Source organism: Chondromyces apiculatus DSM 436 (assembly GCF_000601485.1).
In the GTDB taxonomy this organism is placed as follows: domain Bacteria; phylum Myxococcota_A; class Polyangia; order Polyangiales; family Polyangiaceae; genus Chondromyces; species Chondromyces apiculatus.
The window spans coordinates 1-115,343 of sequence record NZ_ASRX01000037.1 but is presented as its reverse complement, the minus strand read 5'-3'; the positions used below and the strand labels follow the sequence as shown (position 1 = coordinate 115,343).

Annotated in this window: 97 protein-coding genes, 1 tRNA gene and 1 pseudogene (1 of these 99 running past the window's edge); 44 read left to right on the top strand and 55 right to left on the bottom strand. The window is 69.8% G+C overall.

What is annotated here, in order from left to right; genetic code table 11:
• The 7 genes from CAP_RS22965 to CAP_RS22935 form a co-directional block, all read left to right on the top strand.
• On the top strand, positions 1-372 hold the end of the coding sequence (locus CAP_RS22965) for an ABC transporter ATP-binding protein (RefSeq protein WP_044244631.1). Its footprint begins 1,401 nt before the window's first position; only the last 372 of its 1,773 coding nucleotides appear in the window; the start codon falls outside the window, past its left edge; it ends in the stop codon at positions 370-372.
• Between the two features lie 143 nt (positions 373-515).
• On the top strand, positions 516-3,641 hold the full coding sequence (locus CAP_RS45310; RefSeq protein ID WP_052375684.1) for a hybrid sensor histidine kinase/response regulator: 3,126 nt from the start codon (positions 516-518) through the stop codon (positions 3,639-3,641).
• Positions 3,638-6,253 (top strand): PAS domain-containing hybrid sensor histidine kinase/response regulator, encoded by a 2,616-nt coding sequence (locus CAP_RS22955; protein ID WP_052375683.1) that lies wholly within the window; start codon positions 3,638-3,640, stop codon positions 6,251-6,253. Before CAP_RS45310 ends, CAP_RS22955 begins: the two co-directional genes overlap by 4 nt.
• A gap of 9 nt (positions 6,254-6,262) precedes the next feature.
• On the top strand, positions 6,263-7,003 hold the full coding sequence (locus CAP_RS22950) for a DUF8692 domain-containing protein (RefSeq protein ID WP_044244628.1): 741 nt from the start codon (positions 6,263-6,265) through the stop codon (positions 7,001-7,003).
• Positions 7,000-8,094 (top strand): hypothetical protein, encoded by a 1,095-nt coding sequence (locus CAP_RS22945; RefSeq protein ID WP_044244625.1) that lies wholly within the window; start codon positions 7,000-7,002, stop codon positions 8,092-8,094. Before CAP_RS22950 ends, CAP_RS22945 begins: the two co-directional genes overlap by 4 nt.
• A gap of 254 nt (positions 8,095-8,348) precedes the next feature.
• A complete protein-coding gene (locus CAP_RS22940) occupies positions 8,349-9,320 on the top strand; it encodes a hypothetical protein (protein ID WP_044244623.1) in 972 nt (323 codons plus the stop codon).
• A gap of 826 nt (positions 9,321-10,146) precedes the next feature.
• Positions 10,147-11,169, top strand: a complete 1,023-nt coding sequence (locus CAP_RS22935; protein WP_044244620.1) for a hypothetical protein — start codon at positions 10,147-10,149, stop codon at positions 11,167-11,169.
• Positions 11,170-11,181: 12 nt separating this feature from the next.
• Here CAP_RS22935 and CAP_RS22930 read toward each other — a convergent pair.
• The 5 genes and pseudogenes from CAP_RS22930 to CAP_RS22915 form a co-directional block, all read right to left on the bottom strand.
• Positions 11,182-12,956: pseudogene (locus CAP_RS22930) on the bottom strand (ABC-three component system protein).
• The gene (locus CAP_RS22925) at positions 12,953-13,195 is read right to left on the bottom strand and encodes an ABC-three component system middle component 6 (protein WP_044244617.1); all 243 of its coding nucleotides are present in this window, start codon (positions 13,193-13,195) and stop codon (positions 12,953-12,955) included. Before CAP_RS22925 ends, CAP_RS22930 begins: the two are co-directional and overlap by 4 nt.
• Positions 13,192-13,350, bottom strand: coding sequence for an ABC-three component system protein (locus tag CAP_RS55600; protein WP_306413893.1), 159 nt, complete (start codon positions 13,348-13,350; stop codon positions 13,192-13,194). The genes CAP_RS22925 and CAP_RS55600 overlap by 4 nt, the downstream gene beginning before the upstream one ends.
• An 18-nt stretch (positions 13,351-13,368) precedes the next feature.
• Complete coding sequence (locus tag CAP_RS45305) at positions 13,369-13,581, bottom strand: hypothetical protein (RefSeq protein ID WP_052375682.1); 213 nt, start codon at positions 13,579-13,581, stop codon at positions 13,369-13,371.
• Positions 13,582-14,177: 596 nt separating this feature from the next.
• Positions 14,178-14,876, bottom strand: a complete 699-nt coding sequence (locus CAP_RS22915; RefSeq protein WP_044244615.1) for a hypothetical protein — start codon at positions 14,874-14,876, stop codon at positions 14,178-14,180.
• 181 nt (positions 14,877-15,057) lie between these two features.
• Between CAP_RS22915 and CAP_RS22910 the strand changes: the two genes are divergently transcribed.
• The 3 genes from CAP_RS22910 to CAP_RS45300 all read left to right on the top strand — a co-directional run bounded on the left by CAP_RS22910 (position 15,058) and on the right by CAP_RS45300 (position 18,616).
• Positions 15,058-16,191: a PEGA domain-containing protein gene (locus tag CAP_RS22910; RefSeq protein WP_052375681.1), complete on the top strand. Its 1,134-nt coding sequence runs from the start codon at positions 15,058-15,060 to the stop codon at positions 16,189-16,191.
• A 156-nt stretch (positions 16,192-16,347) separates the two neighbouring features.
• Positions 16,348-17,967: an NFACT RNA binding domain-containing protein gene (locus CAP_RS22905; protein ID WP_081865162.1), complete on the top strand. Its 1,620-nt coding sequence runs from the start codon at positions 16,348-16,350 to the stop codon at positions 17,965-17,967.
• Between the two features lie 103 nt (positions 17,968-18,070).
• Entirely contained in the window at positions 18,071-18,616 is a 546-nt protein-coding gene (locus tag CAP_RS45300) for an EF-hand domain-containing protein (protein ID WP_052375680.1), read from the top strand.
• 100 nt (positions 18,617-18,716) lie between these two features.
• Here CAP_RS45300 and CAP_RS22895 read toward each other — a convergent pair whose 3' ends face one another.
• Positions 18,717-19,958, bottom strand: a complete 1,242-nt coding sequence (locus CAP_RS22895; RefSeq protein ID WP_231511630.1) for a lanthionine synthetase C family protein — start codon at positions 19,956-19,958, stop codon at positions 18,717-18,719.
• Positions 19,959-20,060: 102 nt separating this feature from the next.
• Positions 20,061-20,819, bottom strand: a complete 759-nt coding sequence (locus CAP_RS22890) for a Uma2 family endonuclease (RefSeq protein ID WP_044244611.1) — start codon at positions 20,817-20,819, stop codon at positions 20,061-20,063.
• Between the two features lie 414 nt (positions 20,820-21,233).
• Here CAP_RS22890 and CAP_RS55065 point away from each other — a divergent pair, with 414 nt between their 5' ends.
• Together CAP_RS55065 and CAP_RS22885 are read left to right on the top strand one after the other, a co-directional pair.
• Complete coding sequence (locus tag CAP_RS55065; RefSeq protein WP_269324560.1) at positions 21,234-21,356, top strand: hypothetical protein; 123 nt, start codon at positions 21,234-21,236, stop codon at positions 21,354-21,356.
• A gap of 101 nt (positions 21,357-21,457) precedes the next feature.
• On the top strand, positions 21,458-21,769 hold the full coding sequence (locus CAP_RS22885) for a type II toxin-antitoxin system RelE/ParE family toxin (protein ID WP_044244610.1): 312 nt from the start codon (positions 21,458-21,460) through the stop codon (positions 21,767-21,769).
• A 13-nt stretch (positions 21,770-21,782) separates the two neighbouring features.
• On the opposite strand, the gene CAP_RS22880 is transcribed toward CAP_RS22885, so the two are convergent.
• From CAP_RS22880 to CAP_RS22870, 3 genes are all read right to left on the bottom strand, one after another.
• Positions 21,783-23,405, bottom strand: a complete 1,623-nt coding sequence (locus CAP_RS22880) for an amino acid permease (RefSeq protein ID WP_044244608.1) — start codon at positions 23,403-23,405, stop codon at positions 21,783-21,785.
• A gap of 96 nt (positions 23,406-23,501) precedes the next feature.
• Entirely contained in the window at positions 23,502-24,707 is a 1,206-nt protein-coding gene (locus CAP_RS22875) for a formylglycine-generating enzyme family protein (RefSeq protein WP_197041311.1), read from the bottom strand.
• 206 nt (positions 24,708-24,913) lie between these two features.
• Positions 24,914-25,738, bottom strand: coding sequence for a hypothetical protein (locus tag CAP_RS22870; protein WP_044244605.1), 825 nt, complete (start codon positions 25,736-25,738; stop codon positions 24,914-24,916).
• Positions 25,739-25,766: 28 nt separating this feature from the next.
• On the opposite strand from CAP_RS22870, the gene CAP_RS22865 reads away from it, so the two are divergent.
• Positions 25,767-26,684 carry an alpha/beta hydrolase gene (locus CAP_RS22865; protein ID WP_044244682.1) on the top strand — a complete coding sequence of 306 codons (918 nt, stop codon included), beginning with the start codon at positions 25,767-25,769 and terminating at the stop codon, positions 26,682-26,684.
• A gap of 68 nt (positions 26,685-26,752) precedes the next feature.
• Here CAP_RS22865 and CAP_RS22860 read toward each other — a convergent pair whose 3' ends face one another.
• Positions 26,753-27,370 carry a YqgE/AlgH family protein gene (locus tag CAP_RS22860; RefSeq protein ID WP_044244604.1) on the bottom strand — a complete coding sequence of 206 codons (618 nt, stop codon included), beginning with the start codon at positions 27,368-27,370 and terminating at the stop codon, positions 26,753-26,755.
• A 198-nt stretch (positions 27,371-27,568) separates the two neighbouring features.
• Here CAP_RS22860 and CAP_RS22855 point away from each other — a divergent pair, with 198 nt between their 5' ends.
• A complete protein-coding gene (locus CAP_RS22855; protein WP_044244601.1) occupies positions 27,569-29,092 on the top strand; it encodes a DEAD/DEAH box helicase in 1,524 nt (507 codons plus the stop codon).
• Positions 29,079-30,293, top strand: coding sequence for a DUF790 family protein (locus tag CAP_RS22850; RefSeq protein WP_044244599.1), 1,215 nt, complete (start codon positions 29,079-29,081; stop codon positions 30,291-30,293). The genes CAP_RS22855 and CAP_RS22850 overlap by 14 nt, the downstream gene beginning before the upstream one ends.
• Positions 30,294-30,318: 25 nt before the next feature.
• Here CAP_RS22850 and CAP_RS45295 read toward each other — a convergent pair whose 3' ends face one another.
• From CAP_RS45295 to CAP_RS22820, 6 genes are all read right to left on the bottom strand, one after another.
• Positions 30,319-31,437, bottom strand: coding sequence for a tetratricopeptide repeat protein (locus CAP_RS45295; RefSeq protein WP_052375679.1), 1,119 nt, complete (start codon positions 31,435-31,437; stop codon positions 30,319-30,321).
• A gap of 3 nt (positions 31,438-31,440) precedes the next feature.
• Positions 31,441-32,598 carry a magnesium/cobalt transporter CorA gene (gene corA / locus CAP_RS22840; RefSeq protein ID WP_044244596.1) on the bottom strand — a complete coding sequence of 386 codons (1,158 nt, stop codon included), beginning with the start codon at positions 32,596-32,598 and terminating at the stop codon, positions 31,441-31,443.
• 50 nt (positions 32,599-32,648) lie between these two features.
• The gene (msrB, locus tag CAP_RS22835) at positions 32,649-33,056 is read right to left on the bottom strand and encodes a peptide-methionine (R)-S-oxide reductase MsrB (protein WP_044244594.1); all 408 of its coding nucleotides are present in this window, start codon (positions 33,054-33,056) and stop codon (positions 32,649-32,651) included.
• 75 nt (positions 33,057-33,131) lie between these two features.
• Positions 33,132-33,917 (bottom strand): ABC transporter permease, encoded by a 786-nt coding sequence (locus CAP_RS22830; RefSeq protein WP_231511629.1) that lies wholly within the window; start codon positions 33,915-33,917, stop codon positions 33,132-33,134.
• Positions 33,918-33,921: 4 nt separating this feature from the next.
• On the bottom strand, positions 33,922-34,740 hold the full coding sequence (locus CAP_RS22825) for an ABC transporter permease (RefSeq protein ID WP_231511628.1): 819 nt from the start codon (positions 34,738-34,740) through the stop codon (positions 33,922-33,924).
• On the bottom strand, positions 34,737-35,744 hold the full coding sequence (locus CAP_RS22820; RefSeq protein ID WP_044244593.1) for an ABC transporter ATP-binding protein: 1,008 nt from the start codon (positions 35,742-35,744) through the stop codon (positions 34,737-34,739). Before CAP_RS22820 ends, CAP_RS22825 begins: the two co-directional genes overlap by 4 nt.
• 110 nt (positions 35,745-35,854) lie before the next feature.
• On the opposite strand from CAP_RS22820, the gene CAP_RS22815 reads away from it, so the two are divergent.
• Positions 35,855-38,395 (top strand): protein kinase domain-containing protein, encoded by a 2,541-nt coding sequence (locus CAP_RS22815; protein ID WP_156041056.1) that lies wholly within the window; start codon positions 35,855-35,857, stop codon positions 38,393-38,395.
• Between the two features lie 51 nt (positions 38,396-38,446).
• Here the strand turns inward: CAP_RS22815 and CAP_RS22810 are convergent, their stop codons facing one another.
• Positions 38,447-39,637, bottom strand: a complete 1,191-nt coding sequence (locus CAP_RS22810) for an FIST C-terminal domain-containing protein (protein ID WP_044244672.1) — start codon at positions 39,635-39,637, stop codon at positions 38,447-38,449.
• A 153-nt stretch (positions 39,638-39,790) separates the two neighbouring features.
• Here CAP_RS22810 and CAP_RS22805 point away from each other — a divergent pair, with 153 nt between their 5' ends.
• Entirely contained in the window at positions 39,791-40,546 is a 756-nt protein-coding gene (locus CAP_RS22805; RefSeq protein WP_044244670.1) for a PP2C family protein-serine/threonine phosphatase, read from the top strand.
• 41 nt (positions 40,547-40,587) lie between these two features.
• Here CAP_RS22805 and CAP_RS22800 read toward each other — a convergent pair whose 3' ends face one another.
• Positions 40,588-40,962, bottom strand: a complete 375-nt coding sequence (locus CAP_RS22800) for a hypothetical protein (protein ID WP_156041055.1) — start codon at positions 40,960-40,962, stop codon at positions 40,588-40,590.
• 172 nt (positions 40,963-41,134) lie between these two features.
• Here CAP_RS22800 and CAP_RS22795 point away from each other — a divergent pair, with 172 nt between their 5' ends.
• The gene (locus CAP_RS22795; RefSeq protein ID WP_044244589.1) at positions 41,135-41,407 is read left to right on the top strand and encodes a hypothetical protein; all 273 of its coding nucleotides are present in this window, start codon (positions 41,135-41,137) and stop codon (positions 41,405-41,407) included.
• Positions 41,408-41,411: 4 nt separating this feature from the next.
• Here CAP_RS22795 and CAP_RS22790 read toward each other — a convergent pair whose 3' ends face one another.
• The 11 genes from CAP_RS22790 to CAP_RS22740 form a co-directional block, all read right to left on the bottom strand.
• Positions 41,412-43,469, bottom strand: a complete 2,058-nt coding sequence (locus CAP_RS22790; protein ID WP_044244588.1) for a PrkA family serine protein kinase — start codon at positions 43,467-43,469, stop codon at positions 41,412-41,414.
• 159 nt (positions 43,470-43,628) lie between these two features.
• On the bottom strand, positions 43,629-44,795 hold the full coding sequence (locus CAP_RS22785; RefSeq protein ID WP_044244586.1) for a hypothetical protein: 1,167 nt from the start codon (positions 44,793-44,795) through the stop codon (positions 43,629-43,631).
• Between the two features lie 228 nt (positions 44,796-45,023).
• Positions 45,024-46,169, bottom strand: coding sequence for a YcbK family protein (locus CAP_RS22780; protein ID WP_231511627.1), 1,146 nt, complete (start codon positions 46,167-46,169; stop codon positions 45,024-45,026).
• 114 nt (positions 46,170-46,283) lie between these two features.
• A complete protein-coding gene (locus CAP_RS22775) occupies positions 46,284-47,285 on the bottom strand; it encodes an L-threonylcarbamoyladenylate synthase (RefSeq protein WP_044244583.1) in 1,002 nt (333 codons plus the stop codon).
• Positions 47,286-47,289: 4 nt separating this feature from the next.
• The gene (dnaB, locus tag CAP_RS22770) at positions 47,290-48,795 is read right to left on the bottom strand and encodes a replicative DNA helicase (protein WP_231511626.1); all 1,506 of its coding nucleotides are present in this window, start codon (positions 48,793-48,795) and stop codon (positions 47,290-47,292) included.
• 151 nt (positions 48,796-48,946) lie between these two features.
• The gene (gene rplI / locus CAP_RS22765) at positions 48,947-49,399 is read right to left on the bottom strand and encodes a 50S ribosomal protein L9 (RefSeq protein WP_044244581.1); all 453 of its coding nucleotides are present in this window, start codon (positions 49,397-49,399) and stop codon (positions 48,947-48,949) included.
• 9 nt (positions 49,400-49,408) lie between these two features.
• Positions 49,409-49,729: a 30S ribosomal protein S18 gene (rpsR, locus tag CAP_RS22760; RefSeq protein ID WP_044244579.1), complete on the bottom strand. Its 321-nt coding sequence runs from the start codon at positions 49,727-49,729 to the stop codon at positions 49,409-49,411.
• A 3-nt stretch (positions 49,730-49,732) separates the two neighbouring features.
• A complete protein-coding gene (rpsF, locus tag CAP_RS22755; RefSeq protein ID WP_231511634.1) occupies positions 49,733-50,260 on the bottom strand; it encodes a 30S ribosomal protein S6 in 528 nt (175 codons plus the stop codon).
• A gap of 113 nt (positions 50,261-50,373) precedes the next feature.
• Positions 50,374-50,973 (bottom strand): aminoacyl-tRNA hydrolase, encoded by a 600-nt coding sequence (gene pth / locus CAP_RS22750; protein ID WP_044244574.1) that lies wholly within the window; start codon positions 50,971-50,973, stop codon positions 50,374-50,376.
• A gap of 27 nt (positions 50,974-51,000) precedes the next feature.
• Positions 51,001-51,681 (bottom strand): 50S ribosomal protein L25/general stress protein Ctc, encoded by a 681-nt coding sequence (locus CAP_RS22745; RefSeq protein ID WP_044244572.1) that lies wholly within the window; start codon positions 51,679-51,681, stop codon positions 51,001-51,003.
• A 147-nt stretch (positions 51,682-51,828) separates the two neighbouring features.
• Positions 51,829-52,773 carry a ribose-phosphate pyrophosphokinase gene (locus tag CAP_RS22740; protein WP_044244571.1) on the bottom strand — a complete coding sequence of 315 codons (945 nt, stop codon included), beginning with the start codon at positions 52,771-52,773 and terminating at the stop codon, positions 51,829-51,831.
• A 175-nt stretch (positions 52,774-52,948) separates the two neighbouring features.
• Here CAP_RS22740 and CAP_RS22735 point away from each other — a divergent pair, with 175 nt between their 5' ends.
• From CAP_RS22735 to CAP_RS22725, 3 genes are all read left to right on the top strand, one after another.
• A complete protein-coding gene (locus CAP_RS22735) occupies positions 52,949-53,938 on the top strand; it encodes a bifunctional riboflavin kinase/FAD synthetase (RefSeq protein WP_052375678.1) in 990 nt (329 codons plus the stop codon).
• Positions 53,939-54,056: 118 nt separating this feature from the next.
• The gene (locus tag CAP_RS22730) at positions 54,057-55,838 is read left to right on the top strand and encodes a DUF4912 domain-containing protein (protein ID WP_156041053.1); all 1,782 of its coding nucleotides are present in this window, start codon (positions 54,057-54,059) and stop codon (positions 55,836-55,838) included.
• A gap of 55 nt (positions 55,839-55,893) precedes the next feature.
• The gene (locus CAP_RS22725; RefSeq protein ID WP_044244564.1) at positions 55,894-56,976 is read left to right on the top strand and encodes a hypothetical protein; all 1,083 of its coding nucleotides are present in this window, start codon (positions 55,894-55,896) and stop codon (positions 56,974-56,976) included.
• 330 nt (positions 56,977-57,306) lie between these two features.
• Here CAP_RS22725 and CAP_RS22720 read toward each other — a convergent pair whose 3' ends face one another.
• Together CAP_RS22720 and CAP_RS22715 are read right to left on the bottom strand one after the other, a co-directional pair.
• The gene (locus CAP_RS22720; RefSeq protein WP_052375677.1) at positions 57,307-58,302 is read right to left on the bottom strand and encodes a hypothetical protein; all 996 of its coding nucleotides are present in this window, start codon (positions 58,300-58,302) and stop codon (positions 57,307-57,309) included.
• Complete coding sequence (locus CAP_RS22715; RefSeq protein WP_231511625.1) at positions 58,299-59,207, bottom strand: tetratricopeptide repeat protein; 909 nt, start codon at positions 59,205-59,207, stop codon at positions 58,299-58,301. The genes CAP_RS22720 and CAP_RS22715 overlap by 4 nt, the downstream gene beginning before the upstream one ends.
• 254 nt (positions 59,208-59,461) lie before the next feature.
• Between CAP_RS22715 and CAP_RS22710 the strand changes: the two genes are divergently transcribed.
• From CAP_RS22710 to CAP_RS22690, 5 genes are all read left to right on the top strand, one after another.
• Positions 59,462-59,815 (top strand): hypothetical protein, encoded by a 354-nt coding sequence (locus CAP_RS22710; RefSeq protein ID WP_044244563.1) that lies wholly within the window; start codon positions 59,462-59,464, stop codon positions 59,813-59,815.
• Entirely contained in the window at positions 59,803-60,150 is a 348-nt protein-coding gene (locus tag CAP_RS22705) for a hypothetical protein (RefSeq protein ID WP_044244560.1), read from the top strand. Before CAP_RS22710 ends, CAP_RS22705 begins: the two co-directional genes overlap by 13 nt.
• A 239-nt stretch (positions 60,151-60,389) precedes the next feature.
• Positions 60,390-61,595: a RomY N-terminal domain-containing regulatory protein gene (locus CAP_RS22700; protein ID WP_052375676.1), complete on the top strand. Its 1,206-nt coding sequence runs from the start codon at positions 60,390-60,392 to the stop codon at positions 61,593-61,595.
• Positions 61,596-61,633: 38 nt separating this feature from the next.
• Entirely contained in the window at positions 61,634-63,328 is a 1,695-nt protein-coding gene (locus CAP_RS22695) for a DUF2254 family protein (RefSeq protein ID WP_231511624.1), read from the top strand.
• 28 nt (positions 63,329-63,356) lie between these two features.
• Entirely contained in the window at positions 63,357-64,232 is an 876-nt protein-coding gene (locus CAP_RS22690) for a sulfurtransferase (protein WP_044244557.1), read from the top strand.
• A gap of 33 nt (positions 64,233-64,265) precedes the next feature.
• On the opposite strand, the gene CAP_RS22685 is transcribed toward CAP_RS22690, so the two are convergent.
• The 5 genes from CAP_RS22685 to CAP_RS22665 all read right to left on the bottom strand — a co-directional run bounded on the left by CAP_RS22685 (position 64,266) and on the right by CAP_RS22665 (position 67,726).
• Entirely contained in the window at positions 64,266-65,384 is a 1,119-nt protein-coding gene (locus CAP_RS22685) for an arginase family protein (RefSeq protein ID WP_044244554.1), read from the bottom strand.
• Positions 65,385-65,584: 200 nt separating this feature from the next.
• Positions 65,585-65,845, bottom strand: coding sequence for a DUF4266 domain-containing protein (locus CAP_RS22680; protein ID WP_197041310.1), 261 nt, complete (start codon positions 65,843-65,845; stop codon positions 65,585-65,587).
• A gap of 172 nt (positions 65,846-66,017) precedes the next feature.
• Positions 66,018-66,090: transfer RNA gene (locus CAP_RS22675), tRNA-Ala, on the bottom strand.
• 78 nt (positions 66,091-66,168) lie between these two features.
• Positions 66,169-66,507: a hypothetical protein gene (locus tag CAP_RS22670; RefSeq protein WP_044244550.1), complete on the bottom strand. Its 339-nt coding sequence runs from the start codon at positions 66,505-66,507 to the stop codon at positions 66,169-66,171.
• Between the two features lie 49 nt (positions 66,508-66,556).
• Positions 66,557-67,726 (bottom strand): acyl-CoA dehydrogenase family protein, encoded by a 1,170-nt coding sequence (locus CAP_RS22665; protein WP_044244548.1) that lies wholly within the window; start codon positions 67,724-67,726, stop codon positions 66,557-66,559.
• 253 nt (positions 67,727-67,979) lie between these two features.
• On the opposite strand from CAP_RS22665, the gene rimK reads away from it, so the two are divergent.
• The 4 genes from rimK to CAP_RS22645 all read left to right on the top strand — a co-directional run bounded on the left by rimK (position 67,980) and on the right by CAP_RS22645 (position 72,438).
• Positions 67,980-69,026, top strand: a complete 1,047-nt coding sequence (rimK, locus tag CAP_RS22660; protein ID WP_044244547.1) for a 30S ribosomal protein S6--L-glutamate ligase — start codon at positions 67,980-67,982, stop codon at positions 69,024-69,026.
• Positions 69,023-69,778 (top strand): enoyl-CoA hydratase/isomerase family protein, encoded by a 756-nt coding sequence (locus CAP_RS22655; RefSeq protein ID WP_044244546.1) that lies wholly within the window; start codon positions 69,023-69,025, stop codon positions 69,776-69,778. The genes rimK and CAP_RS22655 overlap by 4 nt, the downstream gene beginning before the upstream one ends.
• Positions 69,775-71,958 carry a DUF362 domain-containing protein gene (locus CAP_RS22650; protein WP_081865158.1) on the top strand — a complete coding sequence of 728 codons (2,184 nt, stop codon included), beginning with the start codon at positions 69,775-69,777 and terminating at the stop codon, positions 71,956-71,958. The genes CAP_RS22655 and CAP_RS22650 overlap by 4 nt, the downstream gene beginning before the upstream one ends.
• Before the next feature lie 159 nt (positions 71,959-72,117).
• A complete protein-coding gene (locus tag CAP_RS22645) occupies positions 72,118-72,438 on the top strand; it encodes a chitin binding peritrophin-A domain-containing protein (protein ID WP_044244544.1) in 321 nt (106 codons plus the stop codon).
• Between the two features lie 21 nt (positions 72,439-72,459).
• On the opposite strand, the gene CAP_RS22640 is transcribed toward CAP_RS22645, so the two are convergent.
• On the bottom strand, positions 72,460-73,272 hold the full coding sequence (locus tag CAP_RS22640; RefSeq protein WP_044244542.1) for a DUF481 domain-containing protein: 813 nt from the start codon (positions 73,270-73,272) through the stop codon (positions 72,460-72,462).
• A 106-nt stretch (positions 73,273-73,378) separates the two neighbouring features.
• Between CAP_RS22640 and CAP_RS22635 the strand changes: the two genes are divergently transcribed.
• Entirely contained in the window at positions 73,379-73,738 is a 360-nt protein-coding gene (locus CAP_RS22635; protein ID WP_044244540.1) for a GFA family protein, read from the top strand.
• A gap of 39 nt (positions 73,739-73,777) precedes the next feature.
• On the opposite strand, the gene CAP_RS22630 is transcribed toward CAP_RS22635, so the two are convergent.
• Positions 73,778-74,584 (bottom strand): class I SAM-dependent methyltransferase, encoded by an 807-nt coding sequence (locus tag CAP_RS22630; protein ID WP_044244536.1) that lies wholly within the window; start codon positions 74,582-74,584, stop codon positions 73,778-73,780.
• A 55-nt stretch (positions 74,585-74,639) separates the two neighbouring features.
• Positions 74,640-75,713: a YcjF family protein gene (locus CAP_RS22625; RefSeq protein ID WP_044244534.1), complete on the bottom strand. Its 1,074-nt coding sequence runs from the start codon at positions 75,711-75,713 to the stop codon at positions 74,640-74,642.
• Between the two features lie 260 nt (positions 75,714-75,973).
• On the opposite strand from CAP_RS22625, the gene CAP_RS22620 reads away from it, so the two are divergent.
• From CAP_RS22620 to CAP_RS22610, 3 genes are all read left to right on the top strand, one after another.
• A complete protein-coding gene (locus tag CAP_RS22620) occupies positions 75,974-77,356 on the top strand; it encodes a PAS domain S-box protein (RefSeq protein WP_044244532.1) in 1,383 nt (460 codons plus the stop codon).
• 355 nt (positions 77,357-77,711) lie between these two features.
• The gene (locus CAP_RS22615; RefSeq protein ID WP_044244531.1) at positions 77,712-79,343 is read left to right on the top strand and encodes a golvesin C-terminal-like domain-containing protein; all 1,632 of its coding nucleotides are present in this window, start codon (positions 77,712-77,714) and stop codon (positions 79,341-79,343) included.
• 191 nt (positions 79,344-79,534) lie between these two features.
• Positions 79,535-80,773, top strand: coding sequence for a beta-propeller domain-containing protein (locus CAP_RS22610; protein WP_044244655.1), 1,239 nt, complete (start codon positions 79,535-79,537; stop codon positions 80,771-80,773).
• A gap of 84 nt (positions 80,774-80,857) precedes the next feature.
• Here CAP_RS22610 and CAP_RS22605 read toward each other — a convergent pair whose 3' ends face one another.
• From CAP_RS22605 to CAP_RS22595, 3 genes are all read right to left on the bottom strand, one after another.
• Positions 80,858-81,121: a hypothetical protein gene (locus CAP_RS22605; RefSeq protein ID WP_044244529.1), complete on the bottom strand. Its 264-nt coding sequence runs from the start codon at positions 81,119-81,121 to the stop codon at positions 80,858-80,860.
• A complete protein-coding gene (locus CAP_RS22600; RefSeq protein ID WP_044244528.1) occupies positions 81,115-81,363 on the bottom strand; it encodes a hypothetical protein in 249 nt (82 codons plus the stop codon). The genes CAP_RS22605 and CAP_RS22600 overlap by 7 nt, the downstream gene beginning before the upstream one ends.
• A 79-nt stretch (positions 81,364-81,442) precedes the next feature.
• Positions 81,443-81,889: a hypothetical protein gene (locus CAP_RS22595; protein ID WP_044244526.1), complete on the bottom strand. Its 447-nt coding sequence runs from the start codon at positions 81,887-81,889 to the stop codon at positions 81,443-81,445.
• Between the two features lie 207 nt (positions 81,890-82,096).
• On the opposite strand from CAP_RS22595, the gene CAP_RS45285 reads away from it, so the two are divergent.
• Positions 82,097-82,939, top strand: coding sequence for an alpha/beta hydrolase (locus CAP_RS45285; protein ID WP_052375672.1), 843 nt, complete (start codon positions 82,097-82,099; stop codon positions 82,937-82,939).
• Positions 82,940-83,523: 584 nt separating this feature from the next.
• Here the strand turns inward: CAP_RS45285 and CAP_RS22585 are convergent.
• The 11 genes from CAP_RS22585 to CAP_RS22535 form a co-directional block, all read right to left on the bottom strand.
• On the bottom strand, positions 83,524-85,161 hold the full coding sequence (locus CAP_RS22585) for a DUF4139 domain-containing protein (protein ID WP_044244525.1): 1,638 nt from the start codon (positions 85,159-85,161) through the stop codon (positions 83,524-83,526).
• A gap of 6 nt (positions 85,162-85,167) precedes the next feature.
• The gene (locus CAP_RS22580; protein WP_081865165.1) at positions 85,168-87,381 is read right to left on the bottom strand and encodes a DUF4139 domain-containing protein; all 2,214 of its coding nucleotides are present in this window, start codon (positions 87,379-87,381) and stop codon (positions 85,168-85,170) included.
• Positions 87,382-87,684: 303 nt separating this feature from the next.
• Positions 87,685-88,263 (bottom strand): OmpA family protein, encoded by a 579-nt coding sequence (locus CAP_RS22575; RefSeq protein WP_044244649.1) that lies wholly within the window; start codon positions 88,261-88,263, stop codon positions 87,685-87,687.
• Between the two features lie 406 nt (positions 88,264-88,669).
• The gene (gene csm5 / locus CAP_RS55060) at positions 88,670-90,811 is read right to left on the bottom strand and encodes a type III-A CRISPR-associated RAMP protein Csm5 (protein WP_197041309.1); all 2,142 of its coding nucleotides are present in this window, start codon (positions 90,809-90,811) and stop codon (positions 88,670-88,672) included.
• Positions 90,787-91,809 carry a type III-A CRISPR-associated RAMP protein Csm4 gene (gene csm4, locus CAP_RS55055; RefSeq protein WP_044244520.1) on the bottom strand — a complete coding sequence of 341 codons (1,023 nt, stop codon included), beginning with the start codon at positions 91,807-91,809 and terminating at the stop codon, positions 90,787-90,789. Before csm4 ends, csm5 begins: the two co-directional genes overlap by 25 nt.
• Positions 91,806-92,759 (bottom strand): type III-A CRISPR-associated RAMP protein Csm3, encoded by a 954-nt coding sequence (gene csm3, locus CAP_RS45280; RefSeq protein ID WP_052375670.1) that lies wholly within the window; start codon positions 92,757-92,759, stop codon positions 91,806-91,808. The genes csm4 and csm3 overlap by 4 nt, the downstream gene beginning before the upstream one ends.
• A complete protein-coding gene (gene csm2, locus CAP_RS52495; RefSeq protein ID WP_044244518.1) occupies positions 92,756-93,625 on the bottom strand; it encodes a type III-A CRISPR-associated protein Csm2 in 870 nt (289 codons plus the stop codon). Before csm2 ends, csm3 begins: the two co-directional genes overlap by 4 nt.
• Positions 93,613-93,960 carry a hypothetical protein gene (locus CAP_RS52490; protein WP_197041308.1) on the bottom strand — a complete coding sequence of 116 codons (348 nt, stop codon included), beginning with the start codon at positions 93,958-93,960 and terminating at the stop codon, positions 93,613-93,615. The genes csm2 and CAP_RS52490 overlap by 13 nt, the downstream gene beginning before the upstream one ends.
• 162 nt (positions 93,961-94,122) lie before the next feature.
• Positions 94,123-95,913 carry an HD domain-containing protein gene (locus CAP_RS50800; RefSeq protein WP_044244513.1) on the bottom strand — a complete coding sequence of 597 codons (1,791 nt, stop codon included), beginning with the start codon at positions 95,911-95,913 and terminating at the stop codon, positions 94,123-94,125.
• Entirely contained in the window at positions 95,910-96,929 is a 1,020-nt protein-coding gene (gene cas6, locus CAP_RS22540) for a CRISPR system precrRNA processing endoribonuclease RAMP protein Cas6 (protein ID WP_156041051.1), read from the bottom strand. The genes CAP_RS50800 and cas6 overlap by 4 nt, the downstream gene beginning before the upstream one ends.
• A gap of 638 nt (positions 96,930-97,567) precedes the next feature.
• Positions 97,568-98,239, bottom strand: a complete 672-nt coding sequence (locus CAP_RS22535) for a hypothetical protein (RefSeq protein WP_044244510.1) — start codon at positions 98,237-98,239, stop codon at positions 97,568-97,570.
• Positions 98,240-99,186: 947 nt separating this feature from the next.
• On the opposite strand from CAP_RS22535, the gene CAP_RS22530 reads away from it, so the two are divergent.
• From CAP_RS22530 to CAP_RS22510, 4 genes are all read left to right on the top strand, one after another.
• Positions 99,187-100,845, top strand: a complete 1,659-nt coding sequence (locus CAP_RS22530; protein ID WP_156041050.1) for a hypothetical protein — start codon at positions 99,187-99,189, stop codon at positions 100,843-100,845.
• Positions 100,758-103,673, top strand: a complete 2,916-nt coding sequence (locus CAP_RS50795; protein WP_156041049.1) for an AAA family ATPase — start codon at positions 100,758-100,760, stop codon at positions 103,671-103,673. The genes CAP_RS22530 and CAP_RS50795 overlap by 88 nt, the downstream gene beginning before the upstream one ends.
• A 99-nt stretch (positions 103,674-103,772) precedes the next feature.
• Entirely contained in the window at positions 103,773-105,119 is a 1,347-nt protein-coding gene (locus tag CAP_RS22515) for an AAA family ATPase (RefSeq protein ID WP_044244503.1), read from the top strand.
• Complete coding sequence (locus tag CAP_RS22510; protein ID WP_044244501.1) at positions 105,116-106,237, top strand: HNH endonuclease; 1,122 nt, start codon at positions 105,116-105,118, stop codon at positions 106,235-106,237. Before CAP_RS22515 ends, CAP_RS22510 begins: the two co-directional genes overlap by 4 nt.
• A gap of 43 nt (positions 106,238-106,280) precedes the next feature.
• On the opposite strand, the gene CAP_RS22505 is transcribed toward CAP_RS22510, so the two are convergent.
• Entirely contained in the window at positions 106,281-107,162 is an 882-nt protein-coding gene (locus CAP_RS22505; protein WP_044244499.1) for a hypothetical protein, read from the bottom strand.
• A 369-nt stretch (positions 107,163-107,531) separates the two neighbouring features.
• Between CAP_RS22505 and CAP_RS45275 the strand changes: the two genes are divergently transcribed.
• The 5 genes from CAP_RS45275 to CAP_RS22480 all read left to right on the top strand — a co-directional run.
• Complete coding sequence (locus CAP_RS45275; protein ID WP_052375669.1) at positions 107,532-108,005, top strand: DUF6892 domain-containing protein; 474 nt, start codon at positions 107,532-107,534, stop codon at positions 108,003-108,005.
• Between the two features lie 58 nt (positions 108,006-108,063).
• Positions 108,064-108,555 carry a SpoIIAA family protein gene (locus tag CAP_RS45270; RefSeq protein ID WP_052375668.1) on the top strand — a complete coding sequence of 164 codons (492 nt, stop codon included), beginning with the start codon at positions 108,064-108,066 and terminating at the stop codon, positions 108,553-108,555.
• A gap of 90 nt (positions 108,556-108,645) precedes the next feature.
• Positions 108,646-110,877, top strand: coding sequence for a type VI secretion system Vgr family protein (locus CAP_RS22490; protein ID WP_044244496.1), 2,232 nt, complete (start codon positions 108,646-108,648; stop codon positions 110,875-110,877).
• Positions 110,878-110,894: 17 nt separating this feature from the next.
• On the top strand, positions 110,895-113,153 hold the full coding sequence (locus tag CAP_RS22485; RefSeq protein ID WP_044244493.1) for a type VI secretion system Vgr family protein: 2,259 nt from the start codon (positions 110,895-110,897) through the stop codon (positions 113,151-113,153).
• Between the two features lie 10 nt (positions 113,154-113,163).
• A partial coding sequence (locus CAP_RS22480) for a type VI secretion system Vgr family protein (protein ID WP_052375667.1) occupies positions 113,164-115,343 on the top strand: 2,180 nt, incomplete at its 3' end.

The following is a 115,343-nucleotide window of genomic DNA, read 5'->3' as shown; positions in this document are numbered from 1 at the left end:
CGCCTCCCCCTCGCCTACGCGAGCCCCGTCGGCGAGCGCGGCCAGAAGCTCTCCGGCGGCCAGCGGCAGCGCATCGCCATCGCCCGCGCCATCCTCAAGAGCCCTCCCATCCTCGTCCTCGACGAGGCCACCAGCGCCGTCGACAACGAGACCGAGGCCGCCATCCAGCGCTCCCTCACCCGCGTCTCCCGCGGCCGCACCACCCTGGTCATCGCCCACCGCCTCTCCACCATCCGCAAGGCCGACGTCATCCACGTCCTCGACCACGGCCGCATCGTCGAGAGCGGCAAGCACGAGGAACTCCTCGCCCGGGGTGGCATCTACGCCGGCCTCTGGCGCCTCCAGACCGGAGAACTCGACACGGCGGCCTGAGCGCCCCGCCTGCACGCTGCTCCCTCACTGCACAGCCGTAGCGCGCAAAAGCTGCGCCTATCGCCGACATCGCTCCCTTGCAGCGCATCTCCCCGGCCGGTGAAGCCCGGTGAGCATGGCTCGGAATGTGCCAAACTCCGAGCGTGAACATCCGAGAGCGCACCTGGACGGCCAGGATCATCGCGCGTGAGCGCGACCGCATCATGGACATCTGGCAGGGCACCGTACGCGAACGCGTCCCTGGCCTCCGTGCCCTCTCCAAGCCCCTCCTCCACGACCACCTCCCCCAGAGCCTCATCGCCCTCGCCGAGTGGATGGACACCGACGAGGCGAACCCCCGCTTCGCCCTCCTCAGCGAGGAGCACGGCATCCAGCGCCTCAGCCACGGCATCCTCCTCCGCGAGATCGCCAGCGAGTACCGCGTCCTCCGCGAGATCATCCTCGGCGTCGTCGCCGAGCACGACGAAGAGGCCCCGGCGAGCAGCCGCGCCGCCCGCGCGAAGGAGCTGGCGCGCCTCAACTCCGGCCTCGACTACGCCGTCACCCGCGCCATCGAGACCTACGCCGACATCCGCGAGGACGCCGTGAAGATGCTCCAGGAGCGCCTCCAGCTCGCCATCGACGCCGCCGGCGTGGGCACCTGGGACTTCGACCCCATCACCCGCGTCTTCGCGTGGGACAACCGCTGCCGCGCCCTCTTCGGCCTCCCCTCGGGGGGCGAGACCGTCACCTACGCCGAGTTCCTCGACGCCATCCACCCCGACGACCGCGCCCACGTCGACGCCGAGGTCTCGCAGGTCCTCCTCCCCGGTGGACCCAGGAGCTACCGCGGCGAGTACCGCGTCCTCTCCCGACCCGCTGCCCCCGGCGCCGATGGCCGCAGAGCCGATGGCGAACGCATCTCCAGCAGTAGCATCGAGGAGCACTGGGTCCTCTCCGAGGGCCGCATCCTCTTCGACCACCAGGGCCACGCCATCCGGTTCATCGGCACCGCCGTCGACGTCAGCGCCGCCCACCGCGTCCTCGCCGTGGAGCAGGGCGCCCGCGAGCAGGCCGATGCGGCGCACGCCACCCTGCATGCCCTCTTCATGGGCGCCCCCGTCGCCATCGCCGTCACGCGCGGCCCGAAGCACCGCTTCGAGCTGGCGAACGCCTACTACATGCGCATGGTCGGCAAGCGCTCCGTCGTCGGCCAAGACGTCGCCGACGCGCTCCCCGAGGTGGTCGCGCAGGGCTTCCCCCGCCTCCTCGATCAGGTCTACGAGACCGGCGTCCCCTATTATGGCATCGAGACCCCGGTGGAGCTCCGGCACGAGGTGGACGGCGGCCGCCTCCACACCGCCCTCCTGAACTTCGCCTACGAGCCCATCCGCGATCCCGACGGGCGCGTCACCGGCGTCTTCACCCTCGCCTTCGACGTCTCCGAGAACGTCCGCGCCCGCAAGATCATCGAGGACGCGAAGCAGCTCGCAGAGGAGAACGCCGCGCGGGAGAGCGCCGCCCGGCAGGAGGCCGAGGACGCCGCCCGCCGCAGCGCCTTCCTGGTCAGCGCCGTCGAGCACATCTCCCACCGCCTCCACGTCGAGACCATCCTCCAGGAGGTCACCAGCCTCATCGTCCCCGAGATCGCCGACATGGCCACCGCCCGCATCGTCGGCCCCAAGGGCGAGCTGCGCCTCGTCAGCGCAGCCGTCCCCCCCACCGTCGAGAGCGAGATGCGCGACCAGTTCGCCGTCTTCGAGGCCCCCTCGGGGTCGAGCAACCCCTTCCACGAGGCCCTCACCACCGACGTGCGGATCATCGACGACTTCCCCGACTGGATCACGAAGCAGGTGGCCTCGCCCGAGTACGTCGCCTTCATGCGCGGCCTCGGCGTCACCCAGATCATCCTGGTCCCCATGAAGACCCACGACACCACCGTGGGCCTCTTGACCGTGGGGCTCGTCGGCAAGGAGCGCACCTTCGACCCCGCGCACACCCAGATCCTCAGGACCCTCGGCAAGCACGCCGCGCTCGCCATCGAGAACGCCCGCCTCTACGAGGAGGCGCAGGAACTCCGGCGCCGGGCCGAGGAGGCGAGCGTCGCCAAGGACCAGTTCATCGCCACCGTCTCCCACGAGCTGCGCACCCCCCTCAACGCCATCCTCGGCTGGGCGCAGATCATCAAGGCGAACCCCGGCGCCGCCCCCATGCTCCAGAAGGGCATGGACACCATCGAGCGCAACGCCCGCGCCCAGTCCCAGCTCATCGAGGACCTCCTCGACATCTCCCGCATCGTCGTCGGCAAGCTCCGGATCGAGCCCTCTTCCGTCTTCATCCCCAGGGTCATCGAGTCCGCCCTCGACTCGGCCCGCCCCGCCGCCGAGGCCAAGAAGATCGAGCTGGTCACCGACGTCGACCCCGACGTCGGCCACATCATCGCCGACCCGGATCGCCTCCAGCAGGTGGTCTGGAACCTCATCTCGAACTCCGTGAAGTTCACCCCCCCGGGCGGCAAGGTCAGCGTCTCCGCCCACCGCAAGGCCTCGCAGTTCGAGTTCAGCGTCTGCGACAACGGCAAGGGCATCGCGCCCGACTTCCTCCCCTACGTCTTCGAGAAGTTCCACCAGGTCGAGCAGGGCACCCGCAAGACCGGTGGCCTCGGCCTCGGCCTCGCCATCGTGCGCAACATCGTCGAGCTGCACGGCGGCACCGTCTCCGCCGAGAGCGAGGGCCTCGGCAAGGGCGCCTGCTTCACGGTGCGCATCCCCATCCGCGCAGCCCTCCGCCCGCACACCCGCACGCCGCACCCGCCGAACGCGCCGGAAGACGCTGCCGGCGAGGGCGGTGGTGACGCCGATCTCCAGCTCCCCGCCCGGATCCTCGACGGCGTCCGCCTGCTCATCGTCGACGACGAGCCCGACGCCCGCGAGCTGCTCACCGCCATCCTCGGCGACGCCGGCGCCATCGTGCGCATCGCTGCCTCCGTCGACGAGGCCGTGACCCTCCTCGACGCCGAGGTCCCCGACGCCCTCGTCAGCGACATCGGCATGCCCGGCAAGGACGGCCACAGCCTCGCCCGCCACCTCCGCGCCCTCCCCCGCGAGCAGGGCGGCCGCATCCCCGCCGTCGCCCTCACCGCCCACGCCCGCAGCGAGGACCGCACCCGCGCCCTCACCGCAGGCTTCACCACCCACATCCCCAAGCCCGTCGACCCCACGGAGCTGATCGTCGTCCTCGCCAACGCCCTCGGTCGCGACGTACAAGATCTACCGGGGAGCAACGCATGACCGCCGCTGCCCCCCCCACCACGCCGAGGCGCCCCACCGTGGACTTCAAGGCCCTCTTCGACGCCTCGCCCAACCCCTACATGCTCCTCGACCGGGAGCTGCGCTACGTCGACGCCAACCAGGCCTACCTGCGCACCACCGCGAGCCGCCTCGAAGACATTCGCGGCCGCCACGTCCTCGACGCCTTCCCCCACGACCCCGAGGACCCCCAGAACGAGAACGCACGCCAGCTCCGCGCCTCCTTCGAGCGCGTCCTCGCCCGCCGCGCCCCCGACGTCCTCGCCCTCATCGTTTACCGCGTCCCCGCGCACGTCGACGGCAACGTGATCATCCAGGAGCGCTACTGGAGCGCCACGCACACCCCGCTCTTCGACGAACAGGGCGAGGTCGCCTTCATCCTCCAGCACACCGTCGACATCACCGAGCTGCAGGCCCTGAAGCGCAGCGCCGCCCGCCTCCCCCACGAGGCCTCTTCCCCGGAGCCGGTCCAGGCCGACCTCCTCGGGCGCGCCCAGCGCGTCCAGCAGGAGAACGTCACCCTCAACGCCGAGATCGATCACGTCCGGCGCATGTTCGACCAGGCCCCCGGCTTCCTCTGCTTCCTCCGCGGGCGGGAGCACGTCTTCGAACTCGCCAACCGCGCCTACTACGACCTCGTCGGCCACCGCCCGCTGCTCGGCAAGCCGATCCGCGAGGCCCTCCCCGAGATCGAAGGCCAGGGCTTCCTCGAGCTGCTCGACCGGGTCTTCATCACCAGCACCCCCTTCGTCGGCAGGGCCATGCCGATGCGCGCCCAGAGGACCCCCGGCGCCCCGCCCGAGCTGGTCTACCTCGACTTCATCTACCAGCCCATCGTCGACCCCTCCGGCAAGGTCGCCGGCATCTTCGTGCAGGGCAACGACATCACCGAGCAGAAGCGCCTCGAAGCGGAGCGCGAGCGCCTCGTCACCCTGGTCGAACAATCCAGCGATTTCATCGGCGTCGGCGACGCCGAGGGCAACGCCGTCTACGTCAACGAGGCCGGCCAGCGCATGCTCGGCCTCCCGCAGGAGCGCGTCTCCCAGGCCAACCTCCTCGACTTTTTCTTCGAGGAAGACCGCCCCTTCGTGCAGAACACCATCGTCCCCGCCGTGATGAAAAAGGGGAGCTGGACCGGCGAGTTCCGCTTCAAGAACTTCACCACCGGCGAGCCCATCCCCGCCTACTACAACGTCTTCTCCCTGCGCGATCCGGTCACGCACGCCCACACCGGCATCGCCACCGTCAGCCGCGACATCAGCGACCTCCACCGCCAGCAGCGCGAGCGCGAGGCCTTGCTCCTGCGCGCGGAAGAAGCCCGCGCCGAGGCCGAGCAGGCCAACCGCCTCAAAGACGACTTCCTCGCCATGGTCAGCCACGAGCTGCGCACCCCCCTGAACGCCATGCTCGGCTGGGTGCGCCTCCTCCGCGCCGGCCAGATCCCGGCCGACCAGAAGGCACGGGCCATGGAGATCATCGAGCGCAACGGCCGCCTCCAGTCCCACGTCATCGACGACCTGCTCGACGTCAACCGCATCTCCACCGGCAAGCTCACCCTCCAGCTAGGCCCGGTCACCCTCGCCGCCGTGGTCGACACCGCCCTCGACACCATCCGCCCCGCCGCCGAGGCCAAGCAGCTCACCCTCCACGTCGCCGTCGACCCCGAGGCCCGCCTCACCGGCGACGAGAGCCGCCTCCACCAGGTGGTGTGGAACCTCCTCTCGAACGCCATCAAGTTCACCCCCGCCCACGGCGAGGTTCGCCTCACCATCGAGCGCCAGCCGGACACCATCGAGATCACCGTCGTCGACACCGGCAAGGGCATCACCGAGGACTTCCTCCCCCACGTCTTCGAGCGCTTCCGCCAGGCCGAGGGCGGCACCACCCGCGCCCACGGTGGCCTCGGCCTCGGCCTCGCCATCGTCAAGCAGATCGTCGAGCTCCATGGCGGTGCCATCGTCGTCACCAGCCCCGGCAGCACCCGCGGCGCCCGCTTCACCGTCACCCTCCCCGTCTCGCCCCCCACGCGCGCGCCCTCCAGCACCGCGACGCCTTCCGTCGCCATGCCTTCCGTCGCCACGCCGGCCGTCGCCACGCCGGCCGCCGTCGCGCCGGCCGCAGCCCCGCAGTCCACCGCCACGCCGCTCCCGATCCCCGCCCCGCCGCCCACGCCTTCCCCCACCTCGTGGACCAGCCCTCCGGAGCTGAGCGGCCTGCGCATCCTCGTGGTCGACGACGAGGCCGACGCCCGCGACATCATGCGCGATCTCCTCGAACGCTGCGGCTCCGAGGTCTCCACCGCGGCCTCCGCCGCCGAGGCCTTCACGCTCCTGCACGAGCGCCGCCCCGACCTCATCCTCTCCGACATCGGCATGGCCGGCGAGGACGGCTACGCCTTCATGCGCCGCCTCCGCGCCCTTCCCCCCGAGGAAGGCGGCCGCACCCCCTCCATCGCCATCACCGCCTACGCCCGCGCCGCCGAGCGCACCCGCGCCCTCGTCGCCGGCTACAAGGCCCACGTCCCCAAGCCCGTCGACCCCGCCGAGCTGATGGCCGTCATCGTCTCCGTCCTCCAGGTCCACGGCACCCGCTGACCTGCCGCGATGCAGATCACCCTCTCCGCACGCAAGCTCCGCCCCCTCCTCTTCGCGCTCTTCGCGCTCGTCGTCAGTGCCGGCCTCACCGTGGAGGTGCTCCGCCCCCTCCTCAAGCTGAAGCGCCGCACCGGCATCGTCCCCTTGCTGTCCCTCAGCTACGAGGCCAACCTCCCCACCTGGTACGCCTCGGCGCTCCTCTTCACCTGCGCCCTCACGCTCGCCCTCCTCGCCGCGAGCACCCGCGCCGCCGCCCGCGCTCGCAGCGGCGCTCGCGGCGAGGAGGAACGCCCCCAGCGCCCGCGCCACGAGGGCCTCTGGTGGCTGCTCGCCGCCGGCTTCACCTACATCTCCCTCGACGAGCTGGTCTCCCTCCACGAAGCCGCCGGCACCTGGATGCAGCTCAGCGGCGTCCTCTACTTTAGCTGGGTGGTCCCCGCGACCGCGCTCCTCGCCGTCCTCGGTCTCGTCTTCTGGCGCTTCCTCGCCGACCTCCCGCCCCCGCTGCGCCGCCGCTTCATCGCCTGCGGCGCGCTCTACGTCACCGGCGCCGTGCTCCTGGAACTCCCCCTCGGCTACTGGGCCGAGCGCGAGGGCACCGACAACCTGGGCTACGCTCTCATCGACTTCGTGGAAGAGTCCCTGGAGCTGCTCGCCGTGAACCTCTTCCTGCTCACGCTCCTCGACCACCTCGGCACCCAGCGCATCACCCTCGGCTTCGCCCCGCCCCCCGACGAGCCCGCGCCATGACCGCCGCCGCGACCGCCGAGACCGCCGCCGAGACTGCCGCTGCGCGCCCGAGCGCCCCTCCGGCCGCTGCTCCCCGCTCGCCGTACCTCGTCAGCCCCGCCTACGACTGGGCGTTCTTCCTGCTGCCCCCGCTCCTCGCGTTCCTCGTGGGCGCGGTCATCGCCGGCACCCCCTTCAGCGAGAAGCGCTTCTGGCACGACGGCCGCAAGATCACCAGCGCCGCCCTGCTCTCCAGCGTGCTCACCCACGCCCACCTCGTCGCGGTGTTCTGGCGCAGCCACGGCAACGCCGACCTCCGCCGCCGCTACCCGCTCCGCTTCTTCGTCGCCCCGCCGCTCCTCTTCGCGGCCACCATGCTCTCCGACACCGTCGCGCTCTGCACCACCATCGTGGTGGTCTTCTGGGACGTCTACCACTCCGCACTCCAGACCTTCGGCCTCGCCCGCATCTACGACCGGAACCGCGGCAACCCCCCCGAGCAAGGCCGCAAGCTCGATCTCTGGCTCAACCACCTGCTCTACGCCGGCCCCATCCTCGGCGGCGCCACGATGCTCGATCACTTCCGCGCCCTGGAATCGTTCGAGGACGTGGGCGCGACGCTCTTCGCCACCATCCCCGCCCACATGGAGGCACGCCACCGGGTCATCACCGGCATCGTCCTCGCCGCCGGCACGCTCTTCCTCGCCGGCTACCTGCTCTCCTACGTGCGCCTCCACCAGCGCGGCTACCGGGTCTCTCCGCAGAAGGTCTTCCTGCTGGTGACGACCGGCCTCTGTTCTCTCTTCGCGTGGGGCTTCAACAGCTTCGGTCAGGCCTTCCTGATCATGAACCTGTTCCACGCGGTGCAGTACCTGGCCCTGGTGTGGTGGAGCGAGGGCACGCGCTTCCGCAAGCACCTGCGCCTCGATGGTCTGCGCATCGGCGCCCCCATCACCATCGCTCTCTTCCTCGGCTCCGCGCTCGCTTACGGTGTGCTCGCCGAGAAGGCCCAGGTCGAGCAGCGCGCGCTCTGGTGCATGGCGCAGACCGTCGCGATCATGCACTTCTGGTACGATGGCTTCATCTGGTCGGTGCGTCGCCGCGAGGTGTGAGCGGCAACGCTCGCTTCAGCCTCGACGTGATCCTGCAGCCTGTACGCCGGAAAAATCTCCGGGTGGGTCAATTCACCACGCTCCGGCATGACACCTGTCGAGAACGACTTGCAACAAGGCAACTGCGGCCACGCCACGCGTGCAACGGCGCGCTGCTGCGCAACGATCGGGTTACCATGCAGGACGGCTGGCACGCCTTCGAAGGCGGACGCGCGGCCCTTATTTGGCCTCAACTTCTGGGAGAGAACCGAACGATGATCAAGCTTGTCCGCTCCGCCCTCGTCGCCCTTGCCCTCCTCGGCGCCGCCGCTCCGGGGTGCAGCAAGGACCCCGAGGTGACGGCGGAGAACATCACCGACCAGGGTTCCATCACCGAGCAACACGACAGCGGCGCGATCGTGTGGACCGTGAAGCCCGACGGTCAGGTCATGGCGCTGCTCAAGGGCCCCGACGGCAAGCCCCTCGCGCAAGGCGTCACCGGGACGCTGACCGTGAAGCCCAAGGAGGGCGCCCCCGTCACCGCCGCGCTGGTGCCAGTGGAGAAGGCCGGCGGTGTGATCTCCGCGAAGCTCCCCCCGCTCGAAGGCGATCTCACCGAGATGAGCTACACGCTCGTCGACGGCGGCAAGCCCATCCAGGGCACGCTGTTCGTGCCGAAGGGCGGGACCCAGGAGCTCATCGACAGCGCCAAGGCCGCCGACGAAGCAAAGCTCGACGGGAAGAAGGGCCCCAACGGCGGCGTGCTCCAGGTCGTCGGCGAGGACACCCTGGAGCTGGTCGCCGACGAGAAGTCCGGCGCCGTGCGCGTCTACCTCCTCGACGACAACCTCGCCGTCGCGAAGCCCGGCGACCGCAAGCTCAAGATTAAGCTCGCCCTCAACGGCGACGGCGCCGAGGTGGTCGAGCTGGCCCCGAATCCCGAGGGCGTCTACTTCGAGGGCAAGCTCAACGCGAAGCTCAAGCCGAAGAAGATCACGGTGGTCGTCGTCGACGGCGACGTGGTGCACACCGCCATCTGCGGGCACCATCCCGGTCAGGTGATCGTGATCGGCGTGGGCGCTCCTGTGATCGCGATCTTCATCAACACCGTGAAGTGGCACGTCCATGGGGCGCCGGTGGTGGTCGTGAACCAGCCTGGGCCGGTGATCGTCATCAAGGGCAAAGGCAAGGGCAAGGGCAAGGGCAAGTGGTTCAAGAAGAAGGGCGGGATTCACGTGCACTTCTGAACGAGACGGGACGAGACGGGACGAGACGAGGCGGGACGAGGCGGGACGAGGCGGGACGAGGCGGGACGAGACGAGGGCGTGCTGGGTCGGCCGGCCCTCTGGGGGGTGTGGTGGTCACGGTGCCTCCCCTGCGGCAGGCCTGGGGCGGGGGGCGCGGCATCGCCTCCGGGGCCGGCGCTGCGGCGGGCCCGAGACATGGCCCGCCTGCGCTCTGGCCCCTCCGGCAATGCCGCGCCCCCCGCCCCAGGCCCGCCTCCGGTACGGCACCGTGACCACCACACCCCCCAGAGGGCCTACGGTGGCTCCAAGGGGCGAGAGCGGCCAAGGGAGATCGCGGGGGACGTGGGGCGTGGTTCCGAAGATGGATGACGCGCTCCAAGGAGGGGAGAGAGGCCACCGGAGATGGGGGAGTGGCCGCGGGGGATGGACGACCTGTTCCTCGGAGTCCGCGACGCTCTCCCTGAGGTCCGCAACGCGCTCCCTGGAGTCCGCAACGCGCTCCCTGGAGTCCGCAACGCGCTCCCTGGGCTCTGCAACGCGCTCCCTGGACTGAACGCTACCTTCCCTGGACTGAACGCTACCTTCCCTGGACTGAACGCTACCTTCCCTGGGCTGAACGCTGCCCTCCCTGGCATCGGCAGCGCGCTCCCTGACACACTCCGTCTCTTCCCTGCCACAGCCTCCTGCCCTCGCGGGTCGCCGTCACGCCCTCACGCGCCCCCTTCTCTCGCGTCTCAGGGCATCTGCGCGCCTCTCCGGGGTGCGGCATGTCGCTTGCTGCCCTCCCTTGCACCACGGCACTGCGCCTCGGCAAGGACGTGACTCCATGCCCCTCGATCTCGCTGCTCTCTCCACGTATGCGCGCGAGCGTTACCTCCGCATCGGCCACCACTTCGGCCCGACCGAGGTGCTCGTCCAGGCCAACAAGCATCTCCTCGCCCTGCAGACCCACGCCGCGGACCTGCACCACCACGGCTTCGGCACCGCCGACCGCGCGCAGCTCGAAGACGCCCGCGACGCGCTCCAGCAGGCCCTCATCGCCCGCACCCGCACCCGCGCCATGGATTACACGACCCTGCATCTCCACCGCGGTGCCATCCGCCAAGGCCGCCACCAGCGGCGCGGCGCACGCGCCCTGCTCGCGTCCGCCGCCAACCACCTCCACCAGACCGCCGGGGGAGATGCCACCGACACGGCTCTCCAGATCGAGGGCTGCCTCACCCACACCGCGCGCTGCCCGGAGCGCGACGGTGAGAGCCTCGCCCTCCAGCTCGACGTGCTCCGCAACATGCTCCTGCGGCCCGCCGTCGCCGCCGTCACCGTGGACCGCGGAGGCCCCGAGACCGTCACCGATCTCACCGCCACCATCACCACGCTGCGCACCTCAAACTTCCAGCACGTCGGCACCTCCGCGCAGTCCGACACCGAGCGCGTCAACGTGCTCGAAGGCATGATCGTCACCCTCGCCCGCAGCGCCCGCAAAGCCGCCGTCGCCGCCGGGCACCGCCTCGGCAGCGAAGCCCTCGCCGCGCTGTTCGAACTGTCCGCGCTCTATCCACCCCGCGCGACCGCGAAGCCCGAGGTGGCGGAGCCCGCAGCGGCGAAGCCCGAGGTGGCGGAGCCCGCAGCGGCGGAGCCCGCAGCGGCGGAGCCCGCAGCGGCGGAACCCGCGGTCGTGGCAGTTCCGGTGGCCCAACCATCGTCTGAACCGCCGACGATATCGCCTGCGGGCGCAGTACAGGCTCTCATGAGGTCCCTGACGGTGGTGCCAGCAGCCTCACGGCCTGGCCTCACCACCTCATTCACGGGCGCGGATACGGGCGCGGACGGTCGCTACCGAACCAACTGACTGCGGAGTGCGCTACTCGAAGCGGAAGCCGAACAAACCGCCGTCCTCTGAAGCGTCCGTCAGCGTCACGTCGAGCACGTGGCTGTCGAAATCGAAGTCGACGAGGCTGCTCAGCTCCGCGCGAGGCACCGCGTCCTCGTTCATCGTCACGATGTACTGAAAACCCGACTCGGCCGCACGTTTGGCGCCGATGTCAAGGGCGTGTGCCACCTGGCGCGCGTCGACTCCATCGAACAGGTGCGCGTCGTGGATGAGGAACCCCGGGCCTCGGCCACGCTTGGCCCACAGCTCCATGAGCATCATGTCGAAGCAGAAGATCTGCATGTTGTTGATGCCCTTGCTGCGCGACGCCTCGATCTTGATCTCGAACACGGGACCATTGTCCGTGACGCTGATGGTGAGGCTCCCGGCCTTCTCGTAAAGTGCCGTCGACAGATCCTCGAACGTCAGGATCGCTTCATTGAGGACATCGCGCTGCTCGTGATGATCTTCCTGGAGCCGCCTGTGCAGGCGCGCCCGCTCGACGTCGAGTTCCGCACTCTTACGCTCGAGCGCGTCGGCAGCATCGTAGCGTCGGCGCAAGCTCTCCGCCTGGCTCTCGATGCGCGCGAGTTCTGCTTGCAGTTGTGAGAAGTGCTCCAGCGCCCCCCCGACTTCAGGATCCCCATGATCTGCGCGAGCCTCTCGCCGAGGTGTTTCTGCTCGTGTTCCCGCGTCCGGAGGCGCCCTTCAGCCGCCTCGATTTCGGCACGCAGATGCGACTGGCGGTTCTCCACGACCGAGCGATGGAACCGCTCGACATCCTCGAAGCGCTTCACCACGAGGCCAGGGAGCGTGATCCCAGCTTCTTCGTACGCCTGCCGCACGTCAGCGAAGCGCGGCGGAGCTTCGGTGGTGACCGCCTCACGAAGCTGGAGGAGGAGTTGCTGGTCGGCCTGGTTCTCGTTTGCCAGCTCCGAGATCCTCACGGTGAGCCGCGAAGCCTCCAACTCGTGATCATGGTACTGCGGGACCACGTGGAACGCCGCGAGCTGCTCGCGGAGCCGTGCCGCGCGCGCCTCGCTCACGGTGACCCTGGTCCGCAGATCCGCGGCCTTCTCGATCAGCTCGCCGAACGCCCCTTCCCGGGCAGCATTGCGGAACTCGACCAGCGCCTTCTCGCGCAGGCGCACCTCCTGGAGTTCCTGCGGGACTGTCGGGTCGAGACCAAGGAGGAACGTGACGGCAGTCTGCTGGTCCCAGGCCTGCTGTTTCTCCGAGTGCTGCTCCGGGCGAACGAAGCCGCCCGAGGCCTGGCGGCGCGCAAAGTACGAGAAGAGGGAGCGGAACGTCGGCGCAAAGCGGCGCTCGTCGTGCTCCTCAGGTATCGACAGGCCGAACATCAGGCTCCCGAGGTTGATGTTCCAGTCGTTCTTCTTCAACACGAGGTGGCCAGTCTTCGCGTCCAGCTTCGGCTTGCACGGCCAGCGCGAAGTATCGCCTTGTGCGATGACGATCTCGCTGGGACGAGCGGGGCTACGCGCCACCTCGACCCGTGCCCCGGCGAGGTCGAAGGACATGCTGAACGTGGCCGTCGCGAGACGCTCCTCCGCCCGCAGGAAGTGCTTGGGGTCCACATTCCCTCCGAGGAAGAAATGGACGAGGTCCACGAAGCTCGTCTTGCCGGCGCCGTTGCGGGTGTGCCGGTCCGTGGCCCCCGCGCTCTTCCGCACGAGCAGCACCTTCAGCCCCGGCCTGAACCCGAGCCGCTTGAAGGTCGGGAGCGAGCTCTCGATGCGCTCGATCATGCAACACTCCGCGTCTTCTGCACTCTCCCGCGCTCGAAGGCGACGAGTCCCATGGCGAAGAGCAGATCGAGCCCGAGAATGAACCAGTCGTACGAGAGCGGCCCTGCAGCCTCGCGACGCCGCTTCATGTCGGACCAGAGTCGCGAGACGGTCTTGGGCTCACTCAGGAGCTGCAGATGCTCGGCGCCAATCGTGAGGAGAGCGCGGTCCTCGCGGAGGTGCTTGCTCGGCAAGATCATGGCGCGACCACCTCGGACGGCCTCTCGAAGATGTCGCAGCGATCGAAGAAGTAGGAGAGCACAGCGAAGATTGCTGCCTCATGCACCGTGCTCCCTCGGGTGTTCCCTCCAGCGAAGGTCTGCAAACTGGCAAAGATGTCGTCCGGCCGCTGCATCTCCAAGCGCAGCCGCTGCTACTCGGCGCGAAACGCGGCTGCAACCTCCTCGCCGAGAAGCGGGTTCGGGTGCTTCTCGAAGTACTGCTCGACGAGCCGATCGCGCTCGCGCCCCAGCCCGAGATACGTGGCCACGATGTTCGAGAGCGCGTTGGCTTCCAGCTTCGCGAGAGGGACTGGAAGAATGTCGTCGGCCGGTGTCGGGGATCCCGCACGGATCGTGGCCAGCACCTCCGCGAGCCTCTCGAAGCCGAGTCGGTGCTGATCTTCTTCTTTACCTCCGAGAGGTTCATTGCGCGCGGCGCATAGACTTGAAAGATGAGGCCCCGGGAGCGGAGGAGTCCGTCACACTTCAGGTCGCCGCGGCTGCCATAAGGGCGCACGCGCTCGAAGTCACCAGGGTGTACCGCCTCCATGACGTCCGCGAAGAAGTCCTGGAAGGCCGTCCCTTGCTTGCGCAGGAAGACACCGTTGAAGCACATCGTGAACCAGGCAAGTTCGACGTCCGGGAGTTGCGGCGTAGGCGGAGAGCCGGGGACAGACGCAGCAGCAGGCTCGACGTGATGCGCGCGGTCAGGTCGCGGCGCGGTCGTTTCACCCTCCGGCTTCGGCGGCGCGTCGAACGGCAAGAGAAGGGACGTGGGTCGACCGGGGGAACGCCCCTTGGTCCACGGTGCCATCGAAACCCCAGTCTATCGCGGTGCTGAGCGGGTCGATGTGATGGCTCGACGTCAGAAGCAGCATCGAACCTCGAAGGGACAACCCGAGCAGGCCACGGTCCGCGTCGCTGCAGCTCGACGGTTCGACGGGACGTCGCTCGCCGCCCTTCAAGGAAGGTAGAGAAACCATCCGACGTACGCGGACTCGATCGGCGTGCAGTCGGGGTAGTTCTCGTCATCGATGATGGTGTTCGCCTGGAAGCTTCCCTCGAAGCGCTCCACCACGCTCCCGTACTCGCTCACGGTGACCGTGAAATCGAGCGGGTCGCTCGCGGTGATGGGCGGCTCGAAAGCGCCATCGGGAGCGCCGGAGAACCCCGCGAGGAAGCACACGGAGTACTGGCCGTACTCTGGCTCCTCGTCGCCGTCCCAGACCACGTTCTCCGGTCCCTCGCCGAAGTCCCCGGGATGCTCCAGCCGCCCTCCGTCGGTGCCGAGGTCGGGGCCCATGTTCTCCCAGTAGATGGTGTCATCGCCGGGCGTGGTCACGAAGAGGTCGGCGTCACCAGGGCGGCTCCAGGTGACAGTGAACTGCAGCGCGCCGCGGGAGATGCAGTGCTCCTTCACGCAGTCCTGATCGGCGCCGCAGGAAGGGGAGCACACCGAGCCATCCGCGACGGTCGTGCTCCCTGCGCCCGAACCACCCGAGCCGCCCGAGCCACCAGCGCCGCCTTCACCAGGCTGCTGAACGCGAAAATCCGGGGCGCACCCGCATGCGAGCGCGAGCGCGAACGCGAGCCCCACTGCCACGCGCTGCTGCCGCCCAACGCCCTCGCAGCGCGCACGCGCGCCCCCTGCCGCCACCATCGGTGCCCATCCTACCCGTCCCTCGACGCGAGGGCGGCACAAAGAGCCCTGGTTTCCTCGCCCCGCGTGGTGCCCACGTCGAGGGAGATTTCTCCGCTTCCCGGAGGTGGCGGGCGCCAGGCCCGAAAGGGGTGCGCTATGGTGGCGAACGCAGCCACCGAGTGGGGAGGGCCTCGCGCGCGTGAGATCGAGATCCACAGAGAAAATCGGCGCCGCAGTCGCGCTCCTCGCGCTCACGCTCGGCGCTCCGGGGCGCGCAGCCGCGCAGGGCAAGGGCTCGGCGCAGGCGAGCCTCGCCGACCGCGAGACGGCGCGCGCCATGCTGATCGAGGGCCGCGCCCGGATGGCTGAGGGTGACCTCAAGGGCGCCCACAAATCGTTCCTCGCCGCCCACGCCCTCATGGGTGTGCCGACCACGGGTCTCGATCTCGCGAAGGCGCGCGCAGCCCTGGGGATGCTCCTCGAAGCCAAGGACACCGCCCTGGAGGTGGCGCGCATGCCCGCGCGACCCGGAGAGGCCGCGGCGTTCCGCAACGCCCGCATGGAGGCCGAGCAGCTCGCCGCGACGCTCGACGCGCGCATCCCCTCGCTGGTCATCGAGGTGCGTGGGCTTTCCACCGACGTTACCCCGACCGTCTCCGTCGACGGCACAGCCCTGCCGCACGAGACGCTCGGTCTGCCGCGCAAGGTGAACCCCGGCGAGCATGAGGTGAAGGCCCACGCCCCCGGCCACGGGACGGAGACGCGCACGGTCACCGTGAAGGAGCGCGAGAGGACGTCGGTGACCCTCACCCTGGCCCCCGGAGCGGGCGACGACGTCTCCGGCGGCGACGGCGCGATCCCGGACGCTGACGACGACGGCGCCTCGACGGGCCAGGGCGTCCCCGCGTGGGCCTGGGTCTCCGGCGGCGCGGGCCTGGTGGCCCTCGGCGTGGGCGCCGTCTTTGCCGTCGACTACGCGAGTGTCCGCGCCCGCGCCGACCGCGACTGCCCCGGCGCCCTGTGCAACAGCACCTACCAGCCCGCAGACGCCGAGGCCCTCGGCGCCCGCTGGAACCGCGACCTCGGGCTCGCCGTCGGCCTGGGCGCAGTGGGCCTCGCCGGGGTGGGCGTGGCGCTCTACGGCATCCTGTCCTCCGGCGACGCGAGCGGCGACGCGAGCGGCGACGCGAGCAGCGACGCGAGCAGCGACGCGAGCGGTGGCGAGCGCCGCGATGCGCGCCGAGGTGCTGCACGCGCCACACGCGCCGTGTGGGTCACTCCTTGGATCACAGGGAGCGGCATCTCCGGAGCCGCAGCGGGCATCACGTTCTGACGCACCCCGAGGCGCGCAGACCGACTCACGCGGACTGACCCACCCAGACGGTGCGGCGCAGACGCGGTGTCGCAGCCCGCTCCGGGCCGGCCGTAGCCAGGCGCGCGCAGATCGCTTGCAGAGCAACCGCCTGCGAGGACGTATCCTCCAACGACCATGGCCTCCGAGCCCTCGACCAGCACCCCCTCCGGCGCCGATCCGGCCGCTGCCCTCCGCGAAGCGCTCGCCTCCTGGATCGGGGCGCGCGTCGACGGGATCCACGTCAACCCGGAGACCGGCCTGATCGCCATCTCCTGCTACGCGGGCGAGAAGCGCCTCCTCGGCCTCGGCGTCGGCCCCCGGGTGGTGGGCGTGGGCATCCTCCCGCGCGCGCCACGGCTGCGCGCCACCGCGGCGCATCCGCTCGTCGCAGCCCTGCGGGCGCACCTCGTGGGGCACCGGCTGCGGGCGATCACGCTGGATCAAGATCAGCTCACGCTCGTGGCAGGCGGCGGTGAGGGCGAGGAGGCGCACGAGGCACGGTTCACGGTGACCCCAGGGCGCCGCGGAGAGGCCCGGCTCGACGTCGACGGGCGCCTGGTGCTGCGCTGGCCTCCGCAAACCGCGCAAACCGCGCAAACCGCGCAAACCGCGCAAGCCGCTGGAAACGCTGCATCGCCGCAGGCCGCAGGGAGCGCTACCGCCACGAGCGCGCCATCCACGCAGCCCGCCGCGAGTCCGCCATCCGCGCAGCCCGCCGGGACCGCCCCGCTCCTCCCTGGTGGCCTCCCGGGCGTGCGTTACCCGGCCGACCCGCATGCCGCCGGCGCGGCCCTCGTGGAGAACAGCGACGCCGCTGCCGCCGCGGCGGTGCGGGTCGCGCTCCTCAAGGCCGTACGTGCCCGCCACGCGGCGCTGAACCGCAGGCGGGACGCGGTGCGCGCGGATCTCGCCCGGCTCGATCGGGTGGCCGAGCTACAGAAGATCGGCAGCCTCCTGCTGGCGCAGGGCAACCGGCTCCCGCGGGGAGCGACGCGCGCCTCGCTGGACGACTGGGAGACCGGCGGCAAGCTCGACGTCACGCTCGACCCCTCCCGCCCCGCGCGCGCCCAGGCCGAGGACTACTTCGCGAAGGCGCGGCGCTACCAGCGCGGAGAGGCGGTGATGCGCACCCGGCTCGCCGAGACGGAGCGGGCGCTGGAGGCGATCGCCACGCTCGAAGCGGAGATCGAGGCCATCACCACCGACACCGAGGCGCTCTCGTCCCTGGGGCAGCGGGCGCGGGCGCTGGGGGTCACGGGCGTCGGCGCCGAGGCGGAGGGAGGGCGCGCAGGGGCTGGCGGTGGCGCTGGCGGTGGCGCTGGCGGTGCGGCGAAGGGCCGGCACGCGGAGGAGGCGCGGCGGCCGTACCACGCGTTCCGGGGGGCGAACGCTCGCGCCATCCTGGTGGGGCGCGGGGGGGAGGACAACGACGCGCTGACCACGCGGCACGCGCGGCCGCACGATCTGTGGCTGCACGCGCGTGGGACGCCAGGGGCTCACGTGGTGGTGCCGCTCGACAAGAACACGAGCTGCCCCGGCGAGCTGCTGGCCGATGCGGCGATGCTGGCGGTCCACTTCTCGGACGCGCGGGGCGAGGCGAGCTGGGAGGTGACGTACGTGCCCCGGCGCCACGTGCGCAAGCCGAAGGGGAGCGCGCCCGGAGCGGTGACGTTCACGCGGGAGAAGGTGATGGTGGTGCGGATGGACGCGGCACGCGTGATGCGGCTCCTCGCCACGAAAGAAGGGGCGGGCTGAGATCGGTCCGCTGAGTGGTGCCGGTTGACCGGAATGGTTCACTCCGCGAGTAGACTCTCCGCCTCTTGCAGGAAACATCAACCGCACAGGTGGAGAAACGAACGTGGCAATTTCGGACTTCGTGAAGCGCAAGCTGGCCATGGCCTTCTACCGTTTCGACCGCAACAAGGATGGCGTCGTCGACGAGGCCGACTTCACCACCCTCGGGGCAGCCGTGGCAGCGCTCCAGGGCGTGGAGGAGGGAACGGAGCAGCACCGGAAGATCGTCGCTGCCCACCAGACCTGGTGGGCGGCCTACTTCAAAGGGGGCGACGCTGACGGCGACGGCAAGGTCACCCTCGAGGAGTACTTCGCCCATGTGGGCGCCTGGGTGGGAGCCGACGCGGAAGCCATGGCCCACGCCATCGCCGGCAACGAGCTGGTCTTCGATGCCATCGACGTCAACGGCGACGGGGCACTCAGCCCGGGCGAGTTCTCGGCGTACCTGCAGGCCTACGGCCTGACCGACGCCGACGCTCGCGCCGCGTTCTCCCACCTCGATCTCGACGGGGAGGGCACCATGTCCCGCGCAGAGTTCGCCAAGAACATCTCCGCGTACTACATCTCCGAGGCGCGCGGCCCCAGCGAGTGGTTCTTCGGGGGTCACTGACCCGCTGCCGCATCCGCAGGTCGGCGCTCCGCAGAGGGCTTCGCTGGAGCCGTGGATCGCACCGAGCGTCACCGGGCTCCGGGCTCCGCGCGCCCGGGGCTCAGAGCACATCCATCGTCGGGAAGCGGGCGCGGGCGTGGAGGCACTCCCACAGGAAGCAGGCAACGCCCACGTCGCCAGTCCAGAGCGCGTAGCGGCGGCGGCCCAGGCGGGCAGCATCGGCCTCGCTCTGCGCGATGGCGTGCATGGCGAAGGCGCGGGCCCGGTCGAGCCAGAGCGCATCCGCCGTGCGGGCGAAGAGCTTGAGAAAGGCGAAGGCATTGCCCGCGGTGCCGTGACAGAGGTTCCCGCCCTTGGCGAGGGGACCGCTGACCCAGGTGAGTTCACCCGCGCCGAGGAGCAAGTCGTCGATCGGCGCGTCGAGGCCAGCCAGGGCGGTCACCATGCCAGGCGCGCCGTGGCAGTGCTGGACGAGCAGCGGCGCATCCGGGCGCTTGGGGTTGGTGACAGCCGGGAAGTTCATGCCCTCCGGCCCCCGGATCGCGAAGGCTTCCAGGGTCCGGGCAATGCGGGCGGAGAGGACGCGCCACTCGTCGGGGTCGAGGAGATCGCGGCCCTCGTTCAGCGCGAACGCGTTCCCCGCGAAGCCGTGCACCGCGCCGAGGTAGCGGACTTCCTGGCCGTAGAGGTTCTGGGTCCAGAGGTGGACGCCGAGGTCGTCGTCGGCCTCGAACGAGGCGGCCAGCGCGCGGGCGCCGGCCCGGTAGAGCGCGGCCCAGCGAGCCTCGCCGGTGGCCCGGTGGAGCGCCAGCGCGGCCAGCATGGTGCCCGGCGCACCCCACATCAGCTCGCGCGAGGGATCGTCGGTGTTGCCGGCGATGGTGGCGGCGAGGTCATCGAGGCGCGGCTCCACCCCGGTCTTCCACGACGTGAAGAGAATGCCGGCGTCGCCCAGCAGCCACGAGCGGGTCTGCCAGCCTTCGCCCATCAAGGTGCGCCAGGCCTCGGTCTCCAGCGTCTGGCGGTTGCGGGCCAGGATGTCGGGCAGGTGCTCGGCGAAGGTGGGACCAGGGTCCGCCGCGCCTTCCCGCACCAGGTGATCGAGGGCCCAGACCACGCCAGCCGCGCCGAAGTAGAGCTGGGCGTGGGGGCCTGGCTCGTCGTCCTCGGCGTCGTCGGGGTGGATGGGCCAGAGCCCGTCGGGGGTGAAGGCAAGGCGGGCATCGGCCACGATGCGGTCGATGGCGGCCCGGGCGGCGGCTGGATCCCAGGGACTGGCGGCCAGCGGCTGGTGGCGAGCGGGGTCGAAGAGGGCGGCGGCCATGCGCCCCTTCTGCGGCATCGGGTCGGCCGGGGCAACAGGGGCCTCGCGGACGCTCGGGGGGAGCGCCGGGTGGGTGCGGCGGGAGCAACCGCAGCTCGATGAGGCGGAAGCGCTTGAGGGTTACCTGCCCGACGGACCACGCGCGAGCTGGGCTTCCAGCTCGGCGATGCGCTGCAGCGCCGCCTCTTCCCGCTGCAGCGCCGCCTCTTCCCGCTGCACCGCCGCCTCTTCCCGCTGCACCGCCGTCTCTTCGCCGGTCAGCCAGCGCTGTTGCCCCGCCTCGTCCGAGCTGAGCGCGAAGGCCCACGGGTCCTCCGGCGGCAGGTGCAGCCATCCCTGCACGGCATCGGACCACGCTGGACCTTCACCCACGTGCACCTGGGTGAACAACGCTCCATCCACGAGCCGCCAGATCTGGATCCGGTGCGGCCCTCCCTCGGCGCGAGGACCGAACAGATCTGGATCCAGGACCCACAGCTCACCGACGCCGCACACGGCGTACTTCTCCGGCGCGACGCGGTAGTCCTTGTAGGGGTGCCCCTCGCTCACGATCTCCACGGCGAGGAAGGGAGCGACATGGCCTTCCTGCCAGAGTCTGAGGCTCTTCACCCGATCTCCCTCGGGTGGCGGCGGCTCCACCACGTAGACATCGGGGTCCACGCCGAGCCGCGGGTGGGCCTGATCCCAGCGGAGGGCGAGGTCGCGGCCGACCTTCACGGTGCGGCCAGCGTTCACGGCCCAGCGGAGGAGAAGGTGCTTGATGCGCTCGCTCAGGATCTCGTGAGGACTCGATTGAGGCACGGTTCCCTCCGTGAGCACCCAGCCCGCGAGGTCCGGGACGACCTCGTGGCAGCGGATGGCGCGGAGATGAGCCGGCATCACCGGCGAAGGTAGCACGCGCGCGGCGCTCGCAGCACGGCCCCTGCCCGTTGAACGAAAGGGTGCGTTCATGACGATGCTCCAGATCGGCAGGCCCCCGCAGCACCAGCGCCGAGGGCAAGAGCCCAGCGCGTTAGCAGCGCTCGCTTGGATCTGTGCGGGGAGGCGGCCCGAGTCGGCCATCTTGGCGACGAAGGGCCGTCCCTGCCGCGACCTTTACATCGTCGCTTCCCCTAATCATCGCTGGACGGCCGCTCGACGGCCGCGCCGTCGAGTTCGCGGCGCCCCTCTGAGCCTCGCCCTGGAACCGCGACCGAGATCGTCAGGTGCAGGGCCTCACCTGAACAGGAAGCGCCACCTGCGACGACGGTGCCGCTGGTGCACGGCGAAGAGGCAAGGTGCTAAGCTCCTCGCATGAGCACAGCGCGAAAACTGCTTCAGGAAGCGCTCGATCTGGACGAGCACGAGCGGGCAGTGCTGGCACTGGAGCTGATGGACTCTCTTTCGCCACCCGATCCTCGCAACGAGTCGACCTAGATTGAAGAGATCGAGCTGAGGGCACGCCGGGCGCTCTCGGGGGAGTCTGCCGGGATTGATGTCGACAAAGCCGTGGACCGCATCGAGCGTGATCTGGGTCTGTGAGGACAGCGCGGCTGTCTCCGGAGGCGGCTGCCGAGCTGCACGAGGCGGCTGCCTGGTACAAGGAACGCGCACCGGAGGTCGCGCGGCGCTTCCTCGCTGAGGTGCGCACACTTGCCCGCAAGGTGGCGCGAATGCCGTCGCGCTTCCCGATCCTGCGCAATCCAGAGATGGATCCACCTGTCCGACGGGCTCTCGTCGCTGGGTTTCCCGATGCACTGATCTTCGTGGACACCGGCGAGGTGATCCACGTGGTGGCCGTGGCGCATCAACACCGCGCCCCGGGATACTGGCTTCAGCGCGTACGCTGACCGGCCACCCTGCTCACGCGACCTTGTCGGCGGTGCTGCTCTCGGCGGGGCGCTGGCCGACGGCGGCCTCGGCGGCGTTGATCGCGGCGACGCGCTCCTGGCTGGTGAGGCCCTGGGGAGGGCCCTGGAAGCGGCGGCGCTCGAAGGCGAACCACACCACGGCGAGCACGGCGAGCACGGCGCCGGTGATCACGAGGGCCTTCTCGTTCGGGGGCTGGACGCTCACGAACATGAGGAGCAGGCACCCGAGCACGCTGACCACGGCGATGGGCTTGTAGAGGGCGCCGATGGTCCAGGGGCCCATCCGGGTCCAGGTCCGGCCGTGGGCGTGGATGCCGACCAGGGTGGGCATGACGTAGGAGATGTAGAGGAAGATCACGCAGACGGCCGTGATGGTCGAGTACACCGGCGTGTAGACGGTGAAGAGGATGGCCAGGATCGAGCACGCCCAGATGGCGGTCACCGGCGTCCGGAAGGTGGGGCTCACCTGCTTGAGGTGCCGCGAGAAGGGCAGGCCGCCGTCGCGCGCGAAGGCGAAGGTCATGCGGGAAGTGCTGGTCACCGTGGCGAGGCCGCAGAGGTACTGGGCGATGGCGATGCCCACGTAGAGCGCGATGGCGAGAGGCCTCGGGAGGACGTGCTCGACGATCCAGAAGAAGGCGTCGCCCCCCTTCGCGGCGGCGGCGTCCATGTCGGGGATGGCGAGGACGATGGAGGAGAGCATGATCCAGCCGAACACGCCGGAGACGAGGACCGCGCGGACGATGCCGCGGGGCACGTTCTCGGAGGCGTTGATGGTCTCCTCGGAGGTGTGGGCCGAGGCGTCGAAGCCGGTGATGGTGTACGCCGGGAGCAGCAGGCCGAGCAGAAAGGCGAGCCCCATGCTGCCGGTCGCGGGCCACACGCCGCCGCCAGGCGCGCCGCTGTAGTTGGTGAAGGAGAAGAGGCGGGACGGGTCGCGCTCGGGGGCGAAGACGAGCATGGAGACGGTGAGCGCGACGGAGACGACGAGGATCAGGTAGCCGCTGAAGTCGGTGAGGAGGGTGGTGACGCGGATGCCGAGGTGGTTGAAGACCGCGTGGGAGATGGTGATCAGCGAGACGCCCACGATCTGCACGAGCATGGCCTGCTCGGGCGGCATCTCGGCGATGCGCACGCCCACGAGAGGCCCGAGGGCGTTCATGGCGAAGAGGTAGACGCCGACGTTGATGGCCGCGAGGACCGTGACCAGGCCGAGGAGGTTGAACCACGCGGTGGCCCACCCCCACCCCTTGCCGCCGAGGATCGAACTCCAGTGATAGAGCCCGCCCGCGGTCGGGAACGCGGACGCGACCTGGCCCATGGTGAGCGCGACACACAGGGAGATGACGCAGCCGAGGGGCCAGCCGATGCCGATGGCAGCGCCCCCGACGCTGGAGAGCCCCATCTGGAACGAGGTGAGCCCACCGGCGATGATGCAGATGATCGAGAACGAGATCGCGAAGTTCGAGAAGCTCCCCATGCGGCGGAGCAGCTCCTGGGCGTAGCCGAGGGAGTGGAGCGTCTGGACGTCGGCATCGACGGCGGCCTTCTTCTCGGCCCCTGCGCTCTCCTGCGCGGCGTCGCCGCGCGCTCCTTCATCCGTGTGCTGACTCATCGGGCTCCCCCTCCGGGCTGTGGGCCGACGAGTCTAGTCCCGTGTCCCCCGGGTGCGTCCCTGGTTCTTGCCTCGACGCGCCGCGTGCCGCAGTTCCTACAGGGCGCGGGCGCAGCGGCCGCTGCGGAAGTAGTAGCGGGCGGTCTTGGGATAGCCGGCGCGGTGGTCGTTCTTCAGCTTGAAGAGCTTGGCGACGCCGCTGCCCGACCAGTTCATGGTCCCCTCCCCTTCGTCGTAACGCACGCAGTCGTTGCAGGGGACCTGGGGGAAGAAGTCGTCGAGGCTGTCGAGGGTGGTGTTGTAGGCGATGCCCGAGAGGTCGAGGTGGCCCCAGCGGCCGACACCGAGGGGAAAGAGGCCCACCTCGGTGATGTCCGAGGGCTGGCACTGCTGGGCGGGCGAGCCGTCCCCCATGCAGTCGTAGGCGGCCCGCAGGGGAACGCCGCTCTCGTCGGAGCCCCACGGGTAGGGGCGCTGCTCGTCGCCCCCCACGGCGGCATGGTTGAACTGCGCCTCGGTGGGGAGGAAGCCCCCGTCCCACGCGCAGAACGCGCGCAGCTCGTAGTAGGTGACGCAGACGATGGGCTTCCGCTCCGCGTCGCCGGGGTCCTGGGTCCAGGTGTTCCACTCCCACGCATCGCAGTGGAGGGCGCTGCGGAGGGCTGCCTCGTCGGCGGCGAGGTGAGCGTTCCAGGCGGGTTTCCAGCCGGTATCGCGACCACCGGTGTAGGGGTTCGCGCCCGAGCCGGGTGCCGGGGGCGCCTCCTGCGTGCCCTGGCCGGCGGCGATGAAGGCGCGGAAGCGACCCACGGTGATCGGGTACTTGTCGAGCCGGAAGGCGCTGACGGTCGCGGGGTACGCGGGGTCGTTCATGCGGTCGAAGGTGCCGCCAGGCACCGGGAGCACGGCGCAGCAGTCGTCGCTCCCGGCGAGGCCGCAGTCGTGTCCTGCGCCCGGCGTGTTCCCCTGGCAGCTCGGCGGTGTGGAGAGGCCCTGGGGTGCCCCTCCCGTACCGCCCGCGCCGCCCGCGCCGCCCGCGCTACCACTGCTGCCCGAGGGCAGTCCTCCCGCGGCGCCGCTGCCCCCTGCGCCGCTCTGCGCGCCGTCTATGCCCCCTGCACCGGCAGGACCCGCCATGTTCCCGCCACCGCCGTCGGGACCGCCGCCGCCGTCGGCCTTGCTCACGCCGTGCGCCGTGGGGGCGTGGGCGCCCGCCAGGTCATCGCCGACGGAGCAACCAAGCGAAGCGAGTGCCGCAAGGGGGAGAGCGAGCCACAGGGCCAGGCTCGTGATGAGGCGCATACGATCCACGTAATGCGCTTGCAGAGAACCGGAAGGGAGGCGCGGGTAGAAGTGCCCTGGGTGGTGATGGTGGAAGCGCCTGTAGTCGGGACCTGCCGGATCTCGCTTCAGGGACGGGTGGAGATCCATTCCCGGACATTTTCCCAGGAGTCGACTTGCGCCGTGCCACGTTCGACCCCCTGTAGACGTCGCTCGACCTCGGCTCGCTACGCCGCCGCGACGTCCTCGTCGCCGCCGTCGGCAGCGTCTTCCCAGAAGGTGGGGCTACCTGCGGGGCTGTCGCGCAGGGCGAGGAGGCCGCAGTACACGAGGACCGGGACGGTCTTCCGGGCCGCAGGAGCCTGGAGATCCAGGGCCAGCCAGGCCGCCGAGGCGCCCCACGCGACGGGGCCGATCCACTCGGCCCACGCGGGGAAGCGGGTCAGGAGCTGCGTGAAGAGGCGCCTCGCCGCGGCGCGGCCGAGGATGCGGGAGAGCGCGAGGACCACCAGATCCGGCAGGAGCTTCTCGACGACCTCGGCACCGAGGACGCTGAAGAGAAGGGGGAAGACCGAGATCTTCGTCCTGGCCTTGAGCTTTCGCAGCAGCTCGTCCTGCAGGGTGGGGCCGATCTCGTGCCTGCGGAAGATCTCGCGCTGCTGGTCCTCCGGGAGCGCGAGGATGTCCCGCTCGACCACGGCGCGGACGAGGAAGGTGAGGCGCGCTTCGAGGGTGCTGATCGGCTTCAGCGTCACCTTCAACGAGCGCGCCACGTCCTCGACGATGGCGTCGATCGGCGCCCCAGGGGACGCGCGCCGGGCGAGCCACCGGCCGAAATACGCGAGGTCGGAGCTGCCGAGGTAGGCGATCTCGCGCTCCATGAGGGCGATCAACGCGGCGCGGTTCGCGTCGCTCGGATCGGCGCAGAAGGCGTCGTGGAGCGCGCGGAGCCTGGCGTCGTCGGAGAAGTTGACGGGGCTCCCCATGGCCTCGATGAGGAAGGCATAGTCCGCGGCCTGCGCTTTCCCGAGGATGTCCTGAAGGCCTGACATGACCCGGACAGTGTACCATCTCCGCTCCATGCTCTCCCGCCGCGGCTTCCTCTCGACCCTCACCGCCGCCGCGCTCGCCCCGCGCCGCGTGGGCGCCGAGCCGCCCGAGCCGCTCTCGCCGCCCGCATGGATGCCGCAGGATCTCGACGTCCGGGAGATCGCGGTCCCCGGCGATCGCCTGCTCGGGGAGCGCTTCACGCTGTTCACGCCGAAGCACCTCGCGCCCCACGAGAAGGTGCCGCTCGTGGTGCTGCTGCACGGGCTCGGGGAGACCGGCGACTTGCGCATGGGGGCGTGGGCCTGGGTCGAACGGTACGGTCTCGGCAACGCCTACGACCGGCTACGTCGGCCCCCGCTCGCGCGCACCTCGAAGCGCGGTGAGTGGACCGACGCGCGCCTCGCCGAGGTCAACGCGGCGCTCGCAGCGCGGCCTTTCCGCGGCCTCGCCCTGGCGTGCCCCTACACGCCGAACATCCACAAGACTCCGCACCCTGCCGCCTCCCTCGACGGCTACGCCCGCTGGATCGCGGAGGTGGTGGTCCCCCGCGCCCGGGAGCTTGCGCCCGTCTTCAAGGAAGCGGCGCGCACCACGCTCGACGGCTGCTCGCTCGGGGGCTACGTGGGCCTGGAGGTGTTCCTGCGGCGCCCCGAGGTCTTCGGCGCCTGGGGCGGCGTGCAGTCGGCCTTCGGAGCCCACCGGGTGCCCGACTTCGCCGACCGGCTCGCCAGGGCCATCGCCAGGGTGGGCCCGCGCCATCTGCACCTGCTCACCAGCACGGGCGACGCCTTCCGGGCGGGGAACACCCAGCTCGCGGCGGCACTCGCGAAGAAGAACGTGCCGTGCACGCTGCGGGAGCTGCCAGGGCCGCACGATCAGCCCTGGCTGCGCGAGGCTGGGACGATCGAGATGCTGCTCTGGCACGAGCGGCGCCGCGGTCCTCCCTGAGGTGCGTGGCGCTGCGGTCCCGCTCGGAGCGTCAGATCTCGCCGACGCTCCCCATCGCCCTCACAGCATCAGGCCTCGCCGACGCTGCGCATCGACATCACCTCGACGGGGGACAGGCCGAGCACCTTGTAGGCCTCCTCCCAGCGCTGCTCGATGGGGACCTCGAAGAGGATGCGCTCGTCGAGCGGGACGGGGAGCCAGGAGCCGGTGGCGATCTCGCGTTCGAGCTGCCCGGGGCCCCAGCCGCTGTAGCCGAGGAGGACAGCGCGCTGCCTCGGATCGGGGGACAGGCCGCCCGCGTCCGCGTCGGCGGCGAGGATGTCGAAGGCGCTGCGTGACGAGGTGATCCGGATCCGGTCGCCGGCCGCAATGACGCCGTCGTCGGGTTCGAGGCCGGGGTCGACGCAGAGGATCCAGCCGGAACTCGGCTGGACGGGGCCGCCGAGGTACACGGGCGTCTCGCCGATCGCCCGCGTCGCGCGCGTCGCCTCGCCCGCGTAGCCCGCGAACGACAGGAGCTCCGCGAAGGTCACCGGGGCAGGACGGTTCACCACGAAGCCGAGGGCACCGCTGTCGCTGTGCGCGGCGAGGAGCACCACCGTCCGGTCGAAGTTCGGGTCGCCGAGGGGCGGCGAGGCGATGAGAAAGCCAGGGGCGAGCGCGCTGGTGCTGGTGTTCTTGCTCATCGTTCCGCCCTGTTCACGTCGTTTTCCACGTCAGAAGCTCGGGTGGGCATCCCGCCCGCGGGGTATCCTGCGGGCGTGGATGCGAGTGGTTCAACCTATCAGATCGGCCAGGCGTGCGCGCTCAAAGCAGGCCCGGCCCCCGCGGTGCGGCCGCACATGTCCGCTGCTGCCTGACAGGATTTCGGGCGTGACCTGACCATGAGGGATCCTGCTGTCGATGGCGCTCTGGCGCCGCCTTCGCTCACGGTGCGCTTCCACGGAGGCACCCTGCGCATCGAGGGGCCCGCAGCGCCGACGTTGCACACGCCGCGCGCGGAGCACACGGAGCACACGGAGCGCACGGAGCGCACGGAATGCGTGGAGGAGGAGCCGGCGGAGGCAACGCACCAGGCGACGGACGCGGCTCCCGCGGACGCGTCCGCAGAGCCACCGCCACTGCCCGCGTCGTGCCGCTGGGACGACCGGGAGCGCGTGTGGCGGCTTCCTGCCATCGACTACGCGGAGCTCGTCCTGCGCCTGCGCGCGGCCGGGGTGCCGTTCGTCGACGCGGCGCGGCGCTATGCAGTGCTCAACCTCACGCCGCGGGCGAGGCACGATCCCTTCCCCTACCAGCGAGGGGCGCTCACGGCCTGGGGCCGGAGCCGCTTCCGTGGGGTGGTGGTGCTGCCGACGGGCGCGGGCAAGACGTTCGTGGCCGCACTGGCGATCGCGGACCGGCAGCGAAGCGCGCTGGTGGTGGTGCCGACGCTCGACCTGCTCAACCAGTGGTACGACGCGCTCTCCACGGCCTTCGGGGTGCCCGTGGGGATCGTGGGCGGGGGCTACCACGAGGTGCAGGACCTGACGGTGACCACCTACGACTCGGCCCACCAGCACATGGACAGGCTCGGGGACAGGTTCGGCCTGGTGATCTTCGACGAGTGCCACCACCTGCCGAGCCCCTCGTACGCGCTCGCCGCGCGGATGTGCCTGGCGCCGTTCAGGCTGGGGCTCACGGCGACGCCGGAGCGCACCGACGGCAAGGGATACGACGACCTGGTGGGCCCGGTGGTGTTCCGGAAGGACATCACGGAGCTGAGCGGAGAGTACCTCGCGGCCTACGAGGTGATCCGCCTCGACGTGCCGCTCGGGGTGGAGGAGCGCGCGGCCTACGACGCGGCGCGGGCCACGTACATCGGCTTCCTGAGGGCGCACGCGATCCGGATGCCGGAGGGGTGGGGCCAGTTCCTGATGCTCAGCTCCCAGTCCGACGCGGGGCGGCGCGCGTTCGAGGCTTACCGGCGGCAGCGGATGCTCGCCCTCTGCGCGCCGGGGAAGCTCGAGGTGCTGGAGAAGCTCCTGCACGCGCACCGGAACGACCGGACCATCGTCTTCACCGAGGACAACGCGACGGTGTACGAGATCTCGCGGCGCTTCCTGCTCCCCGCCATCACCCACCAGACCAAGCTCAAGGAGCGGAGCGCGGTGCTCGCGGGCTTCAACGAGGGCGCGTTCACGGCCGTGGTGACCTCGAAGGTGCTGAACGAGGGGGTGAACGTCCCCGAGGCGAACGTGGCGATCGTGCTCTCGGGCAGCGGCTCGGTGCGCGAGCACGTGCAGCGGCTCGGGAGGATCTTGCGGCGCGGAGAGGACAAGACGGCGGTGCTCTACGAGCTGGTGGCCGCCGGGACGAGCGAGGAGCGGGTGAGCGACAAGCGGCGGGATCACGTTGCTTACCAGTGACCTGGTCCGGGCGCGGCGGAGCAAGGAGGGAGCGCTCTCGCCGCAGTACCTGAAGGGCCCCTCGGCGGAGCGGCTCCTGCCGGTGGCGGCGGCCTACGTGCGCATCCTGGAGCAGCACGTGGGGCGGAGCCGGGACGAGATCGAGGCGGCGCTCGATGCGGTGCCGGTGCCCGCGCGCGACCGGGTGGCGGCGATGGGGCTCCGGAAGGTGCTGGAGGACGGCTGCGATTTCGAGGTGCGCGAGGGCGTGGACGCCGAGGGGATCCGGCGGGAGCTGTTCGCGGCGGCGGCGGCGGCCCACAAGGGGCTCGGGGTGCGGGAGAGCTTCGACCGGACCGTGGTGCTGCGGGAGGTCGCGGAGCGGATGGGGACCACGCCCGAGGTCCTGGAGGCGGGGCTGTACGCAGACCTGAAGGGAGCCGAACTCTTGCAGCAGTTCACGGCGACGGCGCCGGAGGTGCTGCGGGACCGCTACAACCTGTCGCTGGCCCAGTCGATCTTGCTCAAGGCGACACGGGTGACGGTGAAGGTGGAGGGAGAATCCCCGGCGCGGACCCGGCGGATCTTCCGCGCCGCGCGGTTCCACGGGCTGCTCCACGTGGTGCAGGGCGACCAGGAGCGGGGCTACACGATGACGCTGGACGGGCCGTTCAGCCTCTTCGATCAGGTGCAGAAGTACGGGCTGCGGCTGGCGATGTTCCTGACCGCCGTGCTGCCCTGCGCGAAGTTTCGGGTGCACGCCGAGGTCCTCTGGGGGCGGGAGCGGGAGCCGGCGACGCTCGACATCGGCCCGGAGCACAAGCTGATGTTCCACGGGCGCGAGGCGCCGGACACGACGCCGGAGCTGTCGGCGTTCGTGGAGGGGTTCCGGCGGCTAGGGTCGGCGTGGTCGGTGGAGGCGAGTGAACGGATCTTCGCGCTGCCCGGAGAAGAGGTGGTGGTGCCGGACCTGCGCTTCGAGAACGGGACCACCGGGGAAGAGGTGTACCTGGAGGCGTTCGGGTTCTGGAGCCGGGCTGCGGTGTGGCGGCGCGTGGAGCAGATCCAGCGAGGGCTGCCGGTGCGGATGATCCTGGCGGTGGGCAAGCAGCTCCGGGTGAGCGAGGAGGTGCTGGGCGAGGAGGAGAGCGGAGAGATCTACGTCTACAAGCAGACGCTCTCGCCGCGGGCCGTGCTGGAGCGGCTCGAGCGGAAGGGATGAGGTGGGGCGCCGACGCGCCCGGCGCTCACAGCTCGGCTTCGGCGCTCTCGATGGCGGCGAGCGCGGTCTTCTGGCCGCTCAGGACTGCGGTGAGGCCCTCTTCGTAGGCCTCGGTCATGTCCATGGCGTTGAGGATGGCGTTGCGCACCAGCATGGGGTCGAGGGCGGTGCCGCTCCAGTCGATGGCGACCTTGTAGCGAACCTCGCCGGTGCGGTAGCTCATCTCGAAGTTGCCGTCACACAGGCCGTCGTTGGCGCGGGTGAGGAACTCGGCCACCTGGGCGCGGTGCTCCTCCGGAGCCGCGGGCTGGTAGACGATGTGCAGGAGGAAGCGGCGGATGGGCTCGGAGATGCGCACCATCGCCGAGGCGAGCCCGTCCTGATCGATGGGCGTGAGGTAGGTGACCCACTCGTCCTCGTCGGCCTCCTCCTCGACGCGCTGGTGTGACCACTTCGCGGCCTTGAGGACCTCCTCCACGATGGCGATGGCGCGGCCATTCGGCTCGTCCTCCTCGTCCTCACCGTGGTCGTGGTCGTGGTCGTGATCGTGGTCGTGGTCGTGGTCGTGGTCGTGGTCGTGGTCGTGGTCGTCCTCTCCGTCATCCTCCTCGGCGGTGGCGAGGTGCTGGAGCAGGTCGGTCATGTCCTCCCGCTGCTTCCAGTCGGCGGGGGCGAGGGCGAGGGCGCGCTCGCAGTCGGCGCGGGCGCCGGCGTAGTCGCCGAGGAGGGCGCGCAGGGAGCCGCGGGTACCGTAGGCGTCGGGGTTGTCGGGGGCGAGCTTCACGGCGCGCTCCAGGTCTTCCTGGGCGCCGTCGATGTCGCCGTGGCGCTGGCGGGCGAGTCCGCGCCGGATCAGGGCGGGGGCGAACTCCGGATCGATGCGGAGCGCCTCGGTGTAGTCGGCGATGGAGGCCTCGACGTCGCCCGCGAGCCCGTGGGCGTTGCCGCGGTTGTAATGCGGGGCGAGCTCTCCGGGGGCGAGGGCGATGGCGCGGTCGAAGGCCGTGATGGCGCCCGCGAGGTCGCCGCTCTCCTGCTTGAGGTTGCCCTGGTTGGTGAGGTCGGCCCAGGTCGCGCCGTCGCCCTGCCCGCCGTTTGCGCTGCCATCCGGCTTGTCGTTCGGGTGTCCGTCATCGTTCGACATCGTTCATTCCTCGTCGCGGGAGCGCTTCCCGAGCCATCCCATGCGCCAGTAGTAGATCAGCAGCCCGACCACGCTGCCCATCATGAGCGCCAGCGAGTAGGGGTAGCCGTAATACCAGTCGAGCTCCGGCATGTTGAACGGCGAACTCTCGTGGTGGAAGTTCATGCCGTAGATCCCGGCGATGGCGGTGATCGGCAGGAAGATGGTGGAGATGATGGTGAGGACCTTCATGATCTCGTTCATCCGGTTGGAGACGCCGGAGAGGTAGAGGTCCATGAGGCCCGAGGTGAGCTCGCGGAAGGTCTCGACCATGTCCATGACCTGGATGGCGTGGTCGTAGGTGTCGCGCAGGAAGATGCGCGTCTCCTTGGTGATGAGCGCGCTGTCGTCGCGGAGGAGGTTGTTCACGAGATCGCGCTGGGGCCAGATGGCGCGGCGCAAGGTGAGCAGCTCGCGCTTGAGGTCGTGGATCTTGGTCGACACGGCGCGCTTGGCCTTGGGGGCCTCCAGCTCGAGATCCTCGATGCGATCGCCGATGCGTTCGAGGAGGGGGAAGAAATTGTCGACCACGGAGTCGAGCAGGGCGTACGCGAGGTAGTCGGCGCCGCGGGTGCGGATGGTGCCGCGGCCATGGCGGATGCGCTCCCGCACGGTCTCCATGACGTCGCGGTCGGGCTCCTCCTGGACGGTGAGCACGAAGTCCTTGCCGAAGAGGATGGCGATCTGCTCGGTGCAGAGGGCGCCATCGCCGTTGGTCTGCGCCATGCGCCCGATGATCAGGTAGTGGTCGGCGTAGACGTCGGCCTTGGGGCGCTGGGGGACGTTGACGATGTCTTCGAGGGCGAGGGCGTGGATCTTGAAGATGCGCCCGATGCGCTCGAAGGTCTCGCGGTGGCCGATCCCGCGGATGTCCACCCAGGTGATCGAGGGGCGGTCGTCGGTGAGGTACTCGACGGCCTCGTCGAGGCTCTGGATCTCGCGCTCGACCACCACGTCCGGGGAGTAGTCGATGACGAACATCCGCGGCGGGGCGCTGCTGTCGAGGATGAGCGTCCCCGGCGGAGACGCGGGAGGCGGCTCGCGGGTGAGGCGTTTGTGCCAGGACCTCTTCCGTCGCTTCGGGAGCTTCGCTGTCTCGGTCTCGGTCTCTTCCGCGGGCACCTTCTGCCTCTACACCAGGCGAGGCGCGGCGCGTATCCCGTCGGGGGCGCTCAGCTCGCGCTGCCGCGGGGCTCGAAGTCGAGCGAGGCGGAGTTGATGCAGTAGCGCTGCCCCGTGGGGAGGGGGCCGTCGGGGAAGACGTGGCCGAGGTGGGCGTCGCAGTCGCTGCAGCGGACCTCGACGCGGCGCATGCCGTAGGAGAGATCCTCGTGCTCCTTGACCGCGGGCCGGGCGGCGGGCTCCCAGAAGCTCGGCCAGCCGGAGCCGGAGTCGAACTTGGAGCGGGAGTCGAACAGGTTTTTCCGGCAGCACACGCAGACGTAGGTGCCGTCGCCCTTGTGATCCCAGTACTTGCCCGTGAACGCGCGCTCGGTGCCCCCGCAGCGGGCCACCTTGAACTGCTCGTCGGTCAGGCGCTCCCGCCAGGCGTCATCGATCTTTTCTTCTGTCTTGCTCATCTTGTCACCCTCGGTGAAGGGTCGATCTTGACGCGCCGCGCGGCCGGCGTCGAGGACGGGGATGAGGCGCCTGGCTCAGCTCGACGCCGAGGTGTAGTGGGCGATGGCCCGGCGCCAGACGACGCGGGCGACCACAGCGAAGAGGAGCGCCCCCCCGACCGAGAGGAGCCCGGTCCGGGGCGGGAGCGCGCCGAGCAGGGCGAGGGCGGGGTAGGTGGTCATGAGCGCAAGGGGGATGACCACGGTGAAGATCACCCGCCAGATGCCGCTGAACATGGTCACTGGCCAGCGCGCGAAGTCGAAGAGGGAGTTGAAGAGGTAGGCGAGGTTGTCGAGCCGGACCACCCAGAACGCGGCGGCGATGACCAGGATCCACAGCGAGTAGAGCACCAGCGTCGCGGCCCCGAGCATGGCGAGGGCGACGGCCACGTCGACGACGGCAGGCGCCCGACCGAGGCGGGAGAAGGCATAGGTGAAGATCGCGAGGGCGGCGGTGACGTCGACGACCTTCCAGACCTCGAACTTGGCGGTGGAGACCAGGAACTGGGCGTCGGCGGGCTTGAGGAGGGTGAAGTCGAGCGTGCCCTGGCGGATCTGCTCGACGACGCGGATCAGGGAGGGGTTGACCGCGCCATCGAGCACGCCCTTGAGGAGGGTGAACCACCCGACGACCACCAGGGCGCGCTCGTAGGTCCAGCCCTCGATGGGCGGCCTGCCGCTGAAGGCGATGTGCAAGGGCACCAGGCTGATCAGGGTCCAGACGACGGTGAGGCCGCCGCCGAGGAGGAACTCCCAGCGGTACTGCATGCCGAGGGCGAGGGAGATGCGGATCTGGGTGAGGAGCAGGCGGAGGTAGCGCACGCGGTCAGCCCCCGAACGCGGCGAAGCGGCGGATGCCGGCGCGCCAGGCGAGGGTCGTCGCCACGAGGGCCCCAAGGACGTAGGCCCACTGGACGGCGAGCTGGGGCAAGGCGCGGGCTGGATCGAGCAGGCCGGTGAGCAGCTCGGCAGGGAGGGCGAGCGTGTAGCGGAAGGGGAGCGCCTCGGACACGGCGCGCAAGGTGGGGGGGAACAGCTCGATCGGCACGAGGTAGCCGGCGAAGATCGAGAAGGCGGCGAGGTAGACCTCGAAGATCGCCGTGGAGCTCTCCATCACGAAGGCGAGGGCGCCGATCAAGGCCGAGACGAGGAAGTTGAGCAGCCACGCGCCGAGCAGCGCGACGGCGACCAGCGCGAGCGTGGTGGGGTCCCTCGGGATCCGGTCGCCCGTGGCGAAGAGCAGGACGAGGGCGAGGGGCAGGCAGAGCAGCGAGCGGATGGGGATCGCGGCGAGGTTGTCGGCGCTGAAGAGAAAGAGGGGGTGCATGGGCTTGAGGAGCCGCTGCGAGAGGGCGCCGCTCTTGATCTCGGCGTTGAGTTCCCAGACCAGCCAGGAGCTGGTGAGCTGCCGGACGATGAGGATGGCGAGGAAGTACGCCGTGAAGTCCGCCGGGCCGAACTTGCCCACGGGTGCCCGGGAAGAGACCGCCGTCCACAGGGCGAGGCTCACGAGGGGCATGGTGGTGGTGAGCATCCAGACGAGCATCTCGGCGCGGTACGCCATGACCCCGGCGAAGCCGACGCGGAGGAGGGTCGGGTAGGCGCGGAGGACGCGGGTGGCGCGGCGGAGGCTGCGGAGGTTCACGGGGCGGCTTCCTGCTCGGCCGTGGGACGCGCGAAGAACGCGCGCATTACCTCTTCGAGGGGGGGATCTTCCACGGTCAGGTCGGTGACCTCGGGGCGGCCGAGGAGGTGGGCGACGGCCTCGTGGAGCGCGGCGCGGGGGACCTGGAGCACCGCCCGCGCGGCGTCGAGCGCGACCACGGCGCCGACGCGTTCGAGCGCGGCACGGTCGAGCGGGGCGCTGGTGCGCAAGGCGATCTGCTTGTGGGGGTTCACGCTGCGCACCAGGTCGGGGAGGCTGCCGTCGTAGCGGAGCCGCCCGTGGTCGATGACGATCACCCGCGGACACAGGGCAGCGACGTCGTCCATGTAGTGGGAGGTCAGGATCACCGTGGCGCCATGGCGCTCGTTGTAGCTGTGGATGAACTCGCGCACGGTGAGCTGCATGGAGACGTCGAGCCCGATGGTGGGCTCGTCGAGGAAGAGGACCTGCGGCCGGTGCAGCAGCGCGGCGGCCAGCTCGCACTTCATCCGCTCGCCGAGGGAGAGCTGGCGGGTGGGCTTCTGGGCGATGGTGCCGATGTCGAGGAGCGTGGTGAGTTCGTCGAGGGTCTGCTTGAACGTGCGCTCCTCGATGTCGTAGATGGCGCGGTTCAGGGCGAAGGTCTCGACCGGGGGCAGATCCCAGAGGAGCTGCTGCTTCTGGCCCATGACCAGGGTGATCTGCTTGAGGAACTCCACCTGGCGGCGCTGAGGCACGAAGCCCGAAACCAGGACCTCGCCCTCGGTCGGGTGGAGCAGGCCCGAGAGCACCTTGAGCGTCGTGGTCTTGCCGGCGCCGTTGGGACCGAGGAAACCGACACGCTCTCCCGGGGCGATGCTGAAGGAGAGATCCTGGACCGCCTGGACCGCGCGGTAACGCCGGTGAAACAGGGACCGGAGCGACGCTGTGAGGCCAGCGCCACGCTCGTGCACTTGGTAGACCTTCGAGAGGCCCTTGACGACGACGGACTGCGCGGGCGCCATGAGGGGCACGGGAGGGTAGCAAAACCCGGCCACCTGGATCTGCGATACCCTCCCCACCCGGTCACCTCGGCGGTGGCTCGGCGCACCCGGCGTTCTTTGCGGGATGAATGATGAGCCAGTACAAGCTGAGCAACGACGAGACGATCGAGGTGACGCAGCTCGCAGATCCTCTCCCTGGGCAGCCCAGGAGCGGGAGCGTCGTCACACCGCCGTCGCCCCTCGGCGCGCCCGGGGGCACCACGCCGTCGTCTCCCGTGACGCCGTCGATGCCCTCGACACCGGCAACCCCCTCGACGCCGTCGACACCGCCGACGACGGGCCCGGACTTCCGGGGGCCGGCCAGCGGGCCGCTCTCGGGTGCGGCTGGGGGTGAGGCCATGGCGCGGCAGGTGCTCGGCGGGCGCTACGAGCTGCTGAGCCTCGTGGGCTCGGGAGGGATGGGCAACGTCTACCGCGCCCGCGACACGGAGCTCGACGAGGTCGTGGCGCTGAAGACGCTGCGCCGGGAGATCGCCGACAAGGCAGGGGTGATCGAGCGGTTCAGGCGGGAGGTGCGGCTGGCGCGGCGGGTGACGCACCCCAACGTGGCGAGGGTCTTCGACATCGGGGAGCACGGCGGCGACAAGTTCCTGACCATGGAGTACGTCGACGGAGAGTCGCTCGCCGATCTGCTGGCGCGCGAGGGGGCCATGACGCTCGGGCGCGGCGTGGAGATCACCCGCGCGGTGTGCGCGGGGCTCGGGGCGGCGCACAAGGCAGGCGTCATCCACCGCGACCTGAAGCCGGACAACGTGCTCATCGCCAGGGACGGGCGGGTGGTGCTCACGGACTTCGGCATCGCGCGGGCCTTCAACCTGGAGGGCGGAGCGAGCAACACGGTGGGGATGACCCTGGGGACCCCGGCCTACATGGCGCCGGAGCAGGTGCAGGGACTTCAGGACATCGACGGGCGCGCCGACGTGTACGCGCTCGGCGCGATGCTCTTCGAGATGTTCACGGGAGAGCGGGCGTGGCGCGGCGATGGGGTCTTCGCCGTGGCAGCGGCGAAGCTGATCACCGACCCGCCCGATCCCCGGACGCGGAGGGCCGATCTGCCCGCGGGCTTCGCGCGGGTGATCCTGCAGTGCATGGCGCGCGATCCCGCGGCGCGCTTCGCGACCGCGGAGGCCGTGGCAGAGGCGCTGTCGACGCTGACGCAGCCCCAGGAGAACGTCACGCCCGAGCCGCCGAAGCCGAGCTTCCCCTTCCCTGCCCCGGCCGCCGCGCCCGCCGTGGGTGACAAGGGCGTAGCCGTGCTGCCGTTCCGCAACCAGGGGCCGAGCGACGATGCGTACCTCGCCGACGAGCTGACCGATGATCTGATCGACACCCTGTCCATGACGCGGGGGCTCCGGGTGAAGCCGCGCGGCGTGGTGAACCGCTTCAAAGGCGGCGACCAGGATCCCCTGGAGATCGGCCGCGAACTCGGCGTGCAGGTGGTCGTCGACGGCTCGGTGAGGCGGCGGGGCGGCGCGGTGCGGATCAGCGCGCGGCTGATCAGCGTGGCAGACGGCTTCCAGCTCTGGGCGCAGCGGCTGGATCGGCCCGAGCAGGAGGTGCTGCGCATGAGCGACGAGGTGGCGCACGCCATCGTGGAGGCGCTGACCTCCGACGCGCCGGCCGCCCCGGTGCGGGAGTCGCCCTCCGATCCGGTGGCCATCGATCTGTACCTGCGGGGCAGGCAGCTCTACCGGAGGTTCTGGCCGTCGAGCCTGAGGGAAGCGCTCGCGCTGTACGAGCAGGCACTCGCGCGGGTCCCCGGCGATCCCATGATCCTGGCCGCCTCCGCGCTCGCCCGCTGCCGGCTGTGGTTCTTCACGGGCGAAGGCGGGGACCAGGTCGCGGAGGCCGCAGCGCGCGCGGTGAAGGCAGCCCCCGATCTGGCAGAGACGCGGCTCGCGCTCGCCGCTGTGCGCCTCCACGACAGCGACGCGGCAGGAGCGGTCCGGGAGCTGCGGCGAGCGCTCTCGCGCAGCCCGGCCCTGGCCGAGGCGCAGGGATTGCTCGCGAGCATCTTGCTGGAAGCCGGGGAGGTGGGGGACGGCCAGCGGTGGTGCGAGTCCGCGCTCAACCTGGATCCGAGCACCCCGCTGGCGCACGCCTCCCTCACGCGCCTGTACGCGCTGCAAGGGCGCTGGAAAGAGGCGGACACCGAGCTTTCGGCAGCCGCGCAGCTCGGGAGCGAGCAGTGGCCCATCCGCGCCCGCTACCTGCTCTGGCGGCGCGACGTCTCGAAGGCCGAGGGGCTGCTCCGTGACCTCGACGAGCAGATGCACGTCCCGGGGATGGCGCGGGCGCTGCTCCAGATCATGCGCGAGGGTCGGATCCCGGGGAACACACCCCAGATGCTGAGCGCCGAGATGTCGCACCACGCGCCGCGGCGCCGGGCCTTCATGCACCAGCTCCGGGCCGAGGTGCACGGGTTCGTGGGCGACACGGAGGAGGTGCTCAACGAGATCCAGCGCGCGATCGACGCAGCGCTGATCGACCTCCTGTGGCTGGACCGGTGCCCGATGCTGGACGAAGCACGCCAGCACCCGCGCTTCGCTGCGCTGCACGCCGTGGTGAAGCGGCGCGCGGACGCGATCCTCGAAGCGTACCGGGAGCGCTGAGGCGGGCGGAGAGGGTCGCCGTCAGCTCGGCGCGGGTCAGCTCGGCGCGCGTCAGCTCGGCGCGCGAAACAACGCAAGCACGCCGGTGTAGAGCGCGATGCGGATGTCATCCCCGCCGGCCCAGGGGATGATCTCGAAGGCCGAGTGCATGCCGGCGATGGGCAGGTCGCCGAAGCGCTGCTTGAGGATGCGCGCTTCGACGTCGGGAGCGCCGTGCAGGTTCTGGCCGCGGCCTGCGCAGCTCAGGTAGAGGGCGAAGCGGGGCGCTGCCCCGAGCGTGCCACGGGCGGCGCGCTGGGCGGCGGCAGCGAGTTCCGTGCGCGCCGCCGCGGCATCACGCACGGCAAAGGCCAGGCGCACCCCGGGGCGGGCCGCGTCGCCGATCAGGAGCGCGCGCCGCGACGGATCGATGCCGCGGACGGGCCGGACGACGTACCGGGGTGCCTCGTCCGACTCCGTCCCCGGGTCGGCGAGGGCCGCGAGCACCACAGGCGCGGGCTCCGCGGGATCGGGCGTGCCGCGCCGCCGGATGTGGGCGGTGCACGACGAGAGCAACTCCAGCGCAGGCTTGCCGCCGGCAGAGAGGACGAGGCCCCCGTCGGTGACCTCGTCGATGGAATGGAAGGCCGAGAGCAACCTGCACCCGCCGCAGGCTTCGAGGAGCGGCAGCGACAGGCCCATCAGGGCCAGCCCCGCCACCGGTGCTTCGAGGATCTCTCCGGCCGCGCTGATGGCCCTCGGGCTCGCGCCCACCGTCCCGGCGCCGAAGATGCACGACCCCGGCGCTGCCGCGACCAGCGCGCCGAGATGCTCGGCCCCCAGGGCGTCGGGCCGGGCAAAGACGAGCATCGTGCCCGCGCGCGGTCCGCCTCTCGCGCCCACCGCACCAGCGGCGCTCGGGGGGCTTGCAGGGGCGAGCACCTCCGCGACCGCCGCGCCGAGCGCCCCGGGTTGAGCCGCGAACGCCAGGGAGCGGCCTCCCTCCCACAGCAGCCCGCTGGCCGCGGCCTCGGACTCGATCTCTCCGCGCTCGCTCAGGACGCCGGCTGCAGGCACCACGCAGGTGGGGATGCCCTTCCAGACGTCGCGGACGAGTTCGGTCACGGCGGGGAGCTGCTGGGTCAGCGCACCGCTGAGGAACAGGAGCCCACCCGCGGGGGAGCGGGCGGAACGGCGGACCTCTGCGAGACGCGGCCGGAGGGTATCCAGCCCACATACCGCGGAGAAGCTGCGGCCGGTCATCACCATGGGAAGACCCGATGGAGCTTATCTGACCATCGCACCCCTCGACAGATCCTGCTCAAGGCGATTATTGTCCTTGGCCCAGCCGCCGCGCCGCCCGCCTGGTCGATCGGGCTGGCGGGGTGTGCCATGCGAGGGTCCGGCGACCAGGCGATGAGAGTCCGATCTTTCGGCCGCACGGATGTCGGGCGCCACCGGCGCACGAACGAAGATGCGTTCTTTCGAGACGATGCGCTCCGGCTTTACATCGTCGCCGACGGCATGGGGGGGCACGCCGCCGGTGAGGTGGCGAGCGCCGAGGCCGTCGAGACCGTCTACGGCATGGTCAAGCGGGGCTTGCCGTCGCTGGGGGACCCGGACGCGCCCCTGACCCCGGAAAAGGCGCGGGCCGTGTGCCGGCTCATCGAGGGCGCCATCCAGGCGGCGACGTACATGGTGTTCGCGATCTCCCAGCTCGAACGCGACAAGAGCGGGATGGGGACCACGCTGAGCGTGGCGCTCGCCGTGGGCGGCGCGGTGGTCACCGGACAGGTGGGCGACAGCCGCATCTACCAGGTGCGGAGCGGCCGCACCGTGCAGATGACCGAGGACCACACCCTCATCGCCTGGCAGATCAAGAACGGCCTCATCTCACCGGAGGAGGCGCGGCAATCCCCGCACCGCAACGTGATCACCCGGGCCGTGGGCAACCGCGACTACGTCGAAGTCGACACCTCCATCGTCGCGGCCGACGCGGGAGATCGCTACCTGCTCTGCTCGGACGGGCTGCATGGCTACCTGCGCTCCGACGAAGAGATCGCCGAGATCGCAGTGCACGGCGGCGACGACGCCGTGGATCGCTTCATCGATCTGGCCAACCAGCGCGGCGGCCGAGACAACATCACCGCGGTCCTCGTCGAGGTGGAGTGAAGGCGGGGCAGGTCAGCCGCTGGCGGCGCTGACGGCGCGCCTCAGGTCGTCGCCGCTGCGCGCAGCCTGATCGTCGCGTCGATCACGGCATCGACCTCGGCGGGGGGGACGTTCAGAGAGAGGATCGCTTCCCTCAGCTCCGACCAGGCGTAGATCTCGATGTCGACGCCCTGCCACGTCACCGCGGTCACCACGCCTCGCGAAAGCCGGTCGTCCATCACCGCCGCTGCCGCGATCTTCCGCTGCTTCAGGGCATCCGCAATGATCCTGCGCTGGGCGCTGGTCACGTCGATCGCGCCGAGGCTCGTCGCGAGGAGGCGGTTCACACCCCTCTCGGAGAGGTCCCTCGCGAACGCATCCCAGACGGCATCCTCGCTCGGGCCAAGCTCCGTGAAGGAGATCGCCAGATCACCCATGATGATCCACCTGAGCCCTCCGCTCATCGGCGCCGGTCTCCCCAGGAGCGTGTGTGATGCAGCATCGTGAGCCTCGTCGGAAGGGCCGCGCAGCAGAGGACCGCCACCCACGGCCCGCGGTGATGCCCGGGCGGAAGCGCAGGCTCCGAGAGGGCCATGCTACCCTGCATCGATGTCGCTGAAAGACAAGCTGGTCACGGAGGGCATGAAGCTCGCCGCCAATCCCAATGTCACCAAGCTCATGCAGGACGAACGGCTGATGAGGCTCTTCATGACCGCCATGAGCGTCCCCGGGAGGGTCTCCTCCTTCACCACCGAGCAGAAGGAGACGTTCGCGAAGACCATGGGGCTCGCGACCTCCGACGAGCTGCGTGATCTGAAGCGGACGGTGGCCGCCCTGGAGCGCGAGGTCACACGCTTGCGCAAGGCGGCCGGCGAGGGGTGACGCGCTACTTCGTGTCCCCGCGCGCGTAGATGGATGCCACGTAGTCGAGCACGTCGCGCGCAGACACCTCGTTGTAGCCGAAGTACTTCATCAACCTCGTCTTGATGATGTCGATCTTCTCCTGCGTCTCCTTGTCGATGACGCTGGAGACCAGGGTCTGCAGCTTGATGGCGTCCTTCTGGTCCTCGAAGAGCTTCAGCTCCAGGGCGCGCCGCAGGCGGTCGTTCGTGTGCCACTCGAACTTCTTCCCGTCGACCGCGAGCGCGCCGATGTAATTCATGATCTCGCGGCGGAAGTCGTCCTTGCGGTTCTCGGGGATCTCGATCTTCTCCTCGATCGAGCGCATCAGCCGCTCGTCAGGCTCCACGTCCTCCCTCGTGAAGCGATCCTTGACCTTCTCCTTGAGGGTGAAGGCCTTGATCGAGTCGATGTAGTTGGCAGCGAGCTTCAGGATGGCGTCCTCGTCGGCGCTGATCGCGCGCTGCACCTCGTTCTTGACCATCTCCTCGTACTCGCGCTTCACCATGCCGATGCACTCGCCGTAGCGCTTGCGCTCATCGTCGTTGGTGAGCAGCGAGTGGTGGCGGAGGCCCTTCTCCAGCTCGCTCAGCACCATGAACGGGTTGATGGTGCCCTCGCCGATGTCGTTCACGAGGGCGTTCGAGATCTTGTCCTGCACGTAGCGCGGGCTGATGCCGTCCATGCCCTCGCGCGGCGCCTCCTTGCGGAGCTCCTTCACGGTGTCCTGCGTGTACCCCGGGAGGACCTTGCCGTCGTACAGCTTCATCTTCTGCACGAGCGAGAGGTTGTGCTTCTTCGGGTCCTCGAGGCGGGTGAGCGTCGCCCACATCGCCGCGACCTCCAGGGTGTGCGGGGCGATGTGCTTGCCGCGGATCTTCTCGCGGTTGAAGTCCTTCTCGTAGATCCGGATCTCCTCGGAGACCTTGGTGATGTAGGGGATGTCGATCTTGATCGTGCGATCCCGCAGCGCCTCCATGAACTCGTTGCTGAGGAGCTTCTTGTACTCGGCCTCGTTGGTGTGGCCGATGATCAGCTCGTCGATGTCCGTCTGCGCGAACTTCTTCGGCTTGATCTTGTGCTCCTGCGAGGCGCCGAGCAGGTCGTAGAGGAAGGCGACGTCCAGCTTGAGGACCTCGATGAACTCGACCACGCCGCGGTTGGCGATGTTGAACTCGCCGTCGAAGTTGAAGGCGCGCGGATCGGAGTCCGACCCGTACTCGGCGATCTTGCGGTAGTTGATGTCGCCGGTGAGTTCGGTCGAGTCCTGGTTCTTCTCGTCCTTGGGCTGGAAGGTGCCGATGCCGATGCGGTCCTTCTCGGAGAGCACCAGGCGCCTCACCCGGATGTGCTGCATCACCTTTCCCCAGTCACCGCCGTAGCGCTCCATGAGGCGGGCGAAGATGAAGCGACAGGCCGGGTTGAGTTCGCCCTCGACGCGCACCTGGAAGCGCTCGTTGGACAGCCCGAGTTCACGGATCGCCCGCTCACGCCAGGCCACGGGGATGAGCCGCAAGGGCTCCTCGTGCATGGGGCACTTGAACCTGGTCCCCTCCGAGCCAGCCATGCCGACGCCATCCAGATCCACCCAGTCGTACGTGTACAGGGCGCCGTCGGGCGTGGAGGAGTAGTGCTCGACCCCCTTCTTCAGCAGCCTGGCGATGGTGGACTTCGACGAGCCCACCGGGCCGTGGAGCAGGATCACGCGCTTCTCGGGCCCGTACCCTTCCGCCGCCGCCCTGAGGACGTGGACCAGCCGCATCAGCGGGATGTCGAGGCCGTAGATGGCGTCCCGGCCTCCGTTCAGCTCGTCCTTGAAGAAGTTGTAGCGAACGAGCTTCTTCTTGTTGTCCGTGTACTCTTCGGTCCCGTACCGGATGATCATGTCGTAGGCCCGCTGGTACGCGTTGCGCGTGACCTGGGGCTGCTGGCGAACGATGTTGAGGTAGTCCTCGAACGAGCCCTCCCACGAGAGATCGCGGTAGAGGGCGTAGTCCTGCATCGCGGCGATCGTCTCGACCATCCCTGTTCGCATCTCGGCCATCTCTCACCTTTTTCGTTCAGCGATCATCTCGGCAAGCGGCGCCCTCGGGGGGGTCCGGCGCCCGCCGGTGGGGTTGGCTTCAGTCCGGAGCCCCCCGCCCGCGTCCGCTGGGTGCGGCCGCGATCTGAGGCGCCGAGGAGCCTGAGACTACCTCACGGATCAAGGTGAGGCGAACGTTGCCGCGATGGCGGCCACCTCACCCCACGCGGGTTTCTCGGATCCGGTGAGGTCGAAGAGGCCCAGAGAGCAGGCAAAACCCTCGAAAGGTCCATCCGGGGCCTCACCCTGAGCAGAGACCCGGCTGTCGCAGGCCGCGGGCGCGGGGTCGTTGAGTTCGACGACGTTCACGAAGGGGAAGGCCGCGCGCCTCGGGGCGAGCGCCTCGGCCAGGGTGGAGAAGAAGAGCCGCTGCTTGTCCCGCGTACCGCCTGCGCTCTCGGCGCTGGGATAGCCGGTGGCCTGCAGGACCACCGGGCGTCCATCGGCGAGCACGATCATCCTGTCCAGCGCTCCCGCCACGTCGCTGGTCGGGGCGGCAGCGCCGTCGGCGACACCGGGCAGGTACGTGAAGGCCGCGACCTCACCTGCCTCGCGCAGCGCCGTGAGCGGGAGGGTGGGGGCTGACGCGCTGGACATCGAGAAGCCGACGCCCGTGCGCAGGGCCGGGGGCGCATCCGGGTGCTGGGTCGCGTAGGCGCACGCCTCCAGCGCCAGCGCCTCGAAGTCGGGGCGCTGCTCCGGATGTCGCGTCAGGTAGATGTCCACCTCGCTCCCGAAGGTGAGGTACGCGAGGGAGTCTCCGAAGGTGTCGAGCACCAGATCCACGGCATCGTGCACCGCGGAGATCACCACCGGGTCGTCCCAGGCCAGCGTGGAAAGCTCGGCTGGACGCCCGTCGGCAGCGCGCTCTGCCAGGGCGAGGTTGAAGAGGACCTGCTTGCCATTCGCGGCATACCGCTGCGCGACCCCCGTGAGCTCGGCAGCCGCCTCGGGGCCCGTGTTGCTCAGGGTGCGCCGCACCATGGCGCCGCGCACCCCCGCCGCGAACGTGGTGAGCACGGCGTCGAGCTGCTCTCCCTGCCCCGGGGGAGCGTCCCCGCTGGCCCTCGGTGAAGGCGTGATCCCGATGATGACCGCTGCCACGCCGGCATCTGCAGCATCCGGGAGGGTGACGTCGCCGTCGTTCGCTGCGTCCCCGAGGCCGCCATCCCCGACCGTCGTTCCGCCAGCCCCCGCCCCGCCGTCCGGCGTCGCTGGCGACGGGACCGCATCCTCGCAGCCAGAGACCACCGCAACAGCGAAGGCAAAGCCTGCCAGGGAGGCCATCACACTGTAAGCAAGCCGAAGTCGCAGCACCCCCAGAGGGTATCTCATTCACACGGCAGGGGCTCGCACCCCCGCCCCCCGCCCAGCAAAGCTCGTCGGGGCCCCCCACTCCGCGATCCACCCGCAGTTTCCAGAGCGCTTTGCCGCTTCGGGCCTGACGCCCGTCGCCTCGGGAAGCGGACAATGTCCCCGGCCGTAGGGTTCAGCCCATGCGCTCAGCCCATGCGCTCAGGGCGTCAGCGGCGCCGTCGTCTGGGCGCCCTGGGCGCTCCAGGACGTGGCACCACGCTCCACCACGCCGGGCCAGGCATCCACGTAACGCGATGGCTCCCCCGGGCCCGAGATGTCGATCCAGAAAGCGTGGCCCGTCGCCGGGCGGCGCACATCGACATGAACGAACTTGCTGTTGGGGTAGTAGCCGCAGCCCACATCCTCGAGCGTACGGCAGAGCTTGAAGAGCGACACGTTCGGCGTACCCATCACCATGATGTCCATCGCGCGCCCCTCGGCATGCAGGCTGTTGTGCCCTTTGCGGGCCTCTGCGCGCGGTCGATAGCCGCTGAAGATGTAGACGGCGCGGTAGGGAAAGGCGTCGGCGATCTTCTGCAGCGCCCAGAGAAGCCGCGGGTGGAGGACACGCACCTGGGGCACCCACTCCAGCTCTTGCCAGGCCTCCGCATCGGGCTCGTCCGGCAGAAACTCGCCAGGGCTGGGAGCCTCAGGTGGGCGGGCCATGATCGAGAGGCGGTCCAGCGCTCCGGGGGCCACGGATCCATCGCAGCGGATCAGCGGGAAAGAGGCTTGCTCACCCCCATGACGCGCGAAGACCACCGGCCGCCGGCGACACCGCCAGTCCTGGACCGGCTTGGGAAGCGGCGTCCAGATGAGGTTGTACCCGTTCGAGGTGAGCCCAGGCCCCGTCGAAGCCAGCAGGAGGGGGCTCCAGCCGGGCTCGAAGCGCCGCAACCACGACGCAGAGGTCGCCGAGGAGATCTCGATCAGCTCCTGCAGTGTGCCGAATGGAGGTGCGCCCGTGGGGAACGACTCCGCCGCGGCGAGCAGCTCGGCCACAGTCAGCTCCGGAGGTAGCGAGCCCTCACCGGATGGCGCTGACGCTGACGCTGACGCTGACGCTGGAGGGGGTGCCGCGGTCTTCAGCTCCGCCTGCGTGCCCCAGACGAGGCTCTGCCATGGACGCTGCATCCAGCGGCCGTAGCGCCCTCCGACGTAGAGACGCATGGGGCCGGGGCGCTCCACCGCTGCGTTGCGGAACGCATAGAGCAGCGGGAGCGGCTCGACAGCCGGGTCCTCAAGGTTGAACGTGGCCCGCAGCGGGCTCTGGTCGAGGAGGTTGGCGTCCGCAGGACGGCTCACGAAAGCTCCCGCCAGGCACAGGGCGGACAGGAGGAGGCATCGGGCGGAAAATGCGGACACGGCCGTCATCGTCGAGGGGAGATGACAGGTTGTGACACAGATCGTCGTGCGCCGTTAGGGATTCTCGGGGAGGCCCGCCGAAGCGCGACGGAGACGGTCACGCACGGCGTCCCACGCTCCCCCTTCCGGGACATGGGCGATGATCAGGATCTCGCACCCGGCGTCCTCCAGCCGGTGCAGCGCGGCATACAGGTCGGCCGCGTACGCCGTGGGCTCCGAGGGCAACCGCTCGGCATACAGCCCCACGGACGGACCAGCCCCGTGCTCGAGCGTGCCGACACGCTGGCCGGACACCGACACCGCCTCGACGGTGGCGCGCACGGCCTGCGGCTCCACCAGGAAGACCCGGGCGCGAGGGGCATAGTGCCGTGCGTGGAGGCCTGGCGCTGGTGCGCGCGCGGCGCTGGCGAGAACCTGCTCGGAGCGGATCTCGAGCGGGACGAGCGCCGCGATCTCGTGGGCAGGCACCGCGCCATGGCGGAGGAGGATGGCAGGCGTACCGGTCACGTCCACGATCGTGGACTCGATCCCCCAGGTGCACGGCCCCCCATCGATCACCGCGTCGATGCGCCCCGCCAGCGCCTTCCAGACGTGGTCAGCGGTCGTGGGGGAAATCTCGCTGGAGCGGTTGGCGCTCGGCGCGGCGATGGGGACCGCGGCGGCTTCGAGGAGCGCGCGGGCCACGGGATGCGCAGGAACCCTCAGCGCGACTGTGGGCCCTCCCGCAGCCACCTCGTCGGCGATGCGGTCGGGTCGGCGGGCGAGGATCAGCGTGAGCGGGCCCGGCCAGTAAGCAGCCGCGAGGCGCTGCGCGGCGTCAGGCCAGACCTCCACGAAGGACTTCACGAGGTCGAGATCGGCGCCGTGGACGATGAGCGGGTTCCCGGTGGGGCGCCCCTTGGCTGCGAAGATCTTCCGCGCGGCCTGGCTGTCGTCCGCCCTCGCGCCGATCCCGTAGACGGTCTCGGTCGGGAACGCGACGAGACCGCCAGCGCGGAGGATCGAGGCCGCGCGGGCGATCGAGGCGGGGCTGGTGGACAGACGCTCGGTCCGCATCCCGCTACTCGTCGTCGACCATCTCGGGGTAATCCCCTGGAGCCAGGTTGTCGAACCGGGTGTACGAGGAAGCGAACCGCACCAGCACCTTGCCCGTGGGGCCGTTGCGCTGCTTCGAGATGATCAGCTCCGCGATGCCCTTCGCGTTGGTTGTCTCCGCGTTGTAGTACTCGTCGCGGTAAATGAAGATGATCGTGTCGGCGTCCTGCTCGATGGCGCCTGACTCGCGCAGATCCGAGAGCTGAGGCCGTTTGTCCTTGGTGGTGCGCGTCTCGACGGAGCGGTTGAGCTGGGACAGGGCGATGACCGGTACCCGAAGCTCCTTGGCGAGCTGCTTCAGGCCGCGGGAGATCTCGCTGATCTCCTGCTCACGGCTGGAGACACCCTCACGCCCCTTCATGAGCTGCAGGTAGTCGACCACCACGAGCCCTACCCGCCTCCCCGGGTTGCCCGGGCTCGGCTCCTGGTTGTACTCGGCCTGGATGCGCCGCACCTTGGCGCGGAGCTCCAGGAGCCCCAGCGCCGAGGTGTCGTCGATCCAGATCGGCAAGGTCGACAGGTAAGAGGCGGACTCGGTGAGCCGCCTCCAGTCTTCGGGCTGGAGAAACCCTTGCCGCACCTTGCCGACGTCGACCCGCCCCTCGGAGCAGACCATACGGGTGGCGAGCTGCTCACGGGGCATTTCCAGCGAGAACACGGCGACCCCGAACCCGGGGGCCTGCCTCTCCACCCCGTGCCCGTCCTCTCCGGGTCCGGGCATGGTCATCGAGCGCGGAGAGGCGACGTTCACGGCGAGGTTGAGGACGAACGAGGTCTTCCCCATGCCGGGGCGCGCCGCCACGATCATGAGGTCGCCATCGTGCAGACCTGCCGTCTTGGCATCGAGCTTCTCGTACCCCGTGGAGATGCCCGTGATGCGGTCCCCACGCTCTGCGGCAGCGGTGATCTGCTCGAACGCGGCGCGCAGCGCCATGGCAATGGGCTGCGTCGAGGTCCCCTGCGGCGTGCGGGCCAGGTGGTAGATCGATTGCTCGGCGCCATCGATGAAGGCCTGCACCTCCCCCACGTCGCCGTAGCCCTCCGCGGACACCCGCTGACAGGTGGCGATGAGCTGTCGCAGCCGCCATTTCTCGTACACCACCCGCGCGTGCGCGGCGACGTGAGAGACCGCGGGGGTCGCGTCGGCGAGGGTCGCCAGATACGCAGCGCCGCCGATCTGCTGCAAGCGCTCCCGGTCACGCAGCCAGGAGGACACGGAGATGATGTCGATGGGTGTCCCGGCCAGCGCCAGCTCCTGCGCTCCCTCGTAAATGCGGCCGTGGGCGTCGTGGTAGAAATGCTCTGGCTTGAGGATCTCCAGCACCCGATCGAGCGCGTCGCGGTCGAGGAGGATCGCCGACAGCACCGCCGCTTCGGCGTCGAGGTCGTGCGGCGGAACCCGCCCAGCGATGGACAGCGGCTCGAGCTTTCGAGGCCCTTGCTGCCGGCGGGTGTCGTGCTTCCCCATCATGGCTACGAGGTCTCCACCAGTCTCCCCCGCAACGTGCCGAGGTTACCCACAGGGTAGCGCAGAAATGCGAGACGCCCCGGAGCCGAAGCTACCGGGGCGCTGCAGACACGAAACCTGACCAGAGGCCTCGCGTCGCCGAGAAGCAGCGGTGCTACTTCGCGGAGACGACGACCTCGATCTTGGCGGTGATCGAGGGCGCGAGGCGAATCTGTACAGAGTGGGTGCCGACGGACTTGATCGCGTCCGTCTCGATGCGCCGCCGGTCCACGGTGAACCCCTGGCTGGCGAGCGCTTCCTCGATGTCCCGGGTGGTGACGGAGCCGTAGAGCTTGTCCCCCTCACCGGCAGGCCGGGAGATGGAGATCTTCACGGCGTTCAGCTTGCTCGCGAGCTGCTCCGCCTCGGCACGAGACTTGACCGCCTGAGCCTCGATCACCCTCTTCTGGTGCTCGATGCGCGCCACGTTCTCCGCGGTGGCAGTGACGGCAAGCCCGCGCGGGACCAGGTAGTTGCGCGCGAAGCCCGGGCGCACCTTCACGAGCTCGCCGCTCTTGCCGAGATTGTCGAGTTCCTGAGTCAGGACGACGTGGATGTGAGTCGCCATGGAAGCCTCCTACGCCGACACGGTGAAGGGAAGGAGCGCGATGTTCCGCGCCCGCTGGATGGCCAGCGTCACCTTGCGCTGGTGGCGCGCGCAGTTCCCGCTGATGCGGCGCGGGACGACCTTGCCCCGCTCCGAGATGAAGTACTTGAGGGCCTGGGGGTCCTTGTAGTCGATGACGAGAGCCTTGTCCGCGCAGTAGCGGCAGACACGCTTCTTGCCAGTCCGGCGGCGCCCCGGCGCGTCCGCGTTGAGGTCCGGCGTGCGACCGTAATCGCGGTCATCGTAGTCGGAGCTGCTGTTGCGGCCCATATCGGATCCACGGCTGTTCATGGGTCAGCCCTCCTCCTCGTCGCCGCCAGCCTCAGGCTCCTGGTCGACGTCGCCATCGTCCTCGACGCTCTGCACTTCCATGTTCCGCTCCGCGCGCCGCTCGGGCTCGATCAGCCCAAGCTGCCGCTCGCGGGACTCGTCGCGCTCCTCCTCGATCGGAGGCAGCTCGAGGCGCTCGAACTTCACCTCTTCGTCGACGATGGCGACGCCCTCGGCCTCCACGTCGTTGCGAAGGAGCACGGTCTGGTACTTCAGCACCCCGTCCGTGAGCCGGAGGTTTCGCTCGATCTCGGCCACCACGCGCCCGCCACCGAGGTACTTGAGGTAGACGTACACGCCGCGACGGTGCTTGGTGATGTCGTAGGCCAGCCGGCGGCGACCCCACGTCTCCACCTTGGTCAGCCGCCCCTGCTCGCGGCCGATCACGTCGGCGAGACGCGAGCCCAGGCGCTCCGCGTTGTCCGCTTCGATGTCAGGTCGCAGGATGTAGATCGTCTCGTATTCTCTGGCGCGCCCCGGCGCCGTCACCATTCGACTCACAGTATTTCCCCTTGGACATGAGGCCCCAGGATGCATTCCCAGAGCGAGGAAGTGTCAACGGACCTGTTGCAGTCCATGCGTGCGGAGTGCTCCGCACCCATAGGTTAAGCTCTTGATACTCCGGTTTCGCGCTTGTGCCGAGTGTTATGAATGTTCATCGCGGCCTCGGCGCCACGCGCGATCACGTCTAGCACGCCCTGTGTCGCGAGCCTCACGCACGCGGGCAATGCGCCGCGCTCGGCCTCGTTGAAGCCCGACAGCACGTAATCCGCCACCTTTCCACGAAAGTCGGCTGGCGGACGGCCGATGCCCATGCGGACACGGCAAAACTCACCATTCCCCAGGTGCGTCATGATCGAGCGGAGGCCATTGTGGCCCGCGTGGCCTCCGCCCATTTTCAGCCGCACGTCCCCGAAGGGCAGGTCGAGCTCGTCGTGGATCACGAGCAGGCCCTCTGGCTGGATCTTGAAGAACGCCATCGCCGCCTGCACGGACCTGCCCGACTCGTTCATGTACGTCGCCGGCTTGAGCAGAATGGCCTTCTCGCCGGCAGTCTCCATCCTGGAGAACTGCCCCGAGAACCCATCCTGAAATGCGCCGGAGCGCATCTCCTCGGCGAGGGCATCGATCGCCATGAAACCGATGTTGTGCCGGTGAGATGCGTACTCTTTGCCTGGATTGCCCAGGCCGACGACGAGATGCATGAGGGGACGTCGCGCCGAGCGCTTCGGCTACTTCTTCTTCTCGTCCTTCTTGGCAGGCGCGGCAGCAGCCTTCGCGCCAGCGCCAGCGGCAGCCGCCGGAGCAGCAGCCGCCCCGGGAGCCCCCGGCTTGGCTTCCTCTTCGGCGCCAGCCTTCTCCGGAGCCGCGAGGACCACGATCGTCTGCTCCTCCGGGAGCCGGACCTTGACCCCCTCCTCCAGCTTCAGGGCCGAGGCCTTCAGGGCGTCGCCCACGTCGAGATCCGAGACGTCGATCTCGATGACGGACGGGATCTTCTCGGGCAGGCACCGGACCGGGATCGTCCGGAAGATCTGCTGCAGGATGCCGCCGCTCACGATGCCCTTGGCCTTGCCGGTGCAGCGGAAGGGCACTTCCACGTCGACGGGCTGGTCGAGGTTCACCTGGAGGAAGTCGGCGTGGATGAGCACCCGCGAGATCGGGTGGTAGTCGAAGTCCCTCACCATCACGGTCAGGGTCTCCCCTCCCTCGACCACAAGCTCCACGACCGAGTTCTGCCCGTGGGCAGAGCTGAGGATCTGGGTCAGCGCCTTGGGAGCGACGGCGACCTGGATGGGGGCGAGCGTACGGCCGTAGGCGACAGCCGGGATCTGCTCCTGGCGGCGGAGGCGGCCTGCGGAACTCTTGCCGCTCTCGACACGGCGCGTAGCGTTGAGCTTGATGATCTCCATGACGACAGTCTCTCCTGGGAAGTTCGGGCACACCCGGGACCCGGGGGGGTCGCGGCTATAGCAGAGGATCCGGGCCTGCTGCAAGTGAAGGCCTGCACTCCCGGAGCGGAGGCAGGGTCACACGGGAGGTAGGGTCACACGGCGGGGTTACACAAAGAGAGAACTCACCGAGTCCGAGTGGTGGATCCGCCGGATGGCCTCCGCGAGCAGCTTGGCCACCGACACGACCCGGAACTTCCCGACGGCCCTGGCCTCCTCCTGGAGCGGGATCGAGTTGGAGACCACCACCTCGGTCAGCGGCGACTCACGGATGCGCTCCACCGCGGGCCCCGAGAGGACGGCGTGGGTCGCGCACGCGGCGACGTCGAGCGCCCCCGCCTTCATCAGCGCGTTGGCCGCGTTGACCAGCGTGCCCGCGGTGTCGATAAGGTCATCGAGGATCAGGCAGCGCTTCCCCGCGATGTCACCGATGATGTTCATCACCTCGCTCACGTTCGCCTTCTCGCGCCGCTTGTCGATGATGGCCAGGGTGCCGCCGAGCCGCTTCGAGTAGGCCCGCGCGCGCTCCACGCCGCCCGCGTCCGGCGAGACGATCACCACATCCTTGCTGTACTGCTCGCGCAGGTGCTGATCGAGCAGCGCGGGCATGGCGAAGAGGTGGTCGAAGGGGATGTTGAAGAAGCCCTGGATCTGCCCCGCGTGGAGGTCCAGCGAGACGATGCGGTTGACCCCCGCGGCCACGATGAGATCGGCGACCAGCTTCGAGGTGATCGGCGTCCGCGGCGCCACCTTGCGGTCCTGCCGCGCGTAGCCGTAGTAAGGGATCACCGCGGTGATCGACCCTGCCGAGGCGCGCCGGAGCGCGTCGACCATGATCAGCAGCTCCATCACGTTGTCGTTGACCGGGGAGCACGTCGGCTGGACCACGTAGCAGTCCACGCCGCGCACGTTCTCCTCGATCACGCAGAACGTCTCGCCATCGGAGAAGCGACTGACCTTCGCCTTTCCGAGCGGGTAGTCCAGCACCTGGCAGATCTCTTGCGCAAGTACCGGATTGGCATTGCCGGAGAAGATCGCGACCCTCTTGAACACGGCACGCCTCCAGCCTGGACCCCCCCGTCTTCGGCGAGCGCGGCTCTAACAGCCAGCTACAGACACGTCAAGCCGGTCATCGCGCCGCATGCGTGTTCTCCGCGCCCAGCCCGCGCCCAGTGCGCGCAGATCCACCCGTTTGAGGCGGATGCCACTTGGGAGTAGTGAACGTGGCGTGGAGTTCGTCGGAGCCGAGCGTATGCAGGGGTCGGACAGCGCGCCGCCCGGGAGCCTCATCGTCATCGGGAACTTTGACGGTGTGCACCGCGGACATCAGGCCCTCTTCGCGGACGCCATCACCGAGTCACAGCGCCGGAAGCTCCGCCCTGTCGCGCTCACCTTCGCGCCGCACCCCGCCCTGGCGCTCGGGCGAACACCTCCCTCCACGCTCACGGTGATGGCGCGCAAGGTCGAACTGATCCAGAGGGTGAGCCCCTCCCTGGAGGTCGCGGTCGCCACGTTCGACCGCCGCTTCTCCGAGCAGACGCCCGAGGACTTCGCGCGCGCAGTGCTCGTCGAGCAGCTCGGCGCCGCCGTGGTGGTGGTCGGCAACAACTTCCGCTTCGGGAGCAACCGCGCCGGAGATCTGGAGACCCTCGCCCTCCTCGGAGAGCGCCATGGCTTCGAAGCCCGCTCCCACGCCCTCGTCGGCGACGACGAAGGCCCGTGGTCGAGCACCCGCATCCGCGCGCTCCTCGCCGCTGGCGATCTCGACGAAGCGTCGCGGCTCCTCTCTCGCCCCCACATGCTCTCCGGGGTGGTCGTCCGGGGAGATCAGCGCGGAAGGACGATCGGCTTTCCCACCTGCAACCTCGCCGAGGTCGCGGAGGCGCTGCCCCCCTTCGGTGTGTACGCGACGCTGGTCGATCGCCTGTCGAGCGACGGCAAGGCCACGGCCCTGGCCCGCGGCGTGATGAACCTCGGCGTCCGTCCAACGGTGAAAGGCCCCTCGGCGCCGCCCACGGTCGAAGTCCACCTCCTCGATCACGACGAAGATCTCTACGGCGCCACCTTGAGGGTTCACCTGATCTCCCGTCTGCGCCCGGAGAAGCGCTTCTCCGGCATCGACGAGCTCCGCGCCCAGATCGCCACCGACGCGGAGGCAGCCCGGCGCACGCTCGCGCCCCTCTCCCCTCTTCCCGCTGCGGGTGACGCCTGGCGTTGAAGCCCGCATCAAGAAGCGCCGCTCTCACGCTGCTGTGCTAGCGTCCGCCGCCATGCAGCGGCGCGATCTGGAGGAGTTGACGCGAGAAGAGCTCATTGCCCGTGCCGAGCGACAGGGCGTGCCCCGACCGCGCACGCTGACCCAGGCCGAGCTGATCGACGAGATCCTCACCCGCTCCGTGCGCAACGAGGGTGAACGCTCCCGCGCCCGCGGCTTCCTGGGCCGCGCCCGCGATCTCCTCGCCCGCGTGGTCGAGCGAGGCCTGCACCTCCCCGAAGCCGCGCGCACGCTCCGCGGCGGAGGGACCGAGCCCTGGCCCCCCGCCCCGCCTCCGATGCCCACCGTGACGCTCGCGGAGATCTACGCCGCGCAGGGTCATCACGACCGCGCCATCGCCGTGCTCGACGAGGTGCTGGTGCGCGATCCGGGCAACGAGATGGCGAAGCAGCTCCGGCAGCGGCTGCAAGATCAGTCGCGGCGCCGCAAGCGCGGTGCCGAACCGCCCCCGAGCGGCGCCACGCAGACGCACCACGAGGACACCACGCCTGCAACCGCGCAGACCGCGCAGACCGCGCAGACCGCGCAGACCGTACGGAAAGAGTCTTCACCCGGCGCAGCCGCTTCCCCCACCCCCGCCGGGAAGCGTGAAGCAGCCTCGTCGCAGCCGGGAACCCAGCCCCCCGACGGCACCCCTCGGCCCCCGAGCCCTCCTGCAGCAGCGCCCATTCCGCCTGACCACACCGCCCACCCCTCGACGTCTGCCGACGCCTCCGCCCCCGAGCAGCCCGCACTCGCCGCCACCGCGAGCCGGAACGCGGCTCCCCTGCCCAGCGCAGCGCCCCCCACGGCCCGCGTCGGCGCGGACCCGGCCGCCGCTGCGGACGACGACGACGATGCCGCCGGGGAAGCTCGGACCGCGGCCTCCTCCGACCCTGCCGATGCCGAGACCTCCCCGGAGCAGGCCGATCTCGACGACGACACCCTGCCCGAGCGCTACGCCGTCGACGAGATCGTGGGCATGGCCGTGGATCCGGAGAACATCTACCTCTACTGGGAGATCCGCCCGGTCACCCTCGCCAAGGCACGCGCGCGCAACCCCGAGGGGCACCTCAACGTGCGCCTCATCGCCGTCCTGCCGACCTGGGGAGGCCCGCGCGTCGAGCGCCGCGATCTGTCCATCGACGCGCTCTCCGGCGACCGTTTCGTGCGCGGCATCCCGGCCGGCGCCACCGTGAGGTTGAGCGTCGGGTGGCTGTGGCACGACGACTTCGAGCCTTTCGCCGTCGGTCTCGAGATCGCCTCGCCCCGCGCGCTCCGCTCGGGAGAGCCTCAGCAGCTCCCCGCCTGGATGAGCGCACCGATGGCGGCCAGAGCCTCTGACGTCTTCGTGCCCGCCACCGACCTCGCCCACGCCGAGACGACCGCGCCTCTCGCCGCGAACGAGGCCTGGTCGGCAGCAAGTCCCTCTTCCCCCTTCAACGCCGGGACGCACGCCACGGCGCCCGCGAGCGCCCCCACGACCTCCGCGACACCGCGCGATTTCCTGCCGGAAGGCGCCCGCTTCCCCCAGAGCATCCGACAACCTGGCCAGCACGCCGGCTTCGCAGAACCGCTCCAGGGGTCTTCCGAGCCCCTCTTCCCCGCTTCGGTGCGGCCGATCCTTCCTGGCGGCGCCAGCGAGCACTCCAGAGACTGGAGCAGCTCCAACCGGCCGATCCCTCCTGGCGGCGCCAGCGAGCACTCCAGAGACTGGAGCGACTCCGACGCCCACGCGGCGATGCCGGACGTCCACCTCTGGAACGCAGGAGGCGCGAGCGATCTCAGTCACAAGCCCGAGCCGCGGGGGATGACGTCCTGGTTCGTTCGGGCCGGTGCCCCGAGGCCTGGCAGCGGCCGCTGACCAGAAATCGGACGCTGGCGCGCAACTGACCTCGCGCCACCGCCGATAAACAGGGGTGGCCTCTCCCATCCTTCCCCTTCCCGCCGCCTCGCGTCTTCTGCCGACCTTCTGCAGCGCCCTGCTCCTCCTTCTCCTCGCGGGAAAGGCCCATGCCCTCCCGCTGGACGAGGAGGTGGCGCCGCTGCCCCAGAGCCTGACACCTCTCGACGAGCCACCGCTCCAGCGCTCCGGTGCCCCCCAGCCAGACCCGCTGGACGTCGGCATCCAGGCCAGCTCCGCCTGGATCGACAGCTCCCCTGCCCTGCAACTCCTGCTCGTCGCCACGGTGCCGCTGGAGAGGTTCTCTCGCAGGAGTGCCGCGCGCGCTCTCTGGGCGCCCGCGACAGCCGCGACAGCCGCGACAGCCGCGCGGCACGGTGGAAGAGCCAGACCCTCCACCGACGATCCGGAGCGCCTCTCCCCCCTCAACCCCTATGCGTCCAGTGACGCCGCCGCGTCCACGGAACGCCCCGAAGATGCGGATCCCGCCGCGTCACCTCACCCCGCCGAGCCCCCCACACGCCCCTTCGTCACCCCCGAGCTGGCGCGGGCAGCCGTGGCCATGGCCCTGCGGCACGCGCGGCTCTCCGACCCCGAGGCCTTCGCCGAAGCCCTCGGGACACGCGCCCGCGCCGCCGCGCTGCTCCCCGAGCTCCGGCTCCGCATCGCACGCGAGATCGAGGAAGAACAGCGCCTCTCCCCGACGACCACGGCGCCCGATCGGACCACGTCGAGCGGCGGCGCGAGCTTCTGGCTCGAAGCCCGCGCCACCTGGCGCCTGGACCGCGTCGTGTTCTCCGACGACGAGATCGCCTTCGAGCGCCTCCGTCGAGAGCGCGCCGACGCACAACGCCGCCTCACCGAGCGCGTGCTCGATCTGCTCTTCGCGTGGCAACGAGCCTGCACGGCACTCTCAGCCCCGAGCGCCACCGAGAAGGAGCGCATCGAGGCCACTCTCCGTCACCTGCAAGCCGAAGGCACCCTGGACGTCTTCACCCACGGCTGGTTCACCCGACAGCGACAGTTGCATGGTCAACACGCCTGCGGGGAAGCTGCTCACCGAGGCCAGCTCAAGGGTCACCAATCTCACCTCCCGTGAGGGTGAAAGCACGAGGGGCGCCAGGAAACCGCCTGTTCTGCACCGGTTCAGAGCGTCTCGTGACGGTGAACCGGATTCACGTCAACGCAAACCCGATCCTCGTCGACGCGAACTCCATTCACGTGAACGCGAATCCAGTTCACGTGACCCCGAACGCCGCTCACGTGACCGAGACCACGACCCACGTGACCCCGGACGCCGCTCACGTGACCGAGACCACGGTTCGGGCGCCGGGGAACCCGATGTGCGTGAGGGCACCCACCCTCCCTCTAGCCTCGACGCGGCTTCCCGTAGCGGGAACCTTCGCTCACGGCAACGCAGCCGCGAAGGTCACAGGATCGCATCGGAGAGGGTGATCTGCTGTGCGCCCTCTCCGATGGCGCCGTCGGGATCGGTGACGGTGACCTGCACGTCCATCACCTTGCCGAGCATCTGATCGATGTCGAGGTCGTGGTCGATCTGGAAGCGCAGGCCGTGGAGGCTGCAGTAGCCGCCTTCGTCGGGATCGAAGCTGAAGATGACGTCGAAGGAGCGGACCTGATGGTCAAGCTCGGGGAGGTAGCCGCGGATGGAGGTGATCGATCCGGAGCGGCGCAGGTTCTTCACGCGGAGGGCGATCCAGATGTGGTGGCCTCCCTGGGGGCCGGCTTCGACCTGCATCTCGTCGAGCGCCTTGAGGGGCAGGAAGTCTCCCTGGCCTTTGCCGACGATGACCTCGGGGAGGCCGGAGGGGTCGGGTTTGCAGACGTCGTCTTCGGCGGTGGACCACTCGGAGGTGTACTCGTCGAGGGTCGCGGGGTCGACGTGGGGGTCCACGCACTGGCCGCCAATGCAGGTCTCGGAGGCGCCGCAGCCTGCGTCGGAGGGCCCGAGGACACACGCGCGCTGGAGCGGCACGCGCAGGAGCAGCGTCTTGCCGGACACGGCACGGGTCGCGGCGCTGCGCAGGATCAGGGGCTTCACGGGATCGTCCGGGCGGAAGGCCTCCAGCGCCACCTCCACCTCGGCGCCGTCGTCGAGGTCGTCGACCTGGATCTCCGCGGGCAAGGTGAGGGTGCCTTCGGCGACGGACCTCCACTCGTCGCGGACGGTGGCGCCAGACACGCGCAGGAGGATGTGGATCTGCGCGATGTCGACGCCGACACGGAGTTCGCTGGTGACGCCGACGACGATGGCGCCGGATCCAGGCGCCAGGGGGCCACATCCTGCGAGCCCGGCGGCGAGGAGGAGCAGTGCCGTCGCGAGGAAGCAGAAGCGCGAGAACAGCCGGTTCAGGGGCCAGGAGGAGCCCGCCAGGTTCTGGGTTCGGCGTTCGAGCGAAGTCACGAGGGGGGCAATCGCGCGAGGGTTTCGCGGGCGCGCGAGATTTCTCCTTCGAGGGAGATCGCCAGGATGGCACGGCCGGAAGAGCTTCGGCGCACGAAGGCTTCGAGGTAGGCGCGGGCTTCGTCCCAGCGGCCATCGAGGAAGGCGAGGTGGCCGAGCACGAAGCGGCCGTAGCCCTGGCCTGCGGGGGCGGCGGCGAGCTGCGCGATGAGGGGGCCGAGTTCCGGGGACTCGACGCCACGCTCGCGCTGCACGACGGCGAGGTGGCCGAGGTAGAGGGGCTTGTCGGTGGTGCCCCAGCGGAGAGCCCGGCTCAGGGCGGCGATGGCCTCGTCGTGGCGGCCGGCGAGGTGGAGCACGCTACCCAGGGTCCACCAGTGGAAGGCGCGGCGGCTGGGGGGGGCGATGCGGGTCGCCAGGCGGAGGTGGCCGAGGGCCCCCTCGAGGTCGCCGAGGGCCACGGAGGCGCGCGCGGCGTCCTGATGGGCCACGTCGGGGAGCACGCCAAGGTCGACCATCTGCTTCGCGATGGCGACGGCCTGCTCGAAGCGGCGGTCTTCGTAGCGCGCCAGGTAGAGCTGGCGGAGAAGAAGGCCGTGCGTGCTGACGTCGAGCGGGCCTCGGAGGCTCAGCCCGCGCTTCGCCCAGAGCGCACGCGAGCGCGTGGTCTGGGCCAGGAGCGCGCGGCGAAGCATCTCCTCGGCGTCCGGAGGCGTGAGGCGCTTGCTGGCCTGCTGCGGCCGCTTCTTCGCGCGGGTCGCGGCCTCGCTGCGGCGCCGGCTGGCGGTGCCAGGGCCACTGCTACGATCCTCGTCGAGGGGGGCTGGGGCCGCGCGCTTCTCCCAGGGTCGGCTGGCGATCGTCGGTGCTGCTGCCCCGTTGCCACGCTCGTCCCTTCTGCCCACGAGTTCACTCTAGCAGCGGCAGAATGGCCATTCCATCACTCAACATCCGGGTCACTTGCACGAGGTGCAGAACGTCCGAAGGCGACGCAGTGCGCATGGAGGGTGTCACTTGGAGGGACGTGGGAGCGACGCGGGAGCGACGCGGGAGCGATGTAGGAGCGATGTAGGAGTGACGTCGGGGGACTGTCTGGAAACCTCGACGCGAGGCGTCAGGGGGTTGCAGCGAGGGCGCAGTGAGGCCATATGTCGCGCCCATGCGCGCATGGGCACGGATCTCGGGCCACCTCCTGGCTGACCGCGGCCTCTCCACCGCCTCGCCCGCCTCGACCCTGGTCCTCGCTTGCGGTCTCGTCCTCGCCGGGGTGGGTTGCGGGCATCCGGCGACCCGTGACGAATGCGAGGCCATCTTTCAGCGCACCGTGGAGCTGGAGCTGCGCGATCAGAGCATCACGGATCCGAAGCTCGTCGCGGAGCGAACGGCCACGGTCCGGACGGCGCGCGGCGAGGACCTGATCAACCGCTGCATTGGCCGACGCATCACGGACCAGGCCGTGGCGTGCGTGAAGCAGGCAGGGAACGCGGACGAGGTGGATCGTTGTCTGCGCTGAAGCGGGCGACGGCCAGGGATCTCGGGGCGGCGCTCGCCGTGGTGATCCTGCTGGGCGGCGCGGCTGCCCTGCGGCCGGTCCTGCGGGCGATGGACGAACGTCCGAGCAGCGAGGAGTGCGTCGAGCTTCTCGATCGGTACGTGGAGCACGTGGCGCATGCCGCGGTCGCGGACCAGCCGCGTTTCGTGGTAGCTATCGCGGAGCGGCGCGCCGCAGCCAGGGCCGTGGTCGAAGAGCGCGGGTTTCCGCGGTGTGAAGCCGAGCTCACGCGCGACGAGGTGCGCTGCGGCCTCCAGGCCAGCAACGCCGACGAGCTGGAACGTTGCCTGCCCTGAGCCATGAATACGTGCAGCGCGAACAGGCGGAGCAGGCTTGAGAACCTCGTGATCTACCCCGGTTTGTCAGGAATTGCCGGAGGGGCGCGAGCGCCAGCGGAGCTCGGGCGCGTCGTCTCCTTGCAGTTTCAGGGAACCATCCAGCGGAGCCGTGCGCTCCGGGTCGGAGCTATGGTAGGCTCTCTTGAACCGGGCGCATTCGTGTCCACCCCCGATTTCACCTGCCTGGACTGCTAGCCGTGAAAGCCCCGTCCCCTTTGCTCGGCTTCAACAACAACGTCCGGCACAAGGGGCGGATGTTCCACATCCAGACCGAGGACTCGGGGATCCGCCACCCGCACATCATCACGCACCTGTTCGCGGATGGTGGCCGGATTCTCAAGACCACGAAGACGCCCTACGCCGAGCACGTGGGAACGCCGACCATGGCGGAGACCGTGCGGGAGATGATGAAGGAGCAGCACAAGGCGATGTTCATCGCCTTGCGCGAGGGGCACTTCGACCGCCTCTTCGATGAGGGTGCTGCAAAGTCGGTAGACCCCGCCAAGGGTGACGCTTCGAAGGCAGACGCTTCGAAGGCAGACGCTCCGAAGGCAGACGCTCCACCGGCGCCCGCGGAGCCAGCACGGGCTGCTCCTGCTCCGGAGCCTCCGCCGCCGCCTGCTCCGCCCGCCTCCATCCCCACCACGACGAGCTTCTCTTCGGCCCGGGTGGACGGGTCGAGCCCTTCGCTGTCGGCCGGACGCGCCCCGGGCAGCCCCTCGGCAACCCTGGCGGGGCCGCCGCCTGTCCCTCCCCGGCCGACACCGCCTTCCCTCGCGTCCGAGGGGGATGCGGTGGTCCCTCCTGCCGCGGCCACCATCGAGGGGGTGCCGCCTTCGCGAAGGACCAGCTCCCGTCCCCGGATCGAACTCGACGCGGCGGCGCTGCACAACCTCGGCCCCCGCGTCATGCAGCCACTCACGCCTTCGGCCCGGGTGTCACCGCCTCCGCACAGCAGCGCAGTACCGGCGCAGACGGCCCCTCAGGAGGCGCAGCCGTCCCAGCGTTCGCCTGCGGCCAGCACCCCGGATCAGCCTGCCATCGACCTCGACCTGGACATCCTGGAGCGCGCCGCTGCCGAGGCGCAGACAGGCTTCCAGCAGCAGATTCAGGATCTGCCGCCGCCTCCTGCGTCGGTGATCGGCAGGCGCCCCGGCTCCAGCGCGGGCGCGTACAGCGCGATCACCCCGCCCACCGTCGAGCCGCCCCCGCCCTCCGTCGAGCCGCAGCGCAGTAGCGCTGGCCGCTATGCGCCTCCGCGCCCCGCCAGCATCTTCGGGACGACACGACCGAACGAGGGTGCCTCCATCTTCGGTGAAGATCTGATCAGCGAGAAGTCGCTCGACGAGGTGATCCTCAGCTACCTCGCCGAGGACCTCGACGCTTCGCCCGAGAAGAAATGAACCGGATCCCGCTTCCCTGATCACGGGGGATGGACGGCATGGAGCGGGGTCCCATCCTCTCGATCCGGGCGCGAGCCGCCACCGTGCGAGACGTGAGCCAGGCGCGAAGGCGCTGGACCATGGCGCGGCGCATCTGGATCTACCCGCTCTCGTTTCTCGGCGGTGTCTGTCTCGCCCTGGTGGTCCTCATTCACCAGCTCGATCTCCTTCGCCCCGAGAACGAGGGGCTGACGGCCCTGCAGATCCTGACCAACATCTCGGCCTCCGAGGCGGCCCAGATCATGGGCGGGGTCGGCGAGGTGATCGCGGCGATCCTCGGGATCGTGATCACCGTCGCGTCGATCATCGTCCAGCTCGCGGCCAACCGTTACACCCCACGCATCACGGACATGTTCGTCAGGGATCGGACGAACCTGGCGGTGATGGCCTTCTTCGTCCTCAGCGCCGTCTTCTCGCTGTGGGTGAACTTCTCGATCCGGGAGGCCGCTTCGGGGTCCCTGCCGCAGCCCTTCATCCCCTTCTACGGCGTCATCACCACGATGGTGCTGCTCAGTTTGAGCCTCCTGATGATGGCGCCGTACTTCGCGTACGTCTTCGACTTCCTGGAGCCGGACAACGTCGTCGGCCGCATCAAGGCGAGCGGGGTCGCGCGCGCGTTGCAGCACAGCCGACCGGGCCAGGAGAACGACCGGGCCGTGGACGAGCGCCGGGTGCTGGCGCTGTCCTCGCTGGAGCAGCTCGCCGACATCGTGCTCAACGCCATCGAGCAGAAGGACAAGGGCATCGCCTCGAAGACGGTCGACTCGATCGGGCAGCTCGTCGTCGCCTACGTCCCCCACAAGCCCGATCTCGATCCGCGGTGGTTCCAGATCCAGGGTGAGCTGGCCAGGGACGCGGACTTCGTGAGCATGAACCTGGAGGCGCTCAACAAGCTCTCCAGCACCCGGACCTGGCTCGAGTACAAGGCGCTGAGGCAGCTCCTCATGGTGTACCGCGAGGCGCTCGCCACCATGCCGGACCTGATCACCCGCGTCGCCATCGACACCCGGTACATCGGGCAGGCCGCGATCGGCGCGGGTGACCGCGATGCGCTGCAGGTCGTGGTGAAGTTCTTCAACACGTACATGCGCCGCTCGCTCAACGCGAAGGACGTCGCCGCCGCGTACAACGTCCTCAATCAGTACCGCTACCTGGCCGAGGAACTCCTCAAAGCCGGCTGGAGCCAGGAGGTCGTGGAGATCGCCCGGCACTTCAAATACTACGCGCAGATGGCGCAGCCGATCGGCCTGGCCTTCCTCACCGAGACCGTGGCCTTCGATCTCTGCGAGGTGAACGAGGTGGCCTACCTCCTCAAGAGCCCGGCCCGCGACGAGCTTCTCCGCATCTTCTTGGAGGTCGACAAGGAGGCCGAGGTCGAGCAGCAGGAGTCGTCGCTCCGCGGCGTGCGCAAGGCCCAGGTCAAGCTTGCCACCTACTACCTCCAGAGGGGCGAGTCCTCGCTCGCCCGCAAGATCTACCGGGACATGCGCGACGAGCGGCCCGATCGCCTGCGCTCGATCCGCGCGGAGATGCTCGCCGTCACCAGCAACGAGTTCTGGGAGATCAACGATCGGGGCGGCGTCTTCGAGTACATCGAGCCGGAGCGGCGCCAGTACATCCACCGCTTCTTCGAGTGGTTTCCCCCCTCCGTCCTCCGCCCTCCCATCCGGGAGGAGGAGCAGACGCAAGAGTGACAGGCGTGACAGGCGTGACAGGAGTGACATGATGGAGAAGCTCAGCGCCCCCGACCTCCTCGTCGACGTCTCCTGGCTCGCCGCTCACGCCGAGAGCACGTCGGTGCGCGTGGTCGACTGCAGGTGGTACCTGGGTGGCGGCAACAAGGGCGCGGAGGCGTACCGCCGGGGCCACATCCCGGGGGCGCTCCACGTCGACGTGGACACCGAGCTTGCGGGCGCTCCTGGCTCTGGCCCGGGTCGGCATCCTCTCCCGAGTCCGGAAGCCTTCGCGCGGTGCCTGTCGCGGCTCGGGTTCACCCCCGGGAGCCTCCTCGTCGCCTACGACGATGCCGGCGGTGCCATTGCTGCGCGTCTCTGGTGGCTTCTCCGCTACTTCGGCCTCGCCACCGCAGCGCGGGTCCTCGACGGGGGCATTCATGCCTGGCAGGCCGCTGGCCTCCCTCTCTCCACGGAGGAGCCCACCCTCGCGCCGGCACCGCTCCTCCCGCTCACCCCCCGCCACGTCCCGGCGGTGGATCGCGCCGCGGTCGCGCGCTACCGCCACGATCCCCGCGCCGTGCTCCTCGATGCACGCGCCGGCGAGCGGTACGAGGGCCGCGTCGAGCCCGTCGACCCTCGCCCTGGCCACATCCCCGGCGCGCGCTCGGCGCCCTTCGCCCAGAACCTCGTCGCTCCCGGGGGCCCTTTCCTCGATCGGGATACCCTTGAGAGCCGCTACCGCGCGCTCGGGGCGCTCGATGCTCCGACCCTCGTCTGTTACTGCGGCTCGGGCGTCACGGCCTGCCACACCTTGCTCAGCCTCGCCCTGCTGGGCCGGGAGGACGCCATCCTCTACGAGGGCTCCTGGAGCGACTGGGCCAGCGACCCTTCCCTCCCGGCAGCGACCGGCCCCGAGCCCTGACGCGCACCGCCGCGGGGATCAGGCGAGCCGCCGTCAGGCGAGCCGTTGACCAAGCGTGGCTTCCAGCGTCTCCCGCAGGTAGCGCACGGCAAGCGCCAGGGTCACCCGGTTACCCTCGCTGGTCCGGCCCAGCATCGGCGCGACCTCCATCACGTCGCCCCCGATCAGCCCCACCTCGCGGCCCAGCCGGCGGATCAGCTCCACCACGAAGTCGGGGTGCAACCCCGCGGGCTCGGGCGTGCCTGTCGCATCGGCGAAGGTGTCGTCCGTCCCGTCGATGTCGTTGGAGAAGTACACGCCGCGCACGCCGGTGCTCCGCACGTGCGCCAGGATCGCGTCGAGCGCTGCAGCAGGGTCGGCGAGACACTCGCTCGCCCAGAACTGGCGCACGTCGTAGCGAGACTCCCAGTGGGCGCGTCCGAACCGCGACGCCCGCGTCCCCACCTGGGTCAGGCGCCCTCCGCGGCCGAGCAACTCGTTCGCGTGGTAGGACCAGGTGGCGAAGCAGTCGCGGATCCCCAGCCGCTCTTCGAGCAGGTCGGTGTGCGCATCTGGCTGCACGATGCCCCACGGCTCACGCCTCGCCCGGGCGAGCGCCCGCGCCACCGGCAGTGCCGTGGAGTGATCCCCGCCGAGCACGATGGGCGCGACCCCTGGGTTGAGCTGGAAGACCAGGTCGAGGGCGCGTTCGGTGATCGACAGCGGCGAGACGGGGAGCGCGGCAGCCTCCTCGGGGGACAGCTCCGGATACAGCGCGCGCCTCGTCGCCTCCTTCTGCGCCTCGGAGAGCATGTCGTCGTGGAGGAGCTGCGGCACCACGAAGACGTCACCGATGTCCACCACGCCAGCCGATGCGGCCCAGTCCGGGAACTCCGGGTGCGTCTCCAGCAGGGTCGACCGGATGAACTGGGGCGCGAGGTTCGCGCCGCGCCGGTAGCCCGCGCCGACATCGGACGGGACACCGAGCAGGATCACGCGGGCGGTCTGGATGCGCTCCAGAGACTCCAGCCAGCGGGACTGCACCTCCGCCGCCGAGTCGGCGCGGTAGAGCTGTTGCTGCATGGCGAGCTGCTCGGCTCGACCCGTGGAGACGACGTAGAGCCCCCCGGCAGCGGGACGGAGGAGCAAGGCGAGTTCTTCGCGCGGCAGCATCCGCAGAGACTTACCCAGGCCAGCTCTGGCGGCCAGCAGGCGCTGCGTCGCGCGGCGTTACTGCCACCCGTGCCGATGCAGGGGCTGTGAGGCCCGTCCCTGCTCCTCGGCTCGGCGTTCGAGCGAAGTCACGGGGGTAGCGACCATCGGGAGCGTAGGGACCGAAGGTCCCTGAATTGCCGCACGCAGTTCCGCAGTACTCAGTTGCAGCCGCAGCCGCTGCCTGCGCCGGCGCTGCCGCCGATGGCGCCCTCGGAGATGGCCCGCAGGTGGGATTCTCCGTGGCCTGCCTGGTCTGCGGCCGACATGGTCGGGTGGGCGAGCTTGGCGCGCTCGTAAGGGGCGACGGGGGTCATGCAGCCCGTGGCGCCCAGGAGCGTCACGGCTGTCGCCACCAGCATCAAGCAGCGCAGGGCTTTCGTTGAAGACGGCGAGCGGGAGAAGGAGGGGACAGCCATCATGACGCCGGCAGGATCACGCATCCTGCGAGGAGCCACAAGACCGAATCTCCATCCGGTTCTCGGTGCGGACAGGGGAATGAGGCCTGTCTACAGCTCTACAATCCGAGCAGGTCTTTTCAACGAAGGGTTCTTCCAGAGGGTCGATCACCTCTGGAAGCTGGGTGTGAAAGAGTGGAGCTGAGGGGGATCGAACCCCTGACCTCCTGACTGCCAGTCAGGCGCTCTCCCAGCTGAGCTACAGCCCCGTGCGTTAGGCGGCGGGATATCTACAGCCTCCCGCCTCAGTTGTCTCTCTTTTTTTCGTGGTCGGCCTCAAGTTTTGATCAGTCGACCTCGAGCCCCTCGGCGCTGCGCAGGTATGCGCGCACGACGGAGCAGACCCAGGCTGGAGAAGGGCGCGTGATGGCCCCTCGTCCGCCTCTCTCCTCGATGGCGGTCAGCGCTGGCGCGAGCAGCTCCTGGGCGTCGCGATCGAACCGCCCGAGGTCGATGGTCGTGGCAGAAGGCAGCTCCTCGACGCCCGGCATGCTGGATGGCCCCTCGACCCGGAACAGCCGCGAGCCCTGGGTGCCGCCGCTCACGGCGACGTAGGCGATGACGGCGCCTGGCACCCCGGCCCCTGGCTCCACGAGCCCCCCAGCGAGCATCCGCGCCTTGGACACAGGGGCACGCTAAACGACCGCCCCGTGCCGTGCAACCTGGCGTGGAAACCTAGAACCCCATCAGCTTGGCCACGTAGTATTTCATGGTCTCGGTGGTGCCACCGCCGATGCGCAGCAGCCGCTGATCGCGCCAGGCGCGGGCGATCGGGTACTCCTCGATGTATCCCCAGCCGCCGTGGAACTGCAGGCAGGCGTCCATCACGTCGCTGGCGACGTCTCCTGCCAGGATCTTTGCCATCGAGATCAGCTTCACCGTCTCGAAGCTGAGCGGCACGTTCTTCACGTAACGCTCCTCGTTGTACATGTCGACACACCGGTACCCGAAGGCGCGTGCCGCCTCGCAGCGCGTGTACAGGTCGACGAACTTGTGCTGCCACACCTCGCGCTTGATGATCGGCTTGCCGAAGGCCGTCCGCTCGCGCCCGTAGTTCACGGAGTAGTCGAGCGCCTTGAAGGCCCCCGCGACGGCGCCGACGGCGGCGATGAGGCGTTCGGTCTGGAAGTTCTGCATCAGGTACATGAAGCCCTGGTCCTGCTCACCGAGCAGGTAGCGCTTCGGCACCCTCACCTCCTCCAGGAACAGCTCTGCGGTGTCGGAGGACTTGTTGCCCACCTTCTTCAGCTTCTTGGAGACCTGGAAGCCTGCCAGGTTGGTGGGCACGAGGAAGAACGAGCACCCGTGAGCACCCTTCTCCGGCGACGTCTTCGCCAGCAGGGTCACGAAGTCCGCGCGCGTGCCGTTGGTGATGAACGTCTTCTGCCCGCTGATCAGGTAGTCGTCGCCGTCCTTGCGCGCCACGGTCAGGATCCCCGCCACGTCGCTGCCGGCGGCCGGCTCGGAGACGCCGAGGCTGGCGACCTTGTCTCCCGCCAGGGCGGGCATCAGGAACTCCTCGATCTGCTCCCTGGTGCCGATGTCGCTGATCACGGGCGTGGCCATGTCGCTCTGCACGAGCAGGCCCATGGACACCCCGGCGGCGTTGCTGTGGACGAGCTCTTCTGCCTTGGCGACGGAGAACCAGTAGTCCCCTCCGGCTCCCCCGTGCTCGACGGGGTAGTGCGCGCCCAGGATGCCCAGCTCACCGGCGCGCTTGAACACCGAGTTGGGGAAGCACTCCGCCTCCTCCCACTCCTCGGCATGCGGCGCGAGTTCCTTCTCGGCGAACGCTCGGACCGTCTTCCTGAACTGCTCGTGCTCTTCGTTGAACGGCTGCCACATGCGGACTCTCCTCCATCTGATCCCACGAACGAGCCCGCGGACCTTCCTTCACATCCGTCGACGTCCGGGGGCTCCCCACGGCAGGCGTGGGCCCGAAGGGCCGCGCAATGCGATTGATTCGTACACTAAATATCGGCGGGCGCAAGAGGTAGGCCCAGGAACCTGGCGGCTTTCCATCGCCATGACGGGGTCCTTTGGCTGCGGCGTGGGTCTGTGCACGCGGACTGCCCCCCTCTGCTAGCCTCGGGCTCCCATGCGAGTCCTCGTGCTGTCGCGCAACGCGTCCCTCTACTCGACGAGCCGGATCGTGCTCGCGGCGCGCGCGCGCGGTCATGACGTCAGCATCATCGATCCCCTCGATTTTCAGATCGTGGTCTCCCGGGGCGGCCCTTCCGTGCTGGTGGCAGGCGCTCCGGTCCCCCGCTTCGACATCGTCATCCCGCGCATCGGGTCGAGCATCACCAACTACGGGCTCGCGGTGGTGCGGCAGTTCGATCTGATGGGCGTCCCGGTCCTCAACGGCGCCGTCTCCATCGCCCGGAGCCGGGACAAGCTCCGCGCCCTCCAGCTCCTCACCCGGCGCAAGCTCGACGTCCCCACCACCGTCTGCGCCCGCAGCCCGGCGGGCGCCGAGGCCGCGCTCGACCTCGTCGGCGGCTGCCCCGCCATCGTCAAGCTCCAGCAGGGCACGCAGGGCATTGGCACCATGATCGCCGAGACCCCGCAGGCGGTGCACTCGCTGCTCGAGACCTTCTGGGCGATGGGCCAGGACATCGTCCTTCAGGAGTACATCCGGGAGTCGAAGGGGCGTGATCTGAGGGTGATCGTGGTGGGGGGGCGGGTCGTCGCCTGCATGCGGCGCATCGCCAAGCCCGGCGAGTTCAGGTCCAACCTCCACCGCGGCGGGACCGGAGGCGCGGCCCGCTTGACGCGCGCCGACCGGAGCGTCGCCATCAAGGCCACCAAGGCGATGGGCCTGGAGGTCGCGGGCGTCGACATGCTCGAAGCGAAGAGCGGACCGAAGATCCTGGAGATCAACAGCTCTCCCGGCCTCGAAGGCGTCGAGCGCGCCACGGGCGTCGACGTCGCGGGCGCCATCATCACCTACGCCGAGACCTACGCCGCCACGCATGGCCGCATCAGCAGGCGCACGGTGGAGGCCCGCCTCGCCGACGTGATCCACGAGGAGCGCATGCCGCGCCGGATCGGGTGGACCGCTCCCGCCGAGGTGACGACCAGCCGGCGCAAGTCTGCTGCCATGTCCGGGAGCTCCTCCCGTGCCGGCAGGGCGGCCCCGTGACTCTCCAGGTCGAGGCTGCGGGCGACGCGCTCATCCTCACCCTCCACCGCCCGGATCGCCGCCACGCGATCGACCGCGCCCTGGCGCGCCAGCTCGGAGAGGCCATCCGGGCCGCGTCGGCGGAACCGCGCGTCCGCGGCGTCGTCCTCACGGCCTCGGGCGACGACGTCTTCGTCGCCGGCGGCGACATCCGCGAGATCGACCAGCTCACGCGCGACGGCTCTTCTGGCGCCGAGATCCTCGGCATGTTCGAGGATCTCGCCATCATCGAGCAGGGCGACCTCCCCGTCGTCGCTGCCGTGCAGGGAGACGTCTTCGGGGGCGGCTGCGAGCTCCTCCTCCTCTGCGATTTCGTCTTCTTCGAGGAGCATGCCTCGCTCGCGTTCCGGCACGCCATGATGGGCCTCTCCCCGGCCTGGGGGGGCATCGCCCGCCTCTGCGAGCGGGTGGGCTCGCTCGAAGCCACGCGCCTGCTGCTCACGGCCTGCCGCATCGACGCCGCCGAGGCCTTGCGCATCGGGTTCGTCAACGAGGTGGTCCCGCGCGGGGGTGCGCGAGACCGCGCCATCGCCCTCGTGCGCCAGCTCTCCGGCATCCCCCGCACCAGTGTCTCGGCGCTCAAGCACGCCCTGCGAGGGGTGCGCGAGGCGATGCGTGGCAGCAGCCCCGAGCTGGAGCGTGCCGTCTTCGCGCAGCGGTGGGGTGGACCCGATCACCGCCAGGCCCTCGACGCTTTCCTCAGGCGCAAGTGAACGCCATCAGGGCGGGCTTCCCGCTGGCGCTGCTCCTCGCCGCCTGCACCGACGCCCCGCCGGCCCCGACCCAGACCGCACCGCCCTCCCCCACGGCCGGATCTCCGGGCACCGACACCTCCGCTGTGGCCTCGGCCGCGGCGGGCACCAGCGCGGCTCCTTCCGCCTCTGCCTCGGGTGCGGCCGCGGCGCCCTTGCCAGACGCCATCACCCACGCCTCCACGTCTCCCGAGCCCGGTCCGAGCATCCTGGCCGAGGCGCGGGTCGACGGCGCCGCGCTTCGTACCCGCCACGTCGACCGGCTCAAGCACGACGTCTCCGCCGTCACCCTCCTCCAGGGCGGCAGCCCTCACGACCTCGGCAAGCGCATCTGCGAAGCGGCGGTCCCCAGGCGCTCCCCCTCGACCCCGGTCCTCCTCAAGCCGAACCTCTGCGGCTTCGATTCCATCAAGGACCCCCGCAAGACCGGCGGCGACGACGGCGTGCGGGGCCGCACCACCGATCCCGAGTTCACCCGCGGCGTCATCCACTGCCTCAAGGAGCGAGGGCACCAGACGATCACCGTCGCCGAGGGCTGCGGTCACAGCCACAAGCACTGGCTCGAGCTGATGGATCTCAACGGCTACGCCGCCATGACCCGCGCCGAAGGCGTGCGCCTCGTCGCCATGGACGACGACGGCGTCTTCGACACCCAGGGCGACCGGCCCGGCCAGCCCCTGGCCATCACCGGCATCGCCGGGACGCGCGTCCCCACCCTGCTCCTGCCCCGCATCCTCGCCGAGCACCTCGACCGCGGCCTGTTCATCTCCCTGCCCAAGCTGAAGACGCACCGCTACAGCGTCATCTCCGTGGGCATCAAGAACATGCAGGGCACGGTGATGCTCTCGGACGGCTCCCCCGCCTACAAGCAGAAGTGGCGCATGCACCGCGAGCTGAACGCCTACATCAAGCAGCGCAAGGCGAAGGAGCCCGAGGACCGGAAGCTCTACGTCGACTCCCTCCGCGTCTTCGCCGAGCGCATGGTCGACGTCCTGGAGATCTCCGCGCCCGACGTCGTCCTCGCCGAGGGGGCGCCCGCCATGGGTGGAGACGGCTTCCAGGTCCTCCAGCCGAGCGCCGAGCACGTCGCCATCGGCGGCACCAACCCCGTCCTCGTCGACCGCATCGCCGCCGAGTTTCTCGGCCTCTGGAACCACCCGCGGCTCGCGGCCGAGCTGCTCGGTCACCGCACCTCCCCGCTCATCGAGTCCGCTGCCAGGCGCTTTCAGCTCGATCTGCGCGCGCCAGCCGTCACCGGCGATGGCGCCGATCTCCTCAAGCAGCCGCGGCCAGCCCATTTCAAGGCGATGGCCCCCTTCGCCATTCACCAGGCGGCGCCCGCGACCGCACCCGCGACCGCACCCGCACCGGTCACCTCCGCGAGCGTCCCCGAGCTACCCTCGACGCCGCTCCCGGCTCCGGCCCCACCGGCTCCGCCCGCTCCTGCCTCCCCTGCCCCTTCGAGCACCGCCGCGGGAGCCACCGGCGCCGCCCCGCCGGGCAAGCCCACCGCCCACGCCGCCCCGCTCGGCAGCGACACGCTCACCCTCGATGGCCGCGGTGATGAGCCCGCGTGGGCACGCGCGGCCGTCGCCGCATGGGACACCGACTTCACGGGCAGCGCCACCGGCATCCGGACCACCGCCCGCTTCCTGTGGTCACCCGACGCCCTGCACGTGCTCTTCGAGCTGTCCAGGAGCGGCCTGTTCACCGACCGCGCCCAGCCCGTCGATGCCGAGCGCCAGAAGCTCTACACGGAGGACTGCGTCGAGATCTTCCTCACCCCCGACCCCGCCTCCCCCCGCCGCTATGTCGAGGTGGAGATCGGTCCCTTCGGCCACTTCCTCGATCTCTCCGTCGACCTCGACGCCCGCAAGTACGTCACCACCTGGTCGAGCGGCCTGCGGCGCGCAACCACCCAGCGCCCCGCGGCGCATCAGGCGACCATCGAGGCCTCGCTCACCGCGCCGGAGATCACCCGCGCCCTCCGCGCCGGAGCGCGCCTCCCCATGGGCCTGTTCCGGATGGAGGGTCGCTCCCCCCGTCACTACCTCGCCTGGAGCCCACCTCGGGGTTCCAAGCCCAACTTTCACGTCCCCGCAGCCTTCGGCGCGCTGGTGCTCGACCCGCCTGTTCCCTGATCCACCCGTGCGTTCTCGCGGTCCGGAGAGGTGGACGACGGCGACGAAGCGTGACGTTCCAGGTCTATTCACATCGCCACCATTCCACGAGCTTGCGTGCCATCGAGCAGCGAAGTAATTCCTGGTATGAATCATTCACGCTGCCACAAGAGTGTCGTTATGGTCGGAGCGTTCTTCCTCGGCATCCTGAGCACCGGGTGCACTGTCGAGACGAGCGACGCGGGGGAGATCTCGGACGACGAAATGGTCACGGAGGAAGCGACCGAGGCATTGTGCAATGCCCTGCCCGCCACCTGCCCTCCCGTGGTCCCGGGGGGGCAGTCCACGTCGATGCCGAATCTCTGCAACTGCCGCTTCTACTACGAATGCACGGAAGGCGAGTCGAAGCTGCGCCTCTGCCCCAACAAGATGCATTTCAGCCCGGTGCGGAGGGTCTGCGAGAGCCCGGAGACGGCTGGCTGCGTCGCCCTGCCCCTGTGAGGGGGCCCGGGCGCTCGGGGTTCAGAACGTGGCCAGCAGCGACCCTTTCATGGTCGTATCGAGCGGCGCCACGCCTGCGGGTGGCTCGGCGTCGAAGGCGGAGGTCATGGTGAGCTTCAGGGACAGGAGCTTCGTCGCCTTGGCCAGCAGGGACGACTCGTGCAGCACCCGCACGTCCGTGACCCGCTCGATCCGCGGCTGAAGGTAGATCGTGGCGCTCGCCTGCAAGCTGTCGCTCAGGCGCGTCGAGAGCACCACGTAGCTCGAGATCCTGTTCGCCAGCGTGCCCTGACCCGAGTCGGAGAAGGCGCCCATCGCGAGCTCCTCGTTCTCGAGCATGTACGCCGTTCCCAGCGCGGCCTCGAACTTCTCCCAGCGGATGACGTGGATGCGGGGCCCGATGCCCACCAGCGCCCTGAGCGCCAGCCTGCGGAAGGCATCCCTGTCGTGCTGAACGAACGCTTCGAGGGAGAAAGGCTGGGGCAGATCGATCCGGTAGCGAAGGTGCTCCAGGTCCTTGTTCACGATGGTCGTGTCGGCCGCCGCGCCGAAGTCTCCGCGCACCAGCATGAAGACGAGGTGACGCCCCCTCCGGTACTGCCCTACCGCGCTGCCCGACAGCGACGTGAGGTTCGTGTTTCCCCGGCGCACGTCCGCCGAGCCCTCGAAGGTCAGCGACAGGCCTTTCTTCTCGGAGTCGCCGCCGATGAGCGGCTGCACGTTGACGATCTGCGCCTCGGCGCGGGCACTGGTGAGCGCGACCACGGCACCGAGCACGGATCCAGCCACGGCCCCCACGAGCCGACGCAGAGGCGGGAACGAGCGCGCCTTCATCCCTCGCCCTTATCGCCGGACCCCACGATGGTCAAGGCGCGGTGCCCTGGTGCGGGCGACCCTGGTCGCCTTGACGTCGCACGCGGGTGATGGTTCACGGTTGCTCATGAGTGAAACCAAGAACCACGCTGGAAGCTGTCATTGCGGGAAGGTTCGCTACGAGGTGGCGACGGACCTCGGTCAGGCCATCTCGTGCAACTGCTCCATGTGCGCGAAGAAGGGCTCCGTGCTCACCTTCGTCCCTGCGGACCAGTTCAAGCTGCTCTCGGGGCAGGACGGCCTCACCGATTACCAGTTCAACAAGAAGACCATCCACCACCTCTTCTGCTCCACCTGTGGCGTCACTTCATTCGCCAGGGGGACCGGCCCTGATGGCAAGGAGATGGTCGCCGTCAACCTCCGGTGTCTCGACGACCTGGACCTCTCCAGCCTCAACGTGACCCCCGTGGACGGCAAGAGCTACTGACCCTCCGCGCACCGGCCCGTGCTCCCGCCGCCTTGCGCGCTACGCAGGGCGGTGGGCCGCGATCGACACCACGAGCGGCACCCCGAGGAGCTTCTCGATACGATAACGACCGGGTGCCACCTCGATGCTGCCCGGGTAGAGCTTGCAAGGCATCCAGTCGTGCTCCCGCAGGCTGTCGAGCACGAGCCCCGCGCGCAGCAGCGCGGTCGCCATGGCCCCGACCCCGTGGTTCCAGCTCACGTCGGCGAGCTTCACCTCGGTCTCCGGATCGGCGTAGGTCCGGTTCTCCTCGGTGTGGATCGGAGATTCACGGGGGCTGTCCCACGGGTAGACGATCCTCTCCAGCGCCTCGTCGAACACGTAGAGGAACGGGTGGAACTCCACGAGGTGGAACCTGCCTCCCGGCCGCAGGCAGGCAGCCACCTGGCGCGCCCAGGCATCCAGGTCGGGCAGCCACCCGAGCACGCCGTACGAGGAGAACACCACGTCGAACGTCTCGCCTACCGCGGCCGCAGCGCTGTACACGTCGGCGCAGACGAACCGCGCCGTCAGGCCCGCCTCGGCCGCGAGCGCAGTCGCCGCGGAGATCGCCGCGTCGGAGAAATCGAGCCCCACCACCGAGGCACCACGGCGCGCCCAGCTCAATGAATCCTGCCCGAAATGGCATTGCAGGTGGAGCAGGCGGAGGCCGCGCACGTCGCCCACCTCTTCGATCTCGATGGGCTTGAGCGAGCAAGCCCCCTTCTTCCACCCTTCGAGATCGTAGAACGCCGAGGCGAGATGCAGAGGCGTGCGCGTGTTCCAGCTCTTCAGATTCTGAGCGCGCCAGTCGAGGGGCTCGGTCATCGGCACAGCCTAGAAAGGGACGCGCGAAACGTCGAGGGCAAACCCCTCGGCGGCGCTACTTGAAGGCAGCGCGCACGGCATCGAGCACCGCGTCCGAGTTGGGTTGCTCTCCTCCGTACCTGGAGAGCACGGTGTCCAGAGCGACGATGTAGGCCTCTCCGAGCGCCGTCGTCATGGCCCCTGCGGTCGCAGCCGACACGGCACCTCCGACCACCGAGCCGGCGCCCGGCAGGAGCTTCAAGAGCCCTCCCACGATCGCTCGTCCCGACAGGGTTGCGGCAGTCCCTCCCACCGTGGAAGCCACCACCGTGCTCAGGAATCCCTCGGAGAAATCGAGCCCGTACGTCGCCGTGATCCCCGCGATCATCGCGAGTTGCACCGGCACGAGCAGGAAGGCATCGGCGAAGGGGATGGGGGTGGCAGCGATCCCCATCGCGGTGCTCACCGACGCGCCCACGATGAAATGAGCCTTCGTCTTCTTCAGCGCGAGGTCGGCTTTCTGCGCGGCGATGAAAGCCCGTCTTTGTCCCTCCGGGATGAGATCGACCGTGGCCTGGATCAGGTCGGTCAACCCCATCGGCGGGAGCCGGTGTCCGTCGTCCAGCTCCTCGGGTAGCGAGCGCACCCTGACCACGTTCAGCGCCCTCGGCAGGAGCCGCTGCACCTCGGCCCGGAAGCCCTGATCGGCGCGCGCCTTGGTGATCACTGCCAGGACGGGCATGTAGTCGGCGAGCATGTCGACGAGGGTCGTCTCCGCCTCCTCCACCCGCCGCAGATCCTCGGACACGCACACCCACGCCACGTGCACGTGCTTGCGCGGATCCGCCTCCTGACGCCTGGAGCCGACGAACTTCTTCAGCGCCGTCAGGGTCGTCGCGAACTCGCTCATCTCCAGGCCGCGGGTGTCGAAGATGGTGAGGGGTATGCCCGGCTTGTTGATCTCACGTGTGCCCGTGGTGACCGGGCGCCCGTGCCCGGTGGTGGCGAACTGCCCTTGAAAGACACTGTTGATCAGCGTGCTCTTGCCGACCCCGGTGCGCCCGGCAATCAGCACATTGGCGTGACCGCGCTCGCGCATCGCTTCTTCGAATGCCTTCTTGACGGCCTCTCCGAACCGGATCTCGTCCATGGTCCCTCGCTCTGCGTGAATGAAGCAGCCCTGCCTGTCGTCGACGGATCCTTTGTATAGTCACCGAGGCTGCCCCGCGCCAAGCGCCCTCATTCCGACGGAAAGCTCAGAGCTGCGATGACAAGGGGCCCAGGAAGGGCCCCCCGGGGAAGGTCCCGACCCGCGAATCAGGCGTCGAAGCATCGGACGCATTGACCTTGCTCCGTCACGATCCGAGCGGACTTCGCAGCACCTGGAAGCAATCGTGGGAGGGGGATGGCATGCAGACCGACGACGAGGCGCGCACGGTGTCGAACGATATCCTGCTCGAACGGACGATCCTGGAGCAGGAAGTGACGCGCTGGCGCACCCGCGCCGAGCAGGCAGAGAGCATCCTCAACACCTCCCCTGCCGCCATCTTCCTCTTCGACAAAAACGAGGAGCGCTCCCGCACGTTCAACCACGCCGTGGCCCATATGCTCGGCTACGGCCAGGAGCACGTCGCCCTCAGCGCCGACGGGTGTGCGGCCGACCGCATCCACCCTGACGACACGAGTCGCATCGCCCTGGAGATCGAGCGCGATCTCGAATCCCTGCGCGACGGGGAGCAGCTCGTGTTCGAGTACCGGATGCGGCACCGCTCGGGCGAGTGGCGGTGGCTCGAGGCGCGCTGCGTGGTCTTCAGCCGCACCTCCGAAGGGGCCCTCGACCGCTACGTGGGCGCGGTGCAGGACATCACCGAGCGCAAGCACATGGCCCAGACCATGCGCGACAGGGAGGCCGCGCTGCAGCGCGCCAACGCCGATCTCGAGCACCGCATCGCCGAGCGCACCGCGGAGCTGCGGCGCAAGAGCGCGCTGCTCGAGAGCATGATCAACAACCTCCCCGCCGCGTTCCACGTCAAGGACGCCGAGGGAAAGTTCCTCCTCGTCAACCGCCGCAGCGCCGAGCTGATGGGCCTCAGCCGGGCCGAGGCGGTGGGCAAGAGCGTCAGCGACCTGCTCCCCGCGAACGACGCCGCCCGCTGGGCCGAGCACGAGAGGCGCATCCTCGAAGGAGCCGAGCACGAGGTCGAGGAGATCTTCGAGCACGAGGACGGCCCCCACATCTACCTGTCCATCGGCTTCCCGATCCGCGACGCCGAGGGTGCCGTCTTCGCCATCGGCGGCTTCTCCACGGACATCACCGAGCGCAAGCGCGCCGAGCAGGAGCGTGAGCAGCTCCACGCCCGGGTCATCGAGGCCCAGCGCGCCGCCATCCGCGAGCTGAGCACCCCCCTCATCCCCCTGGCCCGGGGCGTGGTGGTGATGCCGCTCGTGGGCACCATCGACAGCTCACGCGCACAGCAGATCATGGAGTCGCTGCTCGATGGGGTCGTCGACCAGCAAGCGCGCGTCGCCATCCTCGACCTCACTGGCCTCGCCACCGTCGATACCCAGATCGCCGACGCCCTCCTGAGGGCCGCGCGCGCCACCCGCCTCCTCGGCGCCGAGGTCATGCTCACCGGCATCAAGCCCCAGTTCGCCCAGGTCCTGGTGCAGCTCGGCATCGACATGAGCGGCATCACCACCGAGGGAACCCTCCAGTCGGGCGTCGCCGCCGCAATGGGGTGGCTCCAGGGCCGCCGGCGAAAGCCCCAGGAGACCACCGAGGCGCGCGACTGACGTGCTGCTGACGTCGCTGACGTCGCTGACGTCGCTGACGGCGCTGACGTCGCTGACGGCGCGCTCCCGTGATCTCACCTCGTCCACATTGTGAACGTGACGCGACGCGACGCGACGCGTCGACCAGGAGGCCTCCCTGTCGGGCTCCCCCGCGCCCGCCCTCTGGGCGCATCCCCATTAATGTGGATTGGCCAACTGATACTCAGGGAGCGCGATTGAAATATTCCGCTCGTTGGTCGACATACGATGTGTAGACAACTCTGCGCACTTGAAGCCATGCTCTGACATCTGTACAAGCGGTCCTTCCTGGGATCCTTCAGCCCGCACCATGGATCCCGGTTAAGGAAGGCCATCGATGCACCAGCTCCGCAAGCTGACCAAGCTGACCACTGTGGTAGGCGCGACCATTCTCCTGGCTGCATGCAGCGACCAGGGAACGGCCCAAGAGGTGGACGAATCTGCCAGCGGCGCCCCCTCGTGGACGATTCCCGTCCCCATGGACGGCACGAGCGTTCCGCAGACCCAGCTCGACCAGCTCTTCGAGCAGGCTGCCTCGGAATTCGATGTTCCCGCCTCGCTGCTCAAGGCCATCGGCTTCGCGGAGACGCGCTGGGAAATGGTTGAGGGTGAGGAAGAGTTCGAGGGAATGCCTGCCGCATTCGGCATCATGGCCCTCCGTGGTGAGCGGCTGGAGCGCGGCGCCGAGCTCGCCGGCGTCACCGTGGAAGAGGCCAAGACCGACGCGCTCGCCAACATCCGCGCCGCCGCGGCGCTCCTCAGCGAGGACGCGGACGGCATGGAGCTCGAGCGCGCCGACCTGGGCGCGTGGGCTCCGGTCGTGGCTGCGGCGAGCGGCATCGAGCAGGCCGAGGCTCAGGCCCACTACGTTCACAACGGGGTCTACAAGGCGCTCCGCGAGGGTCTCGTCCTCGAGACCGAGATCGGCGTCCTCGGCTCCCTCATGCCGGAGAAGGCGGAGATCCGCTCCATTGCCGCGCCCCCCACCTCGGCTGCCGGCCCCGACTATGCCAACTCGATCTGGCGCGCCTCCCCCAACTACAATGCCCGGCCCTCCGGCAGCACGCCTCGGATGATCATCATCCATAGCTGCGAGGGCGCGTACTCGGGTTGCTGGGGCTGGCTCGTCAACACCGCGTCCGGCGTCAGCGCCCATTACGTGGTGAACGAGAGCGGCAGCGAGATCTCGCAGCTCGTCCGTGAATCCAACCGCGCCTGGCACATCGGCGCGACCTACGACAAGAACCTCAATGGTGGGGCCGAGGCCGCGCTGCACGGCACCTCGTCCAACAACTTCACCGTCGGCATCGAGCACGCCGGCTACGCCTCCCAGGCGAGCTGGGCGACCGGGGTGATCGACGCCTCCGCCGCGCTCTCCTGCGACATCACCAAGGCGCACGGCATCCCCCGCGACTCCTACCACATCGTCGCCCACGGCCGGCTCCAGCCCTCGACGCGCGTCGATCCCGGCCCGAACTGGCCCTGGACCACCTACCTCAACAAGATCAACACCGCCTGCGGCGGCTCGGGTGGTGGTGGCGGCGGCACCGGCATCATCATCGACAGCAACAACAGCAACAACGACACCGCGAACTTCTACGCCGAGGTGTCGGCCAACTGGACCTCCTCGACCAACGTCGCGGGCTACTACGGCTCCGGCTATTACGCCGGCCCCGTCGCGGCCATCTCGGATGGCGCGGCCTTCTACTTCAAGCTCGCCAGCGCCGCGACCAAGACGGTCTCCGCGTGGTGGACCTCCGCCACCGACCGCTCCACGACCGCGCCGTACATCATGTACAACGCCGCGGGCACCCAGCTCGCCACCGTGAGCAAGAACCAGCAGACTGGCGGCGGTCAGTGGAACACGGTGGGCACCTACAGCTTCACCGCGGGCTGGAACAAGGTCGTCCTCTCCCGGTGGACGGGCACGGGCAGCGTGGTCATCGCCGACGCCATCCGCATCAACTGATGCCCACGCGGTTCCCCGGAGGCCTGGCCTCCGTCGTCGCCCTGGCCCTCCTCGCGAGCAGCTGCAAGCGTGACGCGGGACCAGGCACCTCCGGGGACACCGGCGCGTCTCAGCCCCCCTCCTCCCACCCCTCGGGCGCTGCCTCTGTTGCAGCGGGCTCCAGCGCCCCACGCGCGTCCACGGGGCCAGGCGTGCCGAGCGCCTCTGCCAACGCGCCTTCCACCATCGACGCCGACCCCATCCCCGACGCGGAGCGCCGCGCCATCACCGCCCGCATCGCCTTCATCTCCGAGCGCGACGGCAACCCCGAGATCTACGTCATCCACCCCTCGGGCGAGGAGCGCCGCCTCACCAGCACTCCTGCGGGCGAGTACCTGGCCTCTGCCTCCCCCGACGGCACCGCCCTCCTCGTCGTCGCCGCCGAGGAGCACCCCGAGACCAAAGCCCACTTCGAACAGATCCTCCTTCTTCCGCTGGACGGCACGCCAGCGACCCCCCTCGGTCCCCGTGGCAGCCGCATCCGGAACCCCCACTGGTCTCCTGACGGCCAGTGGCTCGTGTTCGAGTCCGACGCCAACAACTTCAGCGACATCTACCGGGTGAACCGCGACGGCAAAGGTCTCCGCCCGCTCACCAAGAACGACGAGGGCAACTTCGATCCGGCCCTCTCGGCCGACGGCAAGAACATCGCCTTCGTCTCCAGCCGCGACGGCGACCCGGAGATCTACCGGATGCGCGCCGACGGCACCGCGCAGACGCGGCTCACCGCTTTCCACCGCGAGGACCGCACCCCCCGCTGGTCTCCTGACGGCACCCAGATCGCCTTCGTCAGCGACCGCGAGGGCCGCGACCGCATCTTCGTCATGTCCGCGACTGGCACCCAGCTCAGACCGCTGACCGCGGCCTGCGCCACCTCGACCAGCAAGCCGACCACCCCTGGAGGTGCCCCGCAGCCTCCTGCCGAAGCTGCTCCCTCCACCACCTCGGCTCCCTCGGGCGAGGCAGCTCCTCCGGCCCCCAGCGCTGCGCCTGCAGCGTCCCCTCCTGCCTCCAGCGCCTCCAGCGTCTCCAGCGCTGCTCCTGCGGGCGACGCCGCTGCCCCACAGCTTGCGGGCGAGATCGAGCCCCTCTGGTCCCCGGACGGCAAGCGGATCGCCTACCTCACCCAGATCCCTGGCGTGAAGCCGCGCATCTGGCTGGCCGACCTCGCCACGGGCGCCTGTACGCCGCTCACCAGCAGCACCCACGGCGCAGAGACGCCGGCCTGGTCCCCTGATGGCCGCTACCTCGCCTTTGCCTCCACCCGCACGGGTGACCCTGAACTCTACCTCATGCGTGCCGACGGTACGGGCCAGACGCGCCTCACCCGCGCCAAGGGCCCCGACTGGCTCCCGCGCTGGGTCCCGGCCGCACGACCCGCTCCCCGCTGACGCACCACCGACACCGACCAGGCTGCGCGTGTCCTCCGGACGTGTCGCGCATCGCCACAGGCCCGGCCCCGCGGTGCCCCCTCGTCAGCCTTCGTCGTCCGGGACGAGCAGCAACTTGAGCTCGATGACCCGCGTCTTGGCAGCGCTCAGATTGCCGAGGGCGGCATCGATGAGCGTGTTCGTCACCGTCTTCTCCGCGCGGGGAGCCGCCCGCAGCGCGCGAATCACCCTGGAAAACTCCTCCTCGGCGATGGTGAGCTGCTGCTCGGCCTCCTCGATCTTCGACCGGACGAGCGCCATCTTCGTCGGGCTTTCCTCGCCCGCCGCCTTCGTGCTGCGCGTCAGCACGCCAGACCCTCCAGGCTGCTCTTCGAGCGCCACTCGAGCCCCTGGTACTCCCGGGGCGACCCCGAGCGGTCCAGCCGCTGGAACGTCTCCCCCTTCTTCAGCCGCCGCTTCCGGTCGCCATCGAAGGGCCCGACCTGCCCGCTCGCGGGCTCGTAGGTCGCGTTGCTCTTGCCGTGCACGCCGAAGCGCCAGCACAGGCGTTGCTCCTCACCGTCCACCACCCGAATCACCCCGATGTTCATCTCGAACCTCCCGCATGCTCAAGGGCAAGCCGAGCCTGTGCTCGCCGAGCGCGAGAGCGTCTCCAGACGTTGCGATCGCTCAGACAGCTCCCATGGCGGCAGCCTTCACCTCCTCGATCTCGGCGCCCAGCACCCGCGCTGCCGCGACACGTTCACTCTGCGGCCCCGAGGAGCGCTGGCGGTACACGACATACGCTGCGTCCAGGCGCCGCATCGCGGTCCGCATCGTGTCCACCAGCGCGACGTCTGCCGGCTTTCCCGTGAAGCTCGCGGCTGCGAGCCTGTCTGCCGTTCCGAGGCGAGAGAGGAGGCTTCCGGCGCTCTCCTTGAGTGGCTCGGGGATGATCTCCGACGCCTCCCACTCCGACACACGAACCGTCGCATCCAGCGACTCGATGAGACCCTCCAGCGCATTACGGAAGGTCAGAACCCGCGTGTCTTTCATCCATGAGCTGTACCAGCCGGGGTACGTCACGTCGTCACAAATCGTGAGCGCGCCTTGTTTGAACTTGAACTCGACGAGCAAACCCTGCGCTGGTTGGCAGCTCGCATCCTTGCCCTCGCGTCAGCCTCACCGCTGAGCGGACGTAACGCTGCACGTCAGCGCTCGTAGCGCTGACACCGCGACGATCGTCGTGAACGCCAGAGAGGCATATCCTGAGTATCTGGCCATCGCCCACACGCCGGGGATCCAGAGAAGCATCGGCGACGCCACTGGCGAGAGGTCCTCCACGTGAAGCAGCTCCTTCTCGTCACTGCACTGCTCACGCTCTACCTCGGTGCGAGCGCCTTCGCGATCCGGTGGATGACCATGCCCCGCACCTCGCAGGTGCACGACCCTCCAGGCAGCGCGAGGTTCCTCCTCCGCACCGACGATGGCCTGAGCCTCTCGGCCGTGCGCCGCGAGCCGCATGGAGTTCCGGCGCGGGGAACGGTGGTGCTCGCGCATGGCTACGGCAACGACCGCAGGTTGCTGCAGCCTCTCGGTGATGTCCTCCTCGACCGAGGGTTCCGCATCGTGGCCTTCGACTTCCGGGCCCACGGCGAAAGCGGTGGTGACCGGACGACACTCGGCCTGAACGAGGCGCGTGATGCCGCAGCGGCCCTCGATCACGCTGCACGGCTGGGTGGACCTGTCGGCTATGTCGGCTTCTCGATGGGCGCTGCAGCCTATCTCCTCGCCGGCCGGGAAGCCGATGCTGCGGTCCTGGACTCCCCCTATGCGTCGCTGCGGGGCGCCCTCTCGTCGCGTCTGGCCCACGCCGGGTTGCTCCTGCCCTTCAGCATCGGCCCCATCGCCCTCATGTCCCGCGAGCTCCCTGCACCCATCGACACCGTGCGCCCCGTGGATCGGTCAGCGCACCTGGTTCATCCGACCCTCTTTCTCTTCGCCCAGCACGACATGTGGGTACCTCCGGAGGCGCAGGCGGCGTTCCGGACGACAGCGTGCGTCGAGTGCCAGGTGAACGTGATTCCCGGCGCCCTTCACGCAGGCCACTTCACCGGTCCCTGGAGAGCACAGGTCACGTCATTCCTGGAACCAGCGCTGGTCGGCTCCGCAGGGCCGCACAGGTAGCCGCCAGCTCGACCCATCACCGCAGCGCAGAGACAAAAAAAACCGCGCTGCGGACCTGGGGGGGGATAGGTCACGCAGCGCGGAGAGAGAAAAACCACGCTGCGGACCTGGGGGGGGGGATAGGTCACACAGCGTGGAGAGAGAACGCGCCTGGCGAGCCTCAAGGGGGGGACCGAGGTCACCGCGTCAGCGCGATTGACCCTATTGCAGCCAGCGTGCCACGCCGGTCTTCAACGATCTCCAGTAGCTTCGCAGGGGCAGGTCAGGGGTGGATTGCAAAGTTGCAACCTCGCATTTGCAACCTGCAATCCAGGCCCGCCTCACCGCCTTTTCAGCGCTGCGCCGCCGGCGTCTTCAGGACATAGGCGCGACGTGGTGGACGGCCGGCAGTCGCGTGAACCGTGCCGGCCCCGGAGCTGTTCCCGGGAATGTAGAAACCGTCCAGACCGTGTAAGCAACCCGCGTTCCGGTCGGAAGTGCACCCATCCGCACCACCTGGGTCACCGCGCCTCGTCACCCCCGTGCCTCATCGATGCAGCCGGGGACGTTGTCCGCTTTCCGAGGTGACGGTCGTCAGGCCGAACTCAAAAGGGCAACACGGCCCCCGAAGACGCTTTGATCTCGTAACTGAACGCCACCGTCTTCGCCTCGCGCCCACCGAGGTCGAACCGCCCGCGTACGAACCCGTCCTTGTCCACCGTCCATCCCGTGGCGTCGGTCAGGGTGATCTCCACCTCGGCCACCTCGCTGACCGGGATGCGCTCGGTCACCACGAGCTTCCGCGACGTGTCGGAAAGGTTCGACAGATACACCTTCACCTTGCGCCGGATCTTCACGCCGCCGAGCAGCGCGGAGTCCCGCTCCTCGTCCACCGTTCGCCGCACGCGGATGGCATCGTCGGTCCCGAACCCCAGCTCGAAGGGCTCTCCGGCTCCCACGAACCCGAGCTTCCCGCGCCCCACCAGGCTCTGCCCACGGGCTGCCCGCACCGGCCCGGCGAGCAGCGGCCCGCGCGCGGCCTCACCCTCGATCGCCGCGTTGGTCAGCGTGGCCCGCACGTGCGCCCCGGGATGTGCCTCCGGGAACAGCACAAGCTCCACCTCTGCCGATAGCGTCCGCCGCACCACCTCCACCCGCGTCGGCTGACCGTTCGACGGCAGCGTGATCGGATGCGCCGCCTCCAGCACCAGCGGCTCGCCCCCGTCGTCCACGCCGGGCATCTCCTCCACCGCGCGGGTCCCCCGGTCCAGACCGGCCACGGCGATCGTCTGCTCGCGCGCCTCGACCACCACCCGCCCGCGCTCCTCGGGCGTTTTCCGCCGCAGCGACAGCACGTCGTCCGAGAGCCGCGGCGGCGTCGCGACCCGCGCCGGACGCGCCGTCGAGAACTGCGCCTTCACGTCCTCCCAGCGCTCTCCCGTCGCTTGCCACGCCGTCGCCCACGTCGTCAGCTCGACCACGCCCCCCTCGCCGAGGCGCGCCAGGTGCTCGGGCCGCCACAGCGCGCACGCCACCCGGTACGTCAGCTCCAGCGACACCTCGCCGTCGGCCGACACGTCCAGGTCCACCTCGATCACCGCCTCCACCCGGGGTCGCTCCCGCCGCCCTTCGGCGAGCCGTGCGGCTGCCCGCTGCCCCTCCTCCTCGGCGCGCGCCCGCTCCGCCCGCGCCAGCGCCGCCGCAGCCCGGGCCTCTGCCGCCGAGGCATCGAGCTTCGCGAGCGCGACCCGCCAGCGCTCCAGCGCCTCCGCCTCTCGCAGCCCGCGCGGTACCCGCGAGATGTCCTGCGCCCACTGCTGCTGGAGCTGCGCCGCCTGCGACTCCAGCCGCGTGGCGCGGTCGAGGGCGAGGTCCGCCGCGCGCACCCGCTCGGAGGCGGCCAGCGCCTCGCGCTCCAGGGCCTCGATCTCCTCGCGCCCGAGCACCCGATCGCCGTGCAGCACCCGCCGCACCCGCGCCGCGGTGACCCGGCAGGGCCCTGCCGCGCGTGCCTCCACCATGCGGTCGTCGACGAACACCGACACCCCGCCCACGACCACCCGCTGCGTTCCTGCCCGCACCGCGGCGCGCGCCACCCGCACCACCTCGGCGCGGTCCTCGAACAGCGTCACGTCCCGCGCCCGGCTCGGCAGCGGCGCCTGCACCGGCGCCTCGCCCCCGCGCCCCTCGGCGTTTGCGTCGCGCCCCTCCACCGCTTCCTTCACCTGCTCGACGGTGCTCATCGCGCCTCACTCCCGACGGTTGCCGCCGACCACTTCGCTCTTCGCCGAGAAGGTCAGACGGTAGCTGAACGACACCGACGTCTTGCCCGCGGCCGGAACCTCCACCGACCAGCGCAACCCCCGCCGGATGGGGTGACCGATCTCCTCCTGCTTGTATGCCTCCGCCTTCGGCTGCGACCCGACGAGCTTCACGTCCAGATCCTTGTCGTCGGTCACGGGCACCCGGTCCAGCACCTCCACCGTCACTGCCCGGCCGAGCGACGACGAAAGCTCGATGCGCACCTCGTGCTCCACCACGAGCGACCCGCCCAGGAGCCCTGCCGACTGCTCCTCCACGCGCGCGTTGCGCACCACCCGCAGCCGGTCCTCCACCCCGAGCCCGACCCGCAGCTCTCCCCCCTTGCCCACCGCCGAGATCGCCGACTGCGTGAGCAGCGCGCCGTCCATGAACACGTCCACGGGCCCTGCGAGCAGCGCCCACGAGAACGGATTCTGCAGCTCCGCCTCCCGGAACACCTCGGCGCCCTCGCGCGGCACCGTCACGAACCTGGGCTTCACGGCCCCTTCGCCCACCGCCACCGCCACCCGCTGCGGCCTCCCGCTCCCTGGCACGTCGACGGACCCCGCGGTGCTGTACAGGTAATCGAACCGCCCCCGCGACAGCCGCGGATCCAGCGCGCGCTCCGGCGATGACAGCCCGTCGATCCGTTCCCGCGCGCGCTCCGCCTCCTGGCGATCCCTCCGCGCTGCCCGCACCAGCCGGCCGCGCTGTGACCCGAGCGCGCCGGGGACCAGCCGCAGCGCCTCGAAGTCGAGCCACCCCTCCGCAGGCTCGATCTCCGCAGGCGCCCCTGCTTCCTCCTGCTGCCCGAACGGGGGTGGCGCACCCCGTGGCCCGCCCCCTCCCACCGACATCCGCCTCGCATCGACCTCGGGCAACGACGCCCGCCCTCTCGCCGCAGGCCTCGGCATGGCCCCCGCGGAAGCCATCGAAGCCAGTGGGACCGGCCTTGAGGGGATCGGCACCGCGCCGGGAGCCTGGCTCGGAGCCATGAGCGACTGGGGATGCGCCCCGCCGAGCGCCGCCCTGTCCATGGCGCCGAAGGTCCCCGTCTCCTCCTCCGCCGCCATCGCGTCGACGCCATCGTCCATCATCGCCGCCGACGGTGGTGGTGGCGGCGGCGGCGGCGGCGCCTGCGGCTTCGGTGGGCCTGGCGTCTTCGGCGCGGAGCCCCCTCGGAGCTGGTCCACCACGCCCCCAGGCAGGCTCTCCGTGAACCGATCGTACCCCTCGAACAGTGCCTCCAGCCCCTCGGGCGGCGGCCTGTATCCCCGCTTCACCGACGCCTGTGCGCGCCCCAGCCGCATCGAGCCCAGCTCTGGAAGCCGCACATCCTCGATCAGATCGGCCGTCGACAGGGTGAGCGCCACCCCATTCCAGTCCTCCCCCGAGGCCTGCGCCACCAGCGCGTCGAGGTGCCACGCCACCCACGTCGCCCCCCGCGAGAACCGCGCCGCGTACGCTGGCCACCAGCGCGCCGCGTGCACCGTGTACTCCACGAACAGCGCCCCCGCTGCGCCTTTCCCGCCCCCTGCCGCCGAGCCTTCGGCCTCCTCTCCCTGCGTCGTCGCGAACTGGATCACCACCTCGGTCTCTGGCGGCGCCTTCCCATGCCGCTCGGCGCTCCCCGCCTGCGTCCCCTGCGCCTCCACCTGCTGCGCCTCACGCTTCACTGCCTCGTATGCCTGCGTGAGCTGGCGGATGCGCTCGTCGAGCGTCTTCAGCTCGGCGGACACCAGCGCACCGGCCGCGAGGGCGTCTTCCACCCGCGCCGCAGGATCCACCTTGCGGCTCCGGTGCGTGAGTTCCGGGGTCAACGACACCGTGCTCAGCGTGTCGCGCCGCCAGCGCAGGTGACCGATCTCCCCCTTGAGTCTTGTCAGCTCCAGCTCCAGCTCGCGGCTCCGCGCCTTCAGGGTCCCCGGCTCATCGGCCTCGTGCGGAACCACGACCCGCGCGCGCACACCGATCACCTCGGGTCCACCGCCCTCCATCACCGCGCGGAACGAGCCCGGCTCGGCCGTGGGCGTGATGCCCGCGACCCTGATCTCCCCTCCCCCAGCCCGTTGCGCAGGCCACGTGACACGCCGGGTGACGATGGCCCCCCGCGCATACACCACAACCCGCTCGATCACACTGGAGCACGTGACGGCCGTCATGCAGGTCTCCCTCCGCGGCGACACCGCAACGAGGTACGCACCCACTCTATCTTGCCGGTTCGTGCCCTGTCCCCCTCCTCGGTTCGATCCTGGTCTCGATCCCTCTCCTCTGATCGACCTTCTCTTGGAACTCCACTCCGCGCTGTTCCTTCACGTGCGCTGCCCGCACGTCGAGCGGCGCCTCACGGCCTCACGCCGTCATCGGCAACCATCCGCAGCATGGGCCTCCGCCAGCTCGCGCGCGGCGCCCGGGCCATCGTTGCCCCGAGCCCCACGCGCGAACGGCGCAGCAGTGCTGCTTCCTCAAGGCCGGTACGCGGGTCCCGACTTGCCTGCGGGGGCGTGGGTGTCGCGCAGCACGATGTCCACGCGCCGGTCATACCCGTACGAGTACGCCGGATCGTTCCCACCCAGCGCCTCTGCGGCGCCGCTCGACATCGTCGAGATCCGCTCCGCCGGGATCCCCTGTGCCACCAGCACCGCCTTCACCTGCTCGGCGCGTCGCATGCCGAGCGACTGGTTGTAGTCGTTGCCACCGCGCGGATCCGCGCGTCCTACCAGCGTGATCTGGTGCCCCTCCAGCGCAGGGCGCCGCAGACAGTCGGCCAGCGCCACGATCATCCGCCGCTCCTGGGGCAGCGGCTCGGCAGAGTCGAACGCGAAGTGAGCCTCCGAGAACTCGCACTGGTTGGCGATGTCCTGCCCCAGCGTCATCCGGATGTAGCGATCCTCGGCAGGTCCGGGCTTCGGCATGTCGACCCTGTACTGCGCATCCGGCCCTGGCTTCGCCATCCGCGGGTTCGCCGCGCCCTGCGTCGGCTCCAGGGAGCTGCACGCCGTGGCGAACAGGGCCATCGCCCCGAGGATCCCTACTGTGCTCATGATCTTCACGTCTTCATCCTCCTCCCCCTCGGAGTCGTTGTCTGTGTCGAGGGGGATATGTCCACCCCTCCTTGCACCTGCTGTGCCGTGTCGGCTGTGCTGGACGGGGAGCCGAGGTGAGTACAAGACGCACGGACCGCCCCTGCCTCGACCTGCGCGATTCGCTGCGGATCGTGTCCGTTCCACTGTGCACGAACCCGCAGCATTGCCGCCTGCCGCACGGCAGAGGTCAATGCGCCCCCGAGCAGCTCAGCTATTCAGGCAGCGCGCCACAGGGAGCACGCACCTCTCGAAGCGTTTTCTGAGTTCGTCCCGGGTCCTCGGCTCGGCGTTCGCGCAAAGAAACGGGGGTAGCGACCAGCGGGAGCGTAGGGACCGTAGGTCCCTGAATTGCCGTACGCAGTACCTAGCGCTTGCGACCTTTCGCGGCGGCGGCGGCGGCAGCGGCCTGCTCATCGGCGAACTTGGGCCAGATGAAAGCCCAGTCCGAACCGAGCACCGAGGCGTTCTTCACCACCAGCTCCACCACCTGGCCCGCGGCGAGCTCCTCTGGCTCTCCTTGCGGCTCGATGGCTCCGATGGCTCCGGACTCGGTGCGCGCGCGCCACTTGCCCTTCTTCGACTTCTCTTCGAGCAGCGTCGCCTTCAACCGATCGCCCACGCGCGCAGTCGGTGACGCGGGCGCCGGAGCACGTCGCGGAGCCTGACCGGGCCGATCGTCCCGGCGCTCCCCCGGCCGACCGCCGCCAGGGCCACCACGTGGTGGCCCACTGGGCGCGCCTCCCTGGAACGGGCGTCGCTCCTGAGGCGGCGGTCCACCTTCACGCGGCCCACCTTCGCGCGGCGGCCCACCTTCACGCGGCGGCCCACCTTCACGCGGCGGCCCACCTTCACGCGGCGGCCCACCTTCACGCGGCGGCCCACCTTCACGCGGCCCACCTTCACGCGGCGGTCCACCTTCACGCGGCGGTCCACCTTCACGCGGCGGCCTTCCTTCGCGCGGCCCACCTTCACGCGGCGGCCTTCCTTCGCGCGGCCCACCTTCACGCGGCGGCCTCTCCCCGAGCCCCCCGGCGCTCCCGGCTGCCTCCGGCCCTGCAGCGGCGCCTTCTGCACCCGCCGCGGCTGCCCCGGGCTCCTCGCGCCGACCGCGCCCTCGTTCTGCCCGCTCCGGCAGCCGGTGCGCCTCGAGCGCCTCACCCGCGAGCACGCCGGCCGGCGCCTCCACCGCCACGACCTGTGTCGCCGCGTCGCCTTCGGCCCACGGCCGCACCGCCACCCAGCCGAGCGGCGTCGCGCCTTCCGCCAGCCGCCGTGACTTCGGGAACACCCCGAACCCACGCCGCCCCAGCGCGTACACGGGCCTTGCCCCGGCGAGCGCCGCGGGATCCTCGGCGCCTGCATCGGTGGCCCGTGCGCCCTCGTCGAGCCGCTCCAGCAGCCCTCCGGTTGCGCCACGCCACCCCATCCCCCACCCGATCGGCAGGAGCGCCTCTCCGCCGGCTGCGAGACCCGCCTCGTCAGCGTCGCCCGCGGGAGCGTCGCCTGCGGGCCCCTTCCTCCGCACCCTGTCGAGCAACCCCTGCGCTGCCTCTGCCGCGGGCGCGTGGGGACGGCTCTCCGACCACAGCTTCGCCTCTGGCTCCAGCACCCGCAGACCGTGGGCCCGCACCGCTGGCAAGAGCCCTTCCAGCAACAGCTCCCGCAGCCCCGAAAAGTCCGGCGGGACCGGCCTCCGCGGCGCCGGCAGCCCCGAGGGTCGGAGGCGCTGCGCGTCCACCCGGAGCGGCACCCGCAGCACCGTCCTCGGCTGCAGCGCCTCCACGAACGTCTCTGCCACGCCCTCGGCGTCCACCGCCTCCGCGTTGGCGCGCCCCCGCTGCTTCCAGCCCCAGCGATTCTCCTCGCCCATGCTGGCCACCTTCACCGCCACGAGCGCGAGCGCCGACGCCGGCACCGGCACATCGGGCACGTGAAGATGCCGCAGCAGATCGTCCACGGCGGCCCCGCGCCGCACCCGCAGCGCGGCGCGCTCCACCGCGCTCCCCGGCGATGCCTCGCGCTCCTCCGTCGCCTGCCGCACCGCCTCGCGTGCCGCGTCACGCACCGCGGGCACCTCGTTCACTTGCTGGCTCACCAGCGCCGTCCGCAGCGCGCCCTTCAGCGCCGAGCCGGGCAGGTACGGCCTCCCGAAACCGTCGCGCGCGAACGGCTTGAACCTCGCGAGCCCTGCCGGACCGCGCAGCTCACCGCGCACCACGAACTGCTGCACCGACCCGAGCGGCACCTCGCCGATCACTGCCGCGAGCCCGCCCGACGCCAGCCGATCCCACGCCTCACGCGGCAGCACTGCGCACAGCCGATCCAGGTCCACCACGAAGGTGAACCCCTCGATCGACGCCGCGTGCACCCCCTTCACGAGGTTCCCCTCGCCGACGCCCACGTGGAGTGGCGTGAGCACCTCCAGGTGCCACACCACCTCCACCATCCCCGAGCGCTCTCCTGCTGCCGCCTGCGCCTCCATCACGTTCTCCTGCCGAGCGGCCACGCCAGCGTGCGTCCATCGCGGTAGATCCGGTGCTCCGTGAAGCCCTCTGGCGTCACGTCGCGCGTCTGCCCCACCAGCGCCCCCCGGTCCGGGATCACCGCCCCCGGCGCCACCAGGCGCACGCCCTTGCGCTGCACCCCGAGCCCGCCGAGCGCCCCGTGCGCGCGCCCTTCCCGGCGCACCACGCTGTAGCGCGCGTCCGGGTCTTCCAGCGCGCTCTCCAGCCAGCGATCGGGCGACGCGTACCCGAGCAGCACCCGCTGGCGCCCCGACGCCTCGGTCTCGTCCACGCTGAGCGCCCCCTCGTGCACCACCTCGAACCGCCCGAGCCCGCGGGCCCTGTCCGCGCCGATCCCGCAGTCGGCCAGGTAGTGGAGCAGGAGCCGCGTGAACTGCATCCGGTCCTCGGTCTCGGTCCGGATCGCCACCCATGCCCCGGCTTGCGCCCCGGCCCCGAGACCCAGCTCGCCGAGGTGGAACGGCACGGCGACGCCGCTCGCCCGATCCACCATCGCCCGACCGCGCTCGATCACCCGACGCCAGCGCACCTGCCCCAGCTCGTCGCCTGCCTCGCGCGGCGTCGCCGCCAGCATCCCGCAGCGGGACCGCGGTGGCGTCGGCAGCGGCGCGTCGAGGAGGTCCGTGGACACGTACGCCACGTCGGACCACCCCCGATCGTCCCGCTTCCCGCCGCCCCCTTTTCCTCCGCCGGGCTCGCCGAACCGCTGGTCCACCGGCTTCGGCACGAACCTCACCGGCCGGCCTCCGAGGCCGACCCAGGGGAGCAGCGACGACACCACCCACGGCGGCTCGCGCGCCACCCCGTCCATCTCTCCGGGGGGTACCCGCTCACCGCCCAGCTCCGCCGCGGCCACCACCAGGGCGGCCGACAGCGAATCCGACGGCAGATCCGGCGCCGCAGCGGCCTCCCCGGACGCACCGGCGCTCACCCGCACCGGCGCGAGGAACCGGAGGTAGAACGCGCGGTAGACGCTCAACGCCCCGCCTCGATCGCCGGGAGTGACGCCAGGATCTCCTGCCGCTCGCGCTCCCCTCGCTCGTTGATGGACTGCACCCGCCCGGAGAGATCGCCCGCGAGCCCCTCCAGCGCCCGCTCTGGCCGCCCTTGCAGGTAATCGTCGCGCGTCCGGTGCGTCACGCCGTCCACCCGGATCTTCACCCGGCCGTACCCGCGCGACCCGTGCCCGCCGATCACGTCGTCCTGGATCAGATCCAGCCCCGTGAGCAGCCAGCGCAGATCCTCGTCGCGCCCCCACCCGTTCTCCTCGTTCCGGCTCGCGCGCTGCACCTCGAGCAGCCACGCCGCCGGCAGCGCCGGCGCCGGCACCGCCGACGTCGTCACCGTCGGATCACCCGCGGTGGCCCCCTCCGTGACCACCACGTCGCTGGCCACGGCCACCTGCCGCTCCGGCAGCGCGCGCACGTCGAGCACCAGCTCGAACCGCAGCTCGGCCCCGGCCGGGAGCCGCTCCACCGTCCGCGCCGTCGCCGCCGCCGTCACCCGATCGATGAGCGCCTCGGCCTTGGTCTCCGTCATCGGCAGCACCCCGCGCAGCCGCCCGAGCCGCTTCCGGCTCTCCGCGGTGAGCAGCGCGTCGCGCACCATCACCCGCGAGGGCATCCCGGCCCCGTCCTTCGACATCATCCCGAAGAGCTGCACCAGCGGGTGCACCGGATCGTCGGCGGGCCCGAACCCGACCCCGTCCACCGGCGGCCCCGCGATCCCCTGCAGCCGCTCCAGCAGGCAGCGCATCTTGCCCCGCAGCGACGACCCCGGGATGTACGGCTCGTCGAGCAGCGCATGCCGCGCCACCAGGTTCTCGAGCGCCGCCGCGTCGAGTCCCTGCTCGCTCCCCCCGACCCGGAGGCCGGTGAGCGTCGTGATCGTACCCCGCACAAAGACCTTCTCGAGCATGCCCCACGTCATGACGACGACTCCTCGGACGCCGGCTTCGCCTGGCCCGCAGCGGGGGCGTCGCCCCCGGTTCCCTCGGACGATGCACCGTGCTCCGACGACGCACCTGCTCCCGACGCACCCTGCTCCGACGGCGCGGAAGCTCCACCCGATCCCGACGCACCCAGCGCGCCCGACCCGGCCCCCTCACCGCCCTCGCCTTCACCCGGGGCCTGCGCGGTCCCCGCGCCCTCCCCGGCATCGCGTCCCTGCAGCGGGCCACCTTCCGGAGCCCCGCCTTGCCGGTCCCGATCGCGACCGCGGTTCCTGTCCCGCCGGCGCCCTTCGCGCCGCTCGCCCTCGGGCCGATCGCCTTGCCCACCCTCGGCGCGACCGCCAGCCTCGCGTCGCTCGCCTTCGGCGCGCTCGACGCCTTCCCGACGCTCGCCGCGCTCGCCGCGCTCGCCGCGTTCGCCGCGCTCGCCACCTTCTCGACGCTCGCCACGCTCGCCGCGTTCACCCTTGCCTTCGCGCGGCTCACGGGGCGGCCGTGGCCCTTGCCGCGGACGGCCTTCCGTCGCGTAGCAGAGCACCGCCTCCACGAAGTCCACGAGGTGCCGCACCCGGGGCTCCGGCTGCTCCTCCACGACGCGCGTGGCTTCCACCAGCACCTCGCGCAGCCCATCCAGCCCCTCGACACGCGCCGTGGCGTGCGCGAGCCGCGGCCGCAGCATCGAAAGCTCCCGGCTCCGCTCCTCGCCGCTCAGCGAGAGCAGCCGCCGCGCCCCGCCGAAGATCGCCCGGAGCTGCCCGCGCGCGGCCTCACCCGAGAGCCGCTCCCCGATCCGGCGCGCCTCCTGATCGAGCCGGCGGTAGTTGCCCTCGATCACCTCGCGCACCCAGTTGCCGGAGCCCTCGCCCCGACCGCCGCCCTCGCCGCCACCCGGCCCACCGGGCCCGCCCAGCGGACGCGGACCGCGCGGCCCCTGTCCTTCGCCGAAGCCCCGCGGCCCTTGACCCTCGCCGAGGCCACGCGGTCCCCGCGGACCACCGTGCTGGCCGCCGTGCCCACCGTGACCGCCACCATGCTGGCCGCCATGCGCGCCCGGACCGCCGTGCTGGCCGCCGTGACCGCCATGACCACCACCGTGCTGACCGCCCCGGCCACCTTGACGGCCACCTTGCCGCTCGTGACCGCCGCCTTGGCCGCCTTCCCGACCACCGCGCCGTTCACCGTGCTGCCCCTGGTGCCGCTCGTTGAACGGAGGACGCCCGCCCCGCGAAAGATCGGGCCGGACGTTCCCGTCCACGTTCTCCCTCTCCCCGTCGGCCTCGGGCCCGGACCCCGCCGCTGCGGGCTCCTTGCCTGTCTCGTGCTCCCTGTCGTTGCCGCCGTTCATCCACGATCCTCCCGGCGCGCCCGCGCCCGCTCAGCGGCGATCTCCGCCACCAGCCCCAGCCACGCCGCAGCGTCCTGCTCCGTCTTTCGCGGCGCCCCGGGCGCCCCGTCGTCCACGTTGTCGAGCGCCAGCCTGGCGACCCGCTTCACGATCGGCGACACCTCGGCGTGTGCCACGGCTCCGCCGGCTCCGCTGGTACCACCAGTACCGCCCGTGCCGCGCTGCCCGAGCTGCCATGCCCAGAGCCACCGCCGCTTGCTGGCCGCAGCCGCCGCGCGCGGCACCCCGGCCTCCAGCGCCTGCTCCGCCCGCTTCCACAACGAGTGCAGCCCCACGAGCCTCCTGAGAAGCCCCTTCGGCGCCTGCCCCGCGTAGATCGCATCCCCGAGCGCGTGCCCCAGCGCCACCGCGCCCCGCAGATCGTCCCAGCCGACCGCCACCCCGCGGAACGACATCGCCGCCTTCCGCCGCTCTCCGTGCCGCGTGTGCCGCGCCCCCTTCGCGCGCCGCAGCTCCGTCCCTGCCAGCTCCACGAGCGGCGCGAGCGGCGCCCCGGGCGCCCCCACTGCCACCCCGGCCGACAGATCGACGAGCCGCGCCGCGCGCTCTCCACCGAGCCCCTGCACCACGTCCACGAGGTACGGCGCCATCGCATCGCGCACCGCCACGAGGACCCCAAGGATCTCCGGCCAGGGCCCGACCAGCAGCAGATCGCCCCCCGGCAGCGTGATCAGCGAAGCATCGACCTTGGCGTGGAGCGCCTGCAAGGCCGCCTCCCCCGCAGACGGCTCACGCTCCGCAGCTCCCGTCGCCTTGCCCTCGCCTGCCGCGCCGCCAGCGCTCGCTGCATTGCCAGCGCTCGCTGCACTGCCAGCGCTCGCTGCACTGCCAGGAGCCGCGTCACCTGCACCCGCCGACGCGCCCGCGCTGCCCTCTGCGCCCGCCGCAGCCGAACCGCTCGCGGCAGCAGCAGCCCCCAGCGCGAGCACGTGCCGCACCTGCGCGCGCGCCACCTGGATGGCCGCCAGCAGCGCGAACCTGTCGCGCAGCCCGTCGAGCCCCTCTTTCCCCTCGGAGACCGCGCGCAGCGCCCGCCCCATCGCGTCCAGGTCGAGCCGCGCCACCGCGACCGGCGCCCCGGATCGCTGCCGGTCCACCGCCGCCCGCACCTCGGCCGCGCGCGCCACCGGCGCATCCGCGTCGGGACGCAGGAACCGCTCCAGCCCCTGCGGCGCGAACGCCAGCTCCGGCTGCTCCAGAAGCTCCCGCAGCCCTTCCGGCGACGTCACCTCGGCCGCCCAGAAATCGCTCGACGTCCCCTCGGCCCGCCGGAGCCGCGCCCGCCCGAGGTCCTCTTCGAGGAGTGCCTCCAGCGCCGCCACCGCCGACCCCTCGCCGCTCGCCGTCAACGCGCCCGGGGGCAGCGCCCGCCACGCCACGTCGACCGCGACCGCATCGCCCGTCGCATCGAGCACCGTGCGCCCATCGCGCCGCAGGGACTCGACCACTGCCTCGCGCGCCGACTCCGGCACCGCCAGCACGATCCGCCCCTCCGTCGCGTGCAGCACGTGCTCCGGCCCGAGCCCCGCCGCAGCGCGTGCCCGCCGCGCCAGCGCCGGAGCCAGCGACCACGCCAGTGCCTTCGCTCCCTCGGGGAACGGAGGCTGACTGGTCCACAGCTCCGCCGCCACGAGCGCGCTGCGCCCCGACAGCGCCCCCCGGAGCTGCGCCACGTGCGCTGCAGCCTGCTGCCGCAGCACCTCCACCGGAAAGTCACCCACCGTCATGCCGCCTCCAGATCGATGCGGCCAAACCCGAAGGTGGTGCCCGCGCCCACGCTGAGCAGCTCCCCTGCCACGAGCCACGGCAGCGCCGCCTGCAGCCCATCGCCACCGAGCCGGACCTCACCCACCACCCCGTGCAGCTCCACCGGGCCTCCCTGCGTCGAGCTGAACCTCTTCACCCGTCGAACCTCGATGTTCTCCTCCATCACCTTCAGCCCCGCGGCATCCTCCACGACCCGCGGCACCCTCGGCGCCTCCTCCGACGACAGCTCCAGCCACCGCCGCTCCAGCGCCACCCGCCGCCGCACCGCCCCGCCGAGCAGCCTCTCCGCCCAGCTCGGCTTCGGCCGCGACGGATCCGCCCACGCCCGCCCCTTGAGCCGGATCGACACCGGCGACCGCAGCCTCACCTTGAGCGACCCCGCTCCAGCGCCCGTCGCGCCCATCGCGCCCGTCGTGCCCGTTGCGCTCACGGCGCTCACGGCGCTCACGGCGCTCACGGCGCTCACGGCCTTCGAGAGCGCCTCCACCCGCGCCTCCACCAGCGCCCCCAGCGTGCTGCGCTGCTCGTCTTGCGCGTCCACCAGCGTCACCCCACCCCGCCCGCGCCCGAGCCCCGACCGCCCCAGCCCGCGCACCGCCTCGTCCACGTACGGCAGCGACGCCACCGCCGGACCGAACGCCACCACCGAGAACGCCATCTCGTCCCCGGGCCCGAGCTTCCGCCCTGCCTCCAGGTCCCTGATCCACAGCGGCGGCGGCGCATGCTCCCCGAACCCACTCGGCCTGTCCGAGGGCGTGAACCCATCGTGCAGCATCGCGTACGCGCACGCCGACCGCACCGGGCACCCCTCACAGACCGGCAGCCGCGTCGCACACACCAGCCGCCGGAGCGCCCGCCCCACCGCCCCCCGCACTGTCGACCCGCTGAACATCGGCAGGTGCACCTCGTCAACAGCGCGCAGCACATAGCGGCGCACGGCGAGCTGGACCTGGGGAGCGGCGTGGAATGCAGTCATCAGGACGCGCGGGAGCGCCAACGTACCAAGGGCGGTCGCCGTTCTCCAGCCCCTTCCGTGCTGATCAGGCTTCTGCCAGATCTCCCGCAGCAGGTGGGGCGCGTGCGGCAGGTCAGGTAAGGAAAGTGAAGTTAACTTTCCTTGCCGCAGACCTGCGGCACCGTGCCGCTCTCACGCCCGGATCCCCCGAGATTCAAGGCAGGATCGTGTCCACTTGACTGGACACCAGCGCAACCTGACGGAGCGCCAGCGCAACCTGACCGGGCGCGAGCGCAACCTGACCGGGCACCCTGCGGGGACCGAACGCCGACCTGCCCGCGCAGGAGATCGCCGACACGCATCGGGAGAAGCCCCACGGCTCTCCCGAGAGGCATCGTTCGGTGCACGAGTGCGGGGTGGAAGTGCGCGGTGGAGATGAAGAGCGGGCTGGAGATGCAGAGCGTCGGCGAGGAGGTGGAGCCCACCTCCTCTCCTCTGACGCGTACGAGAGGCGCGAAGACCGATCGCTTGTCGGCTGGGAGCACGATGAGCGCCCATCACCGAGCGCTCATCGCGGCGCGCCCATCGCAGCGCGCTCGACCCGGGGGCACACACGACATCGCCGTGCACGCCCCCCGAGGATGCTCACCCCCCAGTGCTCACCGCGTCGCCCCCATCGTGGAAGCGACGGGTGCCCGCACCACCGACAGCGCCCCCTTCCCGGACGACGTCGTGGTGGGCTTCGTCGGCGGCGAGGGCGGCTCGGGCGCGGGTTTGTCGCCTGGCTTGTCGCCCGGCTTCTTGGCGCGGGTCACCGCCGCGTTCAGGAAGTACCGCTCCGCCAGCGCCGGCTTCGCCTTGTAGTAGTCGCAGAGCCGCCCGTGGGCGCTCTCGATCTGCTGCCGCACCGCGCGCCGCGCCTCTCGCTCCTCCGCGAACAGCCGCTCCGCGTCCCCATCCGCCGCCGTCCGCGCCTCCAGCGCCGCCCGGAACGCGGCCTCCGCCGTGTCGAGCGCCGTCACCGCCGCCCCGATGCCCGCGTTCCCCGCCACGAACGGCTGGAACCGCACCCGCAGCGGCGTGAGCGCCAGGAGCTGCGCCTGCCCCTCGGGCTTGATCTCCACCCCGTACCCTTCCGGGAAGATGGTGCGCTGCGCCCGGAGCCCGCTGCTCGCGCGGTCGGCTTGTGACGCCGCTCCATCGAGGTTGCGGATGCAGTCTTCGAGCACCTGCTCCGTGCTGTACACGTCAGCCAGGGCATCCACCGCGGCATCGTCGGCGTCCTCCCTGTCGCGCTCTCTCTGCTTGAGCTGATCGAAAACGGGAATCATTTCATCACGCAATGTCGCGTGAATGGCTTCACCTCGTTTACACCTCGCCATGTGAAAGCGAGCGTGACGGAGATGAGACGACGTACCATCGGATTCGCGCAGTCGGCGCATGATGTTCCTCCTCCTGAATGCGGCAACGCGCCGCATGGGGTGCGGGGAAGATAGGCCGCGAAAAGGAGTGCGCAAGGCGCCGGGGGCGTCTGGCCGGCGGACAGCACAATTCCGACGCAACCTGGTCGCGCTCCCTGCATCACGAGGCGTCTTGAGCTTTGGTTTGCGGGCATCTGTGCGGGCGTCCTGAAGACCGACACGGAGCGCAGATGTAGGCGTGCGTGCGGAGAAGAAGCACCGCGAGGGCGCGTAGCGAGGTGCACACGGCGCGAGCCGGCCGAGTTCCGGAGCCAACGGCCCTGCTCCGCGGGGGAACTGCAACCCAACCGCTTGAGTCGGCATTGCTCCCGGTGGGAACTGCAACCCAACCGCTTGGGTCGGCATTGCTCCCGGTGGGAACTGCAACCCAACCGCTTGGGTCGACATTGCTCCCGGTGGGAACTGCAACCCAACCGCTTGGGTTGACATTGCTCCCGGTGGGAACTGCAACCCAACCGCTTGGGTTGACATTGTTCCCGGTGGGAACTGCAACCCAACCGCTTGGGTCGACATTGCTCCCGGTGGGAACTGCAACCCAACCGCTTGGGTTGACGTTGCAAATCGGAGCAACGCCAAGTTCAGAGGTTGGAACGACATTCCGCGCCCGGGGAGGCCGGCGGGGTCACCTGGCAGACGTTTCGGGGGGGCTCGCCGTGGAGATGCGAGGGTGGCAGACCCATGGCCCTCGGCCGGAGGGGTGAGCGCGTCGCGCGTCGGAGTGTATGCGCTTCGGCTTCGTCCGCCTGAAAGCGTGGGGTGCTTCGAGGGGTGACGAGGGCTGCGGTAGCCTCGCCTTCATGGCGAAACCCTGGGACATCAACGGTGACGACATCGAGCTCTGGTCGCAGCAGCACGACGCCTCTGCCGAGCTGCCCGACCTGGTACGCCAGCTACTCCTCGCCACCGTCCCTCTCTCGACGCTCACGACCACCACGCATGCTGGAACGCGCCTCCCAGGCTGGGACATGATCGTGCGCGCCAGCCGCGAGAGCGCGTTCTGCCCGCAGGGCGCTTCGGGATGGGAGCTGAGCATCGAGGAGCGCAGAGGCAAGCTCGATGACGACTTCAAGAAGCGGTCGGCGGATCCCTCTCCTTTCGACCCCAAGGACACGACTTACGTCGCCGTCTCCGCACGACGCATCTCCGCCAAGATCCGCTGGGCGGGCGAGCAGCAAGCCAAGCGCACCTGGAAGGACGTTCGCCTCCTCGACGCCGACGACCTCGCCGCATGGCTCGCCCTTGCCCCCACAGTAGCGCGCTGGTTCGCCGGCAAACTTGGTCGGCCGAGTGCAGACGTCGAGGACCTCGATACTTTCCTCCACACCTGGCGCGGTCGAACCCCTCGGCCGCTGCCGTTCAAGCTGGCCCTCGCGGGTGAGAAGCGCCTGCAGCAAGCAGAGACTGTCCGCGCCTGGGCGCGCCAAGCGGGTCGCAGGGGGCGTGCGCTGCTTGTTCACGCGCACACGCGCGACGAAGCGCTGGTGTTCGTGGCCGCAGCTTTGGCCACGGACGTTTCCCCGGAAGGTCATCAGATCTGCGCGCGCACGCTCGTCGTGCACACGGAGGAGGCGCTCCGCGGGGCACTTGGACCGGCCAGTGGCGAGCCGCTCATCGTGCTCTCGAACCTTTCAAGCACCGCCCCAGCGGACCGTGCCCATGGCGCCCTCGTGGTGCCGCTCGAAGGTCATCTGCCGAGCGGAAGTGACGACGTGCTCAAGGTCGAGCCAGCGCCCTTCATGCGCTTCGTCGAGATGCTCAAAAAAGACGGCTTCTCCGAGACAGAAGCGCGCCGTGCGCAGGATTCGGGTGGCAACCTGGCCTCCTTGCAGCGTCTCTTCGGCCACGTCGCACTCCCCCGGTGGGTAGAAGGTGCCCCAAGCGTTCCACTCGCGACGATGCTCCTCGTGGGCTCGTTCCAACCTGGCAACCAGGAGGACCGCGATGTGCTTGCTCTGCTGGGTGCCGACCCTGGCGAGGTCGAGGCGCTCTGCGAACACCTCGCCCTCGCTCCTGACGCGCCCACCATCAAAGAAGGACGTTACGGACGCGCGGTGTGGCGGTGGCGGGCCGAAGAGGATGTCTGGAAGTTCCTCGGGGGCCGCATCCCTGCGGACACCTTGCGGCGCTTCGCAGAAACCATCCGCCTCGTGCTGGGTGAGCAAGACCCGAGCCTGGAATTGCCCCCTGAGGAGCGCCTTCAGGCGCCGTTCCTGGAGAAAATCTTCCGCGCGTCGGATGTGCTGCGGGAGGGAATGAGCCGCGCACTGGTGCGCCTCGCCCTCAGCGACGAGACACTCGCCACGCTGCATGGTCCGCAATGCGGCAGCCACCTCGCCTCGTATGTGCTCCAAGACCTGCTCCAACCTGCGTGGTCGAACTGGGCCTCGCTTTCGAACTTGCTGCCGCGCCGATTCCGATCGGTGACGCGCAGCGCGTGCATACAAGGGACGACGTAACACTGGCTTACGAGGGCTACTTCAGACTGATGCTCAACCAGGCTGGGTATGACGCTACACGCTGGGCAAAGATGGTCTCAGCGCGTATCGCCAGGAGTGAGCGCAGAGTGCTGGCAGCTCTTGAAGAACGAAGCGACCTCATTCTTGATGACAGTTCAGCGCTATGGTCAGCGATAAGAAGGCTCCTCCACTGGTCGGCTCCGGACACGGACAAGCCCCAAGAGACAGGATCACCTTCGGAGGATCAGGACGAAGAATCGGTGCGAGAGCGATGGTCGAGACTTTACGAGCGGTTCACGCCGGAGAATGACGTGCGGAAGGTGGCATGGCTTTTCGCGAAAGGCATCAAGCTGCCCAATCCAAAATCACACCGGTATGACATTAGAGTTCAGACCGTCGAAATCAACAGGCTACGCGAAGAGGCCCTGCAGAAATTCTGGAAGGGGCCGGAACCTGTCTCAATCCTCGAACGGCTCGCATTGGAGGTCAAAGAACCCGAGATGCTGGCTACGGCCCTCGCGACCACCTCATTTGCAGCCGTTCTCGACGACATCATGTTCGAGGACAGTATCGGCCCGGCCCTTCGGTCGCTACTCCCGCGCTACGCCGCGATAAGACAGCTGGCAGCAGGTCTCATTTGGCTGAAGAAGCGCATCGATGACTTGCTGGATGCAAAGCGCCGAGATGACGTGAAAGCCATTCTCAGAGCCCTTTCGCCGTGGCCGCAGGTCTGGAACGTCATTGATGACCTCCCAGACGACCTGAAGCGCGCTTACTGGCTCGGCGTCGAGTTCATTACGGATGACAACGTGCCCAGAGAAGATCTAGAGCGAGCGCTCTGCAACATGCTCGACGCAGGAAACGTCTGCTGGGCGATGACGAACGTGGCTTATTCAAAAACCGAGCTTTCCCCGGAGGTTGTGGTCAGGGTGCTCAAGACTTTTGCGATCAGCCCTCCCGCCGAGGCGAACGGCTTCGTCAATGAATCAACTGCACCCTACATGCTTGAGCAGCTGCTTCAGCGCCTGGAGAGTCTGCCAGAGGCCGAGACGCTGCACGCGCAACTCCTGGTGGACTTGGAGCTTATCTATGCGTGCATCACCCCCGAGGCCCATAGACCTCTCCGTCACCTCTCTGCCGCCTTCGCTGCCAGTCCACAGACCTTCATCGAGCAGGTGAAGCGCAGGTACCGACGGCGCCACGATCCACCTCTTGTTCTCACGCCCGAAGAGCAGGAGCCAATCAGGCAGCGAGCAGAAGCCGCATGTCGCTTGCTCGTTGCGTGGAATGGCTATCCAGGTCAGGGAGAGCCTCCCCAAAGAGCTGAAGAGATCCTTCATGACTGGTCACTTCAGGTCCTGCGTTCCCTCGTGGCGGAAGATCGCGCCAGCACAGGGGCAAGCGAGGTAGCGCGCGTCCTCGCGCGAGCCCCCGATGCGGAGGATGGTCACTGGCCGTGCATCGCAGCGCGCCGGCTGCTGGAGCTGGAGGAGTTTCCTCGCCTATCTCACGCCTTGCAGATGGCAAAGTGGAACATGCGGGGCATGACCCGCCGTTCTCTGGGTGAAGGGGGCAAGCAGGAGCGCGCACTCGCCAGCCGCTATCGAGACGCTGCGAAGGCGGTGGCACTCACGTGGCCGCGCTCCGCAGACATGCTCGACGAACTCGCTGCAAGCTATGAGTGGGATGCCGTGAGGCAGGACGCCGAGGCACAGATAACCCTGCGCGAGGAGGGCGCGGAAGCCGCAGACTTCGAGGATCGTCCTCGCCAGCCAGAGCCTCCCGCCAGACAGCCCGCGCCGCAGCTCGGGATCGTGAACGTCGAAGCCATCGAGCTACACGACTTCGCCGGACTCGAACACTTGGGCCTCCGCATGACGTTTCCGGTGACGTCAGGGCAGTCAGCCGGCGAGGTGGGTCAGTGGGTGGTGCTCTTTGGCGAGAACGCGCGCGGCAAGACCTCGATCGTGCGCGCCATCGCGCTCACGCTCGCCGGCGCCGACGTGGCCCAGGCAGCGCTCGCGCAGCATCATGCGCCACTCGTCCGCATCGGCCGGGACTCCGCACGATGCAAGGTCATCTCTGGAGGCGGTACGTTCTCGGCCACCATCACCGCGGGTGCCGCCCGCGAGGTGGTGGCTTGCGAAACCCCTGGTGGCGCCCGCCCTCTGCTCTTCGGATACGGATGCCGACGAAGCTCAGCGCTCGGCAGGGATGGCGCCTCCGCACCTAGCGGACCATCTCCAGACGTTGCCACTTTGTTCGGCTCCTCCAGCCATGTCCATCCCGCCTCCGACTGGCTCCAGTACCTGAAGCGACGCGCTTCCAGGGGCCCCGTTCACGAGCATGTCCTCCGCACGGTCACCGAGACGCTGTGCGCCCTCCTCCCGGGCGTGGAACGGATGGACGTCACCGATGACAAGGTGTGGTGCATCGCGCCTGATCTGGGCGGCCGCATTCCTCTCCAGGCGTTGAGCGACGGCTATCTGACCATGCTGGGGTGGCTGGTCGACATGATCGCTTGCTGGGTACGCATGGCAGAGCAGAACGAGCTGGATCTCGCAGGAGATTTCCTCGCGAGGATGGAAGGGCTGGTCTTGCTCGACGATCTCGACTTGAACCTGCACCCCCGCTGGCAGCGAGAGGTGATCCAGAGCCTCAAGAAGGCTTTCCCGCGACTCTCGTTCGTGGTGACGGTGCACCACGCGCTGACTCTCCTCGGTGCGAAGGCCGAGGAAGTCTGCAGACTTGAGCTTCGGGAGGGGCAGGTCGTCGCGTACCAACCTGAGGGATCCTCGGAACGAGGAGCGCCGTATGAGCGCCTGTGATCGAGTGCGGGCACCCACCGACGTTCTGCAGGCTGGAGCAGCCTTGACACCCTCCTGCCGCCTGGGGCTTGCTAGCCGCCCGTTGCCTGACAAAGCGCCATGTACCTGACCCAGCTCCGCATCCAGAACCTGAAGCTCCTCAAGGACTTCGAGCTGAGCTTCACGGACGCGGAGGGCAGGCCGCGCATGTGGACCGTGATCATCGGGGAGAACGGGACAGCGAAGACCTCCATCCTCCAGGCCATCGCCATGGCCGCGGCGGGGGCGCTGAACGTGAACGGGCTCGCCCAGAACGTGTCCTCGCTCCGGGACAAGCGGGACAGCAAGGCCACTGTCTGCATCAGGGCCGATTTCCTGCTCGATGCGAAGAGGCAGCGGAGCAGGGTCTATCCGGGATATTCAGGCCGGAAGCCGAAGGGGGGCGTGGTGGTCCACTCGGAGGTGGAACTGCCGCCGAAACGCAAGGACCTGGTTGCGCGGTCGTCCTATGCGGGAGTCGACGGCACGCAGGACCCCATCACGGACGCGCGCAGCATGGATGCGAAGCTGTGGTTCGTGGCGGCCTACGGGGTGCAGCGGTTTCTTCCGGGGGATCCCAACGCACGACCCGTGCTCGACCACGCCAGCGTGGAGCGTATGCGCTCGGTGTTCCAGCGGGTGGACCTGATCGGGACGGGCTTTGCCAACATCCTGAAGCCGGAGAAGGCGCGCATCTACAGCCGGGTGCTCCGGGACGCGCTCTTCGGGAAGGAAGGACTGCTGCCAGGGTTCAACGATCTGGAGCTGCGTGGGCAGAAGGGAGCGGGCACCACGAAGACACTCCAGGAGGGACACCGTTTCGTGCAGAACCTGCCCTCGGGGGAGCTGAAGCTAGCGGCGAGCTGGCTGTCGCACGGCTACCAGTCCACGATCGCGTGGCTCGCGGATCTGGTCGGGCACATCCTGTGGGAGGCTCAGAGCAAGGAGGCGCTGGCTCCTGAGGACATGGAGGGGCTGGTCTTGCTCGACGAGATCGACCTGTACCTGCACCCGCGCTGGCAAAGGACCATCATCCGTGCGCTCAAGGCGACGTTCCCGCGGCTCCAGTTCGTGGCGACCACACATTCGCCGCTGGCGCTGGTGGGGTTGCGGCCAGACCAGGATGAAATCGTGCGCCTCGTCATCGACGACAAGACGGGCGATGTGCGCCAGCTCGACATGAAGCAGGAGCGGGCCCACGAACCTGATCCACGGCTGATGACGGGCACGGAGATCTACCGGACTTACTTCGGTATCGACCAGCTCTATCCCGACGAGCTGGGTGAGTTGCTGCGCGAGCACCGCTACCTGGCCGCTGACCCGACCCGGAGCGCCAAGGCTGACAAGCGGCTCGACGCGCTGGAGGAGAAGCTCCGGGAGGAAGGCGTAGAGCCAGATTTTCCCCGCGAGCCGAGGCGCCAACGGTGATCGGCATCGCGCGAGGACCGGAGCCGGAAGCACTGCGCCTCGAACGCCGGCAGCGCCTGGCACGCGCCATCCTGGCGCGGCGGGAAGGGAGCCCAGTCACGTTCGACGGGTATCAGGTCGCGCGGGAAGCGCTGGTGCCAGCGCTCAACTACAAGTGCGCTTACTGCGAGATGCCTCTGCAAATTCAGGGGCCTCCCGTCGAGCACTTTCGCCCGAAAGAGTGCGTCGAGAACGAGGGCGAGCCAAGAGACGCGAGCCGGTACTGGTGGCTGGCGTGGACCTGGGAGAACCTCCTGTTCGCGTGTTCCCGGTGCAATACGTGGTCGAAGAAGAACAAGTTTCCTCTGGCGCCCGGGAGCAGTCCACTCGCTGAATTCTCTGTCGCGCTAGACAAGGAGCGGCCCTTGCTGATCGATCCGGCGAGGGTCAACCCGCGAGAGCACATCCGCTTCAAGTGGTCGGAGGCGAGGGGCCGGTGGTTGCCGCTACCCGTGAATGGGAGCGCGCTGGGCAGGCGAACCATCGACGAGCTGCGCCTCGCCGTCATCGATGACGGCGCGGATCACGCCAAGGCTCATGTCGAGGACCGGCTCTCTCTGTGCATCGAGCAGCTTCGGGAGGCGATGTCCGGGGGCAGTGGGAAGGACGATCGCGAGAAGGTGAAGAGGCTGTGGGCGCGCTGGTGCAGATCGCTCTTCGCGCCGAGGCAACCCTTCCACGCGCTCACCTGGGATGTGCTGGATGCCGAGTTCTCCGCCGAAGAACGGAGCACGTGGGGGCTGACGCTGCCTCGCCTGGGACGGCATGAGCCACCCGCGTCGTCGCCGCTCTTCGATCCTGCCGATGATCCGCCCGGGTTCGGCGACCTCTCGGAGGAGCTGCAACTCCGCGTCCGGGCGCTGGGGCGCCACAGCTCGGAGCAGGAGGTGCTCGGCGTGCTGGAGGAGATCCTCCGACCGCGTCGTGGAGGCCGCGACTGGTCCGACCAGGAGCTGGCAGGGCTTCTCGGCCGCAGCATCGGCAGTGTCAGGCTCTACCGGCGCAGACTTGAGGAGCGCCGCTCCTTGAAACAACCACGCGGCGCGCGGAAAACCACCTCACGTTCCAGGGAAGCCTGACGGTGCGCGTGATGGCCAGGCGCGCTCGCTGGCGGGAGTCAGATCACGATGCGGGCGGCGCGAACAGCTCCTCTGCGCTGCTCACCACCACTGCCCGGCGGAGCCACTGCTCCAGCTCGGCGAGGTCCTTGCTCGCCAGGATGCGCTCGCGCACCTCGGCGGAGACGTCCAGCCCGCGCGTGTCGAGCACGCTGAGGACGGCCTCCGACTTGGCCTTCCACTGGCCCTCGGCCACGCCCTCGGCCACCAGGTTTCGAAAGTACTCGCTCCTGTATTCTCTCTTCGCTGTGAGCATCGCTTGCAGCCTCCGCCTCGCGGCTTCGTTCAGTGAGGATAGCACCAGGTCCAGGTAGTCTCCGTAGGGCGTGTCCTCGAGCGCCGCGGCGCCCTCCAGGAACGCTCCGGCAATGGCCAGCCCCGCTGCGCTCTTTCCATGGGTCATCGCCGAGAGCACGGCAAGCTCGGGTGAGGCCCGCGCCTGCGCGGGATCGGTGACCACCGGAACGCACGACGGGCCCAGCACCAGCGGCTCCAGGGTGAAGCCCGCGTGGCCGGTGGGGATGGGACGGGAGCACCACCGCACCATCCGCGGGTTGATGGTCACCACCACCAGACGGGTGGGGCACTGGTGCCGGGCGCGGGTGTGGGTGACGTAGACGGGCCAGACGTAGCGCTTCGCGCGGTCAGGGTGGAGCTGGATTTCGAGGACGATGGCCAGCACCGGCTTCTGCTGCGCGTTGGTGAGCAGGATCAGCAGGTCGGCGCGGCGGTCGGCGGGGAGGACCTCGCTGAGGTCTGCGGATGTGATGCGCGCCTCCCGGTAGCGCGGAAGCGGTCTGCGCAAGACGGCGCGGAGCAGCTCCGCCGCCAGCGTGGGACGGTTGCGGAAGAGATCGACGAGGGCTTCGTGATCGAGCGAGGGCACGGGGTCTCCTTGTCGGAGCAGTCCCGGAGCGCAGGACGAGTCTGACCTGCGCGGGTACGCCGCCGCGAAGGCCGAGGCGGCAGAGATGCTCCACAGAGGAGTTACGGAGAGGGGGTCGATTCTGGCTTGGATTCATGTGGTGCAAAGGTGTCTCAAACGCACCGCTGAATGAAGTTAGCCGGGAACGACGCAATCGGGAGAGGGCAAATCCTATCGTCGCGCGGTTCTTGGAAACTCTCTCGTCAGTCCGCAAGTGATTACGCGGTGGCGTGCCAGACCGTGTCGCTTCTGATGTGCAGAGCCACCGAGGGCAGCCTCGAAGGGTATGCCCCCCTGACACCCGCCAGCCCGTTGCGGTAGCTTCGGCGCATGTTCAAGGATCTCCACTTCAAGCTCAGTGTCATCTCTGCGCTCATGGAAGAGGGCCATTACGTCGAGGAGGCGGAGGCGCTCAGCGCGAAGCATGCGAAGTCGGCGAAGCCGTACAAGGCCATCAAGCAGGTGATGGCGTACTTCGAGAAGCTCGAGATCCCGGCGGAGCTGCTGGCGACGATCACCTCGCTCTCGCCGGATGGGGGCGACCTCGCGTACCAGCATGCGACGAGCGTGTGGGATGGGGAGGATGACCTGTTCGACATCACCTCGATCGAGGGCATCGAGCACCTGGTCAACCTGGAGGCGTTCACGCCCATCGCGATGATCGGGGAGGACGGGATCGACTACACGCCGCTCCTCGGCTGCAAGAAGCTGAAGCGGGTCGACATGTCCTTCGGGAAAGAGGGGCCGAAGAACGAGGCGGTGATGGTGGAGCTGGAGAGGCGCGGGGTCGAGATCGAGACGTGAGGGATCGGGGGGCCGGCGGGTGTTACAAGATCCGGGTGCAGCGGCGCGGTGGTCAGCCATGATGGGGCCCCGGGACAAGCGGGAGGGGCGCGACGCGCAGGTCGACGCGTGGAACGACGACGGGGCGCCCTCGGGGCGTGGGCGAACCAGGGTCCTGCACCTCGGGGTGCATGTGGTGGAGCGCGAGGAGCCGGATACGTGCGTGGTGCGGTTCGGGGGGGATCTGGAGGAGCGGGATGTGGCGCTGATCCTCGATGCGTTCGAGGAGTTTGCGGGTGTCCGGGAGCGGGCCTACTTGCTCATCGATCTGAGGGGGCTGGGGCGCGCCACGGCGGAGGCGCGGCGGCTGGCGGGGATGCGGCAGCTTCCGCCGCAGTATGCGGGGCTGTCGCTGTTCGGGGGGAGCTTCGAGCAGCAGCTCGTGGCGAAGCTGGCGACGATGGCGGGGTGGCTGCTGCGGGGGCGCTCGCTGGGCAAGCCGATGCCGGTGTGCGTGAAGCGTGAAGGTGAGGCGCGCGCGTGGGTCGCGGCGCAGCGCGGGCGGAGGTGAGGGGCCGCGGGCAGCGCGAATGACGCGCGCACGCCGTTCGCGCTGCACGGGGGCGCTTGTGGACAGGGCGCGGTCGTTTACGATGCGGGCATGGGGACGGGCCTGTCTCAGTTCACGCTTGAGGGCGATCTGCTTCCGGGGGACGTGGAGACGGATCGCTTCGAGGCGGTGGAGGGGATCTCGGAGCCGTACACGGTCGTGGTCGGGTTCACGACGCAGAGTGAGGGGTTCCGGGTGGAGGAGTGTCTCCGGAAGCGGCTGTGCCTCTGTGTCGTGGATGCGGCGGGCAACACGCGCTTCTACGATGGGGTGGTCGATCAGGCGCGCTTCGTGCGGGTGGCGAAGGCGCGCCGGCACTTCGAGGTGCGGCTCAGGCCTGCGCTGGCAGCGCTCGCGCACCGGGAGGGGTGCCGGATCTTCCAGGAGCAGACGCTCGTCCAGGTGATCCAGACGATCTTCGACGAGGCGGGGTTCGGCGAGAAGGTCACCTGGCGGAACACGAAGGAGTACGAGCCGCGCGAGTTCGTGGTGCAGTACAACGAGTCGCACCTGAACTTCGTGTCGCGGCTGATGGAGGAGGCGGGGCTCTTCTACTTCTTCCACCACACGGCCGACGGGCACACCATGGTCGTGGGCGATGATGCCTCCTGCTTCGGCGGGGAGGAGGGGGCGGAGCCCGTGGTGTTCAGCATGAGGGCCGGGGCCTTCGGGGGTGAGGCGCTCGGGCGCTTCTCGCGGACGCGCGCGCTGCGGACCAGCCAGGTGCACGTGCAGGACTTCGACTTCGAGCATCCCGAGGTGCCGCCGACGGCCACGCTGCCCGCCGAGGAGCGCTGGTCGATGCCGTTCTTCGAGTATCCAGGTGGCTTCTTCAAAGGAGAGGCGGGCGCGCAGGTCGCGAACGCGCGCATGCGGGAGCTGCGCCGGGACGCGGACGTGTGCCAGGGGGAGAGCCGGGCCGTGGGGCTGCGGGTGGGGGCGCAGTTCTCCGTGGGTGGCGCGGCGGAGGAGTGCCTGAACGGCGTGTTCATCACCACCCACCTGGTCTCGCGCGGGAACCAGACGCTCACCGGCGGGGGGGAGCAGAATTACGACACGCAGAACACGTTCCGGGGCATCCCGGAGGGGGCGCCTTACGCGGCGCCGCGGCGGGCGCGCAGGCCGCGCATCCGGGGGGTGCAGACGGCGATCGTCACCGGGTCGAGCAAGCAGGAGCAGGCGCTGCATGTCGACAAGTACGGGCGGGTGAAGGTCCGCTTTTACTGGGACCGGGTGGGCCAGCAGGATCACACGTCGAGCTGCTGGATCCGGGTGTCGCAGGCGAACATGGGAGGGTCGATGATCCTGCCCCGGGTGGGGTGGGAGGTCTCGGTCGCGTTCCTCGATGGGGATCCGGACCGGCCGGTGATCCTGGGGCGCGTCTACAATGCCGAGAAGACGGCGCCCTATCCCCTCCCCGCCACCAAGGCGAGCGGCTCCATCAAGTCGCTGTCGTCGCCAGGGGGCGGTGGGCACAACGAGCTGGTGATGGGCGACAGCGCGGGGAAGCAGGGCGTCGGGTTCCATGCGCAGAAGGACCTCAACGTCACCGTCGGCAACGACAAGGTGGAGCAGGTCGGCGTGGACGAGCAGCAGCACGTCAGCGTCAATGCCAACAGCACGGTGGGGGTGGACGAGACCGTCCAGGTAGGCGGCGACCAGTCGCTCGACGTGGGCGCGGTGATGCAGCACCAGATCGGCGGCAACCAGCAGATCAGCGTGGGGGGCAACGACACGAGCAACGCGATCTCCAACTACGTGGAGAAGGTGGGCGGCGATCGCGCGTACTCGGTGGGCGGGACGCAGATCACCATCTCCAACGGGATCGAGCAGCAGGCGCAGGGGGACTTCTCGCGCAGCGTGGGGTCGCTCCAGCTCACCGGGTCCATCTCGTCGATCAACGACAACATCCTCGGGTCGCTCAAGGAGAGCAGCGGCGCCATCAAGGTGCAGCTCGTCAACGGCAGCCACGGGGAGCAGATCACCGGCGACAAGAGCCAGACGTACGCCGCGGCGGAGCTGCACCTCACCAAGGCGGGGCTGGAGAACAAGGCAGGCGCCAGCGTGACGAACCTGGTGGGCGGGCTGCACTACCAGAAGCTCGACGGCAGCTACGTGGTCAAGGCGCCGATGATCACGCTGCTGGGCGCGGTCGGGGTGTTCAGGGGCGGCGGCAGCGAGCTGAAGCTCGGGGGCGGGCCCATCGTGCTCAAGGGCGACAAGATCGCGGTCAAGGGGGGCCTGCTCGTGAAGATGAGCGGCTCCATGAAGCTCGGCTCCTGAGCGAGGTGAGGTGAACCGTGGCGAACAACCATACCCAGGCCCTTCCCTCCGTGACCATCGCCGACCGCGGCTTCTTCGTGCTGCGCTACGCGCTGGACGAGCGCATGTCCGAGCTGGGGGTGCTGGAGCTGGACCTGTGGGACGACGCGGGGGAGACCCTGCCCGCGCCAGGGGACGTGCTCGATCAGGCGGCCACGTTCACGCTCGCGCGCAGCGACGGGGGGCAGGAGCGGAGCTTCGTGGGGACGGTGGTGCAGGCGGAGCTCTCCGTCGATGACGACGACCTGCCCGTGCTCCAGGTGGTGGTGGCGCCGAAGCTCTGGAACCTGACGAAGCGCGCGGACTGCCGCATTTTCCAGAAGATGACGGGGCCCGACATCGTGAAGGAGGTGCTCGACGGCGCGGGGGTGCCGGCCTCGAACCAGGACTGGCGGGTGCAGGAGGCGCACCCGGAGCGGCTCTACACGGTGCAGTACCGGGAGACGGATCTCGCCTTCATCCACCGGCTCCTCTTCGAGGAGGGCATCTACTTCGCGATCCACCACGTGGACGGCAAGGACATGCTGGTCTTCGGCGACGCGCCCCAGGGGCTGGGCGAGGTGGAAGGGCCGAGCTCACTGCCGTTCTTCGAGGACTTCGGGACGGAGGGGGCGGCGGATCGGGTGCTCCACGTCGGCAAGACGGCCTGCGTGAAGAGCGACAAGGTCACGACCCGCGACTACAACCCCGACAAGCCCTCCGCGAAGCTGGAGGCCACGGTGGAGGGCACGGACGACGGGGAGCACGAGCTGGAGATCTACGAGTACCCCGCGCGCGCCACGGACATGGAAGGGGCCAAGCGCGTCGCGGCCATCCTGCTCGACGCGGTGCAGGCCGATCGGGACGTGACCCACGGGGAGACGGGCTCGCTGCTGCTCTGGCCGGGGCTGCGCTTCTCGATCGAGGGGCACCCGTACGATCCCATCAACCAGGAGTACCTGGTGCTCCGCTCGCGCATCTCCGGTGAGCAGCCGCGCCAGCACGATGCAGGGTCGGGCCGGGAGCCGCGGCTCACCATCGCGTTCTGGGGCATTCCCACGGTGTCGGCGAGCTACCGGCCACCGCGCCGCGAGCGCCAGCAGCGCCTCGGCGGAACGCAGACGGCCATGACCACCGGGGCGGGGGGCGAGGAGATCCACACCAGCGACAAGGGAGAGGTGAAGGTCTCCTATCCCTGGGATCGCTCGGGGAAGAAGGACGACACGTCGAGCCGGTGGATCCGCACCAGCCAGCTCCAGCTCGGGGGGGCGATGTACCTGCCGCGCATGGCGTGGGAGGTCACCGTGAGCCACGTGGAGGGCGACCCGGATCGGCCCCTCGTGTGCGGGCGCGTCTACAACGCGGTCACGCCGCCGCCCTATGCGCTCCCCAAGCACGCGGCCAGGAGCGCGGTGCAGACGGCGACCACGCCCGGCGGCGGCAGCTCCAACGAGTACCGGATGGGCGACGGGGCGGGGGCGGAGGAGATGTTCTTCAACGCGTCGAAGGACATGACCACCCAGGTGAAGAACAACGCGACCGAAAGCATCGGCAACAACCACAGCAGGAAGGTGGGGTCGAACCTGAGCCGCGACGTCACCGACAGCCAGTCGTCGAACGTGGGGTCGAACCAGAGCATCTCCGTCGCCGGCAACCAGACCATCCACGCGGAGACGTTCTACGTCGACCAGGTGGGAGGCAACGCGGAACTCTCCATCGGGGGGAAGCGCGACATGAAGGTCGGGGGCGACCACAAGCGCGACGTGGGCGGCGCGAGCTCGCTGAGCGTGGGCGCGAACCAGCTCGATCTGGTGGTGGGGTCGGTGACGGACGAGACGCTGGGGAGCTTCAAGCACGACGTGGGCGCCGCGCTCATCGAGCTGTCGGTCAGCGACCGGACGGTGACGGTGGCGGGCGACATCGAGGAGCAGGCTGCCGCGGCGAAGATCATCGCGGTCAAGGGCGGGCGCGGGGTGAAGGTCGACGGGTCGATGACCGCGAAGACCGCCGGGGCCATCATCAACGTGGCCACGGGGGATCACGCCGAGAGCGCGGGGGGCAACTACACGGAGGTCGCCGTGGGGGCGCAGCTCGTCAAGGCGGGGGCGAACATCGTCTACGAGGCCGACAGCATGCTGACGCTGGTGATGGGCGCGTCGATCCTCTCGCTGACGCCCGCCAGCGTGGCCTTGCTCGGCGTCTCGGCCAAGCTGCAGGGCGACGTGGCGGACACCGCGATCCTGATCATCGACAACTGAGGAGGCGACGATGGCACGCGATTTCGAGGTCCATCTCTCCGTCGGCGACGCCGCCACCTCGCGGGTCACGGCCTTCGACGCCATCCACCAGGCAGGGCGGCCCTTCGTGGTCGAGGTGGACGCGAACGTCGACGGGTACCTGGATCCAGGCGATCTCCTGGGGGTGCCGGCGACGCTCTCGTTCGGCGTCCCGGGCAACGAGCCGCGGGTGCTCACCGGCCTCGTCGAGGCAGCCACGGTGCTCGGTCGGGCCGACGAGAGCGTGGGCGACCTGCGCGGGCACTACCTGCTGCGCCTGGTCTCGCCGCTTTACCTGCTCGATCGGAGCGTGGACTCGCGCATCTACCAGGACATGACGGTGGAGGAGATCGTCACCGACGTGCTTGAGCGCCACCAGATCGACGGGGTGCAGTGGCGGCTCGCGGGGAGCTACCCGAAGCGGGCGTACTGCGTGCAGTACCAGGAGAGCGCGCTGGCCTTCATCTCGCGGCTCTGCGAGCACGAGGGCATCTACAGCTTCATGGAGCCGTCCCCGTCCGGGGAGCAGCTCGTCTTCGCCGACGACAGCCCCTCCGCGGGGGCGATCAGCGGCGCGCCGGAGCTGCCGCTGCGCCAGCGCACCGCGCTCGCCGACGCGGGCGACGCGGTCTACGTGCTGCGCAGGAAGGAGCGGGTGCGCTCCGGGAAGTTCACCCTGCGCGACTACGACTTCAAGCGGCCACGGCTCGACCTCACCGCCGCAGAGGAGGGCGAGGAGCGGGCGGGGCTGGAGGTCTACGACTACCCCGGCGGGTACTGGGAGCCTGAAGAAGGGAAGCGGCTCGCCGAGACGCGCCTCCAGGAGGAGCAGGTGCTGCGGCGCACGGTCGAGATCGACGCCAACTGCGCGCGGGTCGCGGTGGGGCAGAAGCTCACGATCACCGACGCCGACGAGGCCAGCGGGGAGTACTTCGTGTTCGCGGCGCACCACCGCTACGTGCACCGTGGCAAGGGGGAGAGCGCGCATGCCGGCAGCCAGGCGCGCGGGAATGGCGCGGGCGCGGGCGCGGGCGCGGACCGGCCCGCGTACGTGGTGCGCGCGCGGTTGCTCCCCATCGCCGCGAAGTTCCGGCCGGCGCGCGAGACGCCCGTGCCCGTCATCGAGGGGCCGCAGACGGCCACCGTGGTGGCGCCCGAAGGGTCGCCGCAGGAGGCGATCCACACCGACGAGCACGGGCGCTGCAAGGTCAAGTTCCGCTGGGATCGCAGCGAGGTGAAGGACGACAAGGCGTCGTGCTGGATCCGGGTCGCCCAGGTGCAGACCTCGGGCTCGGTGATGCTGCCGCGCATCGGCTGGGAGGTGATCGTCGAGTTCCTGGAGGGGAACCCCGACCGGCCGCTGATCACGGGGAGGCTCTACAACGGGGCGATCATGCCGCCCTACGCGCTGCCCGAGGGCAAGACGCGCACGTCCCTGAAGTCGTACTCGTCGCCAGGCGGGAGCGGGAACAACGAGATCCGCTTCGAGGACAAGGCCGGGCAGGAAGAGATCATGGTGCACGCGCAGCGTGACATGAAGGTGGTGGCCGCGAACAACGCCAAGACGAGCGTGGGGCGCAACGAGACGCGCACCGTCGGCAACAATGCCTCGCTGGAGGTCGGCGCCAACCAGACGACGCGGGTCACCAAGGGGCTGTCGAACACCATCGGGGCCAATCAGACCATCGAGGTCGGTGGCAACCGCAAGGTGGAGGTGAACGCGGTCACGGCGCTCACGGCGGCCGGCAACGAGACCGTGACGGTGGGCGGCGCGCAGTTCGAGATGGACGGCAATCCGCTCGAAGCGCTCCTGAACATCGCCGCGGAGGCGGCCGAGAGCTTCATCAACGCGCTCGCAGACCAGGCCATCGACAAGGTGCAGGGGCACGTCGACGGCGCCATCAACCAGGTGCTGGCCCCCATCAACCAGCTCAACGCCCGGGTGCAGGGCGTGCAGGACGCGATGAATGCCGTGAAGAATGGCGACCTGAGCGGGGTCGCCGGGATGGTGGGCAATGCCGCGGGCATTCCCGGCGCGAGCGAGCTGGCCTCGGCGATGGGCGGGGGCGGCGCGGGCGGCGGAGGTGGCATGGCTCAGGCAGGGAGAGCACTGCCAGGGGGCGCGGGGGGCGGGGCTCAGGCCGGAGGCGGGGGGGGCGAGGCCCAGGGCGG

Coding starts and splice junctions, on each gene's coding strand:
- CAP_RS22955 (WP_052375683.1), top strand. CDS start 3,638: ATGACCGCCGCTGCCCCCCCCACCACGCCGAGGCGCCCCACCGTGGAC.
- CAP_RS22950 (WP_044244628.1), top strand. CDS start 6,263: ATGCAGATCACCCTCTCCGCACGCAAGCTCCGCCCCCTCCTCTTCGCG.
- CAP_RS22945 (WP_044244625.1), top strand. CDS start 7,000: ATGACCGCCGCCGCGACCGCCGAGACCGCCGCCGAGACTGCCGCTGCG.
- CAP_RS22940 (WP_044244623.1), top strand. CDS start 8,349: ATGATCAAGCTTGTCCGCTCCGCCCTCGTCGCCCTTGCCCTCCTCGGC.
- CAP_RS22935 (WP_044244620.1), top strand. CDS start 10,147: ATGCCCCTCGATCTCGCTGCTCTCTCCACGTATGCGCGCGAGCGTTAC.
- CAP_RS22925 (WP_044244617.1), bottom strand. CDS start 13,195: ATGATCTTGCCGAGCAAGCACCTCCGCGAGGACCGCGCTCTCCTCACG.
- CAP_RS55600 (WP_306413893.1), bottom strand. CDS start 13,350: ATGCAGCGGCCGGACGACATCTTTGCCAGTTTGCAGACCTTCGCTGGA.
- CAP_RS22915 (WP_044244615.1), bottom strand. CDS start 14,876: ATGGTGGCGGCAGGGGGCGCGCGTGCGCGCTGCGAGGGCGTTGGGCGG.
- CAP_RS22905 (WP_081865162.1), top strand. CDS start 16,348: ATGGCCTCCGAGCCCTCGACCAGCACCCCCTCCGGCGCCGATCCGGCC.
- CAP_RS22895 (WP_231511630.1), bottom strand. CDS start 19,958: ATGCCGCAGAAGGGGCGCATGGCCGCCGCCCTCTTCGACCCCGCTCGC.
- CAP_RS22890 (WP_044244611.1), bottom strand. CDS start 20,819: ATGCCGGCTCATCTCCGCGCCATCCGCTGCCACGAGGTCGTCCCGGAC.
- CAP_RS55065 (WP_269324560.1), top strand. CDS start 21,234: ATGAGCACAGCGCGAAAACTGCTTCAGGAAGCGCTCGATCTGGACGAG.
- CAP_RS22880 (WP_044244608.1), bottom strand. CDS start 23,405: ATGAGTCAGCACACGGATGAAGGAGCGCGCGGCGACGCCGCGCAGGAG.
- CAP_RS22875 (WP_197041311.1), bottom strand. CDS start 24,707: ATGCGCCTCATCACGAGCCTGGCCCTGTGGCTCGCTCTCCCCCTTGCG.
- CAP_RS22870 (WP_044244605.1), bottom strand. CDS start 25,738: ATGTCAGGCCTTCAGGACATCCTCGGGAAAGCGCAGGCCGCGGACTAT.
- CAP_RS22865 (WP_044244682.1), top strand. CDS start 25,767: ATGCTCTCCCGCCGCGGCTTCCTCTCGACCCTCACCGCCGCCGCGCTC.
- CAP_RS22860 (WP_044244604.1), bottom strand. CDS start 27,370: ATGAGCAAGAACACCAGCACCAGCGCGCTCGCCCCTGGCTTTCTCATC.
- CAP_RS22855 (WP_044244601.1), top strand. CDS start 27,569: ATGAGGGATCCTGCTGTCGATGGCGCTCTGGCGCCGCCTTCGCTCACG.
- CAP_RS45295 (WP_052375679.1), bottom strand. CDS start 31,437: ATGTCGAACGATGACGGACACCCGAACGACAAGCCGGATGGCAGCGCA.
- msrB (WP_044244594.1), bottom strand. CDS start 33,056: ATGAGCAAGACAGAAGAAAAGATCGATGACGCCTGGCGGGAGCGCCTG.
- CAP_RS22820 (WP_044244593.1), bottom strand. CDS start 35,744: ATGGCGCCCGCGCAGTCCGTCGTCGTCAAGGGCCTCTCGAAGGTCTAC.
- CAP_RS22815 (WP_156041056.1), top strand. CDS start 35,855: ATGAGCCAGTACAAGCTGAGCAACGACGAGACGATCGAGGTGACGCAG.
- CAP_RS22810 (WP_044244672.1), bottom strand. CDS start 39,637: ATGACCGGCCGCAGCTTCTCCGCGGTATGTGGGCTGGATACCCTCCGG.
- CAP_RS22805 (WP_044244670.1), top strand. CDS start 39,791: ATGAGAGTCCGATCTTTCGGCCGCACGGATGTCGGGCGCCACCGGCGC.
- CAP_RS22800 (WP_156041055.1), bottom strand. CDS start 40,962: ATGGGTGATCTGGCGATCTCCTTCACGGAGCTTGGCCCGAGCGAGGAT.
- CAP_RS22795 (WP_044244589.1), top strand. CDS start 41,135: ATGTCGCTGAAAGACAAGCTGGTCACGGAGGGCATGAAGCTCGCCGCC.
- CAP_RS22790 (WP_044244588.1), bottom strand. CDS start 43,469: ATGGCCGAGATGCGAACAGGGATGGTCGAGACGATCGCCGCGATGCAG.
- CAP_RS22785 (WP_044244586.1), bottom strand. CDS start 44,795: ATGGCCTCCCTGGCAGGCTTTGCCTTCGCTGTTGCGGTGGTCTCTGGC.
- CAP_RS22775 (WP_044244583.1), bottom strand. CDS start 47,285: ATGCGGACCGAGCGTCTGTCCACCAGCCCCGCCTCGATCGCCCGCGCG.
- dnaB (WP_231511626.1), bottom strand. CDS start 48,795: ATGATGGGGAAGCACGACACCCGCCGGCAGCAAGGGCCTCGAAAGCTC.
- rplI (WP_044244581.1), bottom strand. CDS start 49,399: ATGGCGACTCACATCCACGTCGTCCTGACTCAGGAACTCGACAATCTC.
- rpsR (WP_044244579.1), bottom strand. CDS start 49,729: ATGAACAGCCGTGGATCCGATATGGGCCGCAACAGCAGCTCCGACTAC.
- rpsF (WP_231511634.1), bottom strand. CDS start 50,260: ATGGTGACGGCGCCGGGGCGCGCCAGAGAATACGAGACGATCTACATC.
- pth (WP_044244574.1), bottom strand. CDS start 50,973: ATGCATCTCGTCGTCGGCCTGGGCAATCCAGGCAAAGAGTACGCATCT.
- CAP_RS22745 (WP_044244572.1), bottom strand. CDS start 51,681: ATGGAGATCATCAAGCTCAACGCTACGCGCCGTGTCGAGAGCGGCAAG.
- CAP_RS22710 (WP_044244563.1), top strand. CDS start 59,462: ATGCGCGCATGGGCACGGATCTCGGGCCACCTCCTGGCTGACCGCGGC.
- CAP_RS22695 (WP_231511624.1), top strand. CDS start 61,634: ATGGAGCGGGGTCCCATCCTCTCGATCCGGGCGCGAGCCGCCACCGTG.
- CAP_RS22690 (WP_044244557.1), top strand. CDS start 63,357: ATGATGGAGAAGCTCAGCGCCCCCGACCTCCTCGTCGACGTCTCCTGG.
- CAP_RS22685 (WP_044244554.1), bottom strand. CDS start 65,384: ATGCTGCCGCGCGAAGAACTCGCCTTGCTCCTCCGTCCCGCTGCCGGG.
- CAP_RS22680 (WP_197041310.1), bottom strand. CDS start 65,845: ATGATGGCTGTCCCCTCCTTCTCCCGCTCGCCGTCTTCAACGAAAGCC.
- CAP_RS22665 (WP_044244548.1), bottom strand. CDS start 67,726: ATGTGGCAGCCGTTCAACGAAGAGCACGAGCAGTTCAGGAAGACGGTC.
- rimK (WP_044244547.1), top strand. CDS start 67,980: ATGCGAGTCCTCGTGCTGTCGCGCAACGCGTCCCTCTACTCGACGAGC.
- CAP_RS22645 (WP_044244544.1), top strand. CDS start 72,118: ATGGTCGGAGCGTTCTTCCTCGGCATCCTGAGCACCGGGTGCACTGTC.
- CAP_RS22640 (WP_044244542.1), bottom strand. CDS start 73,272: ATGAAGGCGCGCTCGTTCCCGCCTCTGCGTCGGCTCGTGGGGGCCGTG.
- CAP_RS22635 (WP_044244540.1), top strand. CDS start 73,379: ATGAGTGAAACCAAGAACCACGCTGGAAGCTGTCATTGCGGGAAGGTT.
- CAP_RS22630 (WP_044244536.1), bottom strand. CDS start 74,584: ATGACCGAGCCCCTCGACTGGCGCGCTCAGAATCTGAAGAGCTGGAAC.
- CAP_RS22625 (WP_044244534.1), bottom strand. CDS start 75,713: ATGGACGAGATCCGGTTCGGAGAGGCCGTCAAGAAGGCATTCGAAGAA.
- CAP_RS22620 (WP_044244532.1), top strand. CDS start 75,974: ATGCAGACCGACGACGAGGCGCGCACGGTGTCGAACGATATCCTGCTC.
- CAP_RS22615 (WP_044244531.1), top strand. CDS start 77,712: ATGCACCAGCTCCGCAAGCTGACCAAGCTGACCACTGTGGTAGGCGCG.
- CAP_RS22600 (WP_044244528.1), bottom strand. CDS start 81,363: ATGAACATCGGGGTGATTCGGGTGGTGGACGGTGAGGAGCAACGCCTG.
- CAP_RS22585 (WP_044244525.1), bottom strand. CDS start 85,161: ATGAGCACCGTCGAGCAGGTGAAGGAAGCGGTGGAGGGGCGCGACGCA.
- CAP_RS22580 (WP_081865165.1), bottom strand. CDS start 87,381: ATGACGGCCGTCACGTGCTCCAGTGTGATCGAGCGGGTTGTGGTGTAT.
- CAP_RS22575 (WP_044244649.1), bottom strand. CDS start 88,263: ATGAGCACAGTAGGGATCCTCGGGGCGATGGCCCTGTTCGCCACGGCG.
- csm3 (WP_052375670.1), bottom strand. CDS start 92,759: ATGACGTGGGGCATGCTCGAGAAGGTCTTTGTGCGGGGTACGATCACG.
- CAP_RS50800 (WP_044244513.1), bottom strand. CDS start 95,913: ATGACGGTGGGTGACTTTCCGGTGGAGGTGCTGCGGCAGCAGGCTGCA.
- cas6 (WP_156041051.1), bottom strand. CDS start 96,929: ATGACTGCATTCCACGCCGCTCCCCAGGTCCAGCTCGCCGTGCGCCGC.
- CAP_RS22535 (WP_044244510.1), bottom strand. CDS start 98,239: ATGATTCCCGTTTTCGATCAGCTCAAGCAGAGAGAGCGCGACAGGGAG.
- CAP_RS22530 (WP_156041050.1), top strand. CDS start 99,187: ATGGCGAAACCCTGGGACATCAACGGTGACGACATCGAGCTCTGGTCG.
- CAP_RS22515 (WP_044244503.1), top strand. CDS start 103,773: ATGTACCTGACCCAGCTCCGCATCCAGAACCTGAAGCTCCTCAAGGAC.
- CAP_RS45275 (WP_052375669.1), top strand. CDS start 107,532: ATGTTCAAGGATCTCCACTTCAAGCTCAGTGTCATCTCTGCGCTCATG.
- CAP_RS45270 (WP_052375668.1), top strand. CDS start 108,064: ATGATGGGGCCCCGGGACAAGCGGGAGGGGCGCGACGCGCAGGTCGAC.
- CAP_RS22490 (WP_044244496.1), top strand. CDS start 108,646: ATGGGGACGGGCCTGTCTCAGTTCACGCTTGAGGGCGATCTGCTTCCG.